A 112,713-nucleotide genomic window follows, 5' to 3' on the forward strand; every position below is an offset into this window, starting at 1 on the left:
CAGCTCCTCCCCTTCCCGCATGACCATATGCCTGATGTCCAGCACTCTGATCGAGGCATGGTTCCATAATGCTAGATGCTCGTGTTCAACCATGATCTTTAACACCTTTCAACCTTCCTCTTGTATGTGCGGCTCATCGTGCGGACGTCGGAAGGCTAAAGCTGTCGGTATCCCATAGACGAGGCAGCGAAATTATTTCAGCTTCTTCCATTCCTGCAGCATATCGGCCACCTTCTGCACCTGGGCCTTAATTGCAATTGGATCATAGGGCCAGAAATAGTCGCCATCCAGGTCGAACACCCGGTTCTGCTTCACCGCATCCAGCGTATTCCAGACAGACCCTTCCCGATCGAGCAGCCCTTCCTGCGGAGAATCCAGGAATATGTAGTCCCCTGCAAATTCCGGAACGAGCTCGAACGATACCTTCTCCAGATCTTTGCCAGCCTCGATCATCTCCTGCACCCGCGGCGGCGGCGTCAGCTCCAGATGGGAATAGACCGCTTGAACTCCCCGCCATACCCCCGAAGCATAAATGTACAGCCCTTTATCGAAGCCGCCCATTACCGTCACGGTCTCATCCTTGCCGATAATGCCTTCAATTTGCGCTTTGGCAGCCTTTACCGTCTCATTGAAGTCAGCAACCCAAGCCTCCGCTTCTTCTTCCTTGCCAAGCAGCTTCCCGAATTCGCGAATTTCATCCCGCGCGTCCTTGAACGTATCGTAGGTATACACCACGGTTGGCGCTATCTTGGATAGCTGCTCATAAATCTGCTTATCATTGCTAAGCGTCACGATCAAATCCGGCTGCAGCGACAAGATCTTCTCGATGCTGCTGCTGTCAATTGTGCCGATGTCTTCAATCCCGTCTACCAGCCCTTGCACATGCGGGCTTTCAATATCCCAGAACGGCGCGCCTACCGGCTTGACGCCAAGCGCCAATAATGTAGCCATGTAACCTTGCGCAACTACACGCTTCGGCTCAGCGGGAATTTCAAGATCGCCATTTACGGTTTTTACAATACGCGTCGCCGGACTGGACTCAGAAGACTCATTGTCGCTCCCATTAGACGGCGCTGTGCTTCCCCCGCTTCCGCAAGCGCTTAAAATGATATTAAGTGCCGTGAACAAACTGATAAATCCAACATATCGTTTTGCCTTCTGCATATTTCTCTACCCCTCTGAAATGGACTCGATGTGATCACATCACCAATAATGAGAATCATTATCGGTTACGGTCCTAATCATAGCAGTAGTAGAACTGGCAGTCTATTTCAAGAAGTTGCCTCTTTGTTATGCCTTAATGTTGGATTCTATGTCCCGACAACAGAAGCTCCACTTGCTTCTCCAGCTGTCTCTCCAGCGACAGCCCCTCACAGCTCCAGCATTCCTCCAGCCTGAGCGGGTAGATGCGGTTATGCTTTGCGGCGGGCAAGCTGCGCCATATCTCATCCTCCCGAAGCTTGCGGTTAAGCTCTTCTTCATAATCCGGGCTGTCGCATATGACGACAAACATATGATCAGCCGCATACTCCGGGAGCTGGGCATCCGATATATAAATCGGCTTGTCGGGCAGCAGTACTTCTTCCTGTATCCGCTCCGGCGGGGGCAGGTCCAGCATATCGTACAGATTGTAGGCTCCTCGAAGCCTGCGATTCCAGATCCCGATTACACTGCTCTCTTATTTCATATAAGGCAACCGTCTCATTCGGCTTGATATGTTCGGCGAGCCGCAGCCTGGCATACCTAACCTTGGCCAAGTAACGCTGAATCCATTGCTCCGCTGCGCCTTCCTTGCCCAACAGCCTGCCCAGCAGCCTGACCTCCTCGAGCGGGTCCAGCTTAGCCCAATCCAGGGTGACGACAGGCGCCATCTCCTCCAGCCGCTTCATTTTGTCCGGCGTATAATAGAAGTAGGTAGGCGCAAGGATCAGATCCACGCCAAGCGACTTGAGCTCATCTGCGCTATGCTGCTCGCTTACGATATGGACGTCTCTCAGCTCGTCCTTGAGCAGCAGCGAGTGGTGCAGGATAATGGCGTCCGTCGCTGTCGGCTGCACGCCTAGCGCCAAGAGATGGCCGACAAACTGGAAGGCCGCGATGCGCCGCGGCTTGGGCTGGCAGCGGAACTGCCCTGGCGTCATGCCGGTTACAGCTTTGAACTTCCGGCTCAAATACAAGCCGCTCTTGTACCCGACGCCAAGCGCAATCTCATGCAGCGTCTGATCAGACGCAAGCAGCCGCTCCTTGGCTTTGCCAATCCGAAGGCGGTTCACATATTCAGAGAATCCCCAGCCTGTTCGCTTGCGGAAGAGCGTGGAGAAGTAGGATTCATTGAAGCCGGCCATCCCTGCAAGCTGAGCCCGGGCAATCGGCTGGTCATAATGCTCATGAACATACGCGATCGATTCATCAATCAGCTTGTCGTAATGATTGTCTTCCTTGCCGCCGCCGTCGCCGGAGAATACGAAATCGAGCAGCTCCTCCAGCATATACCGCTTATTCCGTCCGCTGTACTTGCCCGCTGCCGCTTCCTCTGTCAATTGTCGAAGCAGCGAATATGCCCGCTGCGACAAATTAGGCGACACCCAGCCGCTCTCCGGCAGGATTGACCAATCGGCATGATAGAGCAAGCGGTTGCCGCTCTCCTCCATCAGCCGGTAAGACTCGAAGGCGATATGATGAATCCTGGCATTCGATGCGCCGCTGGCTTGAAGCTTAACCTGCTGCCACGGCCTCAGAAGCATCATAGCCCCGTTCTGCAGCGTCACTGTTCGTCTGCCCAGTCTGACCTTCACTCCGCCTTCCGCTGCAATGAAGGACGGAAATTCTACTTGCAGCGTTGAAGCCTGCCGCTGCACTTGAAGCCGGCTTGCCGACTTTAATGTAAAGATGGATGCATCCATGTCATGACATGCCTCCCATAAAACTCAATCATACGACTATCATTATAGTGATAAAGATTATCAATATCAATATACTTTTTTTGAAGCTTTATTATAAAAAATCCATTGCAAGCGATGGAAACATACTTCTGCGGCCGCTTAAGATCACGTCTGCCCATTCCCTGCCGATCCCGCCGCATCCTTGTTCATGACTGTAGCAGATGTGTTTGAAAATGATAATTATTATCATATTTAGAGAAAAAAAGACCGCTCCTCTCCAACGGAGAACGGAGCGATCCATGACATGACTTAAATCAAGCCAACCTAGCCTAACTTGCAAGGCAGATGCATGCAAAACTTAATAATTAAAGCCTATAAGGCCATGCAATATCAATTAATAGCCGCGCCATACAACGGATGGTCCCATCCAATTGCTTGGCAGTGTAATGACATATTTATAAGTGCCTGCAGGCTGGTTGCCCAGATATACAGTGCCTGTCCGCATTCCATTATCATAAGGATATCCGCCCTCTACGCTGCCGTAACCAACAAACACATCGCCGGAAGCTGTAACGCGATATACAGAGGCATACATCCATCCGGAAATATGCGAGTCATAAGCTGTATATTCCAAGGCAAGATTGCCGCCCGAATGATATACCGCTCCTGTCTCTGTACGGGTCGTGCTTGCGGAAGCGCTAGTAGCGAATGTCAAAAGCATAACCAAAACCATAAGTCCAAGGCTCAATTTTCTAATATTCATCTTATTTCCTCCTCAAAGTGTATTAATAGCGAATAAAAGTATAACGTATGCTAAGTCCAGGATGCTGTGATGTAAGCAATGGCTCGTCCATGAACCACCCCCTCAACAGAATTAGGCAGGCTTAATCCAAGCTATCGTCAAAACATATGGGTAAGATGATAAGATGGTAAGAATGAAATTGAGAAGCAGTAAGGAAGAATGAGGCGTAAGGAGCAAGTCAGAAGGATGAACGCGGTACAATTTTAATGGTATTGTATCACCTGTCCCATTCATTGACAATCATTTCTAGTTCATTTCTACGAACATTTCATCTTCATGAGTCCTAATTGAAATAATATTTTACTGCCTAATGGAGAGCAGTTCAAAGAATGGATGGTTGACAGAAAGCCCCTGTTTTGATTATGATTGATAATAATTATCAGTATCAATAACAGCACATTTATCATAAAAAAAAGCCCCCAAGCGGCTTGCGCTTGAGAGCTCCTCATCCCCGTGCGATTGTAATCGCATAGAGCTAATTAAATTACATGCCAAGCCATTTCTTGAACAGGTGCTTCGTAGTATCCTTGTTCATCGCCGCAATGGAAGTCGTAAGCGGAATGCCCTTCGGACAGGAGCGCACGCAGTTCTGCGAGTTGCCGCAGCCTTCGATGCCGCCGTCGGTCATAAGCGCATCCAGACGCTCTTCCTTGTTCATCTCGCCCGTCGGGTGAGCGTTGAACAGGCGAACCTGGGAGATCGCAGCCGGGCCGATAAAGCTGTTGCGGTCGTTGACGTTCGGGCAGGACTCCAGGCAGACGCCGCAAGTCATGCACTTGGACAGCTCGTATGCCCATTGGCGCTTTGTCTCAGCCATACGCGGGCCAGGGCCCAGATCGTATGTGCCGTCGATCGGAATCCACGCTTTCACTTTCTTCAAAGCGTTGAACATGCGCTCACGGTTGATAACAAGGTCGCGGACTACAGGGAACGTACGCATCGGCTCAAGGCGGATCGGCTGTTCCAGCTGGTCGACCAGCGCGCTGCACGCCTGGCGGGGCTTGCCGTTAATGACCATGGAGCATGCGCCGCATACTTCTTCCAGACAGTTGGATTCCCAGCATACCGGCGAAGTCTTGGAGCCGCTCGACGTAACAGGGTTACGCTGAATTTCCATCAGGCCGCTGATGACGTTCATGTTCGGGCGGTATGGCAGCTCGAACTCTTCCGTATACGGCTTGGATTCAGGCGTATCCTGGCGAGAGATGATAAACTTAACGGTTTTCGATGCGACAGTCGTTTGAGCCATGATTATTCTCCTTTCTTCTTATCAGTGGAGTAATCGCGCTTACGCGGAGCAATCAGGCTGACGTCGATGTCCTCGTAAGAGATTTTTGGTCCATCCGGCGTCCAGTCGGCAATCGTCGACTTCATGAACTGATCGTCGTCGCGCTCTGGGAAGTCCGGCTTGTAGTGCGCGCCGCGGCTTTCATTACGCATCAGGGCGCCCAGCGTCATCGCCTCGGACAGCTCAAGCATGTTCCACAATTGGCGGGTGAAGGCAACGCCTGCGTTGTTCCACTTCGCTGTATCGTTGATGTTGATGTTGCGGTAACGCTGCTTCAGTTCCTTGATCTTGCCGATTGTAGCTTCCAGCTTGTCGTTGAAGCGAACGACTGTCATGTTGTTCGTCATCCACTCGCCAAGCTCTTTATGGATGACATAAGCATTCTCAGTGCCGTCCATAGCCTGAATGCTGTTGTATTTGTCGGTATGCGACTTCGTCGCGCGGTCGAATACGGAGGAGGATACATCTTCAGCCGATTTCTTCAGGCCTTTGATATACTCTACCGCTTTCGGTCCAGCTACCATGCCGCCGTAGATAGCGGACAGCAGGGAGTTTGCGCCAAGGCGGTTCGCGCCGTGGTATTGATACTCGCATTCGCCGGCAGCGAAGAGGCCGGGGATGTTCGTCATTTGGTTGTAGTCAACCCACATGCCGCCCATCGAGTAGTGAACCGCAGGGAAGATCTTCATCGGAATTTTCCGCGGATCGTCGCCCATGAATTTCTCGTAGATCTCGATAATGCCGCCGAGCTTAACGTCCAGCTCCTTCGGATCCTTATGGGACAGATCGAGGTAAACCATGTTCTCGCCGTTGATGCCGAGCTTCTGGTCTACGCAGACGGAGAAGATTTCGCGAGTTGCGATATCGCGCGGTACGAGGTTGCCGTACGCCGGATATTTCTCCTCAAGGAAGTACCAAGGCTTGCCGTCCTTGTAAGTCCAGATGCGTCCGCCTTCGCCGCGCGCGGATTCGGACATGAGACGAAGCTTGTCGTCGCCCGGAATCGCTGTCGGGTGAATCTGGATGAACTCGCCGTTGGCGTACTTAACGCCTTGCTGGTATACAGCGCTTGCTGCAGTGCCTGTATTGATGACGGAGTTTGTTGTTTTGCCGAAAATAATGCCAGGACCGCCGGATGCCAGAATAACCGCATCTGCGCGAACCGTATGAACTTCCATCGAGCGAAGGTCTTGAGCCGATACGCCGCGGCATACGCCGTCGTCGTCCATCACTGCGCCAAGGAACTCCCAGTGCTCGAATTTGTTAACCAGACCTGCTGCTTCCCAGCGGCGGACTTGCTCGTCCAATGCGTACAGAAGCTGCTGGCCCGTTGTAGCGCCCGCGAATGCGGTACGGTGATGCTTGGTGCCGCCGAAGCGGCGGAAGTCCAGAAGTCCTTCCGATGTACGGCTGAACATAACGCCCATGCGGTCCATCAAGTGGATGATGCCTGGAGCCGCTTCGCACATCGCTTTGACTGGAGGCTGGTTCGCCAGGAAGTCGCCGCCATAGACAGTATCGTCAAAGTGCTCCCATGGAGAGTCGCCTTCGCCTTTTGTATTAACAGCGCCGTTGATGCCGCCTTGCGCGCACACGGAGTGGGAACGCTTGACCGGCACAAGGGAGAACAGGTCGACATGAACGCCCGCTTCCGCTGCTTTGATTGTCGCCATAAGGCCGGCCAGGCCGCCGCCGACGACGATAATTTTATTTTTTGCCATTACGCTTCGCTCCTTGTCTTCAAAACTATCCGATATTCGCCGTAGTCAACGCGACGCTTGCAGCTTCCTTGAACTGGTCGCCGCTGAACGCCACCAGAGAAAGAATGAACAGGGCCGATACGATGACGAATACGCCCATGCAAATATAAGAAGAGATACGTTGCGCTTTAGGGCCGACCGTAATGCCCCAGCTGATCAGGAATGCCCACAGGCCGTTGCTGAAGTGGAATACTGCAGCCAGAACGCCGATGACATACAGGACGAACATAACAGGGCTGCTTGCGATCGTATGCATCGTGGAGCCAAGCTCCTCATGCGTGATATTGCCCATGTACACCTGCAGACGCGTCTGGTACACATGCCAGAAAACGAATACAAACGTGATCACGCCTGTAATCCGTTGAGCCGTGAACGCCCAGTTGCGTCCATATTGGAAACGGCCCGTATTGGAGTTCGACTGGTATGCGACGTATAAGCCGTAAATACCGTGAAACAATAGCGGGAGGTAGATGCCGAAGATTTCAAGCAGCGGCAGCAGCGGCAAGCTGTTGATCAGATGCACGCCTTTGTCGAAGCCCTCAGGTCCCCGTTCGAACGCCTGGTAGTTCGTGAGCCCGTGCACAACAATGAACCCGCCCAGCGGGATAATCCCCAGAAGCGAGTGCAGCTTGCGCGAGAAATACGAATTTCCTTTCATTTTTCCTTCTCCTTTCAAGACTGTGAATTGCCCATTCCATAAGTAAAACAAACCATCCTACATTGTAACGCTAGCATGTACCCCCGTCAACAAATGTCGACACATATTTGCCACACTTCCATCCTACTCCTTTTCAGCTTATAATGGAATTGCATATTTTTTATAATTTCTTATAACAAAATGATATAAGGAGCTTATTCCACTATGTATGAGGAGCTTCATGTCTTCACGGTTATCGTCGAACAGTCCAGTATGAACAAAGCATCCGCACTGCTTAACCTGTCTCAGCCCGCCTTGTCCCGCAAGATTGCGAAGCTGGAGGATGACATTGGCGTGGAGCTGTTCAGGCGCGTGGGCAAGCGGCTGGAGCTGACGCGGATCGGTCAATTGACCTATGACTACGCGATTGAACTAAGGCAGCTGCACCGCCAGTACCTGCAGACCGTCTCCGAATTTACGGCGACCGGGCGCTCTTCGCTGACGATTGGCGCAAGCCTCACCACGCTGCAGACGACGCTGCCGGATCTGATTCAGATGCTGACATCCACCCATCCCGAATTCGATATCAAGGCGGTCACAGGCAAGACGCATGAGATCGTCTCCTATGTAAGGGAGCATAAAGTAGATATCGGCATTGTGGCCTCCGGAATTGATGATGCCGCGCTGCGCTGCGTTCCTCTCTTCGATGACCATCTGCTGCTTGTGCTGCCGCGCAGCCATGTCGTCACGGAAAAAGGCATGCTGCACATTGCCGACTTGAACGGCCTGCCGATGATTCTGTTCTCCAAGGGCACCTGGTACCGCATCATGACCGATGAGCTGTTCGATACGTACCGGATCTCGCCGGACGTCCGCATGGAGATCGATTCCTTCGAAGCGATCCTGCGCTTGCTGCATACATGCCGGGCCGGCACGCTGCTGCCAAAGTCCTATATGCGCGAGCAGCTGCTGGAGGATAACGATCTGATCGTCGTACCGATCAAGGAGCTCGCGGAGGCCAAGCGGACGACTTCGCTCATCCATCTGGACCCTGCGGCGCTCAGCCCTTCCGTCCGGCAATGCATCAACGAAATTACAGCGAAGTTCAACTGATATAGTTATTGCCATCTTCTGCCCGCTAAATCCATTGAAACCGTTCGTCTGCACATTCGTTACTACATATTATACAGTCAGTCGAATGGATAATTTAGACAGCATTGTGATAAGGTAGTGTAAGACCATACCATACTTGAATCCAGAGGTGAATCATGAATCAAACGATCAAGTCAAAAGATTGGACTTTACTAAGCGTCGCCGCCATTATATGTACGATTGTCTTCATTTTTATGGAGATTGTTCCGGCGATCATTGCGGTCAACAAGCATGAATACGGAGGCAAGGCCATTCCGAAGACCGTTGCGGAAGAAAGGGCAGGCGCTTTCGCCGCAAAACAGACGGGACTGACCGTCGCGAAGACGCATGCCGTCCATCAATCGGATAAGCTGCTGGCGGGCTATCTCGCCAAAGAAAAGAAAACCGAGCAGTTCGAGAACAAATATGATGCCAAGTTTCCTGTAGATACGTTCCAGGTCAACGTCGATTTTGCGGACGGTCAAGGATACGGCTTCGTCTACGTACATATGTATAATGAACAAATTGTCGGCTGGAACCTGATCGTCGGCGGAACCCTGGCATCCCAGCAGGAGACGCTGGAGCTGACGAACGACTTCCTGTATGGAGACGGCATCCTTCAGGGGCAAGACATAACCAGCGCAACGTCGGGACGGAACGGCGAGCTTCAGCAGCGCGTTGAAGGTTACGCTGTAGAAGGCGCCAATCTGACGATTGCCACGAAGGCTGTGTCGCTGGACGGCAAGCTCTTGCTGAGCCAATACAAGCCTTCCTTTGATGTGCCGGATACCTATAAGAGCTATGTGAAGGAGCAGGATACGCTGGCGGGCTGGCTTACGGGCATCGGCTACGCATTTATGAGCTTTGTGCTGGGCATACTCGCGATCATCTACGCCGCCCTGTACCGCAAGCATACATCGTTTACTTACGGCATCATCCTGACCGTCATTTTCTTCATTGCCTACATCATTGTGAATCTGGGCGTCATGGACGGGATGATCGCGTCGCAAGGCGAGGTGCGGCTGGATAACTTCATGGTGATCAGCGTCGCCATCACGACGATTGTCTTGTCCGTTGCCATGGCCGTATCCGTCTACTTTTCGCTTGTGGCGGGCGACGGCTTATGGAAGGCTCAAGGGCGGTCGCTATGGCCGAGAATGAAAGAACCGGGCTATGGCGACTATGTGTGGCGCAGCATGGGACTCTCCTACCTGTTCGCGCTCATTATGCTCGGACTGCAGCCTGTCATCTTCTTTGTGCTTGGCAAGCTTATCGGCACCTGGGGAGCCACGGACGTCACGATGTCGCCGTACAATATGAAATATCTGTGGCTGATGCCGGTTCTGGCGTGGGCCGCGGCGATCTCCGAGGAAGCCGTCTACCGCTTCTTCGGCATCGGACTGTTCCGCAGATGGTTCCGCAATACATTTGCAGCCGCGATTATCCCGACCATCGTCTGGGCGCTCGGTCATGTGATGTATCCGTTTTACCCGTCGACGACAAGGCTGTTCGAGCTGATCGTCATCGGTCTGATCTTCAGCTTTATCTTTGTCCGTTACGGATTCATTACAGCCATGTTCACGCATGCCATCTTCAACTCCGTCGCGGTCGGCAGCTCCATGATTTTCGCCGGCGGCACGCTCAATATTGCGTCCGCGATATTCTTTATCGCGCTGCCGTTCTTCATCGCTCTCGTCATGAGAGCTTGGAGCAATAGAAAAAGGACGAATCCGCCGACTAGGTCGACGATTCATCCTTAAGAGCAGCAATAATTTCTCCGGCGAGCTTATCGCCGATCGAGAGGGGCCTGAAGTCTTCGACTGAGGCCTCTCTTATTTTTTTGAGCGAGCCGAAGTGCTTGAGCAGCGCCTTCCTTCGCTTCTCTCCGATACCCGGGATCGAATCCAATCTGGATTCCACCATCGACTTGGCGCGCTGCTCGCGGTGGAACGTAATGGCAAAGCGGTGAACCTCGTCCTGAATCCGCTGCAGCAGATAGAATTCCTGGCTGTCGCGCGGCAGCGGAACAATCTCCGCCGGATCGCCAGTCATGAGCTGCGCCGTCTTATGCTTGGCATCCTTCACCAAGCCGCATACCGGAATATATAGCCCTAGCTCATTCTCCAGCACATCGAGCGCCGCCGCAATCTGCCCCTTGCCGCCGTCGACGACAATGAGGTCGGGCTGCGTCAATCCGTCCTTCAGCACTCGTTCATATCTTCTGCGAATCACCTCGCGCATGGTCTCGTAATCATCCGCGCCAACAACCGTCTTCACCTTGTACTTCCGGTATTCCTTCCGATCCGGCTTGCCGTCGGTGAAGACGACCATCGCGGATACCGGGTTCGTGCCCTGGATATTGGAGTTGTCAAACGCCTCGATGCGGCGCACCTGCTCCATGCCGAGCCACTCCGCGAGCGATTGCGAAGCCTTCACGCTGCGCTCCTCATCGCGCTCGATCAGCCGAAACTTCTCCTCCAGAATGACGCGGGCGTTGTCGAGCGCCATATTGACGACCTCGCTTTTCTTCCCGCGCTGCGGCATCAATACCTTCACTTTCAGCCAGTCATGCAGCGAGGTTATAATCTCGTCCTCGCGCTCTGCGTCTTGCTCCGGCGGATGAGGCAGCAGAATCTGCTTCGGCAGCGCCGGATTGTCGCTGTAATATTGCGTGACGAACGTCATGAAGTCGTCATACTCCTCGCCATAATAGGGGAAGGTCGTGCCGTGGCGCTCAATCATCTTGCCTTTGCGCATATAGAGGATTTGCACGCTCATCCAGCCCTTGTCGACCGCATAGCCGAATATATCGCGGTCCATGGCGTCGGACATCGTAATCTTCTGCTTCTCCATCACCGCGTCGATCGCCACCAGCTGATCGCGGAACTCCTTCGCCCTCTCGAACTCCAGCGCCTCCGCGGCAGCATGCATCTTCCGCTCCAGCTCAGCCTTGACCACATCCTCGCCGCCATTCAGAAACTTCGTAATTTCGCTGATCATCTCTTCATAGGCGGACGGCTCCACCTTGTATTCGCATGGCGCCACGCATTGGCCCAAGTGATAATACAGGCATACCTTGTCCGGCAGCGTCTTGCATTTGCGCAGCGGATACAAGCGGTCGAGCAGCTTCTTCGTCTGCTGAGCGGCGAATGCGTTCGGATACGGCCCGAAGTACTTGCCTTTGTCCTTGACGATTCGGCGCGTAACCTCAAGCCTTGGATGCGCTTCGTTCGTTATTTTGATATACGGAAAAGTCTTGTCGTCCTTAAGCAGAACGTTGTAGCGCGGATGATGCTGCTTGATCAGATTGCACTCCAGAATAAGCGCCTCCATGTTGCTTCCGGTGACGATAAATTCGAAGTCGACAATCTCGGATACAAGCCGCTGCGTCTTGCCGTTATGACTTCCGATAAAGTAGGAGCGGACGCGGTTCTTCAGCACCTTCGCCTTCCCAACGTATATAATGACTCCGTCGCGATTCTTCATCAGGTAGCAGCCGGGTTTGTCCGGCAGCAGCGCCAGCTTGTTCCGAATCGCTTCCTTGGCTGCTTCCATGCTTATAAATTCCCCTTGATTCGTCATGCTTAGCTCTCCTCCGACTCGAATACGGCCTACTCTCAATTTTAGCATATTCGGACCGGGATTTGCCTTACATTTGTCACCGCTTCTTCTTTACATTTGTTCGAAACTTTGGGTATACTAATGAGAGCTAGGTCTTAAGGCAATTGCCTGCGACTCACAGATTGCCCGGCAGACTTATAAGGAGGACGTCAACAATGGAGAATGTAAGAGACCCTCGCGAGCACTATAACGAAGAGCCTCGCCACGATTTGATGGATGTCGTATTGGGCTTTGGCGGCATGCTTGGTTTCATGACCGTTGTATTCGCGGTAGCCGTTATCGTGAAATTCGTCATCTCTTAGTACATAAGAGGGGGAACACAGAAAAGCTCCGCACTTCTTGTGCGGAGCTTTTCTTATGATGCAATCTAATCTATTGAGCGGCTCTCAGCGATTCTCCGTCTGCGGCAGCGCTAGTCTTGGCGCGCGCGCTCCCCGAAGGCTTGGAGGCTTCAGCAGGCGCTTGCTTCTGACCCGGATTATCGTAACGCGTTCTCTCCGTGCGGTCGATCTGCACGATCCGGCCATCGTGGACGGTAATGATGACTTGCCCGTACTGCAATCCGCTCACTTGATCCAAAATTCTTTCTTGCCACACATCATCCACTTCCAACGGTTTTGCCATTTGAATCCCCTCCAATTTGATAAATTAAGTCGGAATTGTAACATTAGATTATGCCGCATTCAATGACTTGATGACGACTTCCATTCGACGATCGCCTTCACGATCAGCGTCAGCACAGCCAGCATCACCAACAGAGAAGCTACTGCGAATGCAGCGGAAAACTGATATTCATTGTACAAAATCTCGACATGCAGCGGCAGCGTGTTCGTCTGGCCGCGGATATGGCCGGATACGACGGATACGGCCCCGAACTCGCCCATGGCCCGCGCATTGCTGAGTATGATGCCGTACAGAAGTCCCCATTTGATATTAGGAAGGGTCACCTTCCAGAAGATCGACCAGCCTCTCGCCCCTAGGCTTGCGGCGGCCTCCTCCTCCTGCACGCCTTGCGCCTGCATAAGCGGAATCAATTCTCTTGCCACAAACGGCACGGTGACGAATATCGTTGCAAGCACAATGCCCGGCAGAGCGAATACGATCTGAATGCCCTGCTCCCCGAGCCATGGACCGAAATAGCCTTGAGCGCCGAATAACAAGATGTATACGAGACCGGCAATAACCGGGGATACCGCAAACGGCAGATCGATCAGCGTGATCAGAAAGTTTTTGCCCTTGAAGCTGAATTTGCTAATGGCCCAAGCGGCCGCGACGCCGAATATGGTGTTAACAGGTATGGCGATCAGCGCTATGATCAGCGTAAGCTTCAGGGCGGACAAGGCATCGGGCTCGATCAGAGCCTTAATATACATATCTGCGCCCTTGCGGAACGCTTCAACGAATACGGATACGAGCGGCAGCACGACGACCAGCCCGATAAATAAAAGCGCTAGGCCGATCAGCAGCCATTGTACCGCACGATGCTCGGTATTATGCTTCGGACGCTTGACGTCCTCTTTTGACGTATATACCGTAATTGCTCCAGCCACTTTTCATCCCTCCTTTGAGTCTCGAATCGTCCGCTATGGAGATGCGCGCCGCGCCTCACTTCGCGACGGCCCTTCTCTGCATATGCCATTGCAGCAAATTAATGATCAGCAGCAGGATAAACGATATGATCAGCATGACGGCAGCGATCGCTGTCGCGCCTGCATAATCGTATTGCTCCAGCTTGGTCATAATGAGCAGCGGGGCGATTTCGGTCTTCAAAGGCATGTTGCCGGAGATGAATACGACGGAGCCGTATTCGCCGATCCCTCTGGCAAAAGCCAGGGCGAACCCGGTCAGCAAGGCCGGCATCAACTCCGGCAGAATCACCTTGCGGAACGTTCGGAGCCGGTGCGATCCAAGCGTAGCAGCCGCATCTTCTGTCTCTTTATCCAGGTCTTGGAGTACGGGCTGCACCGTTCGGACGACAAACGGCAATCCAATGAAGATAAGCGCAATCGTAATGCCGGCTTGCGTATACGCGATCTTGATGCCCAGCGGATCAAGCAAGGAGCCGATCCAGCCCGTCTTGGAATAGATCGTCGTAAGGGCGATGCCCGCTACCGCTGTAGGCAGCGCGAACGGAATATCGACCAAGCTGTCGATAATCTTCTTGCCCGGGAAGCGGTAGCGCACGAGCACCCATGCGACCAGCAAGCCGAATACGGCGTTGATGATTCCGGCCCAGAGGGCCGTACTGAAGCTGATCCGGTACGATGCCAGAACCCTTGGATTCGTCACCGCGCTCCAGAACTCGGCCCAAGTGAGCTCGAATGTTTTGAAGAATATGCCCGCAAGCGGGATTAGGACAATCAAGCTAATGTAAAACAAAGTGAAACCGAGCGACAATCCAAACCCTGGCAGTACCCTGCGATTTTTGGAACCTTTCATGTGAAGTCAGCTCCGCTCTCTCCTATATTGTTCATTACGAGCCTGGCGTGTAAATCTGATCGAATACTCCGCCATCGGAGAAATGCTTGGTCTGTGCTTCTGTCCATCCGCCGAAATCTCCGTCGATCGTCAGGAGCTCCAGGCTAGGGAACTGATCCTTGTATTCCGCCGCGACCGTCTCGTTCGTAGGACGGTAGTAGTGTTTGCCCGCGATGCGCTGGCCCTCATCGGAATATAGGTATTGCAGATACGCTTCGGCGACTTCTCTTGTGCCGCGCTCGTCAACTGTTTTGTCGACGATCGCTACAGGAGGCTCAGCCAGGATGCTGAGCGACGGGTATACGATATCGAATTTGTCCGGGCCCAGCTCATTGATGGACAGATACGCTTCGTTCTCCCATGCCAGCAACACGTCGCCGATGCCGCGCTCTACGAACGTCGTTGTAGAGCCTCGTGCGCCAGTGTCGAGAACCGGCACATGCTTGAACAGATCCGTAACGAATTGCTTGGCAGCTGCTTCGTCATTGTTATTCTGCTTCAAAGCGTAGCCCCACGCCGCCAGGTAATTCCAGCGAGCGCCTCCCGATGTCTTCGGATTCGGCGTAATGACTTCCACTCCGTCCTTCAGCAGGTCGTTCCAGTCTTGAATGCCTTTCGGATTGCCTTTGCGAACGAGGAACACGATTGTTGATGTATAGGGCGAGCTGTTCAGCTCATATTGCTTCTGCCATTCTTTGTCCAGCAGGTTTGTTTCCGTCAGTGCGTCAATATCGTAGCCAAGCGCCAGCGTCACCACATCGGCCTTGAGGCCGTCGATGACCGCTCTTGCCTGCTTGCCGGAGCCGCCATGGGACTGGTCGATTTCGACCTTCTGATTTTTCTCCGCCAGCCAGTAGTCGGCGAATGCTTTGTTAAATTCCACGTACAGTTCACGAGTCGGGTCATAGGATACGTTCAGCAATTTCACAGGTGGAAGCGGCTCTTTCTTGTCTTCCGCCGGCTGGGAAGCCGAAGGCGATGGCGATGATGCGTTCTCTTTATTTCCCCCATTGTTGACTGTTCCTTTGTCGCCGCCGCAAGCAGCAAGCGTTAACGCGAATACGACAAATAAAATAATGGCTTGAATACGAACCGAAGTTTTCTTCTTCATCATTCTTGCACCCCTCATTGTTCATTGGATGAGATAGGGCCTCGTCAACTCCGGTTCGTCCGGTCATCAAACATTATTCCTACCCGATTAGTTGGTTATGAAAGCATATTACCAGCGATCCCCACCTCTGTCAACACAAATTTCGAATTTTTGAAGAGTTCGATAAGATTTCGTTATATAACTTTTCCTTCCAGAAAAAAAAGAAAGTCTCCGCCCTATTCGGGGCGAAGACTGCAGCGTTGTACATATTGGGATGAGTGCTGGCAATAATGATCTACTTCCGTCCGCGCTTATTTTCTCCCGTAACAAGAACGGTCTCGACATAAGGGCGGATGCGGTCCATAATCCGCTGCCCCTTGTGCAGCTCGTCGCCATCCTTGCTCGTAAAGCTGAAATGGCGCTCCAGCGCTTCCAAATCATAATTGGACGTATAGAAGGTCGGCTTGCGCTCCATTCGGTAATTCAGGATGGCGCCCAGCACATGGTCGCGCACCCACGGATTGAGGTTCTCTGCGCCGATATCATCGAAGATAAGCAGGTCGGTCGACTTCATCAATTCGACCGTTTCCTTCAGCTTGACGGGTTCATGCATAAGCGCCTTCAGATCCTCGACGAAGTCAGGCATATAGACAATGACGCCGGAATGCCCCGCTTTCGCCAGCTCCTGAAGCAAATAGCACATCAGGAAGGTCTTGCCCGTGCCGAAGCGGCCGGCCAAATATAGGCCTTCATAACCAAGGCCTTGTTCCCTTGTCCGGTCGATATAACGGAGAACTTGGCCTACCGCCTTCGCCCGCTCTATATCGTTCGTCAGAATTTCATCCGACGAATACCCGCGGCGAAGCGCAGCATCATCGACATAGAAGCTGCGAATCCGGCTTCGGATGACCTCTTCATTCTGTCTCGCAAGAAACTTCTTGCAAGATACCTTCCGGTCGATGAGCTGGGTGTAGCCGTTCATCGTCTCCGATGAAAGCAGCGTATAATGGCCCTCGTAGTCATTCGGACATAGATCAAGCCCCGGGCAATTCGTGCAATTGCGGTACTCGCTCACATATTGATAGACCCGGTTCAAATTCAGCCGGATCGCATCTTCATCGACATCGGGATATTTCTCCCGCAGCTTGATGACGAGGGGGTCTCGCATCAGTTCCTTTAGCTTGCGTTCTGCTTCCTCCGACAGGGATCTTCCTCCCGGCCATGACTTCAACAATTCGCCTAGCGATTCCATCACTCTCACCCCTCGTTATAATTATTAGGATTGCCCGTCCAGCTTCCGCGCCAGGCGGCGCAGCTCCTCCAGCTCATCAGCGGATACAGACCCTGCAGGGCTGCCTTCCGAGACGATCGGAATGGACGGCTTGCGGGATGTGCCGCCGCGGGAATTGCCCCCGCGCGTCCCGCTTCTTGCGCCGCGCTCGTAACCGCCGCCCGGCTCCTTTCGGCGCTCTTTCTGCTGCTCCATCTGCCCCTGCTCCCGCACATAGCCCACCGCCTTCTCGAAGGTATCGATACCCTTCATAAGCATATTGGAGGCCACCGCATCGATGAATGTCTTAGTGACGCGCGCGGAGTCGCTTTCGCCCAGCACATAATGGATGAGTACGTTAATAACCGGAGGCGCAAGCCGGTAATTGAGATCGATGCGCTCGAAGATCTGATCGACCCAATCCGGGACCGCTCCAGGGAAATACCGCTTCAGGAAACGGGTATGCGGCTCGTTGCGCATCAGCATGTTGTACTGCTGGATATCGCAGCGGTCCATTAATTGATTCGGCACAGGCAGATAATCTTGCTCCCGCACCTCGAACTCCTCATCCGGCTCATCGGCATCTTCCGATGCAGAACCGCCAGTATGGAGAGCCGTATGCGACAGCGTGCGCTGCCGCTCGCCTTCCCGCTTCTTGTCCTGCCTGTAGAGCTGATTGGCCCTCATCTGCAGCTCTTCCATATTCACTTCGCCGCTTTCGGTGAAGACGCCGTCTTCATCCAGCAAGCGGCATAGATTGACGATCGACAAGTTGTACTTGTATGCCACATAGTTGATCTGCGCGAGACCTTCCGTATCCTGCCTCAGACGTTCCACATAAGCGCGGTTGACCGAATTGCGCGGGAATCGGATAATAAGCTCCCCGTAAGGGATGCCTGCGGAAGCCAGCTCTGTACGCGCCTGGGATTGCCGCGTCGGCGCAACTTCGTTCAGCGCCTGCTCCAGCTCCGTATCGAAGGATTGCGGATTCAGCTTGAACAGTTCATAGAACGGCACGGATATATTTTCTTTCTCCAGCTGCGCTTGCGCCAGCTCATCCGGCTCGCTGGAGCCGAATGCTTCTCTGAGCGCGATAACGGCATACTTGCCCACCTTATCGCGCAGCAGCATGGACAGATGCATATTGGTGAAAAATTCGGCAGGCGACAACGGCTGAATCAGCTCATATTCATAGACCACATCGGCTTGCTCGGGCACGCCAAGCCGCGATGTCGAGAGCAGCCCGACCGCTTCAAGCTTCGACGCCTGATCGATAACATAGCGGCGGCTCTTCTCATTCATCTCAAGTCCAAGCCCCAGGAACAGCTTGCGGTGGGGCTCCAGCGAGGAGTAGCCGCAGCGGTCTTCGGCAATGCCGTGGTACAATTGCTGGTACATGGAGATGGCGAACGCGCCGATCATGGGCTGATAGATTAACGACAACATTTTATAATGAAGACTGCTTAACGAGAAATCCCGAAATATGTAATAACGGTGATGTTCCGTAAACTGCATAATATGATTGATGCGCATCGCACCGACTCCATCCTGATCTTTATCTCTACTATTCTAGCATACAAAGGGACAAGTTTGGCGAATCGGACAAATAGAAAAATCCCCCGTACGAGGGATTTTGAGATTAAAACATTTTATAGCCGCCTTTGCGCAGCGCATTGATGGCCCAGCCGCTTACATACGCCCCGATCATGGCGCCGATAATCGGCAAGTAGTAGATCGCCGTATATGTACCTATGTTATCCAGCGACGGGTTGGACTCTGCATCCCATGGCGACCATATGAGCAGTCCGATCAGGACAATTGCGAACAAGATCATCGGAAACCATGTCGTCTTCAGCAGCATGTTCAGAATAAACCCGATTCCGAACATCATGACGAAGAACAGAACCGTCGCCACCGCGGCTTGGACGATCATTATGACTATGTCTGGCATTCCAATAGCTCCTTTCAAGCTCTCCGCTTACGTTATGCGCACAATCTGCACATAATCCTTGACGTTAATAGTTTAATGAAAGCGGCATCCGAAGTCAATCAATGCAAGCCAAATGTCACAAGTCCGTCATTTGCTCATTCCGCGCGCGTTACGATACAATATATAGAAGCTTAATTAAGGAGCTGAAAGGAGTTTTTCCCTATGAGTGAAGCCGCACAAACGTTAGAGGGCTGGTACGCCCTTCATGATTTTCGCAGCATCGACTGGACCGCTTGGCGACTGGCCGACGAGGGCGAGCGCAAGCGCGCGCTGGACGAGCTGCATACATTCCTCGGGCAGTGGTCTGCCGTTGAAGAGGAGAAGCTAGGCAGCACAGCCGTATACTCTATTGTCGGACAGAAAGCCGACTTCGTCTTCATGCATCTGCGCGAGACGCTGGAGGAACTGAATGAAATCGAGACCGCGTTCAACAAGACGACGTTCGCCAGCTTTACCTATCCGGTGCATTCCTATGTCAGCATCGTAGAGCTGAGCAACTACATGGGACAGCCTGGCTCTGACCCGATGGAGAATCCGGAAGTAGTCGCAAGACTGAAGCCGATTCTGCCGAAATGGAAGCATATTTGCTTCTACCCAATGAACAAACGCCGCTCCGGCAACGACAACTGGTACATGCTGAGCATGGACGACCGCAAGGCGATGATGCGCAGCCATGGCATGATCGGCCGCAAATATGCGGGCAAGGTGAAGCAAATCATTACCGGTTCCGTTGGATTCGACAACTGGGAGTGGGGCGTGACGCTGTTCGCGGATGACGCGCTTCAATTCAAGAAGCTGGTCTACGAGATGCGTTTCGACGAAGTAAGCGCGCGATTCGGCGACTTCGGCGATTTCTATGTCGGCAACTTCCTGGATGCCGAGAAGTTCGAGAAGCTGCTCTCCGTATAAGCACCTCTTTTGAATCGAATAGGCTAACATAGTAGCAGGTCCGTTGCTTGGCAGCGGGCTTGTTTTTTTGTGATGGCGCTTGGATCAATCACACTCTTAAAAAAGACGGGGTCTCATGGAGCGAGCCCTTGCAGCCCCACGGCGCCGAACAGCGGTAGTCCTCAACGAAAGAAGCGATAGTGAGATTGTTGCGCGTTGCGCGAACACGTATAACTGATTGGCATGCTGGCCCGTTGCATAGTACAAACTTGCTCTGCGGGTAATTGAAAACCACAAGTGTGCGATCCTGATCCTTCTTCCTACCAGATCTTTCTTCCTAACGGAACTGGAAGACTCTATGCTTCGATTTTTATTAAGTTTATAACTTTAACGGAATTAGGATACCTTATTGGCCCAATCCGATCCGTATTTCAGTTTATTTAGGGCAAATAAAGGCTCTCTGTTCCTTTACCGTTTAATAATCGCACAAAATCGGGCAAATAAAGTCTCGTAGTTCCCTTACACATTTCAAAGAGTAACTTCCCCAACTTCAGGGACTGCTTCAACCAACTTCAGGGACCAGCTTCAGCCAACTTCAGGGACCTGCTTCAGCCAACTTCAGGAACCTGCTTCAACCAACTTCAGGAACCTGCTTCAGCCAACTTTAAGCAGGTTTTTGCTGCATAAAGCTCGCCTTTCAGCGAACTTCTAATATTGCATAATTTCCATACAACAAAAAAGGCTCTCACCGGCAAAGCAGCACGGTGAAAGCCTTTAATTCTATTCTTCGTCGTCCGAATCCGCCGCAAGGCGCTTGGACTCCAGATATTCTTGCGTCGCTCTGTCGCGCTCGCGGCCTTTGTCCTTCAGCCGTTCGATCGCAGGCTGGATGAGCAGGTCGATCTCCTTCTGCACCGTATAAGCAAGGTCATAGCGGGTTTGCGACTCCAGATAGGAACCAACCTCCATCAAGGCGTTGTAACGATCCAGTTCATCTCTTGTCAATAAACCGCGGACTTGTACGCTGCAGTGTCTCATTACAAGAACTTGCCTTTTTTCAATACGAGCGGAATGCCGCCGATAATGAACAGGTAGCGGATATCGATCATTTTTTTCAGCCAAGCAGCTACGCGGCCCTTGTATTTCTTGCCGAAAGCGATACCGATTGCTTCGCCTTTGCCAAGCGATGCGACTGTACCCTTATTGGAGAATACAAAAGTCTTCAGCGGCTGGTTGCGGATCGAAGCGACCAGGTTATGAGCGCATACTACGCCTTGTTGCATCGCGATTTGCGCTGTCGGCGGATATGGACGTCCTTCAGGGTTGAACATCAGGGAGTTGTCGCCCACGATGTAGATGTTCTCGCTGCCAGGGCAACGCAGGAACTCGTCAACCTTCACACGGCCGCGCATAGTCTCGAAGCCAGCTTCTTCGATCAGACGGTTGCCGCGGATGCCGCCAGTCCAGATGACCGTAGCGGATTTGATTTCTTCGCCTTCGCCGACTACGACGCCTTCAGGCGTGCACTCTTTGATAGCTGTGCCGATGCGGAAAGTAACGCCTTTCTTTTGCAGCACGTCCATGCCGTATTGCACCAGCTCCGGATCGAAGCCAGGCAGAGCGGTTGGAGCAGCTTCGATGTTGTAGATTTTCACGAGGGAAGGATCTACGTCGAACTGCTTGCAAAGCTCAGGAATGCGGTCTGCAAGCTCGCCTACGAACTCGATGCCGGTAAAGCCGGCGCCGCCAACGATGAACGTCAGGTAGTCCGTGCGATGCGGCTCGCGCTTGTAGCGTGCGAATTGATATTCGATATGTTCGCGGATCAGGCGAACGGAGTTGATGCTGCGAATGTTCATCGCATTCTCAGCCAGGCCAGGGATGCCGAATGTCTCAGGCTCGCCGCCAAGGCCGATAACCAGGTAGTCGTAAGACAATGTGCCGTCTTCGAGGATGACTTTTTTGTCTTGCGGACGGATTTGAACAACAGTCGATTTAACGAAATCGATTTTGAATTCGTCGATCAGCTTGGAGATGCTTACGCGAGCGTTCTCCGGGTTGTCCGTACCCGCAGCCGGCATATGAAGATGCGTCGTAATGTAGTGGTAGTCATGCTTGTTCACCAGTGTTACGTCCGCTTCGTTGTAATTCAGTTCTTTCTGCAGACGGAGCGCCGTCAGCACGCCGCCGTAACCTGCGCCAAGGATAACAATTTTCGGTATGTTGCTCATCGTAGAATCCCATCCATTCCTCATTTTCTTTTGATTGGCGATATAAAAATCCCCCGCTTGCATAAAGCGAGTTCGCTTAACAAACCATGTTTAGGCCGTACCCCACACTTATTCATCCCAAAAGAATGTGAAAAATTACACAAACTCATTCAAAAAATAATGCTCCTTTGAAGTTTGTGCTTGAAAAAGCACATTTATCACATGAATCCGAACGCAATTCGTCGAAATCCGACAACTTATGCCAATATTCCGGGACGGTGGATAACTTTAATATACATCAGACATATTACAGACTTTTCACAAAAACTTCAAGGGTAATTTTAACGAAAAACTTTAGAGTCCTGCACAATTAAAAGATTCCCATCTCCGCAAGCATAGCATTATAATGGGTTACATAAAGGACTTTTCGCAGGAGGTGCTTAACGAATGGCAAATATCCAATCATCTGCACAAACCGTAGACATCTTGATCATCGGCGGCGGCCCGGCCGGCATGTTCGCCGCATTCTATGGCGGGATGCGCCAAGCTTCGGTGAAAATTATCGAGAGCATGCCTCAGCTTGGCGGGCAATTAGCCGCATTATATCCGGAGAAATATATTTATGATGTTGCAGGATTCCCGAAGGTGACGGCTCAGGAGCTTGTGGACCGCTTGAAGGAGCAGATCGGCCTCTTCAAGCCTGAGATATGCCTGGAGGAGAAAGTAACCGGAGTTGCCAAGCTGGACGAGAGACTTTTTGAGGTAACAACCGACAAGACGAAGCATTATGCGAGGGCTGTCATTATTACAGCAGGTGTCGGCGCATTCGAGCCCCGCAGGCTTGAACTTCCGGAAGCGTCTCGTTTCGAGGGCAAAAATCTTCATTATTTCGTCAGCGACCTTAGCCGCTTCCAGGACAAGAACGTGCTCATAAGCGGAGGCGGAGATTCCGCCGTGGACTGGTCGCTTATGCTGGAGCCGATCGCGAAGAGCGTGACACTCATTCATCGCCGCGATAAGTTCCGCGCGCATGAGCACAGCGTCGAGAACTTGATGAATTCCTCTGTGAACATTATCACGCCTACGGAAATTACGGAGCTGCATGGCGAGGACGCCATTACTGAAGTAACGCTTAGCGATGTGAAATCGAAGGAATTGAAGAAGCTTGAAGTAGATGATGTTATCGTTAACTTCGGATTTGTATCCTCCCTCGGTCCCATTGCCGAGTGGGGGATTGAGATTCAAGGCGGCTCCATTGTCGTGGATACGCGAATGGAGACGAACATTCCGGGAATCTTCGCCGCCGGCGACATTACGACTTATCCAGGCAAGCTGAAGCTGATTGCGGTCGGCTTCGGCGAAGCGCCTACGGCGATCAACAACGCCAAAGTCTACATCGATCCAAGCGCGAAGCTATCGCCGGGACACAGCAGCAACATGAAGCTATAAATCGCATGTAAAGAAAGCAAAAGGGTATCCTATACTTGGTTAAGCGGATTGCAGTGTACGCCAATCTTGCGCCAAGGAGGATACCCTTATGTTATGCCCCGTATGCAACGGAATCGTAGATATGCAAGTGCCTTGTCTTTCCTGTGGTGGAACGGTAACGGATTGCGGCCGCTTGTCCGATTGGACTGGACCATACGCGCCTTATGAGCCGGCTGATGCCCAAGCTGTAAGCTCGGCGTTATCGATGCAATCTGAGGCTGGCTGCTGCCATGCGGTATACTGCCCAAGCTGTCAGCAGACGAGTGAGGCTATCATTACGCAGTGGGAATAATCTCTTGATCTTGCAAGCAGGTTCATGTGCAAATTTGAACCGGAATATCTGCAGCTTGAACGTTGAACCCGCCTCGCCGCCGTATTCCTAACGGGCTACGCTGTGTTTTTGTGCGAGGACAGATCTACGCCGCGACGCTTCATCTCGGCAGCCAGCATCCGAATAAACTCCGGGTCCAGCTTGTATTCAATCGCAGCGTAATACGTGTCTACAAGAAGCTCGTCAGACAATGTATCCATGGTATCTCCTCCTTCGCTTTCTACTAGTTTTTTATACCAAAATCGTATAGTTAAAACGTTTTAATTGCTACGTGGGATTTACAGTTTTTAGTGTAGCATCGTCCTAGAACCGAAACAACAGACCCTCTTATACACATAAGCATGTGGATACCTTGTGAATGGGCTGTGCATAGACCTGAAATTACCAGTACTTTCACTATGGATAATGTGGATAGGGTTATCCACAGCCTGTTGGAGCCTCCAAAACTATAAAAAACTTTAATAGGCTCTTTTTACTCTATTAACATATTATTTTAATGTCATTAAATGGTAGGGTTTGCAGTACGGCTTTTTGAGTGCTGCTTTTTGGCGTGTGACTTGTAGATATGGAAGCTTTTGTGGCGGATTGAGAGATGGCTGCTGAATGCTTGATATTACTAGGTTTACACGCTTATCCGCTTGCCTGTGCACGCATCTTATAGGAGCATATTCGACAATGGGCTCCCCGATTAGACGGCCTTCCCCAGCTAACTATGCAACATTAGCACGTTAAAGTGATTTTTCGCTAAAGCGCACTCTTTTTTCGACTGCTTTCGTCTCGAGCGCACCTCTGCCTTGCTCATGTTTCCTCTAAATATGCCGGTTTCGCATCTACAAGCCGACTTATTCGGCTTGCTGTCCCCCCGCCTGCTGCTTTCCACGCTCTTTGCCGAGTTTCTCGGCTTGCTGTACTCCCGACAGCTGCTTTCCACGCTCTATGCCGAGTTTCTCGGCTTGCTGCATTCCCGACAGCTGGTTTCCACGCTCTATGCCGAGTTTCTCGGCTTGCTGCACCCCCGCCTGCTGCTTTCCACGCTCTATGCCGAGTTTCTCGGCTTGCTGTACTCCCGACAGCTGCTTTCCACGCTCTATGCCGAGTTTCTCGGCTTGCTGCATTCCCGACAGCTGGTTTACACGCTCTATGCCGAGTTTCTCGGCTTGCAGCACTCCGGCCTGCTGCTTTCCACGCTCTATGCCGAGTTTCTCGGCTTACTGTACTCCCGCCTGCTGGTTTCCACGCTCTATGCCGAGTTTCTCGGCTTGCTGCACTCCCGACAGCTGCTTTCCACGCTCTATGCCGAGTTTCTCGGCTTGCTGCACTCCCGACAGCTGGTTTCCACGCTCTATGCCGAGTTTCTCGACTTGCAGCTCTCTCCCTGCGCGCGGACTCACGGCAATCCTTGGATGTGTAAAGGATAGAAATTAATTAGTTTTAAGGTTGCTGTAATGAGCCCAGTCTGGCGTGTAACAGTCAGATAGAGGTACGGATAACCCTACATACTCCGAGGTACTCTCAAAACGCGAAGGTTATCATTTGTATATTCGAAAACTTAACTCTACCTAGATACAGATGATCTACAGCAACACTTGCCCATTCCGAAAAGAGGGCTGTCCCCTGTCATATAGGCATGACTGGAGGAACAGCCCTCTTCTTCGTTAAATCCATGTTGTGGCTGGCATCAGTGCGGACGGGTGTTGACCTCGAAGATCCAGATTTTGCCCCCGCGGTCAATGCCGTAGTCGAAGCCTAAGTGCGAGATGCCGGGAAAACGCTGCTCCAGCACTCTCGTTGCCATCACCGTAATTTCCCGCATTTTAGCCTTCTTCGCTTTCACATGGGATGCGCCAAGGGAGGATCTGATCCCCTCGCCTGCCAGCACCATGCGTCCGCCTTGGCTCAGGTTTGTGACGAACAAGCCGGGACGCGCAATACGCCCGACGAGCGACCGGTACTCCCAACGGCCGAACGTCTTGACGTATTTGACCCTGTAATCGATAGGCTTTCCGTTCACCGTTGCCAATGATATTCCCTTCTGTATCAAATAGTTCCGATTGCTTGTTTTGGAGCGCAGCGCGCCTGCCAATGCGTCAAAGCTCCCATACCTTTGCGTGCGATCCCGATGCGTGAATGAGTAGCCCCCGTCGCCGGTCCTCATCACTTTAATGACTCCGCTGCCGCCGGAGCCGACAATCGGCTTAATCACGACCATCCCATGAACGTACAGCATATGCTGAAGCTGCTGCGGAGAATACTTCCTAGTCGGCGGGATATGGGGCGCTAGCCCGGGATGAGAGAGAAGCGCTTCCGTCTTGGCCCACTTGCTGGCCAACTGTCTTCCCGAATGGTTAGCCAATGCTACCAATCTCCTTTCCTATCGCCTTCTCTCTATCATATGGTAATAGCAGCTTTTCCTCTTGGATGAATGTCGTAGGTAGACGCGGGAAAACGGACAGTCCCACCGCCGTCAGGCAGTGGGACTGTCCAATTTTCATCTATTCTAGCTGCGGGCTAATCTGACTTTTGCTCCAGCGCGGCTTTCAGCTTATCCGCGAGGCTATTCGTCAGCGGCGCGTTGTCGCTGAACTGCTGGATCAGCTTCTGCTGCTCCCGCTTGTTGACGCGTCCGCCATTCTTGTCGCCCAGCATCTCAATCACATTGCAGCGACGGCATTGCGCATACTTGCCGGCCTTGCCGTCATGCATCTCCATCTTCTTATGGCATTGCGGACAACGCTTGTTCAGCAGAATCGGCTCAGTCGAGCGGCGGTAGCCGCATTCGCGGTCAGGACATTGAAGCGCCTTGCCGCGCTTGCCCTTCACCTCCAGCATTCGCTTCCCGCATTCCGGGCAGTTCGAATGAGACAAATTATGCGGCTTGTATTCCTTCGTCTCCGCCTTGACCTCTCCGATCCACTTCTGCGCCTGCTGACGGATGCCTTTCATGAAGGCCGAGGCATCGCCTTTGCCTTTGGCGATCCGCTCCAGCTCTTGCTCCCACTTCGCTGTCAGCTCTGGGCTGCGCAGTTCATCGACGACCAGCTCGATCAATTGCTTGCCCTTGCCTGTCGGCACCAGCGAATTTCTCGTACGCTCAATCGTATCGGTCGACAGCAGCTTCTCGATAATATCCGCCCGTGTCGCCGGCGTGCCAAGGCCATGCTTCTCCATGCGGGTCAGCAGGGATGCCTCTGTATACCGCGCAGGAGGCAGCGTACGCTGCTCCTTCACGCCTGTGCTCTTGACTGGCAGGCTCTGCCCTTCGGTGAGCGGCGGCAGCAATTGCGCTTGCTGGCGCTCTTCATCCGTCCTGCTGCCGCCATTGTCCGAGTCGTCATCTTCATCATGATGCGAGGAATGGCTATCCTGGTAGACTTCTCGCCAGCCCTTGTCCTTCTCCGTCTTCCCCTTCGCGTACAACCGCTGTCCGCCCGCTTCAAGCGTCACGCTAGTCTCGTCATACCGGTACGGTCCGTAGAACAGGGAGATAAACCGGCGAACGATCAGGTCATATAGCCGTCTCTCGTCGCTGCTCAGCGCCCCCAGGTTCACATACTGCTCCGTCGGAATAATCGCATGGTGATCGGTTACCTTGCTGTCATCCACAATTCGTTTCGTCACCGCCAGCTGCGAGCGAAGGAGCTTGCGCGCCAGTGCCGCATACGGTCCTACAGCAACGCTCTCTAGCCGTCCTTTGAGCGAAGGAACCATGTCGCTGGATAAGTATCGGGAGTCCGTCCGCGGATACGTGACCAGCTTATGGGCTTCATAGAGCTTTTGCAGCACGTTGGACGTTTGCTTCGCCGAGAAGCCAAGCTTTCTGTTCGCATCGCGCTGCAGCTCGGTCAGATCGTAGGCTTGCGGATGCGGCTCTGAACGCTCGGCAGTGCGCAGCTTCAATACCTTAGCCGTGCCGGCCTCGATCGCCTTCGCCGCCGCTTCCTCCGCGCGCTCCTTCTTCCATGCCCGGCCGTCATGGCCGTCCTGCTCGCGCCACTGCGCGACAAAGCTGCCGAAGCCCGCTTGCACCGTCCAATAAGGCTGGGACTGGAAATCGGCAATTTCCCTCTCCCGTTCCATCAACATGGCAAGCGTCGGCGTCTGCACGCGTCCCGCCGCCAGCTGCGCATTGTATTTGCTCGTCAGCGCTCTGGTCATATTGAGGCCGATGATCCAGTCCGCTTCCGCCCGGCATACAGCCGAGGCGTACAACGCATCGTATTCCTTGCCCGGCTTCAGGCGCTTGAAGCCTTCTTTGATCGCGCCATCCGTCTGCGACGAAATCCAAAGCCGCTTGAACGGCTTGCGCCAATGCACAAGCTCCATAATCCAACGGGCGACGAGCTCGCCCTCGCGTCCCGCATCCGTCGCGATAATCAATTCCCCGATATCGCCCCGCTTGCACAGCTGGGATACCGCGCGGAATTGATGCGACGTTTCTTTCATCACCTTCAGGTTCATTTTCGCAGGCAATAGCGGCAAGTCTTCCAGATTCCATGTTTTATATTTTCCATCGTAATCCTCCGGCTCCGCAAGCGTTACCAGATGGCCCAGCGCCCAGGTTACGACGTAGCCGGGTCCTTCGATATAACTTTTATGCTTGGTTGTGCAACCAAGCACTCTGGCGATTTCCTTCGCCACGCTTGGCTTCTCCGCCAGCACAAGTGCTTTCATGCCATTCTCCCCAATCCCGTATCATATGGTGTCACGATACCATAGGGAGCCTTGCCGCGCAACGCCGCAGACGCTGTTCTCCGGCAGGCGGTCCGCTTTTTTGCCCAATTGCAACAAGCATCTACCGATTCGCTTCAGCAGCCCGCTACTTGTTCAGCACCGGAGGCCACCGAAGATAAGTAGCAGCCCGCCAGAGCCACTCCAGCGGCCCCATTGCAAAATAATGAAGCCAGACCGAGCTGGCAATCAATTGAAACACATAGATGCCAAAGCACAGCCACAAGCAATCTATCCAGTCCGCTGTCCCCGCAAGCCCGAGCCATTGTCCGGCGAGCAGAACCAGCACCGTTTGCCCGATATAATTCGTAAGCGCCATCCGTCCCACCGCCCTCATCGGGTCCAGCAGCTCGCGAATCGGCTTGGCTTGAAGCAGAAGCAGCAGCAGCGCCATATATGCAAAAGCGACCAGCGGTCCTATCAGCAATCCCGCCTTCAAATATTGGTTCGTTTGTTCCAGATGCGGATCGCCCGTCCCTTCCATAACTACCGGTATGAACGGCTCGCCCGGCGCCAGCCCGTATTGATACTGAAGGGCCGCTGCCGCCACGGCAATCAGCACGACAGCCGCAATCTCAAACATTCGCCGCCGCTCCTGAATCCTCCGGAACAATTCGAGCTGTCCCGCCGCTACCCCAAGCAGCATGAACGGAAACGGCATCAGCACTTTGGCGCCAAGCACCGCGAACAATCCGAGCAGCACTGCACCAAGCGCAAGATTCACCCAGCGGTTCACCTTATAGAACGGGAGCAGCAGCAAGCCGCATACCGCATAGATCATCAGCGCTTCACCCGGATGATAGATCGAATGCAAATAGCCGAAACCGAACAATACCGCAATGCGGATCAGAAACAGCAAAAACCCGTTTCGCCCTTTGCCTCGAGCACGCATGATAAACAAATAAAATCCGATCCCGAACAAAAACGAAAACATGCTGAAAAAACGGGCCTCAGCAAGCAAATAAAGCAGGCGCTGATACAGCTCGCTCCCTGAGCCCGCCACAGGCAGGGGCAATTGAAGCAGCGCAGTCGCATTCATGAGCAGAATGCCCAGCAGCGCAAAGCCCCGCAAATAATCCAATTCATCGATCCGTCGATAGGTCATGCCATCGTTCCTCCGTCTTAGTGAGCTAGCCACAGTATACGATCCCGGAGGGATAGCCATCCATCGATTTTCCGTACAGAATAGATGACATTTTTGTAAGGTTGGCGCGGCTCACGCATGTCCTATCCGGCAGCCATATAATATGTTCGTAAATGCCTCATATCCGGCTCCTCGCGGCCGTACATTTACTGGGGCAGGAAGCCGCTCAAGAGGCGCTGTTCCAGCCCCTTCTATGGATTAGCATAGACATATCCGACTATGCTATAGTAGGAGCATTCCTTCTTGCTAGAGAACCTATTTTTCATAAAAAGGAGCTTGGTCCATCCATGAAAGTGCGTGCTGTTTTTTCAATTATCGGATTCCTTGCTATCTATGGCGCGCTGGCGGGCTACATCGGCTGGAACGGATGGCTCTTCCTGTCGCAGGTAACGGGCTGGGAGAACGCAATCCTATACAGCTGCATCATCGCCGTCCTCGCGTTGGGCTATATCGGGGGCAGGCTCGCGCAGTCCGCTCCGCTGGGCTTTCTGACTACCCCTCTGAAGTTCATCGGCTCTTATTGGCTGGGATTGCTGCAATATTGCCTATTGCTATTCCCGATTGCGGATATCGCGGGTCTGCTGCTGAAATGGGGCGGCGCAGAACCGGATATTTATATTACCGCTGTCGGCGGAATCGTTCTGCTGTCGCTGATTGTCCTGCTCGTGTTAGGCTCGCGCAACGCCTGGTCGCCGATCATCCGGACCTATCAGGTGCATGTTCCGAAGAACGCGGGCAACCGCCGAAAGCTGACCATTGCGATGGCTTCCGATCTGCATCTGGGCACCGTGATCGGCAAGGGCCATTTGCGCAAGCTGCTGCGCAAGGTGGAAGAGATCCAGCCGGATATCATCCTGCTGCCTGGCGATATTTTGGATGATGACCTCACCCCGTTCGTCAAAAAAGGGATGAAGCATGTCATCGGAAAGCTGAGAGCGCCGCTTGGCGTCTATGCCGTCACCGGCAACCATGAATATTACGGCGGCAAGGTGCCTGAATTCGTCGAAGAGATGAACAGCATTGGCATACGAGTGCTGATGGATGAAACCGTCATGATCGGGGATGAATTTGCGATAGTAGGCCGCAAGGACAAAGCGGTCGGCAGCCAGAACGGCGGAAGGCTCAGCATCAAGGATTTGGTCGAGCCGCTTGACCACTCGCTTCCCGTCATAATGCTGGATCACCAGCCGTCTGACCTGGCAGCGGCAGCGGATAACGGCGTCGACATCAGCCTGTCCGGGCATACGCATAGAGGACAGCTGGCGCCGAATCATCTCATCACGAGACGAATGTTCGAGGTCGACTGGGGCTATTTGCGCAAGGGCGGCCTGCATGCCATCGTATCCTCCGGCTTCGGCTTCTGGGGACCGCCGCTGCGGATAGGAAGCCGCTCCGAGGTGCTTCGCATCGACGTAGAGTTTGGCGATTCCGCGGCAAAGGCATAACATTGCAAGCAAAGTTCAAGGCCGCAAAATCAAATGGATACGCCGAGCAATGGACATCAACAGGCATTCATTTATTCAATTGAACGCTTACCATGAGAAAGACGCTTCCGGCCACCCTGCAAGGTGGCAACAGAAGCGTCTTCTTTATATTTCATCGAATACAGAGCGGGCTATCCCATCTTTCTGGAGCGGTACAGCAGATAGATAAAGAACGGAGCGCCTACGGCGGAAGTGAACACTCCTACGGGGATATCATAGGGCAGAAATACGGTTCTGCCGACCAGGTCCGCAGCGGCTACTACGATTGCGCCGATCAGGGCGCTGACCGGCAGCACCCGGCGGATGACGGGCCCGACCAGACGCCTCGCCATATGCGGCGCAATCAGCCCGACAAATCCGATGGAGCCGCCGATCGCCACAGCAGAGCCGGCCAGCGCCACGCTCAGCAGCACCATGAGCAGCCGATGCCGCTGCAAGGAAGAACCGATTCCGACCGCCAGCTCGTCGCCTAGCAATTGCGCATGCAAATTGCCGGTATTGAAATATAGCACGGCGCCAAATACAACCAGCCAAGGCGCAAGGATAGCCGCGTCTTCCCAGGTTGAGCCATAGATCGTTCCCGTCAGCCAAATATAGGCGGACGTGGCTGAATAAGCGGGGCTGAACGTAAGCAGAAACGATGTGCCTGCCGACAGGAGCGATGCGACGCCAATGCCGACCAGCACGAGGCGCAGCGAATCGGCCCCTCTTCTCCAGGCCAGCATATACACAAGCGCTGTCGCGCAGAAAGCTCCGATAATAGCTGCGATAGGAAGCAGCTCGCGGCTGAAGACTCCCGCCAGCACCGTCAGGAACAGCACCGCGCCAAACGAAGCGCCGCCTGTAATGCCGACTACATCCGGCGCGGCTAGCGGGTTGCGGATAACCGCCTGCAGAATGGCTCCCGCTACCGCCAGGGCGGCGCCAACTAGCAGAGCAATAACAAGCCTGGGCGCCCGCAAAGTCTGGACGATCAGAACATCCTCCCCGAGGCCGCGCCCCCATAACGCTTGCCATACGCGCTGCAGACCAATAATCGTTTCACCCAGCATCAGATAAAGGACGGACATCAGTACCAGAACAAGCGACAGCCAAATCATGACTTTGAGGGCAGCATTGCGTTTGGGGGCTGGACGAGCGGAAACGGCATTGTTATGAGATACATTCATAGCTTGGCACGCCCCTTCCGCGCAAGATAGATAAAGAATGGCGCGCCCAAAGCGGCTGTCATAATCCCGACCGGCACCTCAAGAGGGAATATAATGAATCTAGCCGCCAGGTCGGCAAGCAGGAGCAAGCTTGCTCCCAGAACCGCGCTATACGGCAGCAGCCAGCGGTAATCCAGGCCAGCAATGCCTCTCGCTACATGAGGGATAATGATGCCGATCAGTCCGATAGGGCCAGCGACCGCAACAGCACTGCCCGCAAGCAAGATTACGATCAAGCCGGCAGCCAGCTTCATTAGTGTCATATTCTGCCCCAGGCCCTTGGCCGATTCCTCGCCCATCGCCATTACATTCCATTGTCTGGACAATGCGAACGCCAGCAGCCAGCCTGCACCCATATACGGGAGCACCGGCAGCAGCATCTCCGTCGTTCGGCCCGCCACAGAGCCTGCTATCCAGAACAGGACATCCTGCAGCCCGCTTTCATTGCGAACCAGCATGCCTTGGGTCAGCGAGGCGAACAGCGCCGTCATAGCCGAGCCTGCAAGAATAATTCGCAGCGGCGACAGTCCCTCTCTTCCCACTGAGCCCATGGCATAGACGGCCACTGCAGCAATTGCCGCCCCGAAGAACGAAATCCACATCAGCGTCTCCGTCTCCCTGATGGAGGCCAGTGTGAGCGCCGCAACTACGGCAAGGGATGCGCCTGCATTGATGCCCAGCACGCTTGGCGACGCCAGCGGATTGCGGGTTACACTCTGCAGGATTGCGCCCGCCAGCGCCAGCGAGCCGCCGACCGTGGCGGCAATCAGCGCCCTTGGCAGCCTGGCTGTGCGCGCAATAACCTGATTCATCACACCCTCATCATAATTGGTGATGGATGAATGGATATCGCCCCAGCTGATGGATACAAAGCCGTACCTCATGCTGGCCATAAAGCTGACGATCAGCAAGACGAGTCCCCCTAGCAGCCCTGCGCTGCGAAAGGCCGTGCTTCTAATCTTCCTTCCCATAATGTTGTCCCTTCCTCCCCCTGATGCGAACACGCAACAAAAGAATGGGCCGGACAGCCCATTCTTTCATGGTCTAGCTTATAAGGAACTGCTATTATTCCAATCCGAAGTAGAAGTAGAGGTCATCCAGCATAAGCTTAGCGGCAAGCGCACCGCCGGACAGATTCCACGTTACGGAGTTGACTTTGTAATACTTGTTGTTTTTCACGGCATTTAAATTCTTCCACAGCGCGCTGCTGGTCCAAGTCTTCTGATGCTGCAGAATGGCTCCATCGCCGTCCCAGTCGGTTGTGAAGTCGAAGATGTAATCGCCGTCGAGCAGGCTGATCTGCTCTGTCGAAGCTACCGGAATAATCTCCTCGCCTGTCGCCCGCTGCGCCTTCGGCGTCGAGAAGCCCAGCTCCTGGAAGATCTTATAGGCAAAGCCTGTATTATAGGCACGGGCAGTACCGTTCGGGTTAATCCGAATGATGGAGACGGCTGCGCCTTTGTCCTTGGCGGAGAGCTTGCGTTTGAATTCGGCAACTTGCTTCTTCCAGTCAGCCAGATAGGCTGTTGCAATATCTTCTTTGTTGAATACTTTGGACATTACCTGCAGGTTGTCTTGCCAGTCGGCCAGATCCTTGGTCACAATTGTCGGAGCAATCTTGCTCAATTGCTTGTAGATGCCTTCGTGTCTGTCCTTCGTCGCGATAATAACGTCCGGCTTCAGGGCGACGATCGCTTCCACGTTCGGCTGCGTCTCGTCTCCCAGCGTCTTCACGCCAATCAGGCTGGAGCGGATATATTCGTAGAACGGCTGTTGAATGTACGACTCAACTGCGCCGACCGGCTTCACTTTCAGCAGAACGGAGATATCCACACCGCCGTTGAACAATACGACTACGCGCTTCGGAACGCTGTTCAATGTCGTGCTGCCAAGCTCATGCTTGAACGTGCGTTTGGTCTCCAGCACGGCAGTCGAAGACGCGCCGTTCCATGTGACCCATACGCCCAGCGATTCGCCTACGAAGCGAAGCGGTACCAGAAGCGTTCCGCTTACGTTCAGAGGAGCGGCATCCAGCGTTATGGCCGAGCCGTTAATGCGGGCAGACTTGCTGCCTTGCGTCAGCTCGATTGTTTGTCCGCCCTTTTTGATTGTTGCTTTTTTGCTCTTCCCGTCATAGCTGACCGTTCCGCCCAGCGCTTCCGCGATGGCGCGGTATGGAACTAGCGTGCGTCCGTTCTCGATGCGCGGATTCACGCTATAGGATTGCTTCTTCCCGTCGATCGTTACGCTGACGGTTTTGCCTGTGGCAACTGCAGCCGTAGCCGGTACCAGACCGACAACCAGCGCAACCGCCAACAGCAGGGATAATAATTTTCTTCTCATCATTTTGTTCACAATCTCCTAACCTATGAATTAATTAGTCAAAGCTGGCTTCACATCACGGAAGCCTTGGTACAGGGAATAATCCAGATCGATCAGCCGAGTCTTGTCCCACTCCGCTGCAGCAACCGCCTCCAGCACGCCGCCCAGATCGTTCTCGATCTGCTTCACCTTCTCCGGCTGCGCGCTTCCCGCGTTCCCGCTGAGCGACTTCCAAAGCGCCGCCATGCGTTCGGCCTGGCGAACGGCTTCATCGCGGTCATCGGACTCTACCGCTGTCTTGAACGTCTTGATCAAACTCGTCAATTCCTCCGCCGCAGACGGCACATCGTCTATCTGGGCAGCCTCTATAAGGGCAAGTCGATCCTGCTTGCCGTCGGTCTTCTCGCCGCTATCGGCGACGACCTTGCCCGGCTCCGTCTTCGTGTCCGAAGCGCTTGCGCCGCAGCCAGTCAAGAGGAAGACAACCAACATCATGAGCACTATGTAGCGAATCGTTCCACAACCCCCAAACCTCATGTGAATGATAATCATTTTCAATACCTATTGTACCTATGCCGATTTTGGTTTCCCATACACGATATTGTCCGATTCGCATGGACAAAAATTTCATTACTTCTACTCTGCGGAATCTTTCCCTAACGAGATTCGCTATTGCCCCACATCCAATATATTGCTAAAATTGTAGATGATAATAATTATCAATATCACATCTGACTTCTGCGCCTATTATCGCACTTCTAATAGAAAAGGACTGCCGTAACATGAATCCCCGTTCTTATTTCTCTAGTTATCCGCTGCATATCGCAACCTGCCATTACAGAGAAGGCTTCCGCTCCGAGCCGCAGCAGCCTGAGCACGGCATCATCGGCATCGTGCAAAGCGGCGCCGGCATGCTGTTCCTGAGCAACGGCCGGTCCTGCCCTTTGCAGGAGGGCTCCTTCTTCTTCGCCCGGCCCGGCGGCGTGAACTTCGAGCTTATGGCCGATCCCGGCGGCAGCCTGAAGCTGAGCCTCGTTCATTATTGGGCCGCCCAGCTGGATGAAGAGGGGCTGGCACCCGGCGGCTATGAGCTCCTACAAGGCGACCATTGCTCTTACCGGGCCGCTTCGGCACAGACCGAGTCGCTGCTCTCCAACTTGCGCCTGGCGCTAAGCGAATCCGGCCCGATCGGCGACATGCGCAAGCAGCTCGCCCTGTATGAGCTGCTGCTGCATCTGCATGCCCACCAGCACGCTCCGTCGCGGGCAGGCACCGATTCGATCCAGACTACGATCGAATATATGGAACGCCGCTTGTCCAAGCCGCTTCAGGTCAGCGAGCTGCCTAGACTGGCGGGGATGACGCCAAGCTCCTACTGCCGGGCCTTCAAGAAGCTGACCGGCCTCTCTCCCGGCAGCTATCTGACCAAGCTGCGCATGCTGAAGGCGAAGGAGCTGATGACCGACAAGCAGGCCTCGCTGCGCGATATTGCCGTCAGCGTCGGCTATCAAGACGAGCTCTACTTCAGCCGCGTGTTCAAGAAGACGGAGGGCATCTCCCCGTCCGTCTACCTGAAACGCCGCGACCGCAAGATCGCCGTCGTCAGCAGCCTGGCGCTGCAGGACCATTTGCTCGCGCTCGGCATCCTGCCTATTGCCGCTCCGAGCTTTCCGAGCTACCACTTGACGCCGTCAGGCTTCCCGAGCTATCTGCATGAGCGACTGGCCGGCACCGTCCCGCTTAATGCGGAGAATCCGATCCGCTCCAGCGATGTCGTGCCGCTTGGCCCGGACCTTATCTTGCGCACCAAGCTCCGGCATGATCTGGGCGACACACATTGGGGCGAAGAGGGCAGCGCCATTCTGATCGACCATTCCACCAGCTGGGAGTATTACTTCCGCGCAATCGCAGGCCGGGTAGACCGGATGGCGGAAGCCGAACGCGCCATTCGCGCCATGTCCATCCTGGAGCAGGAAGCGCGGCGCAAGCTGGAGCCGGTATCAAAGCACGGCAAGTGGACGATTATTCGTCTGCTGCCGGATAATTGCCGCATTTACGGCGTGAAGGAGCACGCATTGACCGACTTGTTCTATGGCAGGCTCAAATTTCAGGCGGATGAGCGAATCACTCACGGCACTTACCTCGAAGACGCCTTCGATCGTTTGATCGAGCTTGACCCGGAGCAGCTGCTGGTCGTATGGAGCGAAGAACCCGTCATTCACCAGTTCAACGCCGATCCCCGCTGGCAGCAGCTGAGGGCCGTCAGGGAGAACAGAGTCTATTATCCCGACAGCAGGGAATGGGACCCGTGGGGGCCGATCGGACGGGAGCATATGATCAAAGCGATGGTCCGTTATTTTGTGAAGCTGTAGAGTGGAATCCGCTTGTCCAACAACCGCACATCCATCCCAAAAACCTCTGCGCCCCTCATGGAAGCGGCGCAGAGGTTTCTCTTCATCCTATAGCCGATCAGCTTGCCGGCGGGTTCCGCTGTTATTATCCAATCTCAACGGCAGCTCTGCTTCGCCTTTCTCCAGCATCCCGATCAGCGCCTCCAGCCTGGAGGCTGACTCCCAGCTGAGGTGATGCTCCAGCTGCTCCGCATCCTTGAAGGCCTGCTCTTCCGGCACGCCTGCAAGCCGAAGCAGCCTGACCAGCGTCCGGTGCTTGCTGAGCAGTTGATTGCCCATCCTTAATCCTGAATACGTAAGAGCGATCTGTCCATATCTCTCATAGATCACATAGCCGCATTCCCGCAGCTTCAGCGCCATCTTGGATACAGTGGAGAGATGGACGGACAGCGCTGCCGCCACCTCCGACACTCTTACGCAGCCCGTCGACCTGGTCAGCACATAGATTTGCTTCAAATAATCCTCCATTACCGGCGTCAGCGTCATCCCGGGGCTGCGCCTCCGGCAGCGCGATGCCGGAACCAGCGCGATGCAAGGCCATGTCGGGGCGACGCGATAAAGCTGACCATAAAGACGATCCCCGTCGCAAAAGCCATCGAGCCCGATATCGAGGTATCGAGCCAAGCCGCCACATAATAGCCCGATACAGCCGACAATACGCCGAATCCGCCGCTAAGAGCGAACATCGCGAGCAGCCGGTCCGTCCATAGATAGGCGGCCGCAGCCGGTGTAATCAGCATCGCTACCACCATAATGGCGCCGACCGCGTCGAAGGCCGCAACCGTCGTTACGGATACAAGCGACATGAAGACATAATGCATCAGCACGACCGGCAATCCCAGGCTGGCCGCAAGGGCAGGGTCAAAGGACGTAATTTTCCACTCCTTATAGAAAGCAAGCACCGCGACCAGCACGACAATCAGGACGATCGACAGAATAAAGACGGCTTCCGGTATGGAACCGATAAAGGGCAGCTCGATTCTCTCCCAAGGAATAAAGGTAATCTCCCCCATCAGCGTATGCTTCACATCCAGATGCGCATTGCCGACCTTCGTCGCAATCAGCACGACGCCGATTGCGAAGAGCGTGGTGAATACAACGCCGATAGAGGCCTCTTGCTGCACGCCTCTGGCATGGAACCACTGCACCAGCACCGAAGTAAGCAAGCCTGCGGCGATCGCCCCGATGAGCATGTGCACGCCGCTTAGCTCCCTGGTCACTAAATACGCTACAACAATGCCGAGCAGCACCGTATGGCTGATCGCATCGGCCATCATCGCCATCCTCCGCAGAATGAGCAGCACGCCGATAATGCCGCAAGAAAGGCCCACAAGCGATGCTGTCAACAAGATCCAGCCTGCATAGCTCATCCCGCTTCCCCCCTCTCCAGCACACGCTGCGTAGACATTGGCCGATCAAGAGACTTCTTCTGCGCATAACGCTGCAGCAGAAGGACGAGCAGTCCCTTGCTCGCGCCGAAAGCAAGCGACACGATAAAGATCGTGGACGCGGCAATGACGATGAACGGACCCGTCGGCCAGCCTTTGCCGAAGGTGCTGATCAGCGTGCCCGCCATCCCTGACATGCCTCCGAAGAGGCCCGACAGCACGACCATCCACAGAAAGGAATTGGTCCAATATCTGGAGCTGACAGCCGGAATGATCAGCAGTGCCGCCATCAATATGACGCCAACCGCTTGAATGCCGATCACGATAACCAGCACAAGCACCGTCATATAGATGCTGCTCATCCAGCGGCTGGAGAGCCCTAGTCCTTTGGCGAATTGCGGGTCGAACAGATAGAGCTTCCACTCCTTAAAGGCGATGATTGAGATCAGGACTACCAGCAAGGCTAGTCCCGACATCGTGAATACATCCTTGCGGACCATTGAGGCTGCTTGCCCGAAGATGAAGCTGTCCAGACCGCTCTGGCTGCCGCCTCCCATCCGGTTCACGAAGGTGAGCAGCATAATGCCAAGTCCGAAGAATACAGACAGAATCATGCCCATCGCGGCATCCTCCTTCACCCTGCTGGACGAGCGGATCCACCCAATGAGCAGCGCTCCCAGCAGGGCGCTTGCCGCCGCCCCTCCAATCATAAGCGGCAGGTTCTTGCTCCCTGCAATCATAAATCCGATAATGACGCCCGGCAGCGCGGCATGCGACAGCGCGTCGCTCATGAGGCTTTGCCGCTTCCAATAGGCGAAGCATCCCATCACGCCCGCTGCCACTCCTAATATCAGGGTGCTGAAGAGCACCCACTGAGCATTATGTGACAGTGCCAGACTCATCCCAGCTTCTCCCCCATCCATCTGAGCGTTCCGCCGTAAGTGCGGAATATATTTTCCCTCGTAAAAGTTTCCGCCGTCGCCCCGTGCGCCACGACGCTCCGACTCAGCATGAGCACCTGATCGAAGTAATCCTCCACCGTCTGCAAGTCATGGTGGACGACCATAACTGTGCGCCCCTTGTTCTTGAGCACCTTGAGCGTATCCATAATCGCCCGCTCCGTCGCCGCGTCGACGCCGGCAAGCGGCTCATCAAGGAAGTACAGATCTGCGTCCTGCACGAGCGCCCGCGCCAGGAATACTCGCTGCTGCTGCCCGCCCGACAATTGGCTGATCTGGCGGTCGGCGAATGCGGCCATGCCCATCTCTTCCAGCGCGCCCATAGCCAGATCGCGATGCATGCGCTTCGGCCGCTTCAGCCAGCCAATCTTGCCATAGAGCCCCATCATGACCACATCAAGCGCATTCGTCGGGAAATCCCAATCGACCGAGCCTCGCTGCGGAACATAGCCTATTCTGGACTTCGCCTTGCTGTAGTCCTTGCCGAAAAACCGGACGGAACCGGACAGCCGCGGATGAAGATCAAGCATCACCTTCAGCAACGTCGACTTGCCTGCGCCGTTCGGCCCGACAATGCTTGTCAGCGTTCCCGGCTGCACATCGAACCGGACATCATTCAGCACCTTGTTCTTTCTGTAGGAAGCGGTTAATCCGCTGACGCTTAATACCGGCATCATCGTGATTGCTCCTCTCCGCTAAGCGCTTTAGTTATCGTATCTACGTTATGGGCGTACATGCCAAGGTAAGTGCCTTCCTTCGTTCCCGCCTCTCCCATTGCATCGGAGAACAGCTCGCCGCCGAGCTTTACATCCAGCCCCCGCTTCTTCGCCCCTTCGATAACGGCATTGATAGAAGCCGGATTGATGCTGCTCTCGATAAAGACGGCTGGAACATCATGCTCCACCAGCGTAGCGATTGTGTCGTCGATATCCGACAGCCCGATCTCGTCCTCCGTGCTAAGCCCCTGCAAGCCGACGACCTGGATGCCCAGCAACCTGCCGAAATAGCCGAACGCATCATGCGCGGTAACCAGAATCCGTTGGTCCTGCGGAATTTGGGCCACCTTCTGCATCGCTTCTTCCTTCAAGGCATCCAGCTTCTCGAAGTAGCTCTTCCGGTTGTCCTCGAAGTAATCCGCATCTTCCGGATACGCCTTCTTCAGCTCGTCCGCGGCAGCAGACAAAGCCTCCTTCCACAAGTCGATATCGAACCAGATATGGGGATCAATCGCTCCGCCTTCATCCGTCAGCAGTTTCTCCTCAGAGATGACTTCTCCAATTGCGAGTACAGGCCTGTTCTTGCCGATCTCCTCGAACACCTTCAGCATATTGGACTCCAGATGCAGACCGCTGTAAAAAATCATATCGCCGTTCTCCAGCGTAGCAATATCGCCTTGCGTCGCCGTGTACAGATGGGGATCGACCCCTGGACCCATCAAGCTATGTACCTCAACCTTGTCGCCCCCGATGACAGACAGCGGCTCGGCGATTTGAGCGATCGTCGTCACGATATTGATTTTGCCGCTTTCGTTTTTGACTGGCTTCTTCCCTCCATCACTGCAAGCGGCCAGAAGCAAAGATAATGACAATACAAGCAGGACCGCGGTCCATCCTCTCCTCTTTCCGATCAACCCGTTTCTCACGTTTCTCTCTCCTCCTGATTCCCCTCGATCCCAATTTGACCAAGGCAACAAAATATGATTAACCACAAAAGTTTTTCCCTAGTGCAAAACTAATGGTTAAATACAAAATAGTAGACACAGGGCAATTTGTCAACCTTTTTTTGGACTTCTTTTCAAGCGGGCTTGTACATATAGCTTATAGATGGAATGATTTGGAATGGGTATTTTTCCGAAGCAAAAAGGGGGATGGAGTCTATGAGCGGACATATGATGGCCATGGTGCTATGCGCGCTCTCTACAGGCATCGGCGCCTTTCCCGTCTTGTTCTTCCGCCGAATCTCCCATAGGCGAATGGATATGCTGCTGGCGTATACAGCAGGGGTCATGGTCGCCGCCTCCACATACGGTCTTATTCCCGCGTCTCTGAAGTTGACCAATCTGTATGTACTTTTCTTTGCAGTGTTGACGGGTGCTCTCCTGCTCAGCATGCTGGAGCAATTCGTGCCGCATGTGGATCTTGGGCATGAACGGGGAGGCGTCGCGCTGCCGCGCGAATCGCTGACGCTTGTCATGGCAATGGCGCTTCATAATGTGCCGGAGGGGTTGTCCGTGGGAGCAAGCTTCGCCAGCGGAAGCGACAATCTCGGCGTCATCGTCTCGCTGTCCATCGGACTGCAGAATGCGCCGGAGGGATTTCTTGTGGGGTTGTTTCTTGTGAATCAGGGCGTGAGGCGGCGCATTGCAGTGCTTGTCGCGGCATTGACCGGATTGATCGAGATGGCGGGCGCCCTTATCGGCTATCAGCTGGCCAGCGTGGCAGCGTCGCTTGTGCCGTATGGCCTGGCATTTGCCGCTGGCGCCATGCTCTTTATCGTATACAAGGAGCTGATTCCGGAGACGCATGGACATGGCTATGAGCGGTCGGCAACCTTTGCGTTTTTGCTCGGCCTGCTCAGCATGATAGGCGTTGTGGAGTGGTTCCGGTAATGAGGAATGTGCTTTCCGCAGTTGATTGCGGTTGGTTAAAAAACTTTCCCTAGGGAAACATAAATCAGGCAAGCTACAACATGATTAATGGAGGCTGACATGCTGCTCATTTACGCTCTTGCATTGCTACTTGTCGGATTATTTGCGGTCAACGGCATCTTCGCCTACCAGAGCAAGCACATCGATCCCGCCTTCTGGACGACCGTCTGGTATCAGACCAAGCTGATCCCGATATTTTTTGCCGCCAATCTGATGATTGGCTATGGAGTCAAGTTTGTGCACCAGTCATTCGGCAATCTGACCTTCGCCCTTACCCTGTCCAAAGGCGTTGAAATCGTCGTCTGTGTCGTGCTGGGCTTCCTCTTCTTGAAGGAAGTGCCGAAATGGAACACTTATGTCGGACTGGTGATGGTCATTGCCGGATTCTGGGTGACAAAAATGAAATGATGGGCATAGCGGGGCTTCAGCTTCAACCGGCCCTACTCTGCACCCAAGGATTGGCGGATGAAGGCGATAAAGGAACGCACTGCGCCGGAAAGCTGCTCCTCATCCCGATAAGCAAGACAAATATGCCGCTTGTTCTCATAACGCGGGAGGCTTCTCATGACCAGCTCTCCCGCCTCCACCTCCCGCCCTACGCTGCGGGCAGGCAGAATGCCGATCCCCATATTGCACTTGATCGCTTCTTTGATCGTCTCGATCGCCCCCAGCTCCATCACCTGACCCCACTGCAAGCCATTTCCCTTAGCCCATTCGTCGGACAGCGTCCGCGAGGTCGATCCCACTTCATGCAGTAAAAAAGTCTCGTCCCGCATCTGGTCGACCGTTATCGGATCGGACACGGACAACGGGTTAAGCGGCGAAATCAGCAGCTTCAGCTCGTCCTGTACAAGCGGCACAATGATCAGTCCCTGCTCTTCAAGCGAGCCAAGCGAGACAATACCCGCATCAATCTCATAATCCCTCAGCATCGCCAGCACAGACTCCGCCTGCTTCACCGTCAGCATAAGCGACACATCCGGATTGAGATTGCGGTAGGAAGCAAAATGCGGAGGCAGCACATAGGTAGCAGGCGTATAGCTTGCCCCGATCCGCAGCCTTCCGCCCCGCTTGCTGGCATATGACGCCATAGCGCTGCTTGCCGTCTCGGTCAAATGCACAATTCTCCGAGCATAGGGAAGCAGCTCCGCCGCCGCTTCGTTCGGATGCAGGCTTCGCGACTGCTTGCGGAACAGCTCCACCCCAAGCTCTTCTTCCAGCTTGCGCAGATGGAAGCTGACAGTCGGCTGCTTCAGCCCCAGCCTGTCGGCCGACTCCGCAAGCGTTCTCCCTCCGCACATCTCGATAAACACCTTCAGCTGCTGAATATTCAAGCTGTATCCCCTCTTCCGTATTGGTTGCCTAAAATATAGATGATATCTATATGTTTATCAATACATATAGATGTTATTTAACAAAAAATCGACATCGCGTTAACGTTCAACTGACAAACCGTTGGTAGAGTTAGACATGCAGGGCCAATAACCTTCTGGAGGGAATCAATCAATGAATACGTACCGCAACAGCAAGCTTAGCCTCTTGCTCATTCTGGCGCTTGCGCTTGTCTTAAGCGCATGCGGCAGCGGCAATGGAAATAAGGGCGCGAATTCGGGCGCCGGCACTACTGCGCCTACGGCAACCCCGGAGCAGAGCAGCCAGCCGGCCGAGTCGCCGGCCGCGCAAGACGAAGGAACGCTGACCGTCTATCTGAACGACTTCGATGATATGATCGCACCGCTCTTCGAAGCTGCAACCGGCTATAAGGTTGAGCTGATCGTAGGCAACGGCGCCGAGATCATGTCCCGCGTCGAAGCCGAGAAAGGCAATCCGCACTGGGATGTGCTTTGGATGGATGCGATGCCTTCCATTCACGGCCTTGGCGAGGCTGGCCAGCTGATGGAATGGACACCGGACAATCTGGGCAATCTGGATGAATTCGCTCAGGGCTTCGTGCCGGAGAAGCACTGGTACTTCCCTACTGGAGCTCACGCAGCAGGCGTTATCGTGTACAACAAGGACAAGGTCAAAGCGGAAGATGCTCCCGCTTCCTGGGAGCAATTCGACGACGCGCAATACAAGGGCATGATAGGCATGGCAGACCCGGCAATCGCCGCTCCCGCTTACCCTTACGTATCCTGGTTCTTCAATGACCTCGGCATGGATAAGGGACAGCAATACTTCGGCGCCTTGATGAAAAACGGCCTGAAAGTGTATCCGAAAAATCCGAACGTCGTCAGCGCCCTGACAAGCGGCGAGATTTCCATCGCGGCGCTTCAGGAGAGCAACGCATACGCCATGGTCAACAAGGGCGAACCGATCGAGATTGTATGGCCGGAGGAAGGCGCGCCGGCATCCGTACGGGTAGCCGCCATCCAGAAGGATACCAAAAACCCGAATGCCGCCAAGGCGTTCATCGAATTCCTGCTTGATCCGGCTACTCAGCAAGCGCTGGTCGATGAAGGGGATGAAAGCTACTTCCAGCCTTCGGCGAAGGGCGTTACGCCTAGACCGGACCGCGCAGCCCATGCGAAGCTCGTAGCAGCCGACGCTTCCTGGGCATCCCAGAATGAAGCGGCGATCAAGCAATGGTTCGCCGACCAGTCTGTACAATAACCGATGCGATCCATAGGCAGGGACAAGCTGGGATGGAGCGTCAGCGCCATCCTGATCGTCCTCGTCATGCTCCCCCTGGCGGCAGTCATGATACAAGTGCTGCTGCCGGGGGTTTTCTTCGGCAATTGGCAACTCGGCGACTGGAAGCTGCTGCTCCAAATCTTTCACCGGCCATTATGGCAAAAGTCGCTTGAGAACTCGCTGCTGCTAGGCATTGGCACAACTTTATTCGGCACGATGCTGGGCGCGGCGCTTGCCGCCATCCGCTCCAGCTGGTCTTTCCCGACCGCAAAGCTGCTCGACGCTTCTGTCTGGCTGCTGCTCATTACCCCGTCCTTCATATTGGCGCAAGGCTGGGTGCTCTTCGCATCCGGCGGCGGCATCGCTGTCCAGCTGTTCGGCTGGCATTGGGTGAAGGATGCGATCTTCCATCCTGCCGGTCTGATCTTTATGATGACGCTGAGCAAATTCCCATTCGCTTATCTTAGCGTACACGCCGCTCTGGAGTGGAAGGTCGACCAGCTCTCGCAAGCGGCGCGCCTATGCGGAGCATCCGCATGGACGACTTGGCGCACCATTCATGCGCCGCTGCTGCTTCCGGCCCTTCTGGCTGGCGCTGCGCTCGTCTTCATGGATACAATCGGGGACTTCGGCATGCCGGCGTCCATCGCGGCCGTCTACCGCTTCCCGACGCTGCCTTATTCCATCTATTCGGCAATCTATACGTCGCCGATCCGGTTCGATATGGCCGGCGTGCTGTCGTTCTATCTGGTCGCGCTGATCGGACTGGCTATGATGCTGCAATTTTACGCGCTTAAGCGCTCCCGCTTCGACTTTCTGAATGCAAGAGCCTCGCGTTCGGTTCCCAGATCGGCGGGCCGTTTCACGCCTCTGCTCACGGCGATGAATCTGCTGTTTCTGCTGCTCGTGATTGGAGTGCCTGTCGGCTCCAATATCGTAATTTCCTTGCTGAAGACGCAAGGCGGAGGCGTGACGACAGACAATCTCACCTTCGAGCATTACCGCAGCTTGTTCAGCTCGTCCAGCACGCTTCTGACCGGGCTGCGGCATTCGCTTGCCATTGCCGGAGCCGCCGCCATCCTGGGATTGATCATCGGCCTTGGCGTTGCCTATGTGCTGACCTATTCCGGCTTCCGGTTCAAGCGCTCGATTGAAGTCTTCTCGATCATTACGCTTGCCGTACCCGGCGTCGTACTAGGCATCGGCTATATCTTCGTCTGGAATCAGAAGTGGCTGGAGCCGCTTGGGCTGCTGCTTTATGGCACGCCATGGATTCTTGTGCTGGCCGCGATCGCAGGAGCAATCCCGGTTATTACCCGGCTGATGACGGGAGCTATGGCCAAGGTGCCCGGCAATCTGCTGTCCGCGGCCCAGCTTCAAGGCGACAGCTTCCTGGACCGGATGCGTTACATTCTGCTGCCGCTTATTCGCGGAGCGCTGCTGTCTGCGGGACTTGCGGCATTCGGCGCAAGCATATTCGATCTCGCGGTCAGCTCCATCCTGTTCCCGCCCAAATTCGTGACCCTTCCCGTCGCGATTAACAAGGCGTTCGAGGACTTGAACTTCGGCTATGCCTCTGCGGCTACCGTCACAAGCTCCCTCGTTGTCATTCTTATCATTCTGGCGATAGAGCTGCTGCTTCGCCGCAAGGAGGCATCATCATGACACAGGCATCCGGCAACAATATTCTGCTAGGCATATCCGGCGTGACCAAAAACTACGGCAGCTTCCAGGCCTTGAAGGGCATCTCGCTTGAGATGAAGCAAGGCGAAATCATTAGCGTGCTCGGGCCGTCAGGCTGCGGCAAATCCACGCTTCTGCAGCTGGTCGCCGGCTTGTCCCAGCCCGATGGCGGCACGATCCGGCTCGGCGGCGACATCGTCGCCACCGCCAAGTCGCTGGTGCCCCCGGAGAAACGGGGCGTCAATATGGTATTCCAGGACTATGCGCTATGGCCCCATATGTCCGTGACGGACAATATTGAATATGGACTGAAGCGCATGAAGCTGGGGAAGGAAGAAATAAAGGCCAGAGTGACCGAACTGCTGAGCCTTCTTCATCTGGAAGGTCTGGAGAAGCGGCTTCCGCCCCAACTCTCAGGAGGACAGCAGCAGCGCGTTGCCATTGCCAGAGCGCTTGCGACGAGGCCGAAGCTGATGCTGCTCGATGAGCCGCTGTCCAATCTGGATATGAGACTGCGCGTAGAGATGCGCACGGAGATGGCATATTTGTTCCGGAAGATGGGCATCAGCGTATTCCATGTCACCCATGATCCGGACGAAGCGTTCGCCATGGCGGACCGGCTGCTTATCATGCGTGCGGGGAGAATCGACCAGCTCGACACGCCGGAGCAGTGCTTCAAGCAGCCTGCAAGCCGCTGGTCCGCTTCCTTAATGGGAGCGTTCAACACCTTAAAGGGCAAGATCATAGATCATACGGATGCTCATCCTGCCATTCAAATCGGAAGCCAGACGATTCGGGGCATCATGCCCGCAGACCAGTCAGTCGCTAGCAGCGGCCGAAGCACAACGGATGGGCTGCTCATGTTCCGGCCGGAAGAATTGACTCCTATCTCTATGCAAGAGAATCTCTCAGATGACACTCCGGACAATCAACTGAACGTCCAAATCGTCCATTGTTCCTTCGAAGGCACAAAGTGGCGTGCAGTAGCCGCTACCGATTGCGGTCAGAAGCTATATATTGTTCATGAGACCCCTCTGGCCGCAGGCGAGCGGATAACCCTCCGTCTGCCCCTGCAATCGGCTTATATGTATTGGGAAGAGGACGAAAGGTAGTCGATCGACGTGAATAATGACAACAAGATGGCCGGCTCTAAGCGGCTGCTGGCCATATCGGATATACACGGGCATCGGGATGGACTGATGCGCCTGCTGCATCAAGCAGCCTATGATCCCGCGCAGGACCAACTGCTGCTGCTTGGCGATTATATCGATGCCGACAATCCCGTCTCCTGGGGGACGCTGGAAGTTGTAAGGGAACTGGTCTCGCAAGGGGCCATCGCCATTCCCGGCAATCAGGAGCTGAAGCTCGCCGCAATGTCCAAACGGCACCGGAATCGCGGAAGGCTTCCCGGACAGCAGCACCAGTATGTGAAATGGATTCATTCGCTTCCCCTCTGCATCATCGATTATGATATATTGTTCGTGCATGCCGGACTGCGGCCTGGCATCCCGCTTCGCGAGCAGTCTGTCCGCGACATGACGGAGATCCGCGAAGACTTCTTTACTTATCCGCTTCGGCATCTCGCTTCGCTTATCGATAACGACGAAAGCAACCGGAGCAAGCCCCTATGGCGTCGGATCATGTTCGGCCATACGCCGACCAGCAAGCTCGGCGCCGCTCCCGGCGATATCTGGACAGACGGCCGCCGAATCGGCATCGATACTGGCGCGAAGCACGGACAGCGTCTCACGCTGCTCGATGTTCGTGAAGGAATCACCTATTCCTGCCCCACGGAGCCGGGCTACCGCAGCGGCGAGTGTTCCCAGGGCATTGCCCTAGGCGTCAAAATCCAGCTCCACCATGATGCCGGACCATCAATCTGACAACAAAAAACTCCCGTTCCACATATTCTGTGGAGCCGGGAGTTTCTTTCATTCCACCTATGCTGCCGAGCCGCGAAGCATGCTCTTCATGTAGCTGTTGCTGGCAAGCAGGAAGTAGATAGTCTGCATGCCCACATAAATGCCGATTACGACAAATGAGTAGATCCAATTGGATGTATTCATCATATTGTCGAGCGAGCGCATTGCGAACAGCGCATGGCTTATACCCACAATACATGGAATAAAGAATATAATCGCAATCTGTGAGACGACAACACGGCGTACTTCCTTCTTCGTCATGCCGATGCGGCTGAGACCCTTGAACTGAGCCTGATCTTCCTGGATTTCTGTGAAGAGCTTGAAGTAGATCATGCTGCCCGCTGCGATAAAGAACAGCAAGCTGATGAACAAGCCGATGAATAGCGTCAAGGATACCGTCTCGTTAAGCTCCGAATACCTCTGCGGACGGGTGAAATCGACTTCGTACTTCATATCGTCTGGAACCAGCTTAACCAGCTTCTCCACGATCGGAGCGGCTTTCTCCCAGTTTTTCAGCTCGTAGCCATAGAACACCAGTTGCTCGTCCTCGCTGATTCCCGAGAGTGTATTGATATACGTCAAGTCATCCATGACCAGCGTCAGTGAATTGGCATCAATCCAGTTGTTCGTGACGCTTGTATCTATGGAACCGGACACGGGAAGCTCGATTTTCTCCCCATTCACGTATCCTGCAGCCTTCCCGCTGCCGAATTGCGTCTTGTCAAAGTTGCGGTACAGCAGCGTAAGCTTGCCGCTCTCTACAGCTAGCTGCGGCTTGCCCTGCTCCTTCGCCAGCTTGTTGTAATCGGAGGCCGAAATAATCATCGCATTGCGCTGGTATTCATTCGTCTCGTCATGTCCGTTGCCGAGCTGGGTTGACGTGTCGCCGTCAAAGGTAATCGAGTATTTCTCGAGTCCGATACCGACGATCTTGGCTTCATAATCGTATGAGAAGCCGCCTTCCTTCACAATTCGCTGCAGATCGTCCGGATTGATCACATTATGCGTGTAAAGCCCTTTCTCTACGTAAGCAAACGAGAAGGGAGAGGATTTCACGAGGTCTTGCTTGCCTTGGACATGCATGATATAGACCGTGCCCAGCGCTGTCATAATGACTGCGCTCAGGATGGATACGACGAACAGAATGCGGGCGTTATCTCTAATTTTGTAGCCCAGCTGCGCGAAGATCAGCATATTGGTTCGTTTGTAATACAAGCCGTGCCGCTTCTGAATGAACTTGAGAATGACGATGCTCAGCTGAGTGAATAAGAAATACGTTCCGACAACGACCGTGATCAAGATTGGCAGCGCCAGAATAACAAAGTTGTAGCTGTCCATCATAAGCGCCATGCCATATCCCATTGCAAGGCTTAGCGCCCCGATGATGACAAGCCAGCGCGAGAAGATCAGCTTGCCCTTCGGCTGTCTCGACGCCTTCAGCAGATCGATAATCTCGGTACGGCCCATTCTAAGCACAGTCCAGAAGGAAATGAGCAGGAACAGGGCAAAAAATCCACCTGCCGTCAGCCATACCGCCTTCAGCGGCACCGCGAATGCAATCGAATCGCTCATGCCAAGCAGAGCGGCCAGCGCCATGAAGAACAGCTTGCTGAACAGAATGCCGAGACCGATGCCTACGGCGATCGCCATGATGGCAATGACGATATTCTCATAGATAACCAGCTTGCGAAGCTGAGATTTGGTCATCCCGAATAAGGAGAATAACCCGAACTCCTGCTTCCTCGTCTTCAGAAACGCGGAATTGGAATAGAGGATGAACAGAAAGGAAAATACCATAATGATATACAAGCAGAACTGCATGCCGTCGCGCACCTTCGCCGCGCTCAGAATATGGCCGTTCACCACATCCGGGTGGTTCAGGAAGGACGCATACAAATAGAAAATCAATACCGAAAATACGCTGCTAAGGAAAAACGCGCTGTATGAACGCCAATTCCCCCGTACATTGCTAAGCGCGAGCGAACGGAACGTCATCGAAATTCCCTCCCAGCACGCTCAGCGCGTCCAATATTTGTTGGAAGAACGCCTGGCGGTTCGAGCCTCTGCGAATCTCCGAGAAAAACTTGCCGTCTTTAATAAAGACGATGCGCTGACAATAGCTGGCGGAGAACGGGTCATGCGTTACCATCAGCACAGTTGCCTTGAATTTCTCATTCATTTCCTTCAGCGCGTCCATGACGTCCTTGGCAGCCTTGGAGTCCAGGTTGCCGGTCAGCTCGTCCGCAAGCACAAGCGAAGGCTTGTGAATAATCGCCCGCGCTATCGCCGCGCGCTGCTTCTGTCCGCCCGACACTTCATAAGTCCGCTTATCCAGAATGGCGGCGATCTGCAGCATCTCTGCAATCGGCCCAAGCCGCTGCTCGATCAGCTTCGGCGCCATGCCTTCCATGACAAGCGGCAGAATGATGTTTTCCTTGATGGATAACGTGTCCAGCAGATTGAAATCCTGGAATACGAAGCCCAGCTCCCGCCTGCGGAACAATGCCAGCTTGTTGTCGCTCAGCTTCGTCGGATTTACGCCGTTGATCTCGATCGCACCTGACGTCGGCCTGTCGATTGTTGCCAGCAAATTAAGCAGCGTCGTTTTGCCGCTGCCAGATGGTCCCATTACGCCGACGAACTCTCCCGCTTCAACCTCCAGATCGATATTTTCCAGCGCTTTATATACGACATTGCCTTTAGTGCTATATATTTTGCCTAACCCTTGCGCTCTTAGTACGCTCATTGCTAATCGTTCCTCCCCGGAATCATCATTGTCTAATAGGTACAGTATACTTCCGGAGAGCCTGGCTACCCATCGATTTGCCTTTCAATCCATTCCTTCCAACCTTACAAAATTGTCACTGTCCTGCCGCGAGCCCATAATATGAATGCCCCGAGTCTGGAATAGGATCGTGAAGGTCGTGCCGACGCCAAGCTCCGATTCCACTTGCAGCGTATGTCCAAGCCTGCTGCATACCTGCTTGGCCAGATACAATCCCATGCCCGTCGACTCTCCTGTCGTACGGCCGTTCTCGCCCGTGAAGAAAGGATCGAATATGCGGGGAAGGTCATGCGCGGCGATGCCGATCCCGGCATCCGTCACACACAGCTGTACGCTGTCGTCCGGATGCTGTTGGAGCTGGAATTGCAATGTTTTGGCTCCGGATTTGTTTTTGCTGTATTTGATCGCATTGCTGATCAGCTGATTCAGGACAAAGGTCATCCATTTGTCATCTGTCTCTACCCATGCCTCGCCTTCCACTCTCGGGAAAATGGAATGTTGAATGCATAGACGCTTATGCGCATTGATCGCGCTTCGAATTAAATCCTGCAGCGAAGTCTTCCGGATATGCACATCCAGCTCAAACTTGTCTAGCCTTGCGGTATACAGCATCATCTCCAGGCCCCGCGTTAGCCGCTCCGTCTCCTCCCGGACGCTGCCGATCAGCTCCATCCATTCCCGCTCAGAGTCAGGCGGCTGCCTCAGCGCTTCCTGCACCTGCAGATCAACGACCGATACCGGCGTTTTCATATGATGGACCCATTGCATGACAAAATGATTATGAATCTCCTGCTGCCGCTTATGCTGATTAAGCTCATTCAAATAAGCGCGGTGCTGATCCTGCAGCAACCGTGCCGCGAGCCGCTGCTCGCCGGTGGCTGCGGATTGGATCAGCGTCGCCGCGCCCAGCTCATCCGAACGTTCGATAGCCTCCCGCAATTGCTTGTAATAATAACGCATGCGCATATAATCGAGAGCAAGCCACACCCCGTATACGAAGATGGCCAGCAAGATAAAATAATAGATCGTCTCCGGCTCGATAAGGCCGGGATACCGGTATTGCTCCAGCAAATACAGACAACAAGCCAGACCGATAATCGTCAGTACGCACAGCATATTAAGCAGGCGGTCCTTCAAAAACATTAAGACAGAAGACCAGCGTCCGAAATCCTCATTCATTGGGCGCCACCTGATTTCGGCCCCTCTAGCGACAGCTTGTAGCCTTGGCCTCTTATCGTCTCGACCGCCTTCGTGAGACCAAGCTCCTCCAGCTTCTTGCGCAGCCTCGTCACATTGACAGTCAGCGTATTGTCATCGACAAATTGAACATCGTCCCAAAGCGCCTCAAGCAGCGTCTCTCTGGCCACGATATGTCCGGGCCTGCGCATCAGGCATTCCGCCAGCAGCCCCTCGTTCTTCGTCAATTCGACCCGCTTGCCCTCCCATTCCAGTTCGTTGCGGCTCATGAGCAAGCGAAGGCCCCCGGTACTGAGCTCCATGGAGCCTTCCGGCGACTCCCCGATATCCCGGCCCTCCGTAATGGCATATTCCCCGTAGGTTCTTCGCAAGACGCTGCGGACTTTCGCCATCAGCAGCTCAAGCTGAATCGGTTTCGTAATATAATCATCCCCGCCATTCTCGATCGCCATAACCTGGTCCATCTCGCCCGCCCGGGCCGAGATGAATATAATCGGCACGTTCGAGCGAGAGCGGATTTGCCTGCACCAGTAATACCCGTCGAAATACGGCAGGTTAATATCCAGCAATACGAGCTGCGGTCCGAAGGACTCAAGCTCCGTCAGCAGATCGCGGAAGTCGGAAGCCGTACCTGCGGCATACCCGTATTGCTCCATCTTATTTTTTAGAATAGCGGCGATTTTGCCGTCATCTTCGACAATAAAAACGCGGTACATCCCATCGTTCCCCCTATTGGCCTCTCATTTGCTGCACTTCCTTTCCACATATTATAATCTTCCTTATCTAACATAGTCTAATAACCGGTCACACTCCCGTGCCCGCTCCTTCTGTCCTTCGCTGGCTCCTTGCCAGCTTGCCCGCAGCATCCCTCAGCCACGGCAGCAAATAACGGTCGACGCCGAAGCGTCCCGTATTCCTTCCCGCAAGCACAATGAGAATGCCGAGCAGAAGAAACCATGGATTGTTGCTGACCGAACCTGAGAATATGAACATGAAATTAAGCAGCAAACCAAAAAAAGCGGCCGTAAGCGATAACGCTCCTACAACAAGGCCGAGTCCCACCAAAAATTCGCCCCAAGGCACCATAATATTGATCACTTTGACATTGGGCAAAGCCACGTGCTCAAGGAACGACAGGTAGGTCGGATAAAGCGGTTCGCCGGTAGCTCTGTCGATAACGGGATTGGCAAGCGCATTGCTCAGAAATCCGGAAGCATCGAACGGTTGGTCACCCGACAGCTTGCCCCAGCCAGACATAAGCCAGTTATAGCCAAGAAATATTCGGATAAAAGTGACAAGAAAAGCCGACCACATTTTTTCGCTCCAAAACTTCATTCGCCATCTCCCTTTCCGTATAAAACCTAATATGAATCCTAATAATGAAACTTATTTGTCGGTTAATGAAACGCTTTCAAAAAACGAATGACATGCTGATTGTCACACATCCTCCTCTCCCGCCATCCTTGATAGCTTGCATCCTATCAAACACCCCCTATTCGGCTGCAAAAGTTGAATACGACTATAGAATAGACAAAATTTTCATATTTGTATATAAAGTTGATAAAATTCTTATAAATGACTTCCTAATCGACATATATACATAAAAAAACAGCCGGCGAACCCTTCCGGCTGTTTCTCATTTGCTTATAAACTCCGTTACCATGTAGTGCGAACCAAGTGCTCGACGATCGCTTTCAGCTCCCCGTCATGCTGCATTTGCTCGTTATCCTCGCCTTTAATCTCGATGCGGGTCACGTCAAGCTTGTAATCTTCCCCGTTCGTCGGGGCGAAGATCAGCTCGCGCTCGTTCTCTAGCTTAACGCGGTAGCCTAACTGCTGGAAAGCGTTCGTGAAGTCTGCTATCGTCGGCTGGCGCTCCCCATCCAGCATGATCAGCGCCCGGAGAAGCTTGGTGCTGCCTCCCCGTATGACTTTAAAGTGGAAGATACATTCTCTCATCGCTAACTTCTCCTTTACGCGTTCGGCGTCTTGCCGTTATATCCGCGATCCGGCTTGCCGAATTTTCCGAATATTTTTTTTCCAACATTCGCTCTTAGCCAAGGAAGCACCCAGCGGTCTCCGCCGAAGCGTCCCGCGTTAGCCCCTGCTACGAGTACGATTATACCCAGAAGAGCCAGATATGGATTGGTGCTGATCGTTCCGGCGAACATGAACATGAAGTTCATCAGCAAGCCGAAGAATGCGGCTGTTACGGTCAATGTACCTAGAATAAGTCCAAGGCCTACGAGGAACTCTCCCCACGGGATAATGAGGTTAATCAGCTTGACGTTCGGTAGTGCAAAGTGCTCAATAAAGGCGTTGTAAGTAGGATAGAGCGCTTCTCCGGTCGCTTTGTCCATCACCGGATTGTTAACGGCATTGCCTAGATAACCGCTGGCATTAAATGCAACCTCCCCGGTTATTTTATGCCAGCCCGACGTCAGCCATTGATACCCCAATATGATTCGAATAACGGTTACCAATCCTGCTGCCCAGCGATTCTTTCTCCATAGTTCCATCATCATCTCTGATCACTCCTTCTCTTGATGTCTTTAGTATAATAGGACTATCAGAAGAAGTATGTGATTTTTATCACAACTGCGAAATATTTGTCGAATTATGGTTTTGGAATGATTAGACGCACCGTTGTACCCATGCCTGGCTCCGACTGGATAGACAGACGGCCGTTCACGCTGCCGGCCCGCTCCTCCATGCCGAACAATCCGACGCCGCTCTCGCTGGCGCTTCTGACGAAGCCTGCCCCTTCATCCCGGATGACAACCTCGACATCGTCCTCGCGCTCTTCTACCCGCACCTCCGCGCTCTCTACGTCTGCGTACTTGGCCACGTTCGTCAGCGCTTCCTGAATGACGCGGTAGATCACCGTCTCCTTGAGCGTCCCAAGCCTGCTTGCCAGACGGATGTCCAGCTCCACCTTAATGCCGAAGTGCTGCGTATAGTTCTCAGTGAAGGTGCGAATCGCCGGCTTCACGCCCAGATCGTCCAGCACCGAAGGCCGCAGCTCCCATGCCAGCCCGCGAACGTCTGCCATTAATGCCGACACATCGCCGCGCAGCTTCTCCAGATCAGCCTGGCCTCCTTGCCCGCCAATGATCCGGTCGAGCGAGATCAATAGAGAGAACAGGCTTTGGCCTACGCCGTCATGAAGCTCTCTCGATATCCGCTTGCGCTCTTCCTCCTGGATCAGCAATAGCTTCTCCATAAGATGCTTCAACTCTCGCTGCGCTTCCTTAAGCGCCGTAACCTCCGAGCGGATCGCCAGGAATTGATACGGCTTGCCTTCATCGCCGAGAAACGGCACGATCGTCGTATTCACCCAATAATAGCTGCCGTCCTTCGCTTTGTTCTTAATTTCTCCGCGCCAGACGCGCCCCGATGAGATCGTGCGCCATAGATCACGGAAGTAGTCCTTCTCATGGTAGCCTGAATTAATAATACGGTGGTCCTGGCCGATCAGCTCTTCCCGCTCATACTTGGATATCTCGCAAAACTTGTCATTGACGTAGCGGATAACGCCCTTTGCGTCCGTAATAGCCACTATCGACGATTCATCCAGCGCGAACCGGATATCAGCCAGCTGCGTGAGCGACTGCCTCGCTCTAGCCATCAGCTCTTCGCTGCCCAGCTGCTCCGAGAGGGCGGCCAGAAGTCCATTCACATCCGAGCCGATTGGCGGCTGGCTTGTTGCTTTAGGATCATTATTCAAAGTTCAACAATCCTTTCTTGGCTGCGAACTTGATCAGTTCCGGCCTTGTTTTCAGCCCCAGCTTCTCCATCAGATGGCTGCGGTGCGTCTCTACGGTCTTCACGCTGATAAAGAGACTCTCTCCGATTTCCTTATTCGTATATCCTTTGGCAAGCCAGCCCAATATCTCCTTCTCCCGCTCCGATAGCGAGCCGTAGGGCTCCCCGGAATCCGTACCGTCCTTTACCCGGTTCATATATTCGCCCATCAGCCTCTTCGTTGCTGTCGGGAACAGGTAAGCGTCGCCTGCCGCCACGCACTGAATAGCCGACACCAATTCATGGTGCGGCGCATTTTTCAATATATAGCCTGAAGCCCCGATGCTGATCGCCCGGAACAAATATTCATCGTCATCATGCATCGTCAGAATAAGGATCGCCGTCTCCGGCTGCTTCTGCTTTAGCTCCGTTGTCGCCGTCATCCCGTCTTTGCCATGCGGCATGCTGAGATCCATCAGCACCACATCGGGCTTCAGCTCCCCAGCCTTCACGATCGCCTCGTCTCCCTCCGACGCTTCTCCTACCACTTCAATGCCATGATTGCCGTGCAGCAGCATAGACAAGCCGGACCGGACCATCGCATGATCGTCCACGATCAACAGCTTAATCATGAAATCCCTCCAGTGTACGTTTCATTTCCTTCTATTATAGCTCCTGCCGCCCGCTTAGGCAGCACCAATTATTGCGCATCGGAACGCCAGCAAGCCGATAATAGCCGTCCAACCTCGTCTGCACGCGACATGGCGGCTGCGGAATAGCTTTCGTCCCTTCTGCGCCCAATAATAGCTACAAGCGCATGATGCTTGGAGGGATAGAGCGGCAATGCGGCTGCGGCTCGCAGCCTTTCCGTAAGCACGATCGCTTCACCCAGCTTGAAGAAATCCTTGTCGGCGAGTCCGCTGTCAAGCTTGATCACTCTGCCGGAGCGAAGAGCCGAACCGGTCAGTCCGTCGGACATCTTCTGCCTGATGCGCTCCGTCCGGGGGCTTGCGCCGCCCTCCACGAGCAGCCACTTCAGCTTGCGGGTCTCCGCTTCCGCTTCACCCAGCGCGGCTACGTCGCTGTCCGTGCTGGTCAGCAGCAGCTTCAGCAGCTCGACAGCGGCTACATCCCTTTCTTCTTTTGTCATCTTCCTTCTCCCCTTCCATGCGGGCCAGCATCAGTCCATTCTTTCCTTACTTTATTATAGAAGGAAGAGGGCTCGCTGTAAGTCGGGGATATCCGCATATTTCTCTCAGGGTATCCCCCTATGGAGAACCCTGCGCAGTTCTATCAGAAAGCATTAAAAAAGCTCCCTGCACCTATTGTGCAGAGAGCCTTTACCCGCCGCTATCAGCGGTTTGTGCCGATTAGCACTCACCCGCAGCAGCAGGCTTGCCAGCGTCAGACGCTGTGCGGAACGACGAGCCGCAGCCGCAAGTCGCGCTTGCGTTCGGATTCTCGATCGTGAACCCGCCGCCCATAGCCGATTCCTTGAAATCGATAACCAAGCCGCGCAGATACTTGACGCTGTCATTGTCGACAACAACCTTAAGGCCTTGCGCCTCCAGCTCCTGGTCGCCTTCATTCATTTCATCGTCAAAGCCCATGCCGTAGGAGAAGCCGCTGCAGCCGCCTTCCTTCACGCCCACGCGCAGGAACAAATCTGGAGAAGCTTCCTGCTCCAGCATTTCTTTTATTTTTTCAGATGCCAGCTCACTGATTGTGATCATCCTACATCCCTCCAATTCATCTAACAACAACATTCTTTAAAGTATCACTTACTTATCCATAGTATACTCCACATGGCGCCATTCCTCAAGGGTGTCGGCCCTGGAGCCGCTGCTCGTCCGCTTTGCCGCGTCACCGCCGTATCTGGGTAACAAGACAAGACTTTCTATTGCCCCTACTACGTGTGAGGTTTATAATGGTTACAGCTTATTAAACGTTTTTTCAAGTTATTTTTTTCACAAACTTAGCTGCTTACTATCTATAAAAGGAGGGCCTTCCATGAACGTCATCATACCCACACAAGAAAGCCAAATGGGCCAAATTATTGAAAAAGTGCGTCACGGACAGCGTCTAACGCTTGAAGACGGCGTGTTCCTATACCAGTCCGAGGATTTGCTGACGATTGGCCAGCTCGCTAATGAAGTGGCGCTGCGCAAAAACGGGAAAAAAGTCTATTTTATCGAAAACATGAGCCTGTACTTCACGAATGTCTGCGAGGCGCACTGCGCATTCTGCAACTTCCGCAGAGACGAAGGCGCGCCTGGCGCTTATACGCTCTCCGGCGACCAAATGATCGAATACGTCGAGCAGCACATCCATCCTGGCGTGCGCGAATTCCATATTGTTGGCGGACATAATCCGCATGTGCCGTTTCAATATTATGTAGATTCGCTTAAAGCATTAAAAGCGAAGTATCCCGATGTCACGCTGAAGGCTTATACAGCAGCCGAGATTGACTTCTTCTCGCGCATAAGCGGACTCAGCTATAGAGAGGTGCTGGAAGAGCTGATGAAAGCCGGCCTTCAATCGCTGACTGGCGGCGGCGCTGAGATCCTGTCCGATCACTACCGCAAAAAAATGCGCGTAGACAAAGCGGACGTGTCGCAATACCTTGACGTGCACCGCACAGCGCATCAGCTTGGCCTGCGCACGCACACGACGATGCTGTACGGCTCGATTGAGACGAAGGAAGACCGGATCAAGCATCTTATGCAAATCCGCGAGCTTCAGGACGAGACGAACGGCTTCCTCGTATTTATTCCGCTGTCGATGCAGCCGATTAATCCGAAGGCGGGCATCCGCAGACGGAACTCTGCGTTCGAAGATCTCAAGACGATTGCGATCAGCCGTCTGATGCTGGACAACTTCCAGCATATCAAGGCGTACTTCATCAATATCGGCGTTCAATTGACGCAAGTGGCTCTGACGATGGGCGCATCGGATGCGCATGGCACAATCGTGAAAGAGAAAATCAGCCACGCGGCCGGCGCGCTGACACCGGAAGGCATTACGCGCGAGGATCTGATCTGGCTGATTAAAGGCGCTGGAAGAATACCTGTCGAGCGGGATACGTTCTATAACGAAATCAAAATTTATGAATGATTAAACAAGAGGTCGTAGGCATAACCTACAATCATCACGAATCGTGGAGCTGGGGAACTCATGAGAAAATTGGTCATATTAGGCGGGGGTTACGGCGGCCTTGCCATTGCGAACGATCTGCTTGAGAAGCAACTGCCGTATGATGTATCCATTGTGCTGGTTGACCGCCAGCCCTTCCAAGGGCTGAAGACGGAATATTACGCGCTTGCCGCCGGTACGGCGTCGGATTTGGAGATTCGGGTGAAATTCCCGTCCGATCCGAGACTGCAGCTGGCCTTCGGCGACATTACGGACATTGACATGGAGCAGCAGCTCGTCATGGTGGAGGGCCACGAACCGATCGCTTACGATTGGCTGGTCATTGGGCTTGGCTGTACGGACAAATATCACGGGATTGAAGGCGCGGAGCAGTATTCGACCAGCATTCAATCCTTCTCTGCGACGCGGCAAACCTATGCTTTGCTGAATGACATTCGGCCATATGGCCAAGTATCGATCGTAGGCGGCGGCTTGAGCGGCGTCGAGGTCGCTTCCGAGCTGCGCGAGAGCAGACCGGATCTGAATATCCGCCTTCTGGACCGCGGGCCAAAGGTATTGTCGGCATTCCCAGGCAAGCTGCAGGATTTCGTCGCGGACTGGTTCATGGAGCACAATGTCGAGATGAGAGGACATGTCTCCCTGACGCGCCTGGAGCAAGGCGTGCTCTATGATTCCAACAGCGGAGAAGAGATTCGCACGGATGTGACTGTATGGACGGCCGGCATTCAGCCTGTCGAGCTTGTTCAGCGCATGGCGCTGCCGAAGGATTCGCAGGGCCGGCTGATCATTAATGAATACCATCAGCTGCCGGATTATCACAATATATTTGTAGTAGGCGACTGCGCTTCCTTGCCTTATTCGCCAAGCGCTCAAGCTGCGGGCGGCCAGGGCAAGCAAATTGCGGAAGTGCTGTACGCAATCTGGCATGACAAGACACCAAGACTAGGCAAAATCAAACTGAAAGGCGTTCTTGGCTCTCTAGGCAAAAAAAGCGGCTTCGGAATCATGGGCGGAACCCCGATCCTCGGCCGCGTGCCGCGTCTGGTCAAGAGCGGCGTATTATGGAAGTCCAAGCGTCATCTAGGCTAATTACAGCCCTTATAGATCATCAAGCAGCTTGTCCAGCGCATCGCGGTCGGCTTGCTGCTGATCGATCGCTTTCATAATGGCTTCGTACAGCTCTTCGACTTCGTCGACGGCTACGATCGATCCGTCAACAAGCGCGTAGGGCTTTAAGTAGCATTCGCCACAATTGCCGAGGCAGCCATACTCAATGACTTCATATGAATCATCCTGCTCCAGCCGGTTCATGATTTCATCCGTACCATGGTGCATATTGCTGGCGCAAAATTCTATCATTGGTTTTATCATCGTTAATCACCTGACTTTTCATGATTGCGGTTTGCGAACCATTTTCAATTGCTTCGCTTTGTACTATAATAGGGGAGAAAGGAGTTGATTGCAATGAGTGAACAAGTACAAGACACAATGTATGACGAAGTGCTGGACGTGCTTGATAAGCTTCGTCCATTCCTTCAACGCGATGGCGGCGACGTGGAATTGGTCGATGTGGAAGACGGCATTGTCAAGCTCCGCTTGATGGGTGCTTGCGGCAGCTGCCCAAGCTCCACGATTACACTGAAAGCCGGTATCGAGCGCGCACTGCTTGAAGAGGTTGACGGTGTCGTGGAAGTCGTACAGGTATTCTAATGCAAAGAGTCTTATCGCTGAGGCATCGCCTGCAGGATAAGACTCTTTTTTTGTGTCAAAACATGCCTTTAATATTCGCTCTAATGGGATCGAAGCCGCCGGTGACATCAATGACATTGCCGGTCAAGAAGCTCGATTTGTTCTGGCATAGGAACAGAATGACGCGGGCGACATCTTCGCCTACACCCGGACGTCCAAGAGGAGATTCCGGATCAAGCTCATTCTCCACTTCCTCGATCGATCTCTCCTTGTTCGCCCCCCGTATATCTCCCGGTCCGATCAGATTGACCGTAATGCCGAAAGGCGCTTCTTCAACAGCCAGCGACTTGGTGAAGGACACCAGCCCTGTCTTCGCAGCGGCATACACTGCGCGATGAGGCCATGCGCGGGCTTCATTGGCATGCCCGAATCCGAAGTGAATGATACGACCCCACTTATTCTCGCGCATGCGCGGCAGCAGCCGATGGTCAAGCAGCATGACGCTAAGCAGATTGCCGTTCATGAGCCTGATGATCGTCTCCTCGTCATACTCGCTGTACAGCTTTCTCTTGCGCACGAACGGCCCCGCATTGTTCACGAGTATATCGACGCCGCCAGCCCAGCGCTCCGCCTCATCAGCCAGCTTGTGCGCCCCGTCTGTCGTGGCGATATCCGCCTGTACCGTAATGGCCTTTACGCCGAGCTGTTCAATGCTGCGCTTCACCTCATGCGCTTCCTGCTCGCTCTCCATGTAGTTAATAATCAGATTGCAGCCCTGCTCGGCCAGCTGCAGCGCCGTTCGCTTGCCAAGACCTTTGGCGCTGCCTGTCACAAGCGCAGTTCTTCCCCTCAGCTCCACCTATATCACCCTCTCCCGGGATTATACGGACTTGCTGCGCAGAAGCGCGCAAGCATATTGGAACGTAAGCCTTAATGATTCTATAGACATATGCAGGCACTTCGTCAAATCTTCCGACTGCTGCGCAATATTTTCCAGCCGCGCTTCCTCGCCGTACATACGCTGGCTCTGGATCAGATCGTCATGCATCTCGGAGTTCATATAATGGATTTCCGTATTTCTGCGCTTGCGCAGCCGGTTCATCGATTCCTTATACTTCTCTTTCACATCGTTCAGCTTCCAGGTCAGGCCGGGATGCGCCTTTCGCTCCCGCATATTCCGCAATACTGTAAAATAGGAAAAATGAGGCTTGATCTTCTCCGTCCGCATCTCCAGCAATTCATTAAGGAGAGTGCCCATTTTATCCAGCAAGGAAAAGACACGGATAAAGCTGTTTTTGTCAAAATAAACATAGCGGTCGTAATCCAGCTTCTCGCTCGGCGTCATATCGTCCACCGATTTGGAAGTGACTTTGTCCTTGAAACGGCTAGCCGCATAATGGCTTTGCTCCAGCTCGATCAGCGAGGAGCGCAGCCCTTTGGTCCATATTTCGAATTTGCGCAGCCTCTGGTCGGAATCCTGCCCGCTTCGGATACGGCCTGCGACCATATCCGTGAATTGATCCATCAGGCCGAATGTCTCGGCCAATGCGCCGTCCGCTATTCTCTCCGGTTCCTCGAACATGAAATGTAGCATAGACTAACGCCTCCTGCCGCAAGCAATCATAGTTTGTATTCGTTCCAGCGCGTATCGACCAGCTTCACGATATCCTCACGCGGGAACAGTTCGTCCGGATAACCCGGCTTCATGCGGGCATCAATCACGATCGGCAGCTTGTAGCCGAAGTGATGTCTGCGCACATCAGCCATTGCATAGATGTCATCGGCCGGATTGAAGCGCGTGAAGACCGTCCACAGGAATGCCGTCTGCCCCTTCACGATATTGGCGTCATCCGCCAGAATAACCAGCGGCCATTCTGTACCCTTCTCGCTGAGGCGCTCCAGCAGCCGGCTGGCAAGCTCCGGCTCCGCTTCGTATGAAGCCCCGGATACGACCAGGCATCCAGGACAATATACTTGAGCATTATCGATCTCTCCAATAACGCCTTCCGTATAGGCCTTAGGCAGCTCCCTGACAGGGCTGCCTACGCCAAGCATAACCGCTTTGCTGCCATGGTTCAGCTTGCCGCTCGTGTAATCCAGCGTATCATGAGACGTCTCGTCGAAGACGAACAGGTCGGTTGCCGGATTGAAGCGCTCCAGCACCGTCTCAAGGAGCACATCGAATCTCGACAGATCAATCAGCTGATCCGTCAGCATCAGGAATTTGGTCAGCGTCAGCTGCCCTTGGCCCAGAATGCTGAATGCGGTAGAGAGCGCCTCGCGGGAATACGACTCCCTGACCACAGCAGCCGCAAGCGCATGCACGCCAGCTTCCGCATAGGCCCATAGCTCCTTCACGCCGGGCATCACCATCGGGAACGCCGGCGCCAGCAGCCGCTGCAGGTATTCGCCCAAATAATAGTCTTCCTGTCTAGGCTTGCCTACAATTGTAGCCGGATAGATCGCATCCTTACGATGCCACACATGATCAACCTCGAATACAGGGAAATCATGGATCAGGGAATAGTAGCCGAAGTGGTCTCCGAACGGGCCTTCCGGTCTGCGCAGATGCGGAGGCACCTTGCCGCTGATCGCAAATTCCGCTTGCGCCGGTATGCGATGCCCGCCTTGCGGGTTCTGAACAACGGGCAGCTTCTCTCCCAGTATAAGCGAAGCCATAAGCAGCTCTGGCAGATGCTCCGGCAGCGGAGCGATCGCCGATGCGATAAGCGCCGGAGGACCGCCCAGGAATACGGTTACAGGAAGCGCCTCGCCCCGCTGCTCCGCTTCATAGTAGTGGAAGCCTCCGCCTTTATGTATTTGCCAGTGCATGCCGGTGGTAGAATCGTCGAAGATCTGCATCCGGTACATGCCTAGATTATGTTTCTTGCGGGAAGCCATGCTCTCTGTGTAGACCAGCGGCAGAGTAACGAATGGACCGCCGTCCTCCTGCCAGCTTGTTATAGCAGGCAGCCCTGCCAATGGGCGGTCTCTCTTAAGCGTTCCCAGAATCGGCGCCGACGAAGCCGGCACATCCTTCATGCCTACCTTCATCATATCGAGAATCAATTGCTTCTCGCCCCAGATCGCCTTGAGCGTCGGCGGCATAATCCGCTCCGTCGCGCCAACGATCTGCTTCATTAATTCTTCAGGTCTTGGACCGAATGCCAGATCGACCCGTCTGCTCGTACCGAACAGATTCGTGACGACAGGGAAAGGGCTGCCCTTTACATTCGTAAAGAGCAGCGCCGGTCCTTCCTGTTCGATAACGCGGCGATGAATCTCCGCCAGCTCCAGATAGGGATCAACCGGAGCTTCGATGATCTTAAGATCGCCGTCTTTCTTCAGCACTTCCAGAAACTCGCGCAAATTCGCGAACGTCATTGCTTCCCACTTCCTTCCCGCTCTCTAAGCCGCCATGACCGTATGACCATGTCCATCAATATGCCGAATAGCGCTACGATAATCAAGTTGTGAACCAAGCTTGTGAAGATGAACAGGTTCTCGTTACTGACGGTTGCCGTCAGCCATGCGCCGCTCATCACTTGAGCGACAATCAAGAGCAGCACCCAGCCTGCGGAGCTAGTCAATCCCTCGCCATCGGAGGTTACCTTCCGCACATGGTAGTACAAGCCCGCAATCATAATGGCCAGGATTAAAGCAGCAACCCGGTGAATAAAGACAATGCCGGTCGCTCCTGTCATCTCCGGAATCACTTGTCCGTTGCACAGCGGCCAACCTTCACAGCCGCCTGCCGATTCCGTATGGCGGATGAAGGCGCCCAGGTAGATGACCACATAGCAATACACCGATGTAATCAAGGCGCGGGGCAGAATCGATCTAGGCACCACAAACGTCTTCTGCGGCCCTTTGCGAACGCGGTACGTCCAGATGACCAGCAGCATCGTAGCGGCGAACGCCACGATTGAGATGCCAAAATGAATGGCCATAATGGGCGGAGATTGCGGCCATAAGACGGCAGCCGCTCCCATAAGCGCTTGAATTACGGTAAACAGCAGTGCAAATGCTGCATAATACAACGGTTCCTTGTATGCAGCAGGATTTCGTTTGTACATGCGGTACGCGGCGATTGTAACGCCAAGAACAAGGATGCCCTCCAGGGCGCTGACAACACGATGGGAGTATTCCAGCATAGACTCGAAGGTATAAGCAGGAATGAATTTGCCGTGACAGAGCGGCCAATCGTCACCGCAGCCTCTGCCAGAACCAGTATTCGTGACCAAAGCCCCGGCTAAGAGTACGAGCAGCATTCCGATGCACGATGCGATAGCAAACGCGCGAAAACGGCCGGTTACCATAAAAAATCACCTATTTTCCGTAAGTTATGACCCTTCAATTATAGCGATAAGCTTGGGCAAAAGCCATGTTGAAAATGTGACGATTCGGCCTTTCATCCTATAAAAACAAAATCCGCATGGTTCGGCTTGACGCGTTGCCGGGTACCATACGGATTTAGTATGCCATTCCTTTGACTTAAGCTTGTGCCAGATTATCGCTTACCGCAATAGCCCGATCCACAAACTCCTCGATTTCTTCACGGGACTTGCGCAGCTTGCTGACAAAGCGGATCAATTCCTTGCCGTCGCGGAAAGCGATAAAGCTTGGAATGCCCAGTATATTCAGCTCCGAGCACAGATCCGGCAAATCATCGCGGTCAATCTCGAAGAAACGGGCGCGGCCTTCGTACTGCTTCTCTACATCCGGCATAAACGGATCGATAAAGTGGCAGTCCTTGCACCAGGTCGCCTTGAATACGGCGATCGTCAGTTCTCCGCCGGCTGCCGCATCTCTGAACTCGGCTTCTGTCTTCAGTTTATGCATGGCTTATGTTACCTCCAAAGCGTATTTTACAATTCACGCTCGATGACAAGCACCTTGTCTCCGTCGTCATAGAACGACTGCCACTCGATAGTTGCGCCTAATGCCTCAGCCAGCTTGCGGGCAGGCACATAAGTCGTACCGTCAATTACCGTAGCAGGCAGCGGCCATACTTCTTTGACGCCATTGACGACAACCGTGTCGCTGCCGGACTTGAACTGGATCGTTGTGTCCGTGCCGCGGTCTGTCAATGTAATGGCGCGAGTCTTCGGGTCATAGGCGATTTCAGCGCCAAAGTCTTCGGCCACATCGCGAACCGCTACCATTGTGATATAGCCCGGCATAATAATCGGCGGGTTATAGAACGACTCAGGGAAGCCGTAGTAGCTTTGCTGTGTGATGTGCAGCTTGTTTTTCAACAGATCATAGATAAAGGAGTCCTCTTCAAAGAACTTCACGATGTCGTAGCCTTGCATGTATTCCGCTTCTTCAAGCGAAATCGCATCCTTCGTCACTACAGGAGCCGCAGGCTTCACGTCTCCGTTCACATTCCATTGCTCGGTAACCGCTTTGAGCGACAATCCCTTGAACGGCAAATCGAACTCTTCATCTGCCGCCGATGGCGTATAGCTGAGGTCGTATTGCGACTTGCGGATATTCAGGCTGCTGTCCACATAGACGTCGACATTCAGCTTAAGCGCTTCTTGGAAGAAAGCGTCAAGCCATTCCTTGTCTTCCTTCTCCATGCTCTTCATGCCATCGCGCAAGGAAACAAGCAGTTCTTCGATCTCTGCAGCCGCAGCGTCCGCTTGCTCGCTCAGCGTTGGCGCGTCAAGTCCGCCAGTACCGAACAGATCCCTCTCGCCCATGGACTCCATCAGCGCCTTGTTCGACTCGAACAATTCTAATATGCCCTTGATCATGGCTTGCAAGCCTGCGCGGTCAGCGATCAGCGCATCCAGGTACGAGCCTGCCCAATCCCACAGACCTTTGCTGTCCATGCTGAATTGTACATGCATCAGACCGGTCTCAACGCCGTTGATCGGCTCCGATACAGGCGTAACTTTCAGATCCTTCGGGTTAGGCAGATTGGTAATGCCGTAATTAGCAATGATATCGGCCATATCAAGGCCCAGCTTCGCAATCGATTCTTCATCGACGCCTTCCGGCAATGCCGCTTCTTCCGGATCAATGCCATTCAGCTCCAGATATGTGCTGCCTGTCAGATCGAATGTGAACGGCTGCTTCGCGCCTTCCAGCTCAATGACAAGCGTCTTCTCATCCGCTTTCGCCGAGAATCCTACCGATACAGGCTTCTCTCCCAGCGTAAGCTTACCGTCAACGGACATGCGGGTATGGCCCGCCTGCAGCTGATTAAGCTCCAGCTTTACATTAGAGAACAAACGAAGCAGCTCAACGTCTTCATCCGTCATTTCTTCATTCTCAATTGCGTCTTTAATAGCCTTCTCATCCAGATTCAGCTTGAATTCCAGCGTGCTTTTGCTTTCGCTTGATGTAGTCTTCATCGCATTCTTCAGCGTCTGGTTCAGGTCCAGTCCGCCCACCGACTGACAGCCTGCCGCGATCAAAACCGTCATGGCAAGCATCAGCATGGTCAGCCGTTTGGCTTTCAGCCATTTCTTCATTTCGTATCTCTCCCTCTCTTATGTACATATAAATGAACTGAACTTATTGTACTTGAGAGGTTGATAGATTGTAAATGTCTGGAATGGATAATTTGGAACGATTATCAAATTCCGTTGCATCTTTTTGGCAGATTAAGCGCCTGTACGCTGAACTACTCGAAGCAGCTTATTGAACGGTCCCCTAAGCGGCCTAGGGAGCGCCGTAACATCCTCTGGTCTAATTACGCGAAGCGCGAGCAGCAGGATGACGTACAATCCGCCGACCACGGCCGCTGCAGCTATAGCAGCCAGCAAATACGACAGCTTGCCGGGCCAAGCGCCCGTCAGCTTCAAGACGCCAAGCTCGGCACCCCAGCCAGCCAGCGCCGATAGCGCTACAGCGGCGATATACGGTAACCACCGGGCGCCAAGCACTTGAAGCTTCACGATGCCGTTGATGCTTCTCAGATTGAGAAGGGTTACTGCGATAAAGCATACCGCCGAGCCGATGATAAGCCCATAGATGCCAAGGAATGGCCCCAGCGCAATGCTGACGGCAACCTTAAGCCCCAGCCCGATCAGCGTATGCGTCATTGACGTCCTCGGCTTGCCCATGCCGTAGATGATCGAATTGGAGGTCATCATCGTAATTTGCAGAATAGCTGCGGCTGACAAGGCCGCTACTGGTCCGCTGCCGCTTGGTCCGGAGAACAGCAAGCCTGTAACCGATGTCGAAGCTACCGTAAGCAGCAGGGCGACAGGAACGCCTGTGAAGCATACAATCCTCATCACCATGGAAGCTTGGCGGCGAACCTCATCCATATTTTTCAGCGAGAAGGCCGATGAGATGATCGGAATAATAGAAGACCCGAGCGCGATCGCCAGAATCGGCGGAATGCCCGCCAGGGAGATCGCCTTAATGCCGTAGTCGGCGGCCACCGCCGACGCTTCGGCAAGCGTATAGTAATTTTCGGTCAGACGGTTGAATAGCATAACATCGAAGAGCAGGACGAGATTGATCGACATCGACGTTACCAGCGATGGAATCGACATGCTCAATATCTCTTTGTAAATACCGCGTTTGCTAAGCGTGACGGGAGACTTCGAAGACTTTGAAGCATTCGAGCTGAAGGATGGCATAAGCGCAGCTGAAGCCTCCGCATTCATCCGGCGGACGGGCTTCGCAGTTGCAGAGTCCTGCTTCTTCAGCTTGCGGGCGAATCTGAGCATGACAGCGAACGCGGCGATACCGCCGAATACGCTGCCGAACGTAATCGCCGCTGCCGCCCATTGGTCGCCCCAACCCAGCTCCAGCACCAGCCAGCCGAGCAGAAGGCCCAGAATAACGCGGGCGAATTGCTCTACGATCTGGGATGTGCCGCCGACGGACATCATCTGACGTCCCTGGAAGTAGCCTCTCATCATCGCGACAAGAGGGAAGAACAGGAGCGCCGGCGCGATGGCGCGAATCGCCATAACGCTGCCCGGCTCCTTGGATATGGCGCCATATAAGGGCGCCAGCGCGAACAAGGCGATAGCCAGTATGAAGCCCGTCACCAGACCGAATAGAAGGCCGGCGCGATAGATGCGCTGCGCCTCGTCCGGCCGCCCCAGCGCATAACGCTCCGACACCATCTTGCTGATGGCGCTCGGGAAGCCGGCCGTTGCGATCATCAGCACGATCATATAGACCTGATTCGCATTCGTGAAGGCAATGTTGCCTTCGTCCCCAAGCATATAATCCAGCGGTATGCGCTGGAACAAGCCGAGAAACCGGGCGACGAGCGCTGCCGCCGCCAGTATAATCGTGCCCTTTAACAGGGATTCTTTCTTCAGCATAACGGTCGGCTCGTCCCCTTACGATTGGTTTGAGATCGGTTCCAGCGGCTGATGGTTGCCGCGTACAGGAGCAGACGCATGGGACGGAGCCGCCCAGCGAATGCCGTTCTGGATCACTTGCAGTACTTGCGGATTGTAATAGGTCGGATACGTCTCATGGCCTGGACGGAAATAGAAGATTTTGCCCTGTCCTCTGCTGAATGTGCAGCCGCTGCGGAATACTTCCCCGCCTTCGAACCAGCTCACGAAGATCAGCTCGTCAGGAGCCGGAATATCAAAGTGCTCGCCGTACATCTCTTCGTTCTCCAGCGTAATATATTCAGGCAAGCCGGCAGCAATCGGATGCGCAGGGTTGACGACCCATAGACGCTCCTTCTCTCCCGCTTCTCTCCACTTCAAATCGCAGCCCGTTCCCATGAGCTTTTTGAATATTTTGGAGAAATGTCCGGAATGCAGCACGATCAGGCCCATGCCATTCAGCACACGCTGCTGCACGCGCTCCACGATCGCGTCATCCACCTGGTCATGCGCCATATGGCCCCACCAGATCAGGACGTCTGTCTCGTTAAGGCGCTCTTCCGTCAAGCCATGCTCCGGCTCTTCCAGCGTTGCGGTTGCAACTTCAATATCGCCGGCGGCAATGCCTTTCGCAAGCGCCTGGTGAATGCCGTCCGGGTATACTTTCTTCACTTCATCATGCTGCTTCTCGTGCAGGAATTCATTCCATACTGTTACTTTTACCATATCCAATTACCGCCTTTAATGTAGTATAGGTTCCCATGCCGTCAACTTAGTTGAAGATTAGCCACAATACAAACAGAATGATCATGGCGCTTTGCAAAACGATCTTGACGATGACACTTGTAAACAAGCCTACCAGCGAGCCCCAGCCTACCTTGAGCGAACGCTCGAGGTTCGCGCCTGCAATCATCTCTCCGATTACCGCGCCTGCGAAAGGACCGATAATGAGGCCAAAGGCCGGAATGACAAACGGTCCCGCTATGAGGCCGATGGTGCTTCCGATGATCGATGCCTTCGTCCCTCCATACCGCTTGACTCCCCATGCGCTAACCGCATAATCCGCGATGAACAGCACGATAAAGATCAGCGACTGAATGATCCAGAAAAACACGCCGAACGGCTCAAATGAAAAAAACAGCCCGTATACAAAGTAGGCCGCGTATATTGCGATGGCCCCCGGCAGTATCGGATAAATGGTTCCCGCCATGCCGATGATGAACAGCAATATAATTAGCGTCCATCCCAAAATGTCCAAAAACATATTTCATCTCCCCTTAAGGTTATGAATGAGCCGGCACAGGTTTTATCCGTGTGACACTATACGTATACGGATGATGCTACAAGACGTAGCGTTTGATCAATTCCGCCACCCCATGCTCTTGATTGGACAACGTCACGACATCTGCCGCTTCCTTCACGGCATCCTGCGCGTTGCCCATCGCCACGCCAAGGCCCGCTTCGCGAATGGCGGCAATATCGTTCAGGCTGTCCCCGGCCGCTACCACCTCCGACATGTCGATGCCCATCCACTCGCAGAGCTCCCGAAGCGCGCTTGCCTTCGAGACGCCTAGCGGATTCAGCTCGATATTTTGCAACGAGGAATTGGTGATTTCCAGCCCGCCCCAGGTTTGCACCTCGGCCAGAATCAGCTCCAGCGCCCGATCGTCTTCTGTATAATAGCCGAACTTGAGCCAATGGAAGGAGTCATAGTTATGGGAAGCATCGAACCAGCGCTCCTTGTTGTAGATCTCGCCTGTCGTATAAGCCCAGAACCACACTTCGGGATATTGCTGCGCCAGCTCGTGCAGCCGCTGCACATAGATGGGGCTCAGCTCCGTCCGCTTGTACAGCACATGAGGCTCCGTCCAAATCTCGCCGCCGTTCACCGTGATCATCGGAGTCGTCAGCTTCAGCTGCTCCGCATAAGGCAGCGCGCTGGCGAAGCCCCTGCCTGTTGAGAAGCTGACCGTGATGCCGGCGTCCAGCGCGCGCTGCACCCACTCGGCATTTTCCGGACTGATCTCGCTTTGCTCGTTCAAGAGCGTTCCGTCCATATCCAGTGCAATCAATTTGTACTTCGTCATGCTGTCATCTCCTTATCCGTTCCTGACGTACCAGCCTATTTTAACATATTAAGATGCGAAAAAACCAAACGAAAAAGAGACCGCCAGCCCCGGTATGCCGGGGGACGGTCTCTTCTTAATCCTGCTATGGATTACGCATTCACGGAAGCAGCCAGCGAACGCTGTCTGAGCTTGCGGACAACCAGCCCGTGGGACGGCGAGAACAGGAAGGCCAGCACGAAGAGGAAGCCTGCCGCGCATACCATGCAGCCTGCAATCGAAGCATCCAGCAGCACCGATACGCCGTACCCCAGGAACGTGCTTGCGACGCCGACAGCCACACTGATAAAGAGCATGGCGCTAAGCCGGTCTGTCAGCAGATACGCAGTGGATGCCGGAATAATGAGCAGCCCTACAACGAGAATCGCTCCAACGCTCTCGAAGGAGCTGACCGTCGCCATGGATACGAGTCCCATGAGCAGATAGTGGATCAATGCAACCGGGATCCCGATCGCTGCGGCGAGCGCCGGGTCGAAGGAGCATAATTTGAACTGCTTATAGAAGGCGGCGATTACCGCGATGATGACAGCCAGCGTAAAGCCTAGCAGCCATACTGCTTTCGGGCCCATATCGACCCCGCCAAGCTCCCATATATTCCAATGGACGAATGCGATCTCGCCGTATAGAATCGCATCCTGGTCCAGATGCACCTGGCGCGCGAACAAACTGACCAGAATAACTCCAATGGCGAACAAAGCTGTGAAGACCACTCCGATGGATGCATCCGACTGAATGCCGCTCCGCTGGAACATGCCGATCAGGAACGTGGTCAATACGCCGAAGAGGAGTGCGGCGAACATCATCAATAACGAATCTCTGGAGCCGCTGATGAGAAAAGCGATAACGATGCCGGGCATTACGGAATGGCTGATTGCATCTCCGATCATCGCCATCTTGCGAAGCACGAGAAACACCCCGACAATGCCGCAGCAAGCGGCCACTAAAGAACCGGTCAACAAAATCCAGAAGTCGCTCATAGGGCCGTCTCTCCTTTCATGCGCTCAGCCCGCAGCTCTCCCTCCATCATATAGCGCTTCTTCACACGAAGGCGAAGCAGACGCTTCGCAATCAGGCCGCGCTGAGGGCCGAACAAAATGGACAGCAAGAAAAATGCAGTTGCGGCAAGCACGGTGACAGGGCCTGTCGGCAGATTGGATACCGAGGAGCTTATCCATGTGCCGAGCGCGCCGCTCAGAGCGCCGAACAGGCCGGACAGGGCAACCATAATGCCTAGCCGGTTCGTCCAGTATCTGGCCGATACCGCCGGCGTAATAAGCAAAGCGGCAATGAGCACGACGCCGACCGCCTGAATGCCGACAACGACGGCAACCACGATCAACAGCATAAGCAGCTGCTCCAGGAAAGCTACCGGATAGCCGATGCCTTTCGCAAAGCCCGGGTCGAACGATATAAGCTTGAATTGCTTGAATAAGAGCGTACAAATCGTCACAAGCGATACCGATATAATCGACATCGTTACAACGTCAGAGCCGACCATAGCAGCCGCTTGCCCGAACAGGAATTTATCCAGACCCGCTTGATTGCCGTACGCGCCATGTTGAATAAAGGTAAGAAGAACGATACCTAATCCGAAAAATGTCGATAATACAATGCCAAGCGCCGCATCCTGCTTCAGTCTGGAGTGGCGCGTAATGTAGCCGATGCCGAAGGTCGCGATTACGCCAGCGATTCCGGCGCCGATCAGAAACACTCCGATTGACTTGATGCCCGTGAGCATAAATGCGATACAAATGCCCGGCAGCGCGGCGTGGGCCAGCGTATCCCCTACGAGGCTCTGCTTCCTCAGATACGAGAAGCTGCCGATTACGCCGCTGCTAAGCCCCAGCAGCATGCAGCCGAAGAAAATCCACTGCATGTTGGGATCGGCCATCATCTCCATGAAGTTTTTCATGACCGATCACCCCGGCTTTGATCGAGGAATGCCAATCTGCCCCCGTAAGTGCGCTGCAGCTTCTCCTGTGTGAAGGTTTCGGCTGTCGGCCCGAACGCCTGCAATTCTACATTAAGCAGCAGCACCGAGTCGAAGTATTGCTCCACGGTCGCCAGATCATGATGGACGACGATAACCGTCTTTCCTTGCTTCTTAAGCTCCTGCAGCAAAGTGATAATCGCTTTCTCTGTTGCGGCGTCTACGCCGGCGAAAGGCTCATCCATGAAATACAGCTTGGCGTTCTGCGCCAGCGCCCTTGCCAGGAATACGCGCTGCTGCTGTCCGCCGGACAATTGGCTGATCTGCCTGTCGGCGAATTCGGCCATGCCTACCTTCTCCAGACATTCCAGCGCATGCGCCTTGTCCTTCGCCTTCGGCCGGCCAAACCAGCCCAGTCTGCCGTATGTGCCCATCAGCACGACGTCCAGCGCATTCGTCGGAAAGTCCCAATCGACGGACTCGCGCTGCGGCACGTAGCCGATCAGCTTGCGCTGCTCCTTGTAAGGCTTGCCATAGACGAGCACTTCTCCGCTGATCGCCGGAATCAGTCCAAGCGCCGCCTTCATCATAGTTGATTTGCCCGCTCCGTTCGGCCCGATGATGCCGATCAGCTCGCCTTCCTTCACCTGAAAGGAAACGTTGCGGAGCACTGGTTTTTTTTGATAGGCCACGCTAAGCCCGCTTACGGACAAAGGCGCCGCAGCCTCGCTTGACGTAAACACCGATTTCGCTGTCTGACTCATAAAGGCCACTTCCTTTCTCTCTCCAACCAAACGTTATTTCAACGATTCGACAATCGTGTCAACATTATGTTTCACCATGCCTAGATAGGTGCCTTCCGGCGTTCCCTTATCGCCCATCGCATCGGAGAACAATTCTCCGCCGATCCGAACCTCATGCCCCAGCTTCTTGGCTCCTTCAATAACGGATTCGATAGACTTCGAGGATACGCTGGATTCGATAAATACAGCCTTGATGCCATGCTCCACCAGAAACCCCCGCAGCTCGCTGACATCCTTGGAGCCGTATTCCGACATCGTATTCATTCCCTGCAGCCCTGTGACTTGCAGACCGTATGCTTTCCCGAAATATCCGAAAGCATCATGCGCCGTAACCAGAATGCGGCTCTTCTCCGGAATGGAGGCAATCTGCTCCCGCGCGTAGGCGTCAAGCTTCTCCATCTCCGCCAGGTAAGCCTCGGCATTGGCCGCATATTGCTCGGCATGCGCAGGATCCTTCTCGGCAAGCGTGTCCCTGATGACTTCAACGGCGGACATCCAGAGCTTCACGTCGAACCAGATATGCGGGTCATGCACCGCTTCTCCCGTCGAGGCGGGATTGCCGAGGAGCTGGGACTCTGTCAGCTTGGAGGCAACAGCCACTACCGGCTTCCTCTCCTCCAGCTTCTCGAAGATTTCGCCCATCTTGCCTTCCAAGTGAAGGCCATTGTAGAAAATAATATCTGCATGGTCGAGCTTGCGGACATCGCCTTGCGATGCCTTATATAGATGGGGGTCGATGCCCGGCCCCATTAATCCCGTAACCTCCACATAATCGCCGCCGACATGCTGCGCCGCATCCGCGATCATTCCGGTCGTAGCCGTAATGCGCAGCTTGCCGCTGTCCGTGCTGCCGGGATCCATACCGCAGCCTGACAATGCCAGAATGGATACAGCGAGAAACGCGAGTGTCATCATGAATCGCCTAATGGCGGAATTGCCGAATTGATATGCCTTCATACCTATGCCTCCTCATGAACCCGTCACATCAAAGTATAAGTTGGATTTGCCCCTATCCATTTCATTTAGCCTAACGCCTCTTTTTTAATAATACACAAAAATGTTTCTCTTGCGCAACATTTATTTTTGGGGACAACTGTCTACACTTTCTCAGCACAAAAAAAGCTGTCCGCGATGAGATCGCAGACAGCTTCTTATTCCTTCTATTGCCGTGTTGCCACGTTATTGTCCCCATTCTGCCCATTAACGCCGACTGAGTTGTCATTCGCCTCGTTCTGGTTCTGCGCCGACAGCTTCGCCTTAAGAGCTTTGTTCGGCGTTCCAGTCAGGCCGATCTCCGCATCGTACGCATCGAAGATCTGTCTGGCGATTGGGGCCGCGCCATAGCCGCCGAAGCCGCCGTCCGGCACGACTACCGCAACGGCAAGCTTAGGCTTGTCCGCCGGGGCATATGCGATAAATACGGCATTATTCGCACGGCGCTTGGACACTTCTTGCTCGGACGTACCCGTCTTCCGGTTGAACTTATGCTCAAAGCCTTCAAAGCCCTGCACATCAACCTTGGACATTCCCGTCTCGATTTCCTTCCAGTACTTCTCCGGAATGTCGATCGTATTCAGAATCTCTGGCGTGTAGCCTTGGATCACATTGCCGTCGGCATCGCGAATCTCGTTCACGAATTGAGGCTTCACCCTCGCGCCGCGGTTCGCAAGCGTAGCAGCATACTGGGCAAGCTGAAGCGTCGTATAGCGGCCCTGCTGCCCGAAGGAAGCCTGGACAAGCGCAGACTGCGCACTCGCGCGCTCAGCCTCGCCGAAGTACTCGATGACGCCGGCCGACTCGCCGGGCAGCCCGCTGCCCGTCAAGACGCCAAGGCCAAATTGCTTCATATAGTCGTCCCAGATCTCGACGCTGGACTTGCCGTTGACCGGACCGCGCATATATAGCGCGTTGCCGACCATCGCCGCCATAAACGGGTTGGAGGATTTCTCAATCGCTTTCGCCCCGTCGATATAGCCGAACACCTTGCCTAGCGAGTTGCCGATCCGCACTTGGTGAGTGCCGGCACGGCCATAATAGAACGCGCCAGTATCATTGTAACGGGTCTCCGTCGTGAACAGGCCTTCATTAAGCCCCAGCAGCACCGTGAGCGGCTTCATTGTAGAGCCAAGCGGCACAATGGAGGACGGATGGCGGTTCCGCTCCTCGGTTGTCTTGTACGGCCCGTATACCGTGCGGATCGTGCCGTTAGACAGCACATAGCCGAAGTTCTCATAATCCTCCGGGCTGATGCGCCCGCCTGCCCAGATGTTCGGATCATAATCCGGCATGCTGGCCATGGCGACAACCTTGCCCGTATCGACTTCCATCGCTACCGCGAACCCAGTCTGAGCGTATTCCGCGCGTTCATACTTGTTCGGAGATGTGCGGATTTTCTCCAGATGGGTCATGATCGCTTCTTCCGTCCGCAGCTGGACGTCCTTGTTGATCGTCAAGTAAAGATCGGCGCCCTTCTCGGGATTCGTAATGCGCATCGGCCCGATAATATGCTCCTGGTTATTAATTGGATAAGTCTTCAGGCCGTTCTTCCCGCGAAGGACATCCTGATACATAAACTCCAATCCGTCGAGGCCAACCTCTTCCTCTTCCAGGTATTTGAGCGTCGGGTCGGTCTCATTCATCTTGTCCTTATAGAAATCGATATCCTGGCGCACGCCCTTGTACTTCTTCAGATACCCGACAAGCTGCACCGCAATGGAATTCTGATCGTAATTGCGAACGCTCTCCTCCATGATCTCAATGCCGGTGAAATCCGACATATTCTCCATAAAGTAAGCCACTTCTTCATTCGTTAGCCCCGACTTGATCCGTCTTGGCACGTACAGATAGTTGCGCTGGAAATTCAAATCCATCTGGCGGATAATATCGTCCACCGACATCTCCAGCTTAGGGTCGCCGAACTTCTGGAATACTTCCTCCAGCTTCTCGGCCGTCTCCTTGGCCGCCTCGTCATACTTCTTCGATCGCGTAGTTGGCTGAATGCTATAGTACAGCGACTGAGTCGAAGTAGAGTAAGCAATCGGATACCCGTTGGCATCATAAATATTGCCGCGAATCGGCGGAATCTGGTTTTTCCTAGTGCTCGTATCCACCCCAATCGCGCTTAGCTTCGGTCCTTCTACGAATTGCAGCACCGCCAGTCGGACGATGAGCAAGCTGAACAACGCAAATGTAATAAAGAAAAAAAAGTTCAAGCGGAATGTGAAATTCCGCCGGTTGTCAATTTCCCGCTTCTGGGAATCATCCTGCATGTTATCCACTCCCTACCCATGCAGGCGTGAGAAACCTGCAGGTTAACCGTTTTGCTTTGCCTGATCGATAAAGGTTTGGACAACACCGTCAATCGGGAAGGTAGCATATGGCGAGCCATGAACGGATACTTTCACTTCCGATGCTCCGACCTCGCCCTTCAGTTCGACGTTATTGGTTTTGACGGTATAGGTGCCATCCTCCTTGAGAACGTACTTTGCATCCTTGCCGTCCCCTACCATTGCATTAAGCGCTTCATCCTTCACATTGCCCATCACTTTCGAGCCGATATCCTTAACATCATCCATGACTTTCGTCCCGATATTCTTCACATCGTCCAGCGTATAACCGCTGTACAGCACAAGTCCGAGGACAAGCGCGGCAACGATGGCCCATTTCACCATTGTCTTCACAATCCGGATGACTAATAACAGCACAACCAGCGCAATGACCAGCACCACCCAGTTGTCTTTGAAAAACGTTGTCCATGTCTCCGTATCATACGATGTAAAATCCAAAAAACCCATTACGATCCCCTCCATTATATCTCGTACAAAACCCGATTACAAAATATTATAGCCTAGGAGAGTGGGGGCGTAAACGCTCTCTTCCAATACAGGCAGACATATCCTGTCCCATCTTTACGTACAAGTAGATAGAAGGGACCGAGCAAAGGAGATATATGCCCATGAAAACCGCTGTTTGGCTTTACTTGTTTTTGTTCGTCGCGTTCTTCGATCTGCACGCGCAATATCCGATTCTGACGCCGTTCGCCATCTCTATCGGCGCCGCGCCGTCCTTCATCGGATTGATGATGGGCATGTATTCGATCACCCATCTTCCAGGCAATCTTATTGCCGGATTCGGGGTAGACCGTTACGGCAGCCGCCTGTTCATCGTATTCAGCCTGCTTGCCGCAGGGGTGATTCTGCTCTTCCAGTCGAATGTGACGGACCCGTGGCATCTTCTGCTGCTTCGCTCCATCAGCGGCTTTGTGCTCGCTTTTCTGTCTCCTGCCTGCCTTGCGCTGCTCGCCCGGCTGACCGACGACCGGACCGAGCAAGGCAAGCTCATGGCTGGCAATGGACTTGTCCATACACTGGCCTCCGTCGTCTCGCCCGCAGCCGGCGCTTATCTGGTTGCGAAGATCGGGTTCTCCGTAGCCTTTACGATCTTAGGCTGGATTTTAGTCGTCACCGCCATATGCGCGCTTTTCTTCATCAAGGATATCAACCGGAAGCTGGACGTGAATAAATCGGCCGAGCATGGCGCGCAGCCTGCCGCACTGAAGAACAAGCAAGCGGAGCCGCTTCCGGCGTTGCCATGGCTTGTCTTCCTGCTGCCCGTCGGGCTCAGCTGCGCCCAAGGCATCCTCTCCTTCGAGCTGCCGCTTATGGCAAAGACGAAGGAGGCGATGATGACGACAGGCCTATTATTCTCCGTCATCAGCATCGGCGCCTTAATAACGCTCAGCATGATGTTTCTTAACCGATTTCCCGCGTTCTACCGTACGCTAATCGGGTCGGTATGCCTGGCACTGCTTTACTTTGGCCTTGCCGCCGATATGCCCCTGCCGCTGACGGTTATGCTGCTTGGGATCGGGATGGCGAAGGGCATCGTCTTGCCCGCTCTGTCTACGCTGCTCATCGAGCTGAGCGGTGGCGCTCGCTATGGCCGCACCTTCTCCATCCTGTCGATCGCTTTTTCCATAGGCGCTTTCCTCGGACCGATGCTGGCGGGACAGCTGCGCGGCCATGTATCGCCCTATTACATCGCCTTTCTAGGCCTCATGATTGGCCTTACCTTGCTGCCGTTCTACCGAATACGTACGATTGCGCCAAACACCCATTTTTCTTAATCTGGGTATATGCACAAGGCATTTGTCATCTCCGCTCATATGATACATTGTGTCAAGTGACTACCGCAGCGCGAGAGCGGCACGGTTAGAGCCTTGACGTCGAATGAATGAGAGGGGTGACTCCATGGGAGGCGTAGATCACAGAGGCTTTGGACACCACCACAACAACGTAGGCACAATTCTCGTATTGTTCATACTGCTCGTAATTATTGTGTGTGCAGGTTTTTGGTGGTAAACCATAGCATGGAAGCAGCGGCCCGCAAGTCGGGCCGTTTTGCTTTTTATTCCGGAGCTTGCGATGGTACACTATAGTGGAACAGGAGGTCTGGACATGGAATACGCCATCGTAGTGGAAGGAAAAAACGACCGGAGCAAGCTGAGGAGAGTATTAAAGGATGATGTAGGCATCTACTGCACATACGGCACGCCGGGAACGGATCAACTGGAGAAGCTGCGCAAGGAAATCGGAGAGCTTGCCGTCTATATTTTTACGGACAATGACTCGTCGGGCAAGCGTATCCGCGGAATGCTGCGAGATGTGTTCCCTGACGCAGAGCACATCTACACTCGCCGCGGCTATGCAGGCGTGGAGCATACTCCAGAAGAATATTTGATTCAGCAATTAGAAAAAGCGGGACTCGATGCGCATATTATGTATCCTGCGCCCGATCCCGCTTCCAGATGGGTAAAAGATGAATTCTAGAGCAGCTTGTTGATCTGCTGAACGATATATTCCGGTGTCAGTTCTTCGTCATTGCCGTTGATCCATTCGCGGATCTGGCCATTCTGGTCTACCAGCGTAATGACGTTGAAGTGCGCGAATGTATTTTCTTTCTCTACTTTGATGACGCCGACTTCGAAGTCGCGGGCAAGCTGAATGGTTGCATCCTCTTCTCCGCGAAGGAAATGCCAGCCTTCCATATCCGCCGAGGTGCGCTCCGCGAACTGTCTGATCGCCTCCGGCGTGTCCCGCTCCGGATCGAACGTAATCGAGATTAGCTCCACCTTATCGCCAAGCGTTCCCTGCGCCTTCAGCATGTCCTGAGCCTGGCCCAGCATAAAGGTCGTAGGCGGGCATACATCCGGACAGTTGGCAAAGTAGAAGTAGACGATGCGAACCTTGCCATTCGTCGATTCCAGCGAGACCGGCTTGCCGTCGATATCGTTCATCTCGAAAGCTGGGGCTGCCTGAAGCACCGGCAGGGGTTCCGCTTTCTTAGGTCCATACATAATCAATAAATAAATGCCCATTGCCGCACACAAGGCCAGCACGGCGATTTTGAAGCTGTGTTTGCGCAGAAAACTCATCGTTTTGTCCTCTCCCCCGTTGGTCCCCATATACCCGATCCTGCAGAGATTATGCAGAAGTTGTATTTGCAATCATGGCAATAAAGACGACCATCAAATAATTAACCGAAATTAAAAAGTTGACCTTTGCCCATTTGTCCGTGTCCTTGGCCTTCATGCCCTGCAGCGTATGAACTAGCCATACGAGGCTGAGCACGACGGATATGATGAGAAAATAAATGCCTGCATAGCCGTACCAATAGAGCAAAACAACGGATGGCAGCAGCAGCAGAACATAAGGAATCATCTGCAGCTTCGTCCGCTTCACGCCCTTCACGACAGGCAGCAGCGGGAAGCCGGCTTCCCGGTATTCCTCCACACGGCGGATCGCAAGCGACCAGAAGTGGGCCGGCTGCCACAGGAACAGCAGCGCGAACAGTATCCATGCGCCGGCATCAACCTCGCCGGTAACGGCACAGTAGCCGATAGCCGGAGGCATGGCGCCCGAGATGCCTCCGATGGAGGTACTCCATGTCGACGTCCGCTTCAGCCACATCGTATAAATCACAATGTAGACGAACCATCCCAGCAATCCCAGCCAACCCGTAATCGGGTTAACCATAAGAAATAGTACCGCAATGCCAGTTATACCAAGAATAAGGCCGTACGCCAGAACGGCAGACGGCTTCATTCTGCCCATCGGCAGTGTGCGGTTTCTAGTGCGTTCCATCTTCTGATCCAGTTCGCGGTCCCAGTAATTATTCACGACGGTAGCCGAAGCCATCGTCAGAGTGGAGCCAATCAGCATCCATATCATGAGCGCGATATCAATATCCCACTTCGAAGCTACCCAAAAACCGCCAAGCGCAGCGAACATATTCAATCGAAGGAGCCGCGGTTTTGTTAAAGCAATCAAGTCCTTCAGCACAAAGCTAGCCTCCCGAGTTATGCGACGAGACGCGCCGTGCGCGTCTATCTTTCATTAATGAACCGAATCTTATCATACCGAAAAAAGCGAGCGGTGACAACGTTCGCGCCCCTTGTTCATGAATTCGACACTCAAAATGTGACAATTCATTTGTATTTCAGCTGGAACCATTCTACTCGCCTATCCATACAATAACCATGTGGCAAACGCCTATCAGATTACGACGAATTTGAAGGGATGTGAGTCCGTTCCACTACGGCTGTAATCAAAGCAAACGCGGATCAGGCCAGAATGCCCGCAAGACTAATTGGCCCGAAGCCGAGGACGATGTCGGCTCGGCATGCTGATGGTCGGCGATGCCTGCGTCAATCGTTTCCGCGTCATATGCCTTGATTTCCAAAACATACGCTCCATCTCCGCAGGCGGCCTGTCAAAGCAGCGGCTTTGAGGCCATTACAAAGCGCTGCTTCTACATTCCGACTGCAGCCGACTGTCCTTCTGTTATTAGTGTTGTCGAGTTCTTCCATTCTTAACGATTGAAAGCGAGGATTAGCAGTATGTCAAATTACGGTTACAAGCAGCAAGTCAGCATGGCCAATGTTGGACCCAATATGGGCTACGGAGCTGCCGCATACGGATATGGAGCGGGATACGGTGGCGGCTATGCGCAGCCATACGCCCAGCAAGCGGCCGTCTCCAATTATACGGCTGCCAGCACAATGCCGCCGACTGTTCCCAGCGGCTCGTTCATCACGCCCAGCGGCGGCAATGTTGTAACAGTACCCGGCAATGAAGAATCATACGTCGAGAACATTTTGCGGCTGAACCGGGGCAAAATCGGCACCTTCTACATGACGTATGAGAATAACCGCGAATGGAATGCAAAAATATTCAAAGGCAGAATCGAAGCGGCTGGACGCGACCACATTATTATCAGCGACCCCAATACTGGCATGCGCTACCTTCTGCTGATGCTTAACCTGGATTATGTAACCTTCGACGAGCCGATCAAATATGAATACCCGTTCCAAGGCGGCACGATTACCGAAGTTTCCCCTGTCAGCGAATAACCCCTATTGCTTGCTGGATGCAACCGGCTTGAACGTCCAGACATGCAGCTTTGCCGGCCCCCCCGCAATCCAGCTTGAAAGCGCGAACCAAGGAGAACGTTCGCTCAAACGTTCCTCCTTGACGCGCAGGGCATGCTCCTCATCCCGGCAGCTCCAAACCTCCACGAACAACGACGGCTGGTCCGTTCCTTCATATACATGGACAAGCTCTGCCTCCTGCAAGCGAAGCTTGTCCACCTCCAATAAATAATCTTCCCTATAGTCCGGCTGGATCTTATATTCTGCAAAACAAATGTACATTTGGCGCGAGTCTCCTCTCGATTCAATTGATAAAGTTCCCCTGCTTCGCCGATACTACGCTTAACATTCACTTTAATCAGGGGGGCACAACTTATGGATACTGGAACGCATCTTGTCATGGGCATTGGACTCGCCGGCCTAGCCATGGTCGATCCCGTGGTAGCTGCCAGCCCGGCTGTGCATACCGCGGTGCTAGTCGGCACAATTGCCGGTTCCCAAGCACCGGATCTGGACAATTTGCTGCGGCTTAGAGGCAATGCCTGCTATATCCGCAATCATCGGGGAATGTCGCATTCGCTTCCCGCTGTGCTGCTCTGGACAATCGCCATTACCGGACTGCTTCAGCTCCTGTATAGAGGAAGCCTGCCATGGCTCCATGTAGGCGGCTGGGTACTCTTGGCGGTAGCCGTCCATGTCTTCACCGATCTGTTCAACGCTTACGGCACACAAGCGATGCGTCCGTTCAACGAGAAATGGATATCATGGAATATTATCCATATCTTCGATCCCGTCATCTTTACGGTACATCTCATAGCCATTTTACTGTGGGCCGCAGGTCTCGTAAATCCCGCCGTGCTGTTCCCGCTTATGTACCTGCTTCTCGTCGTCTATTATGTATGGCGAACCTTCACTGCCCGTCAAATTGTGCGCAAGCTGCCGAGTCTTGATCGCAATTACCACCCAAGCGATAGCTATATCGCCATTCCGACCATTTCGCAATCCATCTGGAACGTTGTCAAGCAATCGGAGGACGACACCTTCCATATCGGCAATTTGCGAGGCGGCCAGCTTAAGTGGCTGGACAAGACCCGGTGCTCAAGCCATCCGGCTGTGGATAAATCCAAAAACGATCCCGCCATTCGCTCCTTCCTGTATTTCACCAATTTCGCCTGCGCGGATGTGAAGGAACATAGCTGGGGATATGAGGTTCGCTGGGCAGATGTCCGATATCGCCATCGCAAGCAATATCCGTTCGTCGGCGTGCTGATGATGAACAAGCAATATGAAACGGTGGGATCATATGTAGGGTGGCTCAGCGATGAACGGTTGATGAAAAGGCTGCGAATGGATACGTATTGACATTGACGGAGCGGAGCCCCTTCCTGCACAATGGGAAGGGGCTTGTTTTTTTGTGCTTCGCTTCATAAATTAAAGAAGCCCAAGGTTCCCCTTGGACTTCGATGGTTGATGCATCAGTTGTGTATGAGAAGCGATTAGCGGATACCGCCAGACAGTTGTTGCTCAGCGATTTGAACCAGCTTCTTCGTGATGTATCCACCAAGCGAACCAGCGTCGCGTGTCGATACGTTGCCATAGTAGCCATCAGCTGGAATTTGTACACCCAGCTCTTGTGCTGCCTCAAGTTTCATTTGTTGCAGCGCTTGATTAGCTTGTGGGACAATGAGTTGGTTACTTCTGTTTCTGCTGCTCATAGGGATATCTCCTTTCGTCCTCTGCACGTTGTGTGTGTGTTGCAAGCTTGCAAGGTTATTATGTGCATCGCTTCGGAAACTATGCTAATCCGCAAAAAAATATTTTAGCCTTTTATGATAAAAGGTGATATATAAGGAGTTCATTCAAATGTCCAAACCGCTATCCTTGTTTTTTGCTTCCCTGTCCATCTTGTTCCTGAGCGCGACCGCCGTATCCATCGCCCATAGCGGCTGGCTTGTTCTGCTGTTCAGCTTGCTTTCTCTATTCAGCGTCGGGGCAGGATTCATCGTGAAGGCAAGACTTAGAAGAAAATCAGAGCAGTCAAGCCCATCCAGCCAAAAGGACTAACCCAGGTTGTCTTGTCTGCGCTTCATGCGCTATAGGAAGATTGCGGTCCAATCGTAACGGCAACCCTCTTCTGGCATACGCCGGATTGGACTGCTCTGCTGCGCCAAATAAAAAACAATGGCTCTACTCCGCAGCCATTGCTTATTCCTATTCGCGCTATGAGTTTTTGCCCTATGAGTATTCACGCAGCATATGCTGAGGCCTGTTCTGCGGAACATAGCGGTTGTTCCACGTAGCCATATTGTAGTTCGATTCGTACAAAATGCTTGCCGACCATGAGTTGGTGCTGGGACGAACCGAGAAATCATACAAAATCTCTCCGTGGGTCCAATCCTGTCTGAGCTTCAGCGCGTCAATCGCCATTTGCCGGAAGGCTTGTACCTGCGCGCTGGACAGTCCCTTCTCCGTTCCTTCAATTTTGCCGTTTCTCGTCTCGATCGGGTGATGCCGCAAGCCGAACTTCCCTACCGAGTTGTTGCGAATGTAAATCAATACCGTACCAGCCGCCGCATTCGTCAGCTCTCCCTCAAGCTGTCTAAATACAAAGTCTACCTGACGCGCCAAAGATACCGAGCTTGTTTCCATTTTCTCTGATCCTCCTCTTAAATCGACATAACGATGGTAAATCCGACAAAATTCCACTAAATCATACATCGAATTGCTTATAATGGTAGCACCGCCAATTCGAATTCTCACCGAAAAATTTATTAGTAATTTCCGAATTTAAGGTTGCGCTTACAGTCCTAATAAATTAAGTCTAAAGACCTTGAAAAGGCGTTCGACAATTATAGACCATTTTCATACTCGGTGTTATAATATGGGTATTCCATATAAAGGAGCGCTTACATAATGATTCAATGGTACTATTCTCAGTCGGTACGCAGTAAACTGTTGATTACCACTTATTTCAATCTAGTACTATTTGCCATTGTCACAGTCCTAATGACAGCGATCTTCGGAGGCAAGATTATTCCGGTGCTGATTGGGGTTGCCGTATTGGCGATTGCCGCGCTTCCCATTGTATCCTTTATTGAAAAATCGATTACGCAATCCTTCGAAGAAATTTCCGGGGCGGCTTATCGGATATCCAAGGGCGACTTCACCCAAAAGGTAGACACTTCCTCAAGCTCCGGTTCCGGCGAGCTCGGCCATTCCTTCAACAGCATGGTGGACAAGCTGCGGGACATCCTGACGGAGACATCCAGCATCATCAAGCATGTTGCAGATACAAGCCGCAGCATCTTCGAGAAGAACAACCAGATTCAGACGGCAATGGAGCAAGTAGCCGCGTCCGCGAACGAGCTTGCAACCGGCGCCAACGAAATCTCCGAGGATGTGACCGACATGAGCGCATCCATCAACGAGATCGAAGAGAAGGTAGCGGCATATGCCACATCGACCAAAGTGATGAACGAGCGCTCCGAGCAGACCATCACGCTGGTAGAGAAAGGCCGCAATGCGCTTGAGATTCAAGCGGAAGGCATGCAGCGCAACGTCGAGGCTACCGCGAAAGTCGGCGAGACGATCGAAGACCTCGCACGCAAGGCGCAAGGCATCTCAGCCATTACTACGACAATCTCCGATATTGCGGAGCAGACGAACCTGTTGTCCCTCAATGCGTCTATCGAGGCGGCGCGCGCAGGGGAGCATGGCAGAGGCTTTGCCGTAGTCGCTCAAGAGGTGCGCAAGCTGGCGGAGGAATCAACAACTTCCACCAAGCAGGTTTTCAATCTCGTGAAGAGCATAGACGAGGGCATTCAACAGGCGATTAACAATATGAAGGTGAACGAGGAAGTCGTTAATCTTCAGACGGAGCATATCCGTCAGTCGGAGCATGTATTCAAGGAGATTGAGGAGAGCATCAGCTTTATTACGAATCAGATTTATGCATTCTCCCAAGAAAGCGATGCAATGCTTGAGAGCGCTCAGAAGATCTCCGCAGCGATCCAGAACATCTCCGCGATTACACAGCAATCGGCTGCAGGCACGGAGCAAGTATCGGCTTCGATGAACGAGCAGATTTCCTCCGTCCAAGGCGTTGTACAGGAAACCGAACGGATGCTAACAATGGCGACTCAGCTGCAGCGCACCATTCAAGTATTTAAAATGAAATAATGAAGCTTCATCGGCTCGAACCGGATACGGTTCGAGTCTTTTTTTGTTAACTGGCGAAAGGCTTGAACCGTGCATGAACCTAATCATTGGCGGACAGGTTATATGTACAGCATCATGCAAACTAAGCCAGAGAACGGGATGAAGCGGGAATGCCAATACTGAATAAACTATTGCGAATAATTACCTCAATCACTGTAGCCGCAGGCATCTTGGCGGGAGCCGAAACTGCTGCTTCAGCTTCATCCATAAGCGCTGCCTGGATATTAGAGCCGGCCAAGCAAACACTTACCAATTCGCAGCCGAAACAAAAGCAGTCTTCATCACGTCAAAGAAGCAACAACCCTAATCGAAACAAGCCGAGAGCTAAAGCCAAAAAGGTCAATCGCTCAGGCAAGCGAAATATAAAGCGGGCTAATTATGCCGAGGGAATGTCATGGGTCCATATGCAAAAAAAATTCCCCGGAACCTTTGTGCTCAGCGGCTCACGGGACAAACGAAAAGTAGCTCTTACCTTTGATGATGCACCTGATCCGCGTGTGACACCTGTCATACTTAATACGCTCAGCAAGCACCGCATTCGGGCAACCTTCTTTATTGTCGGCGACCGTGCCGCCAAAAACCCGGAACTGGTGAAACGAATCATAAGAGAAGGTCATGTCATTGGCAACCATTCATACAACCACGCTGTATTGACCAAGCTGCCGCTGCCTCAATTCCAACAGCAGATTTGGAAAACTGACGGCATTATTAAACGAATTGCCGGCGTATCGCCAAGACTGGTAAGACCTCCGTATGGAGAGATGAAACCGCAACAGGTAGCATGGGGCAAGCAAAACGGATTTACAGTGGTGAATTGGGATGTGGATTCAGAGGATTGGAGGAATAATCCGAGCAGCTCACGCGTCATTGCGAATATCAAGAAGACGCTGCAACCTGGTTCAATCATCCTTCAGCATGCAGGAGGCGGGGACCGACAGAATCTGTCGGGGACGATCGACGCGCTGCCCGTGCTGATTGAGATGCTGCAAGGGAAAGGCTACGAAATCGTAACCTTGCCGGAGCTGCTCGGAAAAAAAGCTTATCGGTAGTTGTTATTTCAGAATGTAAGCTTCAACTTTCTGTATGCCGAACTTCATCGCCTGCTGAGTGGAACCCGGTACGAAGATATCGATGCGGTTGCCTTTGATCGAACCGCCCATATCCGATGCAGTAGCGATAATGCCTACACTCGGGAGACCGTCATATTGGTAGCCGGTAATAAACAATTTGGTTCCTAGCGGAATCATCTTCGGATCAACGGCAATCGTACCAACCTTCAGCCTGTTGCCGAAGTAATCGACGCCGCCCCATTTGCCATTCTCCGATGCCGCTGCCGTGTAGGCAGTAGCCGAGAAGGATAGCTGCTCCGTATAGGCGTAATCATAGCCGCCCGGACCTTGGACGTGACCGCCCTTGGCAAGCGGGACTGCTGCTGATGTGTCTGCCATCGCTTTCAATGACTCGGATGATTGCTCTTTGCCAGGGATATCAAGCTTCATGCCGACTTGCAAATTCATCGGGTCTACGGAAGCATTAGCGTCAAGCAGAGTTTGAAGAGGAACCTTATAATGTTGCGATAAGGTCCAGAATGTATCCTTGTTTGCTACCGTATGTGTGTTTGCCGATGCGTGCGCCGTACCGGCAGATATAGTAATCGATAATGCAATTGCTGCGCTTGCTAATAAGGCTTTCTTCAAAACGTAGTACCTCCACATGATTTTAGTTCAGGCCGAGAGCGTTCGGACGTGTGTCCGAATCCGCTCCCGAACCCGCGTTATTGTTCATTAGCCGATAAACATTTGAACCCACTTGCCATTGACATAACCTACGCCAATCTTCGTAAAGTTTTGATTTACGATGTTGGCACGGTGTCCAGGGCTGTTCATCCAATCATTCATGACTTGTGCTGCAGTCCGTTGTCCGGAAGCGATGTTCTCACCAGCGTACATGTACTTCACGCCGTAGGTACGCATCATATCGAATGGCGAGCCGTAAGTTGGAGATGTGTGGCTGAAGTAGTTGTTCACATCCATATCCCGTGCCTTCTCAGTAGCGACTTTATTCAGCAATGCGTCTGTCTGCAGAGCCGGAAGGCCCAGCTTCGCACGCTCTTGATTCACCAGCGCTACAACCTGCGATTGCAGAGTGCCAGTCTCAGGAGCCGGGGTCTGCGTTGGCGTTGGAGTCGGCTTCACCGTCGGTGTCGGTGTTGGCTTCACCGTTGGTGTTGGCGTTGGCTTCACCGTAGGCGTCGGCGTTGGCTTCGTCGTTGGTGTTGGCGTCGGCTTCACCGTAGGCGTTGGTGTTGGCTTTGTCGTCGGTGTCGGCGTTGGAGCGGAACCTCCGAAGGATGGCCACTTAATGACGATCCCGCCAATTTTGATGTTCAGCTTGTCCAAATCAATGCCGTATTTTTGAGCGATTGTATTTAAGGATTCATAATTGATGTAATGCGTTTGGACACTCAGGTTTACCGGCGATGCATGAGCGGCGTCCGCCTTCGGAGCTGCCCAACCTGTTCCGATCATCGTTGCCGCTAGAATGCTAGCCACGCCTATGCGTATCGGCTGCTTTTTCATTCTTTCATTCCTCCCAAATTGCTAGAATTTATCGAATCGGCCCTCGATGTCCCTTATCTTAGCATGGGGGTAAAAGCCCTTTCATGGCGCAAAAATTACCAATCCCGCAGAAATCAGGGTGAACCTCCCGCCATTACTGCATTATTAGAATCTACTCATGAGGCCCATAAGCCAAAAAAATAGCCTCCAGCCCTATGAAATCATAGGATTGGAGGCTGTCTGCATGTCTGAAAAATGCGCTGAATTAGCCGTTAACGGAAACGAATTTGCCCGTTTCTTGCGATTCGAAAGCGCACAGAATGACCTTAAGGGACGCTCTGCCTTCTTCACCGGTTACAGCCGGTGTCGTGCCGTTTACGATGCTCTCCAGGAACGCGTCTACTACGCCGCTGGACTCTTGCTTATCATTAGTGGAGATAGCGCCTACTTTGTGTTTTTCAACTGTGCCGTTGCGCAGTTCTATAATGACTTGGTCATCCGGATGCGTACCGATCTTCATAACGCCATTCTCGCACCACAGAATCGTACTGTTGTCCTCGCCTCTATAATAGGTCCAGCTTGCAACCAGCGTACCGATAGCGCCGCTGTTCATGCGAAGAATACAAGAAGCGTTGTCGTCAACTTCCGTTCCTTCTTTATGAAGCGTTCCGACGAAAGCGCCGATCTCCGCTACTTCGTCATTCAGCATCCAGCGGATCAGGTCGGACTTATGCACGCCCAGATCGCCCATTGCGCCCATCAGCGCTTCTTCTTTGCGGAAGAACCAGCTGTTTGCGCCGTCTACGCTCCAGCCGTCTGGACCCGGGTGGCCGAAGGAAGTACGGAACGTCAATACTTTGCCCAGCACGCCGGATTCAAGGATTTGCTTAGCCTTCACATGAGGAGGCATGAAGCGTTGGTTGTGTCCAACCATCAGCTGTACGCCGTTGTCCTTCGCAGCCTGAATCATAGCCTCTGCTTCCGCATCTGTCACAGCCATCGGCTTCTCAACCAGCACATGAGCTCCCGCTTTGGCAGCAGCGATGCTAATAGGAGCGTGAAGCGCATTCGGCGTACATACGCTTACTGCGTCAGGCTTAACTTCAGCCAGCATTGTCTCATAATCGGAATAAGCCTTGCCGCCATACGTGTCCGCAAATTGCTGCGCACGTTCAATCACCGGATCGACAAAAGCGACCAGCTCTGCATTCGAATTTGAAGCGTACTCCGGGATATGGCGGTGCTTCGAGATCGATCCGCAACCAATTACTGCAACTCTTACTGTAGACATATTATATTCCCCTGCCTTTATTCAAATTTGGATAGATAATGATTTTTGAGCCATTCGATGCTTGTCGCAACCGACTCAAGCGGCGGATTCGCGCATACATCCTGCTCCACGATAATCCATTCCACAGAAGATTCCGATGCAGCTTCAATGACAGCCTCCAGCGGCAGATCGCCTCTGCCAAGCTCTACTGTATCGATCTGCTTTCCTTTCTCTCCGCTGCGGAAATCCTTCAAATGAAGCAAAGGCAATCTGCCCGCATATTTCTTCACGTAGCTGACAGGATCAATACCTGAATATTGTACCCAGCCGATGTCCATCTCTACTTGCAAATACTCAGGCGAAATTCGATCATACAGCGCGTCGAATACGACTTGGCCGTCCAGCTCAACTTCGAATTCGAAATCATGATTATGATATGCGAATGCTATGCCTTCCTCACGGAAGCGCTTGCCGTATTGCTCGAATTTCACCAGGTGACTGCGCCAAGCATCAGCATCGCGAGCCTCTTGAGGCAGCCATGGGCAGATCGCGTATTTCGCTCCAATTGTTTTGAGGTAAGCGATTTCATTCTCCAGATTGCCTTCAAGCAGATGCAAGCCGATATGGCTTCCGATTGCTTTCAGTCCAAGCTCTTGCAGCAGATCGCGCATACGCTCCGCTTCGATACCGCCATAGCCCGCAAACTCTACGCCTTCATAGCCCAATGCCGCAACCTTGCGCAGGGTGCCTTCGAAATCGACAGCCGTAACGTCCCGAAGGGTATACATCTGTAAACCAATGCCCATCCGTGTCATAGAAGCCGCACTCCCTTATCATTATATTCTGCTTCTTGCCGTTGTGTCGTATTTTGCCTTACGAGTACCATTATATCGATCCTGCTTGGCGGAAAACAGTTGTCTTATTAGCTTCTTTTTATGCAATTTTGCTCTATTGCCAATTGGGTATTCTTGACTGCCTCCACCGTTTCCTACAATACAGCCCCCAAAATCCCCTTAGCATAAATTGATCAGCAGCGAATGTTCATCAAGGGTTAATTCCGGAAATTAACTCATAAGCACAAAAAAAAGCTCACCGGCCATAAGGACAGTGGGCATTAAAATATCGGAATTTAGGACCGATTGTAAATAAAATCAGTCCCTTTTCATGAGATTAAAAAACGTTTAACTTCAATAATACAGATATCAAGCCCATAAGTATTGAGACTAAAAGTAAAACTAGTGCAATCTTCATTTTTTTCATTGTTGCAAAGGTGATGGAGGAAATAGAGAATACTAATGATAAAACAAATAAGTAAAACGCATAGTTTTTAGACTCGCTGCCTGAGAATCCGAATAATGTTTGAGACAGGCTAATTAAAAGCCCCGATAAGATAATGGACAATTGGTTTGTTGTAAATCGTTTTGTTGTATTATTTTTCATATCATTTATATTCCTTAGCACTGTGATACAACTTTCCATGGAAGGAATAACCACCTCGATACTTTAATTCCACAGCCATTTGATGCAGCAAGCGCAACTACGCCAGCTGAAAAATTTAATAATGCTGCTGCAACGGCAGTTCCAAGTGCTGCTGGAGGGAATATTGCTGCTGTAACAATTGCCGCCATTGTAGCTACACTTGCAGCAATGTTTATAGCAGCGACGATTTGGTTTGCAACGCAACTGTCAAATAGAGTTTCCTTCTCAATAACGCCGTCGTTCCAACTATTTTCTCCATTACAATGGCTCGCAGCTAATATATTAATGCTATTATGCTCAACGCTTTCCCCGGATGTTTGAAGCTCAGCTTCAATTAGTCTGATATAATCAGAATGTTGTGGAGTTGATTTCATTGCTTGTTCAGAATCAATTGCTACGTAACCAGCATCGTTTATATATAAGAAAGGTTGAAGATCACTTACAATAGATAATTCAAGCTTCACTTCTTCCACGCTAGTCTTCTTTAATTTAGCCAATTCCATGATTGCTAATTCTTCAATCTCCGCAGGTGTTAATTCCTCGTATTCTGCAATCAGAGCGCTAAACTCCTTTGCACGAACTTCCCACTCATTAAGCATCTCTTCACTTGGCGTGCTGGCAAACACACTGCTAGTAGCAAATGAAAAAACAAGAGTTAAAGATAAAAGAACGGATATCATTTTTTTCAACTATTAAACCCCTTTCAAGAAAATATTTTATTTTCTTAAGCAGCAATCGCTCCTTCCACCTCCCTTTTATGGAATAATTTGTTTAGGGACTAGTTAAACTATAGCTGCAATGCTGTAGGGAAGCCACGAAAAAATATTAGTATTTTCCGAAATAACATTTGCGTGATCAACATTTTTCCCATTATTTCCGACGTCGAGACACCTTGTTCATCCGGTTTGAGTGACCTCTGTATACAGAACTTGTACATGAAGTCCTGCGAACAGACTGTTAATGTCTTTGTTTAGAATAGATGCTAGTTTAAAGGCATCCAGTAAAGATGGTTGGGCATATCCGTTCTCCCAATTACTTACCGCAGACTTCGAATATCCCATTAATCCTGCAAGCTCTTCTTGGGTCAGCCCCTTCTCCTTTCGTGCAGCGGCCAATGTTTTATTCTTTTCCATACCATCACCTCAATGTATGCCAATCTTGTACTTCCTGCTTTCGATTATACATACAAGCCTGGTGTACGTCAACGTAAAAATATATGTGTAGTGTACTTTGTTTATTGCTGGTGTCCCTTATTGTACAATGTAGGTGTACTTTTGATTAATGAGGAGGCACCAATGTGGCTCTCGGAGAAAGAATTTCTCACTGGAGAAAAAGAAGAAAACTTACTCAAGAAGAACTTGCTTTTAAAGCTAACGTCACCAAAGCCGCAATAAGCAACTATGAGAATGGCCACAGTGCTCCCTCTAATGAGACGCTTGTTGCCATAGCCAACGCATTAATCGTATCAACCGACTATCTGCTTGGCCGCACCGATGATCCTTCCTCTCCTACAAACGAGAAAAGTACTGATGAGGACATATATGTAGCATTTTTAGGCGGTCCCAAAAAAGTGTTGGATGAAGAGGAAGCTGCCCATTTGAATGACGCTTTGGAAATGTTCAGAGCATTTCGTGAGAAAAAGCGAAGAGAACAGGATGAAAAAGAAAAATAAGATTCAGCCAGCAATGGCTTTTTCTTTTAACTCAAAAACAGAACATGTGTTCTTTTTCAAGAAAAAGGGGGGCACCATGCATTTTGATCTGGATCTTTACAAACCAACCGAATTAGAAAAGCGAATCAGCTATATCTATAGAGAGAACGGAATATTATCTCCATCACATATGGACTTAGACAAAATCGCCTTTATTTATGATTGTCATGTCATTTATTCTGAGAAGCCCACCATGGTTTTATATGACGATGCGTATGGCGGATTGATCTTTCTTAATGCATATGTGACTAAAGAACAGCAACGTGAAGACTTTTTCCATGAAATTAGCCACCCGGCATTACATGTAGGCTGCCAGAATACTCTGCCCGAATTATTTGTAGATCTTCAAGAATCTCAAGCCGCAAGCTTCCAACTGTATTCAGCCATGCCCTATTTCATGTTGGCAGCTATTGAGCCCTCCGGTTACGAAAATGAGTATATAAGCCAACTTTCCGATATTTTTCAACTCTCGTTCGATTTTGTGAATCGCCGGATTGAACAGGTCCAACGCCGAATAGTGCAAGGTTATCATGACCGGAATACACAATTCCGGTTTAACAATACCAACCCCCAAGATCATGAAAGACAGCTATCGATTGCCCGGGCAATTGTACTGTGACAAAATCCTCGAATTGGCATGGTGTCAGTTAACGGGAGCCGGAGTACCCTTATTGACATTTGCCGGCAACTTGGACATACTGATGACAAAATAGCACATAGAAATTATCTAATACGTTACATAGGCCAAGGGAAAGGCAAATGTAACCAAATTAGGCACACTTTTAGATGAAATCGACTAGCTGTGGCACCTTGTGGGCAAAAAGTTACGAAATTGTCATAATATCAAAGGGGCATTTTTAAGACTAATTTAATATTTATCCGTTAGACTAGAAAAAAATCCTTCGTAGGGTGGAGGTCATAACCATGAAAACCATGCTGATGTTCCAAAATAAAACGATTCCCGTATACTTAACGGATACAAACAAACAAGCGCTGGACAAGTTGTCCGCCATATTAAACCGTAAGCTGACAACGGGAAAAAACGCTTTGAAGAAATGTATCACATCGCTTATAAGCGTCGAAATTATAGGCAGCGAAGCTACGCTTCATTCGTATTATGAACGAGACACATTAACGATTTCGTTGTATTAAGAAAATCATAACAAGAGAGGACATCCTCATTGCCATGCGCAATGGGAATGTCCTCTTTTTTGTCCTCGATCAAGCTGAAGGCGCAAGCCCTTTGTTGCTGCGATTACCGAACACGAACAGCGCCGTGCCAATCCAGCCGCAGATGGATGCCGCGATCAGCAGCGTGCTCAGCGGCAGGCTTGATGTCAGTGTAGCGCTGAGGAGCGGTCCGAGAGTCCCCCTTACGCCGAACAGCATCAGATGGATGCCGAACACCATCGCTTCGCGGCCCGGCACCAGCCGGAATACAAAAGCCAGGATCCCGATATCCCATATCGCCTCGCCGACGCCTTGTATCGCATTGCCGGCAATCACTGCGCTATAGGTGCCCCATACTCCGTATAACATCGGTACCACTGCGTAGGCACCTATGCCGATCATAAGCGTGTATTTAATAGGGTAGCGGTCAATCATCAGACCTGCAACCCAGAACGTCAGCAGCAAAGCGGTAAAATAAGCGACACGGGCATACCCGATCTGCACATTGGACAGCTCCAGCACATCGACCTGGGTAATCTGGTACAGCGGACTCGCCAGCATATTGCCGAAGCCCGCGAAGGTCGTAGCAGCCAGAAAGACGGCCAGCGTCCGGTTCGATGCGACAAGCTCCCATTGCTCCCGCATGGAAAACTTGGGCTTCTTCCGAACGGGCTCCGCTTCATGACTTGCCGCCGGATGCGAGCTGCGTTCCACTTTCTTCGACAGCTTGAGCGTATTGAAGAGACCAATAGACAGCACGCCTGCGATAGAAGCAGCAATGAGCGGGCCGGAGGGGCCGAATGCCTCCGACCATCCGCCAACCATGTAGGCGAGCGGAATCATCAGAATGCCCATCGCTACCCGTACATAGCCCATCAGCCTGCCGCGAATGTCGGTTGGATACATGCGGGATACGAGCGCAGCATAGGCGGGCGACTGTACACCCATCAGCAGTTGGAATAGTAGCGCAGCAATGACGTAGATGGAAGGATGCGCAAAGAAAGCCGGGAGCAGCAACAGCAATCTGCCTACTGCGTTCGGGATAATAACGAACGGCTTCGGATTGCGGGCTTTCTCGATCCAGTTCGCCCAGAATGGCGAGAAGATCAGACCGACGGCCGGTGCCGCAGTCAGCAATCCCACTTGAAGATTGCTTGCTCCTTGCTGAATCGCAAAGGCGACATAAAACTGATTCATAACTACGTTGAATAAGCCGAACAGACAGGAGGCCCCCAGATCAATACGGGCATTGCGCCAGACGCGCGCTGACATCGGCATGCCGAGCTTTACAACGTGAGAGCTTGCCTTGGACAATCGTCCCTTCATAACATCGATACCTTCTTCGCTCTTGGATGTGAACGGACGGAGGACCCTTCGCACAGGGCAAAGGATCCTCGCTCATCACGTTATTTGATTGGATATTACTATAGAGATTCCAATTTGTACAGTTAAATGTTCATGAACGGCCCAGTTGCTCCAATCCTGCCAAAAACCGGTCAAGCGCAAAGCTGAAGCTTTCGTTCACTTCAACAGCCATGCCGAACCCTCCCTCTGACTCGATCGATGCGAAACCGTGCAGCAGGCTGCGCAACCCGCGAACGGCATGTATGCCTTCTTCCTGCGTTAAGCCGTAGGGCTGGAACACTTCCAGAAGCCTTCCCACAAGCTCTTCGCCAAGCTTCACATGCTCCTCCTGCTCATGGGACGGCGAACGCAAGGTCAACGAATACAGACCGGGATGCTTTCTGGCAAATGACAAGTAAGCGTCGGCAATGCTTATGATAGTAGCTTTGCCATACTGTCCGCTTGCCGATCCAGCGATGGCTTCATTTAATCGGGTCAAACCATACAGTACAAGATGGGAACGAAGGGCCGGCAAGCCGTTCACATGATTGTAGAGCGAAGGAGATTTCACCCCCAGCCTCTGGGCAACTGTAGCTAGCGTAACCGCGTCTACGCCTTCTGTGTCGGCAAGCTGAGCTGCTGTCTGCACAATCTGCGGCAGATCCAATCCGGCTCTAGGCGACACTTAGATCACTCCTTTCTTCATTAACCTTTGTTCACTTTCGGCAATGGCTTGCCTCATCGCCTGCTCAGGCTGAGCAAGCATATTGCCGTGTCCCACTGCCAGCCATGCGGGGCGCAAATCGGCAAGCTTGCGTGCGCTTGCCAGGCTGACTGCATGATTCCATGTCGCAAGCGCGGGGAACGGGAAGCCAAGCTTCATATGTCCGGCCACGGCCAGCCCCCCGCGTGCCGCGAATGCATCTCCTGCAATAAGCACCCCCGACCGCTCATCATAGAAGGACATGGAGCCCGGCGTATGGCCGGGAGTAGACAATGCCAGCAGCGAACCGATACGATCCCCATCCTGCAGCAGCACATCCGGCAAGGTCTTGATGTTCTTCGGAACATCTCCGCGAATCGGCAGCGGTGCCTCTCCATCCAATAATGACGAATCTCCGCGCAGAAGCCTGGCGTCCCTCTCCGAGATATAGACGGTGGCATCAGGCAATTGCTTCTTGAGCGCATCCAACGCGCCGACATGATCGCCATGCGCATGAGTCAGCACAATCCGGGCAATCGGCTTGCCGATCTCCTCTGCCGCCTTAAGAATGGCAGCCGCATTCGTTGCAAGAGCCGCATCGACGAGCGTCAAGCCCTCCTCCTCCTCTACAAGATAACAATTCACCGGAAATAAGTTGGGCAAGTAGGTAAGTTGAATCACCGATTGTTGACGAGTTTTTCTCATGAAGGTCACGTCCCTTTCCAAAAACTAATGTCGTTAGTTTTAATATAAACTAATGCTATTAGTTTTTCAAGACCGAATATTATCTTTACAAAAAAAAGACCGGGAATCGCTCCCGATCTTTTGATTCGCGCCTTATTTCGCAGTCTTTCTTCCGTAGTAGGATGCATACCGCTTCATTTTCTGATAAGCCTCCGAGTCAATGTTCTTGAGCGGGTGGAACTGAGGATGATTGGAGTTCACTTCGAGCACCCATAGGCTGCCGGATGAATCACGCGCGAAATCAATCCCCATCTCATTCATCCCCGACCTTCTTCTGCTAAGTGCCCTTGCGATCCGCAAGGAAGCGGATGACAGAGCCCGCTCTCTGCGGCTTGCCTCATCTCCAGAGAGGCCAAGCTTCCGATGCAGCTTGCCGAGCGTATAGATCGTGCCGCCTTGATAATAGTTCGTCACGATTTTTTGGGCTGCTCCCGCCTTTACCATAAAACCTGTGCACACCCAGCTGCCTCCGGGCCTGCGCTGAACCATCGCTCTAATATCGTAAGGACGGCCGTTCACGCAGTCCAGCTTGATGCCCTGTTGAATAATTAGCTTTCCTTTCATTGCGGACAGCTTCTGATATAAGCCTGAGAAGCTATCATAACGGGCGCTCCATTGCCGCTTGCCGTCTACCGCTTTCAGCTCATAGCCTTTGCCTTTGCGTTTCACTTTGCAGACACCGATTCCTAATGATCCAACATCGGGCTTTACATATATGGATGAATAGGCATCTGTCATCATTTGCAGGTTAGAACGGCTGAAGGACACCGTCCTGGGCACGTATTGGCGCAGTTCGGCATCCTTCAGCAAGTAGTTGCAGACGCGCAGCTTCCCTCTAATATTGCGGCTTGCATAGTTTTTGGCCAATCGATTCACCTCTATATAACCTATGAAGGGAATCTATGACACTCGTGTACGCATAACTAGGGACAGCCGCATATTTTCAAAAGATTGCTAGCGCTCCTGCTTGTTTATTATCATTATTTGCCCAGCAAAATCTTTGCATACGGCGATTCGATCGGAATCATAATGACCGGATTATCCTGCAATGTAACCACATAGCTTTCCAGCGTACGGTACAGATTGTAGAATTGAGGGTCCTTGCCATAGGCATTGTTATAGATTTGTGCCGCTTCCTGCTCGCCTTCGGCAATGATCTTCTTCGCGTCAGCTTCTGCCTGAGCCATCAGCTCGGTAGCTGTACGATCGGCCTTTGACGTAATTTTACGCGATTCCTCATCCCCTTCGGACAAATAGCGAGCCGCAATGGATTGACGGTCAGAAATCATACGGTTGTATACACTCTGCTTATTGCTGTCAGGCAAGTCGGTACGCTTAATACGGACGTCTACGATCTCGATGCCGTAATCATCGCGCTCCAGCGCAATGGCAACATCACTAGTAATTTCATCATTGATATTGCCCCTTGCCGAGTTCTCGCTAATGATTACGTCGTAATTCACTTCAGACAGCTTTCTTCTGACGGAGTTGTAGACTGCCTCGTCAATCCGCTGCGAGCCTCCGCTGACGGAAAACAGCTTGCGGTAGAACTTCTCCGGATTGGAGATACGCCAGATTGTATAGTTATCCACCTGAATCGGCTTTTTGTCCTTCGTCATAATTTGGCCCGGATTGCTCTCCAGCGTCATTTGATACTTCGGCAATGTCGTTGTGCTTTCGATAAACGGTATCTTGAAGTTAAGACCCGGCTCCATTACCGTCCTCTTAGCTTCGCCGAAGCGCAGGACGACTTTGTATTCGCCTTCCTTCACGACAAAGAGAGAACCTGCGACGAGCAGAAGCACAGCAACTGCGCCAACGATACCTATCCAGTGCTTTGGCTTCATTGTCCGTCACCTCCATTGGTTTGCTGGTTGCTGTTATTAGCATTATTGTTAGTAGTGGAGGAAGTCCCGTTGTTTTTTAGCAGCTCGTTGAGCGGCAAATAATTAACGGTGTCGCTGCCCGAATTAGTAATAAAGATTTGCGCATTCGGCAAGATCTTCTCCAGCGTCTCCAGAATAAGCCTGTTCTCAGTAACGCCAGGATTCTTCACATATTCGGAATAAATAGCGTTGAACTTCGCCACATCGCCCTGTGCGTTAAGAATACGGGATTTCTTCTCCGCTTCGGCCTTCTCGATAAGCGCTTGCGCTTCGCCGCGCGCTTTCGGAATGCGGTCATTCTCATACTTCGCTGCATTGTTGATCTTCGTATTCTTCTCCTCGCGGGCATTGGTTACGGCACGGAATGCGTCCTCAACCTCGCCGCCCGGCGGCTCGATATCCTGGAACTTCAAGTCGATAATCTGAATGCCAGTCTCATATTTATTCTGCAGCTCGATCAGCTTCTCACGGACTTGATCCTGGATGGCAGTCTTGCCGTCCGTAATTGCGTAGTCCAGCTTTTGCGCCCCGATGACGGAGCGGATCGACGCGCTGGTCGAGTTGCGCAGGAACTGCTCCGGATTGCTGATGTTATGTAAATAATTGCGGATATTGCTAATTTTCCATGTGACGACCGCGTCTGCGGACACGATATTTTCGTCGCCCGTAATCATCATGGACTCCTCATCCACCGGAGTTACGGTGTTGCCGTTCTGGCGGTAGCCAATCGTAATATGCTGCGTCAGCTCGGCAGGGACAATCCTCACCTCTTGGATAGGCGAAGGCCACTTGAAATGCAGGCCGGAAGATGTCTCGCGATCATACTTGCCGAAGGTCAGAATAGCCGCTCGCTCTTGCTCCTGCACCGTGTAGAAGGATGTAGACCCCAGATAGAGCAGCGCGACAGCTGCTACTGCACCGATCACAATCTTCTTGACGGTCCCCGGCTTCAGCTCAGGCGGCTTGCGATTCGGATTCGGCGCCGGCTGGCTGTTCGGGTCCTGGTTCATAAAATTCAATAGACTCTCTCCTTTCAATATGTATTGCTCATACAGAGTTATACGTTTATTTCCGCCTTTGGTCACACTTTTTTAAGGTTGTTTTAAGGTGAAATTCAAATGCTGGTCATGAAATAGTTGTTTTTTCTCGTTTTTTGTCAAATTGTCTGCAGCGAAAACAGCTTCCCTCCAAGACCTGTAGTCTTGAAGAGAAGCTGCTCCAAAAAAGCATACTTATTTCTTATTCTCCTTCAGCATTTCGCCGATTGCTCCAATGCTGCCAAGCGTCTCAACGGCGCGCGTCGGGATGAATACCTTATTCGCCGCCCCGTTCGCAATATCGGACAAGGCCTCCAAGGAACGGTACGTGAGCACTTGCTCATCCAGTCCGGCAGCGCGCAGCAGCTCAATGCGGTTTTTCTCCGCCTCGGCGATCGATTGAATGGCTTTCGCCTCGCCAAGCGCCTCCAGCTCCTGGGCTTGACGCTGGCCCTCCGCCTGACGGATACGAGCCTCTTTCTCGCCCTCTGCTTTCAGGATTTTACTTTGCTTATCGCCTTCCGCACGCAGAATCATATCCTGCTTGGCGGCCTCCGCTTCCAGAACCAGCGCCCGCTTGCTGCGCTCCGCTTTCATTTGCTTATCCATGGCCTCTTGAATATCGCTTGGCGGCTGGATGTCGATGACCTCCACGCGCTCAATTCTAACGCCCCACTTCTCGGTCGCTTCATCAAGCGCTACCCGGATATCCGAGGAAATCTTCTCCCGGCCCGACAGCGTCTCGTCCAGCTCCATCTTGCCGATAATCTGTCTCATCGTCGCAGTCGTGATATTCCGAACGCCAAACACATAATCCGAAATACCGTATGTAGCTTGCTCAGGACCCGTTACTTGATAAAAGATAATCGTGTCGATTTTAACCTGTACGTTATCCTTTGTAATAACGGTTTGCGGCGGCACGTTTGCTTGCTGAATACGCAAGTCATGATACGTCCGCACATGATCGATAATCGGAATCAGAATATTAATGCCCGGCGTCAGCAGCTTGCTGAATTTGCCCAGACGTTCAACTACCCCGACTCTCTGCTGCGGTATAATCTTCACCGACATAGCGATAAAAACTACCGCAAGCACCACTATGACAATGGTCACAGTCCATCCCATCGTTCTAACCTCCCCATTTGTTGACTTGCAAAAAGGCACTGCCCCGGCTGATGACAATGATCGTCTCGCCTTTACTGATCGTCTCGCTCGATTTGGCGCTCCAAGTCTCGCTGCCGATCTTCACGATGCCCGGCGTGTCGGGATCGATCGGCTCCAGCACAGTTCCTTGCATGCCGACCAATTCATCCACAGCATCCCGAAACCCTTTTCCGACTTGGAACCGCTTGGTTAGCGGCTTGGTGAACACGGTGAGCAGCAAGGCGACGATACATCCGACAATCACTTCCAGCAGCAAAGCATCGGGGTAAATAACATCGACAATTGCCGCGGCCAAAGCGCCTACGCCAAGCCATAAGAGATAAAAGGTCAGCGTAAGCATTTCAACTACAATTAGCACTCCGGCTATAATGAGCCAAATTAACCACAGGTCCATCTTATCCCTCCCCTTCAAATAAGTGTATTCGGCACATAAGCAGCTAAGACCTGCTTAATTCCCCGGGAAATGTCGAAAAAAACAGAAAAAAAACACTCTCCATAAGAGAGTGTCAACCATTCTTCTGCGCATACAGGAATTCACTCACTGCCTCGCTCTTGAAGAGAAGGAAGCTGCTTATTCCAGAGTAAACAATTAAACATAACGTATAGATAATAAAACCTATTAATCCTTCACTTACGCTCATAACAAGCAGCTGCACACTTAAGAATACGGCCATAGCTGCACCGACAGCGAACAAATAGCGTACCCATGTTACGCCTACAATCAAGCAGACCGCAAGCACAACCTGTACGATGAGCGTTAGTATATTGAAACTCAAAATAAATGAGAAAAGGGCCATGGCTATATTCAAAATCGCGATCGTGTAAACAATCACTTTTCCCCTCTTGAATTGCTTCGCCTGCCGTTCGACGAATCGGCTGTATTCCTGCTCTCGTTCCGCTTTCGTACCTGTTTCAAATTTTCCAAAGTTCGGATTAATATCGCGCTGCGGCAGCGGCAGCTTCTCGGACATATCCTTCAGCTTGCTTGCTATGCTTGCCACATCACGCAGCTCGCCGGGGGCAATCCCATTCAACGCTTCCACAATCGCCGCTTTCGCCTTGGCGTCATTAGCCAGCTTCAGCTTATACGCCGAGAGTATCTCCCCAATGCGTTCCGGCTGCAGCTGCATGTCCTTAATCTCATCAATGGTAAAAAACAGCTTCCGAAGTCCGGCGATCGTATTCAGCTCCTCCACATCCTTCGCCGAATACTCGCGATATTCCCGCCCGTTACGCACCGAAACCTCCGGCGAGACGAGCCCCTCCTCGACATAATAGCGGATCGTGCGTTCTGTCAGGCCCGTGTGCTTGCATACTTCTTTCATCTTCATGGCGTCTCCATCCCCTTTCACGAGCCAATGTACACTCTTACGTAACGGAAGTGTCAACAAAAATAATTAAAAAAGGGCATTCACTGCCCTTTTTATTTTTTGACAATATTTATGCCAGAATCATCCTACCATATAAATGAAATTTTGGCGATCATATTCTATCTGGGTACAAGCGAATCGATGCACCATATTGGCCCTTCGCCTATACACTATTCTATACATCTAAAAGGAGCGTGCGTTTGACCTCATGTACGGATATTACCCGCTTCAATATTATTATGGCAGGCAAAGCCACCCGCACACATGGACACCGGCAATGGTTGATCTGGATCAAAATATAAGGACGCTATGGGAGCAGCATGTTTTCTGGACGCGGCTGACAATTAACAGTATCGCCGGCCGGCTGCCTGATGAGAAGCTCACGACCGAACGGCTCTTGCGCAACCCAAAGGATTTTGCAGCGCTACTGGAGCCATTATACGGAACAGCCGCAGCCGCTAGATTCAGCCAGCTTTTTACGGATCATCTGGTTATTGCCGCGCAGCTTGTCAAGGCGCTGCAAGCAGGTAATACTGCTGAAGCAAATGAATTGAACAAGAGGTGGCATGCGAATGCGGATGCGCTGGCATTATTTCTAAGCCAGATCAATCCTTATTGGTCCGAGCAAGAATGGAAGAGAATGCTCTATGAGCATCTGAAGCTTACCGCCGAAGAAGCGTCGACTCGCCTTGCAGGCAACTACGAACAAAATATTGCCTTAAGCGATCAAATCGAGTCGCAAGCATTAGAGATGGCGGATATGATGACTCACGGCATTATCCGACAGTTCCCCTCAGCCTTTCATTAAGCCGATTCATACAAAAGCCGTGGGGAACCGTCCCCACGGCTAAAAATATTGTTCTAGTTTCATAAAAAATCCATAATTATGAAGTATAGACGCATGAAGTGGCATTTCCTCCCATGAAAGGAGAGATGCCGAATGACGTATACAACTGTGGAAGTCATCATGCTTGGTACTTTTCTTCTTGCACTGCTCAGCTACTTGAAACGAAAATAACTCGCCATTGGTTGATGGCCTGACGAGTCATTTTCTTCCACGACATTCGGAGGACATGCCGCCTCACCATGTCTTGAACAGAGAGCGATGGCCGTCGCTCTCTAATCTCTATTTTAAGCACCAGGTGACCATTTTAGAATCAATAATTTTCTAATCTTCCTGTACAAATTTCGTCACGGCAAGCTTGATTTCACCCATTAACCCCCGTAGTATTCCTTCTCCAGAATGGAGTGCTCTGATCTTCACCTTATCGCCGCTTAGATCCATCTGCTCCACCTCACTCACATGTTAGCCCATGGACATTTGGAGTTGATGGTTATGGATGTCTATAAAAAATGTTTACATTCTTAGCATGATTATTTCGGAACATATGTAGATATGCTTTCTTTCGTATAAACCTTTGTTTCATAAATATTTTCCTCATACAATTTCCCGTCTTTTATATAATAATCTTCGTGGGGTGTAGATAAGCGGTTGCCTTTTCTAGTCAGCTTACTATCAAATAAATTCTTTTCAGTAGAGTAACTACGTTCAAAATAAATATATATATCCCAACCTGCAATGATGATCTTATAGTAATTCGGTTTGCTTACCCACGTTCCTGTAAAGCTATCAAGAAATAATACATCCTCTAGATACTTCTCCGATTCTTTGTATCCATTAAGCTGTTGAAAAATAGTTCTAGCACGCAAAAATTTGCCTTCCTCATAAAATTGAATGGCAAGTTTATAATTTGCCTCGGTTATCCGCTCGCTCACATCTTCATAGCCGGCATCAATTTCATTGAAATAGAAGATAGCTCCGCTATAGTCTTTATCGATCAAGGCATTCCAGCCTAACTCATAATTTGTCATTGTACGCAGTTCTTTTACAGCCTCATTTTGGGGCGAAACCAAATTCAAATAATGGAGCGCTTCCTTATATATTCTGTCTTTAAAATAATTTTCGGCAAGATGGAAATAAATATCCGCAAGAATATTGTCCGTACCTTCAGATTTTGCTATCTCTTCTACCAATTTTAATGCTTTGTTGTACTGTCCCTCTAATACATAAGCTTTAGCTTGAGAATACTTCGCAATATTGATGAAATAAGCACTGTTCGCATAACCCTTCAACTCTTTGAACAGCTTTATCGAGGTTTCAAAATCTTTGTTCTCCAGGTAGGATATCGCTAATTTATATTTGTTTTCTTCCATCATGACACTTGAATCTTTAATGTCCCTTATCCCCCAAAATATATCCATCGCTTGTTCAAACTCATAATTTTCCATAAGCGATTTGGCCTGATCATACCTTTTATAAGGTTTGTCCATGATATAAGCAATGCCAAGTATGATCAGAATTACAATTAGCGCAAACGAAACCCTTAAAATACCTAACCCAAGCTTCTTAGCCTTTCTTTCATCCAACCCCTCTGTATAGGCACTGGCGCCTTTGCCCAATGCTTCAGAGTTTATATATTTATGGTACTTTGTCATGATTAGATGACCCTCATCCGTCGTATGTAATTTATTCCCTCTAGGTTTTTATCATACTACCATAAACGTTTAATATAGGTCTATAGAATCAAAAATAGAAAAAAGCCCCTGCATTTGCAAGGGCTTATAAAATGGATTGATTTAGTTACTATTCATGAAGGCATTGATAATGTTCATTAGTTTTGCAGCTTCCTCTTTTACATTTCTTGCACTGGTTTTGATTCCAAAATACAATCTCTTCTGAATTTCATGTTCATCATGAAACACAATAACAACTTCAGAGCTGCTCGACAATGAGCAAGACACAATATTGCTAACAGGCAGATTTATAATCGTCTCGGTTATCGACTCCACGCTAAAAGCCGCTTTAGAAATCTGCAGGGTTGCTGGGGTTTCAACAAATACACTCAAGCTTTTATAATCACCTTTTACATGCCCGGCTACTCGGACATTGTTATGCGCCGCATCCCCTTGTGCTTGTGCAGCCGTTGTTGAATGGGAAGCAACAGGAGATGCTATTGGAGCAGCTGTTGAAGCTGCAATAGGAGCAGCTGACTGAGCAGTTGGCATCGCTGCTTGCCGATCATTTCTTTCAATTACAATGCTGTTGTTATTATTTAGCGAAGCATTTATCTTTGCGAGTAAATTAATAATTTCAGAAAACCCAATAATCAACATACCCAATATTGTAGAAGAAACAATCCACGTCACAGGATTAAAAAGATCCTGTGTGAATGCCGTGATAAAACCCAAAAGAATTTGAAGGATCCCGATCCATAAAATAATTTTGGCTATAGCATTTTTTTCATTCATTGCTTTTCCTCCTCATAGTACTTTTCCATACTTATTCAGATGCGTAATTCTGCCTAATTCGAAATTTGATTAAAAAATTCTTTGTTTTGTTCATACATAATCGATACTTCATATTCAGGTTTGCTGAAAGTTCCCTTATTTTGCAAAAATAGAGCTAATTCAGTATCTGCAAAGTCAAATGGGCAAATAAAAACTAGATCGCCACTTCTAACGGCCATTTCATACATCTTCATTCTGTCATCCTTATACACTTCTCTATATGCTCTTTCTATGGAATCACCTTCTATCCAGTACTTATCATACGGATATATAGAGCTTGTTCTATATAAATTGTTCAAATCATAAATGACTTGGGTATACGTACTATATTGTTCATCAAAATCATCAGAGGAATTAAATTTCACTATAGCTCCGCTTAATTTATTTCCTTCAAAAGAATAAATTTTATTGGCCGGTACCATGTTTTTTTTCGAAGCTAGACTAAACTCGGTATCATAAAATAAGAATTTGTTATTCTCATATAGCAATTCATTATGATCATTTTTGTTTATCTTGCTAACTTCCTCCTTAGATAATCCCCAAGACATATCAAAATACTTATCCTTAAGGTAAGTCATAAAAACACCGATAAATATTCTCTTTGTATCAGTATTTACATAGACGCTATTTCCTACAGATTCAGCAACAAATCGTAAAGGAACCATTGTATGGCCTTTGATTGTTCTCGGTGCTAATTCCAGCTTGTGCTCTTTACCATTTACTTTTGCAAGATCACTTCCAAGCGTCAATACTACTTCATACTTATCATTTCCACCCTTTACTTCTCTAGTTTTAGGATCAAAAGATAATGTAAGCCCTAAAGCTTCGTATAACGGTCTTATTTGAACTAAGGTAGTCCCTTTCTCTACAATAGGAGATATATCAAAAGCAATTCTCTTCCCTTCTACATAAACAGGACGTTGAATTTGAACAGAGGCAAAAACGTTCAATGGAAAAATTAACGTTAGTGCTACTACAAGTACAACTAAAACTGATTTCTTCACTTCCACATTCCTCCAAGGATATATTTCCCACAACACTAACATAATTCGACATTTGGGGTCCAGGGATTTATTGTAAATTATAGTGTAGTAATATAATTATTAAATCGAAAAATCGCATAAAAAAAACCGCTTTTCAGTTAGTCGATAAGACTAATTGAAAAGCGGTCTCACTAAAAACGAAGAAAACCCTTGATAAACAAGGGTTTTCTGATTTATGCGGTAGAGAGGACTCGAACCTCCACGGGTATACACCCACTACCCCCTCAAGATAGCGTGTCTGCCATTCCACCACTACCGCACATATGAAATTGTACCTATCCTTCAATGCCAGCTGCCTTCGAGGGATGAAAGAAAACTGGTGAGCCATGAAGGACTCGAACCTTCGACACCCTGATTAAAAGTCAGGTGCTCTACCAACTGAGCTAATGGCTCTCATGACGGAAACGAACTCATAAGAGCTGCTTCTTAGAGGATGGTTGGTGACCCGTAGGGGATTCGAACCCCTGTTACCTCCGTGAAAGGGAGGTGTCTTAACCCCTTGACCAACGGGCCATATGTTGCAAATTTACTGCCTTCGCGTTTTTGCGACAAGAATGATTATAACAACTTGTCATCTATATTGCAAGCACTTTTTTTCGAGGTTCCCCATTCCCCCCATTGGGGCAAAAAAAAGACCGATGCTCGGCCTCCTTACTCATGAGTCCTAAAAAAAATGTGGCGGAGAAGGAGGGATTCGAACCCTCGCACCACTTACGCAGTCTAACCCCTTAGCAGAGGGTCCCCTTGAGCCACTTGGGTACTTCTCCATAATTGGCTCCCCGAACAGGACTCGAACCTGTGACAACTCGATTAACAGTCGAGTGCTCTACCAACTGAGCTATCAGGGAATATTAAAGTGACTTTTATAATTTATCATGGCCCGTCTTGCTTGTCAAGCAAAAACAGCTTCAATTTCCCCCTGCATTTTCCACATGCATACCGGGCAGGATCGACTTTCCGTTTCCGCAAGTATTCCGTGCCGCAACGCACGCATATGAGCTTGTATTTGTATGGATTAGCCCCTCCTCCTGACCGTTCAGGAAGCGTATTGCAATACCTGGAGCCCCCCACATGCGCAAGCAGCGTCTTGAAATCGGCATCCCGATGCCGGTACCCCCGTTTCATCAAATGAAGATGATAATGGCATAGCTCATGCTTAATGATCTTCTCTGTTTCCTCGATACCGAAAGCAGCAAGCTGATGCGGACTGATCTCGATATTGTGGGACCTTGTGAAATACCGCCCTCCTGTCGCTTTCAGCCTTCCGTTGAACGCAGCCTGGTGCAGGAACGGTCTGCCGAACGACTCCATCGATACCCGCTCTACCCACTGCTGCAAAGCTTGATTATCCATACTTAGCCTCCCCCAACTACTTGAATTTTAACGCGAGAATAAGCTACACTGTCAAGTAGGAATGATGATACGTTGCAAGAAATGAGCAGCAAACTGAGGGGAGAGCTACACCATCATGGCTACCATGCGTTATGTATTAATGAAAGAAAAGGATACCCTGTCCTTCGTCGAGATGCCGGCATCTCACGCGTACCAGCTGAGCGCGCTGAATCTGCGTCTCCATAAAGAAATCGATAAGCTGACCGCAGACCGTGTGCCAAGCCTGCCATACGCGCTTGCGGAATGCGACAACGTCGATCTTCACGACACTACTGTCACCATTATCGGAGGACTCCAGTACATCAACGGTCTGGAGAAGGATTTTGCCGGAGTCGAAGAAAAATCGTACCCGCTCATCTCGCTTCTGACTGAAATTCGTGCCCTGCAAGCTCAGCTGGAGCAATGGTACGAGGAATATGAGGAAGAACAGCTAGGCTAATTCGGTTGGACCTGCACGGACATTCGCCCTCCGCCATATGGTAATAGAACAACAGGTTAGGCCCGGAAGGAGGACGATGCGTATGCCGCAGTGGCTGTGCAACCAACTGATGCGCGCATTCCAGCAGAAGGACCGCCGGCAGATCAAGCTGCTGAACGATTGCTGGTATTTCTACCGCACCAAGCAAGGTCCAAAGGAACACGACAGCGGTTCGGTCATGCAATAATGACCCCCATCCATACATCGGCTTCGCATCGTATCGCGTGCAGATGAATTCCGCGGCAGCGGAAGAACAAAACCCGGCCTCCATAAGGAGATGCCGGGTTTGTTGATCTGCAAAAATACTTACATGCGATTAAAGAACGCCACTTGCTCGATCGGCAATCGTGTAGTCGGGTGGCCCGGCGCCGCTGCTTTGCCAATAGGCAGCATAAGCGTAGGCAGATAACGCTCAGGCACGCCAAGCAGCTTTGCTGCTTCCTCACGATTGTAACCGCCCATCGGCACAGTGTCATATCCTTTCGCTCGAGCAGCCAGCATCAGCTGCATGGCCACCAGACCCGTATCGAATATGGCAATTTCTTTCAAGCGCTCGGCAGGCAGAGAGGAATACAGCTTCGTGGAGTTTTCAACCATGCGGTTTTTAATTTCCTCAGTCATATATCCAGCTTCGAATGAAGCCTCATAGATCGGGCCAGCCAGCTTATACATCTCCAGGTCAGCCAGAATTAATACGATAGCCGATGCTTCGCCCACTTGTTGTTGGTTATTCGCAATAGGCACAAGCTTCTGCTTCAGCTCCGCATCCGTTACAACGAAAAACCTCCACGGCTGCATATTAGACGACGATGGAGCTAGCGTAGCCACCTCTAGCAATTCAATAATTTCGCTGTCCGTTATTACTGCGCTGCTATCGTATTTGCGTACCGAACGACGGCTCTTCAGCACCTCGATGAACGAAGCATCCGTCGCGTTCTCCACCTTTAATTCTGTTGACATTATAATTCCTCCCCAAATCCTATTTTCTATTTGTAAGGTTCAAACTGTAACTTTTTCAATCACAGTATAATTCGTTTTACGATCGTTTGTCAATTAACTTACTTATCATTACCAATCGATTTTTTCAATCTAACCGGCTCTTTAATAAAACATTGTAATAAACGCTTATAAGCAAGACTTGGCACATTCTCTTATAGTATGGTAAGCAGTAACATACGGTAAAGGAGGATTGCTGATGAACTGCTGGCAGGGTACAACCGTTAGGCTGAGAGCTATAATTGCCGAAGACTGGTCCCAATTTCACCTCAACGATCAGGATACGGAAAGCGCCCGTACATCCGACGCCATCTACTTCCCCAGATCCGGGCCAGCCGCCAGGCAATGGGCTGAAGAGACGGCCGCCAAAGGGGCAACGGGGGATTCCATCATGCTGGCAATCGAAGATGCTGCTGGCGAGCTTGTCGGTTCCATCAACGCTCATAGCTGCGACAGTCGGCACGGAACATTCAAATACGGTGTTGCCATCTTCCGCGTCCATTGGCGCAAGGGCTATGCGTTCGAAGCGATTCTGCTTCTGCTGCGTTACTACTTCCATGAGCTTCGTTATGAGAAAGCCGTCGCAAGCGTCTACAGCTTCAACGAGGGCTCCATACGGCTTCAGGAGCGTCTGGGGTTTACGCTTGAGGGACGGCTAAGAAGCATGATCTTCACGCAGGGAGAGCGGCATGACGAGCTCCTCTACGGATTGCTCAGATCGGAATTTGATGCCAGGCACAGCACGCTGAACGGATAAATACAACCTCAATTACAAAAAGGACAGCCATAAACGGCTGTCCTTTTGTTCTGCATACAAGGCATATCTTCTATACGCTTAATCCGGCTTCTTCATCGTCAGGCTTACTCGGCCTTTCTTAAGGTCCACACTTAGCACCCACACCGTTACCGTATCGCCCACCGATACCACATCCATCGGATGCTTGACGAATTTGTCGCTTAATTGGGAGATATGGACAAGTCCGTCATTCTTGATGCCGATATCGACGAATGCGCCGAAATCAATCACGTTGCGCACCGTGCCTTGCAGCTCCATGCCTGGAGACAAGTCCTCAATTTGCAGGACATCCGTATGGAAGATTGGCGCAGGCAGCTCCTCGCGCGGGTCGCGTCCCGGCTTCAGCAAGCTGTCTATAATATCCCGCAGCGTCGGCACGCCAACGCTAAGCTTCTCTGCCAGCTGCGGCGCATCCAAGTCAAGCAGCCGCTCGCGGGCCGCTTCTGTACCGATTTGATCCGCTTTGAGCCCCAGCTCCTTTAACAGACCGTCTACTACCTCATAGGACTCAGGGTGAATCGGCGTACGGTCAAGCGCGTTCCTGCCGTCAGGAATGCGCAGGAAGCCGATGCATTGCTCATAGGATTTGGCGCCGAGCCTTGGGACCTTCTGAAGCTCTTGCCGCTTTGTGAAGCGTCCGTTCTCTTCACGGTATTTGACAATGTTCTTCGCAAGCGTAGCATTAATTCCCGCTACATAGGACAGCAGCGAAGCCGATGCCGTATTCACGTCCACTCCGACATGGTTAACCGCGGATTCCACGACGCCGCCAAGCGATTCGTCCAGACGCTTCTGCGTTACATCATGCTGATATTGTCCAACGCCAATCGCCTTTGGTTCAATCTTGACCAGCTCTGCCAGCGGGTCCTGCAATCGTCTGGCAATCGATACGGCGCTGCGCTCCGCAACATCCAGCTTAGGGAACTCTTCCTGCGCCAGCTTGGACGCCGAATAGACCGATGCCCCCGCCTCATTGACGATAATATATTTCAGACCGGCTTGCTTTCGCTTGGCGATCAGACTGGCGATGAACTGCTCCGTCTCGCGGGATGCCGTTCCATTGCCAATAACAATGAGCTCTGCTTTATATTGATCAATCAGGCCGTTAATCAGCTTTTCTGCCTCAGCCACCTTATTATTCGGCGGTGTCGGGTAACAGACCGCAACATCCAGCAGCTTTCCTGTATCATCAATGACAGCCAGCTTGCAGCCTGTCCGGAAAGCCGGATCGACGCCCAGTACGACATGGCCTCGCACTGGCGGCTGCAGAAGCAGGTTCCGCAGGTTTTCGGAGAAAATGGTAATGGCATGCTCTTCGGCTTTCTCCGTCAGCTCGCCTCGCACCTCACGTTCAATCGATGGAGCAATCAGACGCTTGTAGGCGTCTTCGATCAGCGCTTCCAGCACCTCTCGCACGACAGGAGCCGTGCCGCC

At 52.2% G+C, this 112,713-nt stretch carries 119 protein-coding genes and 5 tRNA genes (2 of these 124 running past the window's edge); 32 read left to right on the forward strand and 92 right to left on the reverse strand.

The window, feature by feature from the left end:
- The 8 genes from D3P09_RS07720 to D3P09_RS07755 form a co-directional block, all read right to left on the reverse strand.
- Positions 1-93: the beginning of an AraC family transcriptional regulator gene (locus D3P09_RS07720; protein WP_120110583.1), read on the reverse strand. The gene continues 1,866 nt to the left of window position 1, outside the view; 93 of the gene's 1,959 nt are visible here — the first part of the coding sequence; the start codon lies at positions 91-93; its stop codon lies beyond the left edge, outside the window.
- A 99-nt stretch (positions 94-192) separates the two neighbouring features.
- Complete coding sequence (locus D3P09_RS07725; RefSeq protein WP_120108706.1) at positions 193-1,164, reverse strand: ABC transporter substrate-binding protein; 972 nt, start codon at positions 1,162-1,164, stop codon at positions 193-195.
- A gap of 133 nt (positions 1,165-1,297) precedes the next feature.
- Positions 1,298-1,513 (reverse strand): hypothetical protein, encoded by a 216-nt coding sequence (locus D3P09_RS07730; protein WP_120108708.1) that lies wholly within the window; start codon positions 1,511-1,513, stop codon positions 1,298-1,300.
- 4 nt (positions 1,514-1,517) lie between these two features.
- The gene (locus D3P09_RS07735; RefSeq protein ID WP_120108710.1) at positions 1,518-2,903 is read right to left on the reverse strand and encodes a helix-turn-helix domain-containing protein; all 1,386 of its coding nucleotides are present in this window, start codon (positions 2,901-2,903) and stop codon (positions 1,518-1,520) included.
- Positions 2,904-3,276: 373 nt separating this feature from the next.
- Positions 3,277-3,645, reverse strand: coding sequence for a hypothetical protein (locus D3P09_RS07740; RefSeq protein WP_120108712.1), 369 nt, complete (start codon positions 3,643-3,645; stop codon positions 3,277-3,279).
- Positions 3,646-4,168: 523 nt separating this feature from the next.
- Positions 4,169-4,933: a succinate dehydrogenase iron-sulfur subunit gene (gene sdhB, locus D3P09_RS07745; protein ID WP_120108714.1), complete on the reverse strand. Its 765-nt coding sequence runs from the start codon at positions 4,931-4,933 to the stop codon at positions 4,169-4,171.
- Positions 4,934-4,935: 2 nt separating this feature from the next.
- Positions 4,936-6,693 carry a succinate dehydrogenase flavoprotein subunit gene (sdhA, locus tag D3P09_RS07750; protein ID WP_120108716.1) on the reverse strand — a complete coding sequence of 586 codons (1,758 nt, stop codon included), beginning with the start codon at positions 6,691-6,693 and terminating at the stop codon, positions 4,936-4,938.
- A 25-nt stretch (positions 6,694-6,718) separates the two neighbouring features.
- Positions 6,719-7,390 carry a succinate dehydrogenase cytochrome b558 subunit gene (locus tag D3P09_RS07755; RefSeq protein WP_120108718.1) on the reverse strand — a complete coding sequence of 224 codons (672 nt, stop codon included), beginning with the start codon at positions 7,388-7,390 and terminating at the stop codon, positions 6,719-6,721.
- Positions 7,391-7,594: 204 nt separating this feature from the next.
- Here D3P09_RS07755 and D3P09_RS07760 point away from each other — a divergent pair, with 204 nt between their 5' ends.
- Together D3P09_RS07760 and D3P09_RS07765 are read left to right on the forward strand one after the other, a co-directional pair.
- Positions 7,595-8,482, forward strand: a complete 888-nt coding sequence (locus tag D3P09_RS07760; RefSeq protein WP_120108720.1) for a LysR family transcriptional regulator — start codon at positions 7,595-7,597, stop codon at positions 8,480-8,482.
- A 155-nt stretch (positions 8,483-8,637) separates the two neighbouring features.
- On the forward strand, positions 8,638-10,260 hold the full coding sequence (locus D3P09_RS07765) for a CPBP family intramembrane glutamic endopeptidase (RefSeq protein WP_120108722.1): 1,623 nt from the start codon (positions 8,638-8,640) through the stop codon (positions 10,258-10,260).
- Here the strand turns inward: D3P09_RS07765 and uvrC are convergent.
- Positions 10,238-12,082, reverse strand: a complete 1,845-nt coding sequence (gene uvrC, locus D3P09_RS07770) for an excinuclease ABC subunit UvrC (protein WP_243643971.1) — start codon at positions 12,080-12,082, stop codon at positions 10,238-10,240. The two genes, D3P09_RS07765 and uvrC, sit on opposite strands and share 23 nt — an antisense overlap.
- A 194-nt stretch (positions 12,083-12,276) precedes the next feature.
- Here uvrC and D3P09_RS07775 point away from each other — a divergent pair, with 194 nt between their 5' ends.
- Positions 12,277-12,423: a YqzM family protein gene (locus tag D3P09_RS07775; protein ID WP_120108724.1), complete on the forward strand. Its 147-nt coding sequence runs from the start codon at positions 12,277-12,279 to the stop codon at positions 12,421-12,423.
- A gap of 70 nt (positions 12,424-12,493) precedes the next feature.
- Here D3P09_RS07775 and D3P09_RS07780 read toward each other — a convergent pair whose 3' ends face one another.
- The 7 genes from D3P09_RS07780 to D3P09_RS07810 all read right to left on the reverse strand — a co-directional run bounded on the left by D3P09_RS07780 (position 12,494) and on the right by D3P09_RS07810 (position 18,910).
- Positions 12,494-12,745 carry a YezD family protein gene (locus D3P09_RS07780; protein ID WP_120108726.1) on the reverse strand — a complete coding sequence of 84 codons (252 nt, stop codon included), beginning with the start codon at positions 12,743-12,745 and terminating at the stop codon, positions 12,494-12,496.
- Between the two features lie 59 nt (positions 12,746-12,804).
- Positions 12,805-13,671, reverse strand: a complete 867-nt coding sequence (gene cysW, locus D3P09_RS07785) for a sulfate ABC transporter permease subunit CysW (protein ID WP_120108728.1) — start codon at positions 13,669-13,671, stop codon at positions 12,805-12,807.
- Between the two features lie 55 nt (positions 13,672-13,726).
- Positions 13,727-14,560: a sulfate ABC transporter permease subunit CysT gene (gene cysT, locus D3P09_RS07790; protein ID WP_120108730.1), complete on the reverse strand. Its 834-nt coding sequence runs from the start codon at positions 14,558-14,560 to the stop codon at positions 13,727-13,729.
- 34 nt (positions 14,561-14,594) lie between these two features.
- Positions 14,595-15,710: a sulfate ABC transporter substrate-binding protein gene (locus D3P09_RS07795; protein ID WP_120110588.1), complete on the reverse strand. Its 1,116-nt coding sequence runs from the start codon at positions 15,708-15,710 to the stop codon at positions 14,595-14,597.
- Positions 15,711-15,984: 274 nt separating this feature from the next.
- Complete coding sequence (gene zapE / locus D3P09_RS07800; protein ID WP_120108732.1) at positions 15,985-16,941, reverse strand: AFG1/ZapE family ATPase; 957 nt, start codon at positions 16,939-16,941, stop codon at positions 15,985-15,987.
- A gap of 24 nt (positions 16,942-16,965) precedes the next feature.
- Positions 16,966-18,492 carry a replication initiation and membrane attachment family protein gene (locus D3P09_RS07805; protein WP_120108734.1) on the reverse strand — a complete coding sequence of 509 codons (1,527 nt, stop codon included), beginning with the start codon at positions 18,490-18,492 and terminating at the stop codon, positions 16,966-16,968.
- A 106-nt stretch (positions 18,493-18,598) separates the two neighbouring features.
- Positions 18,599-18,910 (reverse strand): YuiB family protein, encoded by a 312-nt coding sequence (locus tag D3P09_RS07810; RefSeq protein ID WP_120108736.1) that lies wholly within the window; start codon positions 18,908-18,910, stop codon positions 18,599-18,601.
- Between the two features lie 201 nt (positions 18,911-19,111).
- Here D3P09_RS07810 and hemQ point away from each other — a divergent pair, with 201 nt between their 5' ends.
- Positions 19,112-19,858, forward strand: coding sequence for a hydrogen peroxide-dependent heme synthase (hemQ, locus tag D3P09_RS07815; protein WP_120108743.1), 747 nt, complete (start codon positions 19,112-19,114; stop codon positions 19,856-19,858).
- Positions 19,859-20,617: 759 nt separating this feature from the next.
- Here the strand turns inward: hemQ and D3P09_RS07820 are convergent.
- Positions 20,618-20,875 (reverse strand): hypothetical protein, encoded by a 258-nt coding sequence (locus tag D3P09_RS07820; protein WP_120108744.1) that lies wholly within the window; start codon positions 20,873-20,875, stop codon positions 20,618-20,620.
- Positions 20,875-22,068 (reverse strand): NAD(P)/FAD-dependent oxidoreductase, encoded by a 1,194-nt coding sequence (locus D3P09_RS07825; RefSeq protein ID WP_120110591.1) that lies wholly within the window; start codon positions 22,066-22,068, stop codon positions 20,875-20,877. The genes D3P09_RS07820 and D3P09_RS07825 overlap by 1 nt, the downstream gene beginning before the upstream one ends.
- A 426-nt stretch (positions 22,069-22,494) precedes the next feature.
- Between D3P09_RS07825 and D3P09_RS07830 the strand changes: the two genes are divergently transcribed.
- Together D3P09_RS07830 and D3P09_RS27350 are read left to right on the forward strand one after the other, a co-directional pair.
- Positions 22,495-23,496 carry an NAD(P)/FAD-dependent oxidoreductase gene (locus tag D3P09_RS07830; protein ID WP_120108745.1) on the forward strand — a complete coding sequence of 334 codons (1,002 nt, stop codon included), beginning with the start codon at positions 22,495-22,497 and terminating at the stop codon, positions 23,494-23,496.
- An 88-nt stretch (positions 23,497-23,584) separates the two neighbouring features.
- Positions 23,585-23,827, forward strand: a complete 243-nt coding sequence (locus D3P09_RS27350; RefSeq protein WP_133304981.1) for a hypothetical protein — start codon at positions 23,585-23,587, stop codon at positions 23,825-23,827.
- Positions 23,828-23,922: 95 nt separating this feature from the next.
- Here the strand turns inward: D3P09_RS27350 and sda are convergent, their stop codons facing one another.
- Positions 23,923-24,066: a sporulation histidine kinase inhibitor Sda gene (gene sda, locus D3P09_RS07835; protein WP_120108746.1), complete on the reverse strand. Its 144-nt coding sequence runs from the start codon at positions 24,064-24,066 to the stop codon at positions 23,923-23,925.
- Between the two features lie 615 nt (positions 24,067-24,681).
- Between sda and D3P09_RS07840 the strand changes: the two genes are divergently transcribed.
- Positions 24,682-25,284, forward strand: coding sequence for a hypothetical protein (locus D3P09_RS07840; RefSeq protein ID WP_120108747.1), 603 nt, complete (start codon positions 24,682-24,684; stop codon positions 25,282-25,284).
- Positions 25,285-25,544: 260 nt separating this feature from the next.
- On the opposite strand, the gene D3P09_RS07845 is transcribed toward D3P09_RS07840, so the two are convergent.
- From D3P09_RS07845 to D3P09_RS07855, 3 genes are all read right to left on the reverse strand, one after another.
- A complete protein-coding gene (locus D3P09_RS07845) occupies positions 25,545-26,219 on the reverse strand; it encodes a YheC/YheD family protein (protein ID WP_120108748.1) in 675 nt (224 codons plus the stop codon).
- Between the two features lie 155 nt (positions 26,220-26,374).
- A complete protein-coding gene (locus D3P09_RS07850) occupies positions 26,375-28,537 on the reverse strand; it encodes a DNA topoisomerase III (RefSeq protein WP_120108749.1) in 2,163 nt (720 codons plus the stop codon).
- Positions 28,538-28,682: 145 nt separating this feature from the next.
- Positions 28,683-29,699, reverse strand: a complete 1,017-nt coding sequence (locus D3P09_RS07855) for a DUF418 domain-containing protein (RefSeq protein ID WP_120108751.1) — start codon at positions 29,697-29,699, stop codon at positions 28,683-28,685.
- A gap of 326 nt (positions 29,700-30,025) precedes the next feature.
- Between D3P09_RS07855 and D3P09_RS07860 the strand changes: the two genes are divergently transcribed.
- Complete coding sequence (locus D3P09_RS07860) at positions 30,026-31,183, forward strand: metallophosphoesterase (protein ID WP_120108753.1); 1,158 nt, start codon at positions 30,026-30,028, stop codon at positions 31,181-31,183.
- A gap of 170 nt (positions 31,184-31,353) precedes the next feature.
- Here the strand turns inward: D3P09_RS07860 and D3P09_RS07865 are convergent, their stop codons facing one another.
- The 4 genes from D3P09_RS07865 to D3P09_RS07880 form a co-directional block, all read right to left on the reverse strand.
- Positions 31,354-32,391: a FecCD family ABC transporter permease gene (locus tag D3P09_RS07865; protein ID WP_120108754.1), complete on the reverse strand. Its 1,038-nt coding sequence runs from the start codon at positions 32,389-32,391 to the stop codon at positions 31,354-31,356.
- Positions 32,388-33,401 (reverse strand): FecCD family ABC transporter permease, encoded by a 1,014-nt coding sequence (locus tag D3P09_RS07870; protein ID WP_120108756.1) that lies wholly within the window; start codon positions 33,399-33,401, stop codon positions 32,388-32,390. Before D3P09_RS07870 ends, D3P09_RS07865 begins: the two co-directional genes overlap by 4 nt.
- 94 nt (positions 33,402-33,495) lie before the next feature.
- Entirely contained in the window at positions 33,496-34,776 is a 1,281-nt protein-coding gene (locus D3P09_RS07875) for a stalk domain-containing protein (RefSeq protein WP_120108758.1), read from the reverse strand.
- Between the two features lie 27 nt (positions 34,777-34,803).
- Positions 34,804-35,253 carry a hypothetical protein gene (locus tag D3P09_RS07880; protein ID WP_133304982.1) on the reverse strand — a complete coding sequence of 150 codons (450 nt, stop codon included), beginning with the start codon at positions 35,251-35,253 and terminating at the stop codon, positions 34,804-34,806.
- A 281-nt stretch (positions 35,254-35,534) separates the two neighbouring features.
- Between D3P09_RS07880 and D3P09_RS07885 the strand changes: the two genes are divergently transcribed.
- Positions 35,535-37,124, forward strand: coding sequence for a helix-turn-helix domain-containing protein (locus tag D3P09_RS07885; RefSeq protein WP_120108761.1), 1,590 nt, complete (start codon positions 35,535-35,537; stop codon positions 37,122-37,124).
- Positions 37,125-37,211: 87 nt separating this feature from the next.
- On the opposite strand, the gene D3P09_RS07890 is transcribed toward D3P09_RS07885, so the two are convergent.
- Genes D3P09_RS07890 through D3P09_RS07910 form a run of 5 tightly spaced genes read right to left on the reverse strand, consistent with a single transcriptional unit; the run spans position 37,212 to position 41,152 of the window.
- Positions 37,212-37,649 carry a metal-dependent transcriptional regulator gene (locus D3P09_RS07890; RefSeq protein ID WP_120108763.1) on the reverse strand — a complete coding sequence of 146 codons (438 nt, stop codon included), beginning with the start codon at positions 37,647-37,649 and terminating at the stop codon, positions 37,212-37,214.
- Positions 37,646-38,533 (reverse strand): metal ABC transporter permease, encoded by an 888-nt coding sequence (locus D3P09_RS07895; RefSeq protein ID WP_120108765.1) that lies wholly within the window; start codon positions 38,531-38,533, stop codon positions 37,646-37,648. The genes D3P09_RS07890 and D3P09_RS07895 overlap by 4 nt, the downstream gene beginning before the upstream one ends.
- Positions 38,530-39,453 carry a metal ABC transporter permease gene (locus D3P09_RS07900; RefSeq protein ID WP_120108767.1) on the reverse strand — a complete coding sequence of 308 codons (924 nt, stop codon included), beginning with the start codon at positions 39,451-39,453 and terminating at the stop codon, positions 38,530-38,532. Before D3P09_RS07900 ends, D3P09_RS07895 begins: the two co-directional genes overlap by 4 nt.
- Positions 39,450-40,184: a metal ABC transporter ATP-binding protein gene (locus D3P09_RS07905; protein ID WP_120110593.1), complete on the reverse strand. Its 735-nt coding sequence runs from the start codon at positions 40,182-40,184 to the stop codon at positions 39,450-39,452. Before D3P09_RS07905 ends, D3P09_RS07900 begins: the two co-directional genes overlap by 4 nt.
- Positions 40,184-41,152 (reverse strand): metal ABC transporter solute-binding protein, Zn/Mn family, encoded by a 969-nt coding sequence (locus tag D3P09_RS07910; protein WP_243643973.1) that lies wholly within the window; start codon positions 41,150-41,152, stop codon positions 40,184-40,186. The genes D3P09_RS07905 and D3P09_RS07910 overlap by 1 nt, the downstream gene beginning before the upstream one ends.
- A 234-nt stretch (positions 41,153-41,386) precedes the next feature.
- Here D3P09_RS07910 and D3P09_RS07915 point away from each other — a divergent pair, with 234 nt between their 5' ends.
- Entirely contained in the window at positions 41,387-42,118 is a 732-nt protein-coding gene (locus D3P09_RS07915) for a ZIP family metal transporter (protein WP_120108769.1), read from the forward strand.
- A gap of 99 nt (positions 42,119-42,217) precedes the next feature.
- Complete coding sequence (locus D3P09_RS07920; protein WP_120108770.1) at positions 42,218-42,565, forward strand: hypothetical protein; 348 nt, start codon at positions 42,218-42,220, stop codon at positions 42,563-42,565.
- 32 nt (positions 42,566-42,597) lie between these two features.
- On the opposite strand, the gene D3P09_RS07925 is transcribed toward D3P09_RS07920, so the two are convergent.
- The gene (locus tag D3P09_RS07925) at positions 42,598-43,491 is read right to left on the reverse strand and encodes a LysR family transcriptional regulator (RefSeq protein WP_120108772.1); all 894 of its coding nucleotides are present in this window, start codon (positions 43,489-43,491) and stop codon (positions 42,598-42,600) included.
- 172 nt (positions 43,492-43,663) lie between these two features.
- Here D3P09_RS07925 and D3P09_RS07930 point away from each other — a divergent pair, with 172 nt between their 5' ends.
- From D3P09_RS07930 to D3P09_RS07945, 4 genes are read left to right on the forward strand one after another with little or no spacing between them, the layout of a single operon-like run.
- Positions 43,664-44,770, forward strand: a complete 1,107-nt coding sequence (locus D3P09_RS07930) for an extracellular solute-binding protein (protein WP_120108774.1) — start codon at positions 43,664-43,666, stop codon at positions 44,768-44,770.
- A gap of 3 nt (positions 44,771-44,773) precedes the next feature.
- Positions 44,774-46,456 carry an ABC transporter permease gene (locus tag D3P09_RS07935; protein WP_120108776.1) on the forward strand — a complete coding sequence of 561 codons (1,683 nt, stop codon included), beginning with the start codon at positions 44,774-44,776 and terminating at the stop codon, positions 46,454-46,456.
- A complete protein-coding gene (locus D3P09_RS07940) occupies positions 46,453-47,586 on the forward strand; it encodes an ABC transporter ATP-binding protein (RefSeq protein WP_120108778.1) in 1,134 nt (377 codons plus the stop codon). Before D3P09_RS07935 ends, D3P09_RS07940 begins: the two co-directional genes overlap by 4 nt.
- Positions 47,587-47,595: 9 nt before the next feature.
- Entirely contained in the window at positions 47,596-48,357 is a 762-nt protein-coding gene (locus D3P09_RS07945) for a metallophosphoesterase (RefSeq protein ID WP_120108780.1), read from the forward strand.
- Between the two features lie 57 nt (positions 48,358-48,414).
- Here the strand turns inward: D3P09_RS07945 and D3P09_RS07950 are convergent, their stop codons facing one another.
- From D3P09_RS07950 to erpA, 11 genes are all read right to left on the reverse strand, one after another.
- Positions 48,415-50,391, reverse strand: coding sequence for an ABC transporter permease (locus D3P09_RS07950; RefSeq protein ID WP_120108782.1), 1,977 nt, complete (start codon positions 50,389-50,391; stop codon positions 48,415-48,417).
- A complete protein-coding gene (locus D3P09_RS07955) occupies positions 50,366-51,142 on the reverse strand; it encodes an ABC transporter ATP-binding protein (protein WP_120108783.1) in 777 nt (258 codons plus the stop codon). The genes D3P09_RS07950 and D3P09_RS07955 overlap by 26 nt, the downstream gene beginning before the upstream one ends.
- Positions 51,143-51,226: 84 nt before the next feature.
- Entirely contained in the window at positions 51,227-52,360 is a 1,134-nt protein-coding gene (locus tag D3P09_RS07960; protein ID WP_120108785.1) for a sensor histidine kinase, read from the reverse strand.
- Entirely contained in the window at positions 52,357-53,094 is a 738-nt protein-coding gene (locus D3P09_RS07965; RefSeq protein WP_120108787.1) for a response regulator transcription factor, read from the reverse strand. The genes D3P09_RS07960 and D3P09_RS07965 overlap by 4 nt, the downstream gene beginning before the upstream one ends.
- 88 nt (positions 53,095-53,182) lie before the next feature.
- Positions 53,183-53,713 carry a DoxX family protein gene (locus tag D3P09_RS07970; RefSeq protein WP_120108789.1) on the reverse strand — a complete coding sequence of 177 codons (531 nt, stop codon included), beginning with the start codon at positions 53,711-53,713 and terminating at the stop codon, positions 53,183-53,185.
- A 321-nt stretch (positions 53,714-54,034) separates the two neighbouring features.
- Entirely contained in the window at positions 54,035-54,337 is a 303-nt protein-coding gene (locus D3P09_RS07975) for a hypothetical protein (RefSeq protein WP_120108791.1), read from the reverse strand.
- A gap of 14 nt (positions 54,338-54,351) precedes the next feature.
- On the reverse strand, positions 54,352-54,903 hold the full coding sequence (locus tag D3P09_RS07980; RefSeq protein WP_424452157.1) for a DoxX family protein: 552 nt from the start codon (positions 54,901-54,903) through the stop codon (positions 54,352-54,354).
- 92 nt (positions 54,904-54,995) lie between these two features.
- The gene (locus D3P09_RS07985) at positions 54,996-56,105 is read right to left on the reverse strand and encodes a PAS domain-containing sensor histidine kinase (protein WP_424452159.1); all 1,110 of its coding nucleotides are present in this window, start codon (positions 56,103-56,105) and stop codon (positions 54,996-54,998) included.
- Positions 56,098-56,754: a response regulator transcription factor gene (locus D3P09_RS07990; RefSeq protein ID WP_120108793.1), complete on the reverse strand. Its 657-nt coding sequence runs from the start codon at positions 56,752-56,754 to the stop codon at positions 56,098-56,100. Before D3P09_RS07990 ends, D3P09_RS07985 begins: the two co-directional genes overlap by 8 nt.
- A 68-nt stretch (positions 56,755-56,822) precedes the next feature.
- Positions 56,823-57,272: a GAF domain-containing protein gene (locus D3P09_RS07995; protein WP_120108795.1), complete on the reverse strand. Its 450-nt coding sequence runs from the start codon at positions 57,270-57,272 to the stop codon at positions 56,823-56,825.
- A gap of 220 nt (positions 57,273-57,492) precedes the next feature.
- Positions 57,493-57,855, reverse strand: a complete 363-nt coding sequence (gene erpA, locus D3P09_RS08000; protein ID WP_120108797.1) for an iron-sulfur cluster insertion protein ErpA — start codon at positions 57,853-57,855, stop codon at positions 57,493-57,495.
- A gap of 277 nt (positions 57,856-58,132) precedes the next feature.
- Here erpA and mqnE point away from each other — a divergent pair, with 277 nt between their 5' ends.
- Together mqnE and D3P09_RS08010 are read left to right on the forward strand one after the other, a co-directional pair.
- Complete coding sequence (mqnE, locus tag D3P09_RS08005) at positions 58,133-59,236, forward strand: aminofutalosine synthase MqnE (RefSeq protein ID WP_120108799.1); 1,104 nt, start codon at positions 58,133-58,135, stop codon at positions 59,234-59,236.
- Between the two features lie 60 nt (positions 59,237-59,296).
- Entirely contained in the window at positions 59,297-60,364 is a 1,068-nt protein-coding gene (locus tag D3P09_RS08010) for an NAD(P)/FAD-dependent oxidoreductase (RefSeq protein ID WP_120108801.1), read from the forward strand.
- Positions 60,365-60,373: 9 nt separating this feature from the next.
- Here the strand turns inward: D3P09_RS08010 and D3P09_RS08015 are convergent, their stop codons facing one another.
- Positions 60,374-60,646: a YuzB family protein gene (locus tag D3P09_RS08015; protein ID WP_120108803.1), complete on the reverse strand. Its 273-nt coding sequence runs from the start codon at positions 60,644-60,646 to the stop codon at positions 60,374-60,376.
- 93 nt (positions 60,647-60,739) lie between these two features.
- Between D3P09_RS08015 and D3P09_RS08020 the strand changes: the two genes are divergently transcribed.
- Complete coding sequence (locus D3P09_RS08020; protein WP_068685047.1) at positions 60,740-60,985, forward strand: NifU family protein; 246 nt, start codon at positions 60,740-60,742, stop codon at positions 60,983-60,985.
- A 55-nt stretch (positions 60,986-61,040) separates the two neighbouring features.
- Here the strand turns inward: D3P09_RS08020 and D3P09_RS08025 are convergent, their stop codons facing one another.
- From D3P09_RS08025 to D3P09_RS08100, 16 genes are all read right to left on the reverse strand, one after another.
- Entirely contained in the window at positions 61,041-61,817 is a 777-nt protein-coding gene (locus tag D3P09_RS08025) for an SDR family oxidoreductase (RefSeq protein WP_120110605.1), read from the reverse strand.
- Between the two features lie 27 nt (positions 61,818-61,844).
- Positions 61,845-62,558, reverse strand: coding sequence for a Cthe_2314 family HEPN domain-containing protein (locus tag D3P09_RS08030; RefSeq protein WP_120108805.1), 714 nt, complete (start codon positions 62,556-62,558; stop codon positions 61,845-61,847).
- A 26-nt stretch (positions 62,559-62,584) separates the two neighbouring features.
- A complete protein-coding gene (locus D3P09_RS08035; protein ID WP_120108807.1) occupies positions 62,585-64,348 on the reverse strand; it encodes a UbiD family decarboxylase in 1,764 nt (587 codons plus the stop codon).
- Positions 64,345-65,283, reverse strand: coding sequence for a COX15/CtaA family protein (locus D3P09_RS08040; protein ID WP_120108808.1), 939 nt, complete (start codon positions 65,281-65,283; stop codon positions 64,345-64,347). The genes D3P09_RS08035 and D3P09_RS08040 overlap by 4 nt, the downstream gene beginning before the upstream one ends.
- 175 nt (positions 65,284-65,458) lie before the next feature.
- The gene (locus D3P09_RS08045; RefSeq protein WP_120108810.1) at positions 65,459-65,806 is read right to left on the reverse strand and encodes a thioredoxin family protein; all 348 of its coding nucleotides are present in this window, start codon (positions 65,804-65,806) and stop codon (positions 65,459-65,461) included.
- Positions 65,807-65,832: 26 nt separating this feature from the next.
- On the reverse strand, positions 65,833-67,449 hold the full coding sequence (locus D3P09_RS08050; protein ID WP_120108812.1) for a copper amine oxidase N-terminal domain-containing protein: 1,617 nt from the start codon (positions 67,447-67,449) through the stop codon (positions 65,833-65,835).
- 132 nt (positions 67,450-67,581) lie between these two features.
- The gene (locus D3P09_RS08055; RefSeq protein ID WP_120108814.1) at positions 67,582-69,267 is read right to left on the reverse strand and encodes a putative polysaccharide biosynthesis protein; all 1,686 of its coding nucleotides are present in this window, start codon (positions 69,265-69,267) and stop codon (positions 67,582-67,584) included.
- Between the two features lie 18 nt (positions 69,268-69,285).
- Complete coding sequence (locus D3P09_RS08060) at positions 69,286-70,011, reverse strand: ThuA domain-containing protein (RefSeq protein ID WP_120108815.1); 726 nt, start codon at positions 70,009-70,011, stop codon at positions 69,286-69,288.
- Positions 70,012-70,057: 46 nt separating this feature from the next.
- Positions 70,058-70,543 carry a DUF456 domain-containing protein gene (locus D3P09_RS08065; protein WP_120110607.1) on the reverse strand — a complete coding sequence of 162 codons (486 nt, stop codon included), beginning with the start codon at positions 70,541-70,543 and terminating at the stop codon, positions 70,058-70,060.
- 82 nt (positions 70,544-70,625) lie between these two features.
- Entirely contained in the window at positions 70,626-71,372 is a 747-nt protein-coding gene (locus D3P09_RS08070) for a Cof-type HAD-IIB family hydrolase (RefSeq protein WP_120108817.1), read from the reverse strand.
- A 131-nt stretch (positions 71,373-71,503) separates the two neighbouring features.
- Entirely contained in the window at positions 71,504-72,388 is an 885-nt protein-coding gene (locus tag D3P09_RS08075; protein ID WP_120108819.1) for a metal ABC transporter permease, read from the reverse strand.
- Positions 72,385-73,323 (reverse strand): metal ABC transporter permease, encoded by a 939-nt coding sequence (locus D3P09_RS08080; protein ID WP_120108821.1) that lies wholly within the window; start codon positions 73,321-73,323, stop codon positions 72,385-72,387. Before D3P09_RS08080 ends, D3P09_RS08075 begins: the two co-directional genes overlap by 4 nt.
- Complete coding sequence (locus D3P09_RS08085; protein ID WP_120108823.1) at positions 73,320-74,105, reverse strand: metal ABC transporter ATP-binding protein; 786 nt, start codon at positions 74,103-74,105, stop codon at positions 73,320-73,322. The genes D3P09_RS08080 and D3P09_RS08085 overlap by 4 nt, the downstream gene beginning before the upstream one ends.
- A gap of 33 nt (positions 74,106-74,138) precedes the next feature.
- Positions 74,139-75,101 (reverse strand): metal ABC transporter solute-binding protein, Zn/Mn family, encoded by a 963-nt coding sequence (locus tag D3P09_RS08090; protein WP_120108825.1) that lies wholly within the window; start codon positions 75,099-75,101, stop codon positions 74,139-74,141.
- A gap of 203 nt (positions 75,102-75,304) precedes the next feature.
- On the reverse strand, positions 75,305-77,413 hold the full coding sequence (locus D3P09_RS08095) for a peptidoglycan D,D-transpeptidase FtsI family protein (protein WP_120108827.1): 2,109 nt from the start codon (positions 77,411-77,413) through the stop codon (positions 75,305-75,307).
- A 42-nt stretch (positions 77,414-77,455) separates the two neighbouring features.
- Positions 77,456-77,938: a hypothetical protein gene (locus D3P09_RS08100; RefSeq protein ID WP_243643976.1), complete on the reverse strand. Its 483-nt coding sequence runs from the start codon at positions 77,936-77,938 to the stop codon at positions 77,456-77,458.
- A 161-nt stretch (positions 77,939-78,099) separates the two neighbouring features.
- Between D3P09_RS08100 and D3P09_RS08105 the strand changes: the two genes are divergently transcribed.
- The gene (locus D3P09_RS08105; RefSeq protein WP_120108829.1) at positions 78,100-79,269 is read left to right on the forward strand and encodes an MFS transporter; all 1,170 of its coding nucleotides are present in this window, start codon (positions 78,100-78,102) and stop codon (positions 79,267-79,269) included.
- A gap of 331 nt (positions 79,270-79,600) precedes the next feature.
- Positions 79,601-79,972 carry a toprim domain-containing protein gene (locus D3P09_RS08115; RefSeq protein ID WP_120108833.1) on the forward strand — a complete coding sequence of 124 codons (372 nt, stop codon included), beginning with the start codon at positions 79,601-79,603 and terminating at the stop codon, positions 79,970-79,972.
- On the opposite strand, the gene D3P09_RS08120 is transcribed toward D3P09_RS08115, so the two are convergent.
- From D3P09_RS08120 to D3P09_RS28295, 3 genes are all read right to left on the reverse strand, one after another.
- Positions 79,969-80,577: an SCO family protein gene (locus D3P09_RS08120; protein ID WP_165867353.1), complete on the reverse strand. Its 609-nt coding sequence runs from the start codon at positions 80,575-80,577 to the stop codon at positions 79,969-79,971. The two genes, D3P09_RS08115 and D3P09_RS08120, sit on opposite strands and share 4 nt — an antisense overlap.
- Before the next feature lie 49 nt (positions 80,578-80,626).
- Entirely contained in the window at positions 80,627-81,505 is an 879-nt protein-coding gene (gene cyoE / locus D3P09_RS08125) for a heme o synthase (RefSeq protein ID WP_120108837.1), read from the reverse strand.
- A gap of 244 nt (positions 81,506-81,749) precedes the next feature.
- A complete protein-coding gene (locus tag D3P09_RS28295; protein WP_279387120.1) occupies positions 81,750-81,884 on the reverse strand; it encodes a hypothetical protein in 135 nt (44 codons plus the stop codon).
- A 211-nt stretch (positions 81,885-82,095) separates the two neighbouring features.
- On the opposite strand from D3P09_RS28295, the gene gerQ reads away from it, so the two are divergent.
- Positions 82,096-82,554, forward strand: a complete 459-nt coding sequence (gerQ, locus tag D3P09_RS08130; RefSeq protein WP_424452387.1) for a spore coat protein GerQ — start codon at positions 82,096-82,098, stop codon at positions 82,552-82,554.
- Positions 82,555-82,557: 3 nt separating this feature from the next.
- Here the strand turns inward: gerQ and D3P09_RS08135 are convergent, their stop codons facing one another.
- On the reverse strand, positions 82,558-82,854 hold the full coding sequence (locus D3P09_RS08135; RefSeq protein ID WP_120108841.1) for a hypothetical protein: 297 nt from the start codon (positions 82,852-82,854) through the stop codon (positions 82,558-82,560).
- Positions 82,855-82,947: 93 nt separating this feature from the next.
- On the opposite strand from D3P09_RS08135, the gene D3P09_RS08140 reads away from it, so the two are divergent.
- Positions 82,948-83,934, forward strand: coding sequence for a metal-dependent hydrolase (locus tag D3P09_RS08140; protein WP_120108843.1), 987 nt, complete (start codon positions 82,948-82,950; stop codon positions 83,932-83,934).
- A gap of 134 nt (positions 83,935-84,068) precedes the next feature.
- Here the strand turns inward: D3P09_RS08140 and D3P09_RS08145 are convergent, their stop codons facing one another.
- Positions 84,069-84,287, reverse strand: a complete 219-nt coding sequence (locus D3P09_RS08145; protein WP_119800655.1) for an alpha/beta-type small acid-soluble spore protein — start codon at positions 84,285-84,287, stop codon at positions 84,069-84,071.
- Positions 84,288-84,435: 148 nt separating this feature from the next.
- Between D3P09_RS08145 and D3P09_RS08150 the strand changes: the two genes are divergently transcribed.
- Positions 84,436-84,636 (forward strand): DUF5325 family protein, encoded by a 201-nt coding sequence (locus tag D3P09_RS08150; protein WP_120108845.1) that lies wholly within the window; start codon positions 84,436-84,438, stop codon positions 84,634-84,636.
- A gap of 171 nt (positions 84,637-84,807) precedes the next feature.
- Here the strand turns inward: D3P09_RS08150 and D3P09_RS08155 are convergent, their stop codons facing one another.
- Entirely contained in the window at positions 84,808-85,221 is a 414-nt protein-coding gene (locus D3P09_RS08155) for an O-methyltransferase (RefSeq protein WP_120108847.1), read from the reverse strand.
- Between the two features lie 267 nt (positions 85,222-85,488).
- Here D3P09_RS08155 and D3P09_RS08160 point away from each other — a divergent pair, with 267 nt between their 5' ends.
- Together D3P09_RS08160 and D3P09_RS08165 are read left to right on the forward strand one after the other, a co-directional pair.
- Positions 85,489-86,751, forward strand: a complete 1,263-nt coding sequence (locus D3P09_RS08160; RefSeq protein WP_424452389.1) for a methyl-accepting chemotaxis protein — start codon at positions 85,489-85,491, stop codon at positions 86,749-86,751.
- Between the two features lie 443 nt (positions 86,752-87,194).
- Entirely contained in the window at positions 87,195-87,839 is a 645-nt protein-coding gene (locus D3P09_RS08165) for a polysaccharide deacetylase family protein (RefSeq protein WP_243643979.1), read from the forward strand.
- A gap of 3 nt (positions 87,840-87,842) precedes the next feature.
- On the opposite strand, the gene D3P09_RS08170 is transcribed toward D3P09_RS08165, so the two are convergent.
- The 6 genes from D3P09_RS08170 to D3P09_RS08195 form a co-directional block, all read right to left on the reverse strand.
- Complete coding sequence (locus tag D3P09_RS08170; RefSeq protein ID WP_243643981.1) at positions 87,843-88,487, reverse strand: 3D domain-containing protein; 645 nt, start codon at positions 88,485-88,487, stop codon at positions 87,843-87,845.
- A gap of 87 nt (positions 88,488-88,574) precedes the next feature.
- Positions 88,575-89,369, reverse strand: a complete 795-nt coding sequence (locus tag D3P09_RS08175) for a CAP domain-containing protein (protein ID WP_120108853.1) — start codon at positions 89,367-89,369, stop codon at positions 88,575-88,577.
- Between the two features lie 244 nt (positions 89,370-89,613).
- Entirely contained in the window at positions 89,614-90,639 is a 1,026-nt protein-coding gene (locus D3P09_RS08180; protein ID WP_120108855.1) for a Gfo/Idh/MocA family protein, read from the reverse strand.
- A gap of 17 nt (positions 90,640-90,656) precedes the next feature.
- Positions 90,657-91,433, reverse strand: a complete 777-nt coding sequence (locus D3P09_RS08185; protein WP_120108856.1) for a sugar phosphate isomerase/epimerase family protein — start codon at positions 91,431-91,433, stop codon at positions 90,657-90,659.
- Between the two features lie 639 nt (positions 91,434-92,072).
- Positions 92,073-92,786, reverse strand: a complete 714-nt coding sequence (locus D3P09_RS08190; RefSeq protein ID WP_120108858.1) for a hypothetical protein — start codon at positions 92,784-92,786, stop codon at positions 92,073-92,075.
- A gap of 207 nt (positions 92,787-92,993) precedes the next feature.
- The gene (locus D3P09_RS08195; RefSeq protein ID WP_120108860.1) at positions 92,994-93,230 is read right to left on the reverse strand and encodes a helix-turn-helix transcriptional regulator; all 237 of its coding nucleotides are present in this window, start codon (positions 93,228-93,230) and stop codon (positions 92,994-92,996) included.
- 164 nt (positions 93,231-93,394) lie between these two features.
- Here D3P09_RS08195 and D3P09_RS08200 point away from each other — a divergent pair, with 164 nt between their 5' ends.
- The 3 genes from D3P09_RS08200 (at position 93,395) to D3P09_RS08210 (ending at position 94,960) form a co-directional block, all read left to right on the forward strand.
- Positions 93,395-93,769 carry a helix-turn-helix domain-containing protein gene (locus tag D3P09_RS08200; protein WP_120108862.1) on the forward strand — a complete coding sequence of 125 codons (375 nt, stop codon included), beginning with the start codon at positions 93,395-93,397 and terminating at the stop codon, positions 93,767-93,769.
- Positions 93,753-94,427, forward strand: a complete 675-nt coding sequence (locus D3P09_RS08205) for an ImmA/IrrE family metallo-endopeptidase (RefSeq protein ID WP_165867354.1) — start codon at positions 93,753-93,755, stop codon at positions 94,425-94,427. The genes D3P09_RS08200 and D3P09_RS08205 overlap by 17 nt, the downstream gene beginning before the upstream one ends.
- A 305-nt stretch (positions 94,428-94,732) precedes the next feature.
- Positions 94,733-94,960, forward strand: coding sequence for a 3-dehydroquinate dehydratase (locus tag D3P09_RS08210; RefSeq protein ID WP_120108866.1), 228 nt, complete (start codon positions 94,733-94,735; stop codon positions 94,958-94,960).
- Positions 94,961-95,029: 69 nt separating this feature from the next.
- On the opposite strand, the gene D3P09_RS08215 is transcribed toward D3P09_RS08210, so the two are convergent.
- The 9 genes from D3P09_RS08215 to D3P09_RS08255 all read right to left on the reverse strand — a co-directional run bounded on the left by D3P09_RS08215 (position 95,030) and on the right by D3P09_RS08255 (position 103,187).
- Positions 95,030-96,304 (reverse strand): MFS transporter, encoded by a 1,275-nt coding sequence (locus tag D3P09_RS08215; RefSeq protein WP_120108867.1) that lies wholly within the window; start codon positions 96,302-96,304, stop codon positions 95,030-95,032.
- Positions 96,305-96,434: 130 nt separating this feature from the next.
- Positions 96,435-97,007, reverse strand: a complete 573-nt coding sequence (locus tag D3P09_RS08220) for a TetR/AcrR family transcriptional regulator (protein ID WP_120108869.1) — start codon at positions 97,005-97,007, stop codon at positions 96,435-96,437.
- Positions 97,008-97,730, reverse strand: coding sequence for an MBL fold metallo-hydrolase (locus D3P09_RS08225; protein WP_120108871.1), 723 nt, complete (start codon positions 97,728-97,730; stop codon positions 97,008-97,010). It abuts the gene before it with no gap.
- Between the two features lie 132 nt (positions 97,731-97,862).
- Positions 97,863-98,636, reverse strand: coding sequence for a YheC/YheD family protein (locus D3P09_RS08230; protein ID WP_120108873.1), 774 nt, complete (start codon positions 98,634-98,636; stop codon positions 97,863-97,865).
- Positions 98,637-98,749: 113 nt separating this feature from the next.
- Positions 98,750-99,616, reverse strand: coding sequence for a protease modulator HflC (hflC, locus tag D3P09_RS08235; RefSeq protein ID WP_120108874.1), 867 nt, complete (start codon positions 99,614-99,616; stop codon positions 98,750-98,752).
- A complete protein-coding gene (gene hflK / locus D3P09_RS08240) occupies positions 99,613-100,665 on the reverse strand; it encodes an FtsH protease activity modulator HflK (RefSeq protein ID WP_207892482.1) in 1,053 nt (350 codons plus the stop codon). Before hflK ends, hflC begins: the two co-directional genes overlap by 4 nt.
- Before the next feature lie 222 nt (positions 100,666-100,887).
- Positions 100,888-101,817 carry an SPFH domain-containing protein gene (locus tag D3P09_RS08245; RefSeq protein ID WP_120108876.1) on the reverse strand — a complete coding sequence of 310 codons (930 nt, stop codon included), beginning with the start codon at positions 101,815-101,817 and terminating at the stop codon, positions 100,888-100,890.
- A 4-nt stretch (positions 101,818-101,821) separates the two neighbouring features.
- Positions 101,822-102,250, reverse strand: a complete 429-nt coding sequence (locus D3P09_RS08250) for an NfeD family protein (RefSeq protein WP_120108878.1) — start codon at positions 102,248-102,250, stop codon at positions 101,822-101,824.
- A gap of 112 nt (positions 102,251-102,362) precedes the next feature.
- Complete coding sequence (locus tag D3P09_RS08255) at positions 102,363-103,187, reverse strand: MerR family transcriptional regulator (RefSeq protein ID WP_120108880.1); 825 nt, start codon at positions 103,185-103,187, stop codon at positions 102,363-102,365.
- Between the two features lie 247 nt (positions 103,188-103,434).
- On the opposite strand from D3P09_RS08255, the gene D3P09_RS08260 reads away from it, so the two are divergent.
- Positions 103,435-104,034 carry an acetylglutamate kinase gene (locus D3P09_RS08260; RefSeq protein ID WP_243643982.1) on the forward strand — a complete coding sequence of 200 codons (600 nt, stop codon included), beginning with the start codon at positions 103,435-103,437 and terminating at the stop codon, positions 104,032-104,034.
- A 566-nt stretch (positions 104,035-104,600) separates the two neighbouring features.
- Here the strand turns inward: D3P09_RS08260 and D3P09_RS08265 are convergent.
- From D3P09_RS08265 to D3P09_RS08305, 9 genes are all read right to left on the reverse strand, one after another.
- The gene (locus tag D3P09_RS08265) at positions 104,601-105,722 is read right to left on the reverse strand and encodes a tetratricopeptide repeat protein (protein WP_120108881.1); all 1,122 of its coding nucleotides are present in this window, start codon (positions 105,720-105,722) and stop codon (positions 104,601-104,603) included.
- Positions 105,723-105,863: 141 nt separating this feature from the next.
- Positions 105,864-106,535: a hypothetical protein gene (locus D3P09_RS08270; RefSeq protein ID WP_120108883.1), complete on the reverse strand. Its 672-nt coding sequence runs from the start codon at positions 106,533-106,535 to the stop codon at positions 105,864-105,866.
- A gap of 53 nt (positions 106,536-106,588) precedes the next feature.
- A complete protein-coding gene (locus tag D3P09_RS08275) occupies positions 106,589-107,578 on the reverse strand; it encodes a copper amine oxidase N-terminal domain-containing protein (protein WP_165867355.1) in 990 nt (329 codons plus the stop codon).
- 215 nt (positions 107,579-107,793) lie between these two features.
- Positions 107,794-107,876: transfer RNA gene (locus tag D3P09_RS08280), tRNA-Leu, on the reverse strand.
- A 58-nt stretch (positions 107,877-107,934) separates the two neighbouring features.
- Positions 107,935-108,010: transfer RNA gene (locus tag D3P09_RS08285), tRNA-Lys, on the reverse strand.
- A gap of 45 nt (positions 108,011-108,055) precedes the next feature.
- Positions 108,056-108,130, reverse strand: a tRNA-Glu gene (locus D3P09_RS08290).
- A 163-nt stretch (positions 108,131-108,293) separates the two neighbouring features.
- Positions 108,294-108,384, reverse strand: a tRNA-Ser gene (locus tag D3P09_RS08295).
- Between the two features lie 5 nt (positions 108,385-108,389).
- Positions 108,390-108,465: transfer RNA gene (locus D3P09_RS08300), tRNA-Asn, on the reverse strand.
- Between the two features lie 25 nt (positions 108,466-108,490).
- Positions 108,491-108,970 carry a SprT family protein gene (locus D3P09_RS08305; protein ID WP_120108886.1) on the reverse strand — a complete coding sequence of 160 codons (480 nt, stop codon included), beginning with the start codon at positions 108,968-108,970 and terminating at the stop codon, positions 108,491-108,493.
- Between the two features lie 115 nt (positions 108,971-109,085).
- Between D3P09_RS08305 and D3P09_RS08310 the strand changes: the two genes are divergently transcribed.
- Both D3P09_RS08310 and cmpA read left to right on the forward strand, forming a co-directional pair.
- Entirely contained in the window at positions 109,086-109,448 is a 363-nt protein-coding gene (locus D3P09_RS08310; protein ID WP_120108888.1) for a hydrolase/acyltransferase, read from the forward strand.
- An 82-nt stretch (positions 109,449-109,530) separates the two neighbouring features.
- Positions 109,531-109,674 carry a cortex morphogenetic protein CmpA gene (gene cmpA, locus D3P09_RS08315; RefSeq protein WP_120108890.1) on the forward strand — a complete coding sequence of 48 codons (144 nt, stop codon included), beginning with the start codon at positions 109,531-109,533 and terminating at the stop codon, positions 109,672-109,674.
- A 119-nt stretch (positions 109,675-109,793) separates the two neighbouring features.
- Here the strand turns inward: cmpA and D3P09_RS08320 are convergent, their stop codons facing one another.
- Complete coding sequence (locus D3P09_RS08320) at positions 109,794-110,447, reverse strand: nitroreductase family protein (RefSeq protein WP_120108892.1); 654 nt, start codon at positions 110,445-110,447, stop codon at positions 109,794-109,796.
- A 235-nt stretch (positions 110,448-110,682) separates the two neighbouring features.
- Between D3P09_RS08320 and D3P09_RS08325 the strand changes: the two genes are divergently transcribed.
- Positions 110,683-111,240 (forward strand): GNAT family N-acetyltransferase, encoded by a 558-nt coding sequence (locus D3P09_RS08325; RefSeq protein WP_120108894.1) that lies wholly within the window; start codon positions 110,683-110,685, stop codon positions 111,238-111,240.
- 78 nt (positions 111,241-111,318) lie between these two features.
- Here D3P09_RS08325 and D3P09_RS08330 read toward each other — a convergent pair whose 3' ends face one another.
- Positions 111,319-112,713, reverse strand: the 3' portion of a protein-coding gene (locus D3P09_RS08330; protein ID WP_207892464.1) for a Tex family protein. 849 nt of this gene lie beyond the right edge of the window; 1,395 of the gene's 2,244 nt are visible here — the last part of the coding sequence; its start codon lies off the right edge, out of view; its stop codon occupies positions 111,319-111,321.

It is taken from the genome of Paenibacillus pinisoli (genome assembly GCF_003605435.1).
Classification (GTDB): Bacteria; Bacillota; Bacilli; order Paenibacillales; family Paenibacillaceae; genus Pristimantibacillus; species Pristimantibacillus pinisoli.

Bases quoted from the DNA above. Each gene is read 5' to 3' on its own strand.
- D3P09_RS07725 (WP_120108706.1), bottom strand. From the start codon at position 1,164: ATGCAGAAGGCAAAACGATATGTTGGATTTATCAGTTTGTTCACGGCA.
- D3P09_RS07730 (WP_120108708.1), bottom strand. From the start codon at position 1,513: ATGTTTGTCGTCATATGCGACAGCCCGGATTATGAAGAAGAGCTTAAC.
- D3P09_RS07735 (WP_120108710.1), bottom strand. From the start codon at position 2,903: ATGGATGCATCCATCTTTACATTAAAGTCGGCAAGCCGGCTTCAAGTG.
- D3P09_RS07740 (WP_120108712.1), bottom strand. From the start codon at position 3,645: ATGAATATTAGAAAATTGAGCCTTGGACTTATGGTTTTGGTTATGCTT.
- sdhB (WP_120108714.1), bottom strand. From the start codon at position 4,933: ATGGCTCAAACGACTGTCGCATCGAAAACCGTTAAGTTTATCATCTCT.
- sdhA (WP_120108716.1), bottom strand. From the start codon at position 6,693: ATGGCAAAAAATAAAATTATCGTCGTCGGCGGCGGCCTGGCCGGCCTT.
- D3P09_RS07755 (WP_120108718.1), bottom strand. From the start codon at position 7,390: ATGAAAGGAAATTCGTATTTCTCGCGCAAGCTGCACTCGCTTCTGGGG.
- D3P09_RS07760 (WP_120108720.1), top strand. From the start codon at position 7,595: ATGTATGAGGAGCTTCATGTCTTCACGGTTATCGTCGAACAGTCCAGT.
- D3P09_RS07765 (WP_120108722.1), top strand. From the start codon at position 8,638: ATGAATCAAACGATCAAGTCAAAAGATTGGACTTTACTAAGCGTCGCC.
- uvrC (WP_243643971.1), bottom strand. From the start codon at position 12,082: ATGACGAATCAAGGGGAATTTATAAGCATGGAAGCAGCCAAGGAAGCG.
- D3P09_RS07775 (WP_120108724.1), top strand. From the start codon at position 12,277: ATGGAGAATGTAAGAGACCCTCGCGAGCACTATAACGAAGAGCCTCGC.
- D3P09_RS07780 (WP_120108726.1), bottom strand. From the start codon at position 12,745: ATGGCAAAACCGTTGGAAGTGGATGATGTGTGGCAAGAAAGAATTTTG.
- cysT (WP_120108730.1), bottom strand. From the start codon at position 14,560: ATGAAAGGTTCCAAAAATCGCAGGGTACTGCCAGGGTTTGGATTGTCG.
- D3P09_RS07795 (WP_120110588.1), bottom strand. From the start codon at position 15,710: ATGAAGAAGAAAACTTCGGTTCGTATTCAAGCCATTATTTTATTTGTC.
- zapE (WP_120108732.1), bottom strand. From the start codon at position 16,941: ATGGAATCGCTAGGCGAATTGTTGAAGTCATGGCCGGGAGGAAGATCC.
- D3P09_RS07805 (WP_120108734.1), bottom strand. From the start codon at position 18,492: ATGCGCATCAATCATATTATGCAGTTTACGGAACATCACCGTTATTAC.
- D3P09_RS07810 (WP_120108736.1), bottom strand. From the start codon at position 18,910: ATGCCAGACATAGTCATAATGATCGTCCAAGCCGCGGTGGCGACGGTT.
- hemQ (WP_120108743.1), top strand. From the start codon at position 19,112: ATGAGTGAAGCCGCACAAACGTTAGAGGGCTGGTACGCCCTTCATGAT.
- D3P09_RS07820 (WP_120108744.1), bottom strand. From the start codon at position 20,875: ATGAGACACTGCAGCGTACAAGTCCGCGGTTTATTGACAAGAGATGAA.
- D3P09_RS07825 (WP_120110591.1), bottom strand. From the start codon at position 22,068: ATGAGCAACATACCGAAAATTGTTATCCTTGGCGCAGGTTACGGCGGC.
- D3P09_RS07830 (WP_120108745.1), top strand. From the start codon at position 22,495: ATGGCAAATATCCAATCATCTGCACAAACCGTAGACATCTTGATCATC.
- D3P09_RS27350 (WP_133304981.1), top strand. From the start codon at position 23,585: ATGTTATGCCCCGTATGCAACGGAATCGTAGATATGCAAGTGCCTTGT.
- sda (WP_120108746.1), bottom strand. From the start codon at position 24,066: ATGGATACATTGTCTGACGAGCTTCTTGTAGACACGTATTACGCTGCG.
- D3P09_RS07840 (WP_120108747.1), top strand. From the start codon at position 24,682: ATGCCGGTTTCGCATCTACAAGCCGACTTATTCGGCTTGCTGTCCCCC.
- D3P09_RS07850 (WP_120108749.1), bottom strand. From the start codon at position 28,537: ATGAAAGCACTTGTGCTGGCGGAGAAGCCAAGCGTGGCGAAGGAAATC.
- D3P09_RS07855 (WP_120108751.1), bottom strand. From the start codon at position 29,699: ATGACCTATCGACGGATCGATGAATTGGATTATTTGCGGGGCTTTGCG.
- D3P09_RS07860 (WP_120108753.1), top strand. From the start codon at position 30,026: ATGAAAGTGCGTGCTGTTTTTTCAATTATCGGATTCCTTGCTATCTAT.
- D3P09_RS07865 (WP_120108754.1), bottom strand. From the start codon at position 32,391: ATGAATGTATCTCATAACAATGCCGTTTCCGCTCGTCCAGCCCCCAAA.
- D3P09_RS07870 (WP_120108756.1), bottom strand. From the start codon at position 33,401: ATGGGAAGGAAGATTAGAAGCACGGCCTTTCGCAGCGCAGGGCTGCTA.
- D3P09_RS07875 (WP_120108758.1), bottom strand. From the start codon at position 34,776: ATGATGAGAAGAAAATTATTATCCCTGCTGTTGGCGGTTGCGCTGGTT.
- D3P09_RS07885 (WP_120108761.1), top strand. From the start codon at position 35,535: ATGAATCCCCGTTCTTATTTCTCTAGTTATCCGCTGCATATCGCAACC.
- D3P09_RS07890 (WP_120108763.1), bottom strand. From the start codon at position 37,649: ATGACGCTGACGCCGGTAATGGAGGATTATTTGAAGCAAATCTATGTG.
- D3P09_RS07895 (WP_120108765.1), bottom strand. From the start codon at position 38,533: ATGAGCTATGCAGGCTGGATCTTGTTGACAGCATCGCTTGTGGGCCTT.
- D3P09_RS07900 (WP_120108767.1), bottom strand. From the start codon at position 39,453: ATGAGTCTGGCACTGTCACATAATGCTCAGTGGGTGCTCTTCAGCACC.
- D3P09_RS07905 (WP_120110593.1), bottom strand. From the start codon at position 40,184: ATGCCGGTATTAAGCGTCAGCGGATTAACCGCTTCCTACAGAAAGAAC.
- D3P09_RS07915 (WP_120108769.1), top strand. From the start codon at position 41,387: ATGAGCGGACATATGATGGCCATGGTGCTATGCGCGCTCTCTACAGGC.
- D3P09_RS07920 (WP_120108770.1), top strand. From the start codon at position 42,218: ATGCTGCTCATTTACGCTCTTGCATTGCTACTTGTCGGATTATTTGCG.
- D3P09_RS07930 (WP_120108774.1), top strand. From the start codon at position 43,664: ATGAATACGTACCGCAACAGCAAGCTTAGCCTCTTGCTCATTCTGGCG.
- D3P09_RS07935 (WP_120108776.1), top strand. From the start codon at position 44,774: ATGCGATCCATAGGCAGGGACAAGCTGGGATGGAGCGTCAGCGCCATC.
- D3P09_RS07940 (WP_120108778.1), top strand. From the start codon at position 46,453: ATGACACAGGCATCCGGCAACAATATTCTGCTAGGCATATCCGGCGTG.
- D3P09_RS07950 (WP_120108782.1), bottom strand. From the start codon at position 50,391: ATGACGTTCCGTTCGCTCGCGCTTAGCAATGTACGGGGGAATTGGCGT.
- D3P09_RS07955 (WP_120108783.1), bottom strand. From the start codon at position 51,142: ATGAGCGTACTAAGAGCGCAAGGGTTAGGCAAAATATATAGCACTAAA.
- D3P09_RS07960 (WP_120108785.1), bottom strand. From the start codon at position 52,360: ATGAATGAGGATTTCGGACGCTGGTCTTCTGTCTTAATGTTTTTGAAG.
- D3P09_RS07965 (WP_120108787.1), bottom strand. From the start codon at position 53,094: ATGTACCGCGTTTTTATTGTCGAAGATGACGGCAAAATCGCCGCTATT.
- D3P09_RS07970 (WP_120108789.1), bottom strand. From the start codon at position 53,713: ATGAAGTTTTGGAGCGAAAAAATGTGGTCGGCTTTTCTTGTCACTTTT.
- D3P09_RS07975 (WP_120108791.1), bottom strand. From the start codon at position 54,337: ATGAGAGAATGTATCTTCCACTTTAAAGTCATACGGGGAGGCAGCACC.
- D3P09_RS07980 (WP_424452157.1), bottom strand. From the start codon at position 54,903: ATGATGATGGAACTATGGAGAAAGAATCGCTGGGCAGCAGGATTGGTA.
- D3P09_RS07990 (WP_120108793.1), bottom strand. From the start codon at position 56,754: ATGATTAAGCTGTTGATCGTGGACGATCATGCGATGGTCCGGTCCGGC.
- D3P09_RS07995 (WP_120108795.1), bottom strand. From the start codon at position 57,272: ATGACAAAAGAAGAAAGGGATGTAGCCGCTGTCGAGCTGCTGAAGCTG.
- erpA (WP_120108797.1), bottom strand. From the start codon at position 57,855: ATGATCACAATCAGTGAGCTGGCATCTGAAAAAATAAAAGAAATGCTG.
- mqnE (WP_120108799.1), top strand. From the start codon at position 58,133: ATGAACGTCATCATACCCACACAAGAAAGCCAAATGGGCCAAATTATT.
- D3P09_RS08010 (WP_120108801.1), top strand. From the start codon at position 59,297: ATGAGAAAATTGGTCATATTAGGCGGGGGTTACGGCGGCCTTGCCATT.
- D3P09_RS08015 (WP_120108803.1), bottom strand. From the start codon at position 60,646: ATGATAAAACCAATGATAGAATTTTGCGCCAGCAATATGCACCATGGT.
- D3P09_RS08020 (WP_068685047.1), top strand. From the start codon at position 60,740: ATGAGTGAACAAGTACAAGACACAATGTATGACGAAGTGCTGGACGTG.
- D3P09_RS08030 (WP_120108805.1), bottom strand. From the start codon at position 62,558: ATGCTACATTTCATGTTCGAGGAACCGGAGAGAATAGCGGACGGCGCA.
- D3P09_RS08035 (WP_120108807.1), bottom strand. From the start codon at position 64,348: ATGACGTTCGCGAATTTGCGCGAGTTTCTGGAAGTGCTGAAGAAAGAC.
- D3P09_RS08040 (WP_120108808.1), bottom strand. From the start codon at position 65,283: ATGGTAACCGGCCGTTTTCGCGCGTTTGCTATCGCATCGTGCATCGGA.
- D3P09_RS08045 (WP_120108810.1), bottom strand. From the start codon at position 65,806: ATGCATAAACTGAAGACAGAAGCCGAGTTCAGAGATGCGGCAGCCGGC.
- D3P09_RS08050 (WP_120108812.1), bottom strand. From the start codon at position 67,449: ATGAAGAAATGGCTGAAAGCCAAACGGCTGACCATGCTGATGCTTGCC.
- D3P09_RS08055 (WP_120108814.1), bottom strand. From the start codon at position 69,267: ATGCTGAAGAAAGAATCCCTGTTAAAGGGCACGATTATACTGGCGGCG.
- D3P09_RS08060 (WP_120108815.1), bottom strand. From the start codon at position 70,011: ATGGTAAAAGTAACAGTATGGAATGAATTCCTGCACGAGAAGCAGCAT.
- D3P09_RS08070 (WP_120108817.1), bottom strand. From the start codon at position 71,372: ATGACGAAGTACAAATTGATTGCACTGGATATGGACGGAACGCTCTTG.
- D3P09_RS08075 (WP_120108819.1), bottom strand. From the start codon at position 72,388: ATGAGCGACTTCTGGATTTTGTTGACCGGTTCTTTAGTGGCCGCTTGC.
- D3P09_RS08080 (WP_120108821.1), bottom strand. From the start codon at position 73,323: ATGAAAAACTTCATGGAGATGATGGCCGATCCCAACATGCAGTGGATT.
- D3P09_RS08085 (WP_120108823.1), bottom strand. From the start codon at position 74,105: ATGAGTCAGACAGCGAAATCGGTGTTTACGTCAAGCGAGGCTGCGGCG.
- D3P09_RS08090 (WP_120108825.1), bottom strand. From the start codon at position 75,101: ATGAAGGCATATCAATTCGGCAATTCCGCCATTAGGCGATTCATGATG.
- D3P09_RS08095 (WP_120108827.1), bottom strand. From the start codon at position 77,413: ATGCAGGATGATTCCCAGAAGCGGGAAATTGACAACCGGCGGAATTTC.
- D3P09_RS08100 (WP_243643976.1), bottom strand. From the start codon at position 77,938: ATGGGTTTTTTGGATTTTACATCGTATGATACGGAGACATGGACAACG.
- D3P09_RS08105 (WP_120108829.1), top strand. From the start codon at position 78,100: ATGAAAACCGCTGTTTGGCTTTACTTGTTTTTGTTCGTCGCGTTCTTC.
- D3P09_RS08115 (WP_120108833.1), top strand. From the start codon at position 79,601: ATGGAATACGCCATCGTAGTGGAAGGAAAAAACGACCGGAGCAAGCTG.
- D3P09_RS08120 (WP_165867353.1), bottom strand. From the start codon at position 80,577: ATGAGTTTTCTGCGCAAACACAGCTTCAAAATCGCCGTGCTGGCCTTG.
- gerQ (WP_424452387.1), top strand. From the start codon at position 82,096: ATGGGCTACGGAGCTGCCGCATACGGATATGGAGCGGGATACGGTGGC.
- D3P09_RS08135 (WP_120108841.1), bottom strand. From the start codon at position 82,854: ATGTACATTTGTTTTGCAGAATATAAGATCCAGCCGGACTATAGGGAA.
- D3P09_RS08140 (WP_120108843.1), top strand. From the start codon at position 82,948: ATGGATACTGGAACGCATCTTGTCATGGGCATTGGACTCGCCGGCCTA.
- D3P09_RS08145 (WP_119800655.1), bottom strand. From the start codon at position 84,287: ATGAGCAGCAGAAACAGAAGTAACCAACTCATTGTCCCACAAGCTAAT.
- D3P09_RS08150 (WP_120108845.1), top strand. From the start codon at position 84,436: ATGTCCAAACCGCTATCCTTGTTTTTTGCTTCCCTGTCCATCTTGTTC.
- D3P09_RS08155 (WP_120108847.1), bottom strand. From the start codon at position 85,221: ATGGAAACAAGCTCGGTATCTTTGGCGCGTCAGGTAGACTTTGTATTT.
- D3P09_RS08165 (WP_243643979.1), top strand. From the start codon at position 87,195: ATGCAAAAAAAATTCCCCGGAACCTTTGTGCTCAGCGGCTCACGGGAC.
- D3P09_RS08175 (WP_120108853.1), bottom strand. From the start codon at position 89,369: ATGAAAAAGCAGCCGATACGCATAGGCGTGGCTAGCATTCTAGCGGCA.
- D3P09_RS08180 (WP_120108855.1), bottom strand. From the start codon at position 90,639: ATGTCTACAGTAAGAGTTGCAGTAATTGGTTGCGGATCGATCTCGAAG.
- D3P09_RS08185 (WP_120108856.1), bottom strand. From the start codon at position 91,433: ATGACACGGATGGGCATTGGTTTACAGATGTATACCCTTCGGGACGTT.
- D3P09_RS08195 (WP_120108860.1), bottom strand. From the start codon at position 93,230: ATGGAAAAGAATAAAACATTGGCCGCTGCACGAAAGGAGAAGGGGCTG.
- D3P09_RS08205 (WP_165867354.1), top strand. From the start codon at position 93,753: ATGAAAAAGAAAAATAAGATTCAGCCAGCAATGGCTTTTTCTTTTAAC.
- D3P09_RS08210 (WP_120108866.1), top strand. From the start codon at position 94,733: ATGAAAACCATGCTGATGTTCCAAAATAAAACGATTCCCGTATACTTA.
- D3P09_RS08215 (WP_120108867.1), bottom strand. From the start codon at position 96,304: ATGAAGGGACGATTGTCCAAGGCAAGCTCTCACGTTGTAAAGCTCGGC.
- D3P09_RS08225 (WP_120108871.1), bottom strand. From the start codon at position 97,730: ATGAGAAAAACTCGTCAACAATCGGTGATTCAACTTACCTACTTGCCC.
- hflC (WP_120108874.1), bottom strand. From the start codon at position 99,616: ATGAAGCCAAAGCACTGGATAGGTATCGTTGGCGCAGTTGCTGTGCTT.
- hflK (WP_207892482.1), bottom strand. From the start codon at position 100,665: ATGAACCAGGACCCGAACAGCCAGCCGGCGCCGAATCCGAATCGCAAG.
- D3P09_RS08245 (WP_120108876.1), bottom strand. From the start codon at position 101,817: ATGGGATGGACTGTGACCATTGTCATAGTGGTGCTTGCGGTAGTTTTT.
- D3P09_RS08250 (WP_120108878.1), bottom strand. From the start codon at position 102,250: ATGGACCTGTGGTTAATTTGGCTCATTATAGCCGGAGTGCTAATTGTA.
- D3P09_RS08255 (WP_120108880.1), bottom strand. From the start codon at position 103,187: ATGAAGATGAAAGAAGTATGCAAGCACACGGGCCTGACAGAACGCACG.
- D3P09_RS08260 (WP_243643982.1), top strand. From the start codon at position 103,435: ATGTACGGATATTACCCGCTTCAATATTATTATGGCAGGCAAAGCCAC.
- D3P09_RS08265 (WP_120108881.1), bottom strand. From the start codon at position 105,722: ATGACAAAGTACCATAAATATATAAACTCTGAAGCATTGGGCAAAGGC.
- D3P09_RS08270 (WP_120108883.1), bottom strand. From the start codon at position 106,535: ATGAATGAAAAAAATGCTATAGCCAAAATTATTTTATGGATCGGGATC.
- D3P09_RS08305 (WP_120108886.1), bottom strand. From the start codon at position 108,970: ATGGATAATCAAGCTTTGCAGCAGTGGGTAGAGCGGGTATCGATGGAG.
- D3P09_RS08310 (WP_120108888.1), top strand. From the start codon at position 109,086: ATGGCTACCATGCGTTATGTATTAATGAAAGAAAAGGATACCCTGTCC.
- cmpA (WP_120108890.1), top strand. From the start codon at position 109,531: ATGCCGCAGTGGCTGTGCAACCAACTGATGCGCGCATTCCAGCAGAAG.
- D3P09_RS08320 (WP_120108892.1), bottom strand. From the start codon at position 110,447: ATGTCAACAGAATTAAAGGTGGAGAACGCGACGGATGCTTCGTTCATC.
- D3P09_RS08325 (WP_120108894.1), top strand. From the start codon at position 110,683: ATGAACTGCTGGCAGGGTACAACCGTTAGGCTGAGAGCTATAATTGCC.